Genomic DNA, 111,955 nt, shown 5'->3' on the forward strand with positions numbered 1-111,955 from the left:
TAATGCAGTTGGTATGCCATGCGGCCATGGTGGCAGGGCCGGCGGGGCGCTGCAACCGATGATCGGCTGCGAGGGATGTCAGATCAGGCGGCGAAGGCGCGCGGCCGGCTCACCAGAACTTCCACCACGGGCGCGGCGGCTGGCGCAGGGCCAGGGGGCGGGTGTCCAGGTCGGCGCTCTGGCTCGGCGGAATCGAATCGCCGAAGCGGCGGCGCATCTCGGCCTCCAGGGCATGTGCGATGCCGCGGGCCTGTTTCTCGCCGCGCAGCGCGCGCCGACGCCATTCGGCGGCGTGTGCTGCGAGGCTGGTTTCGTCCAGTTCGGAGAGCTCCATCATGCGGGGAATTTTTACATGCGTGCGTCCGGGTGACAGGGTGCAACGGCGTGTCACGGCCCGGTCGCGCGGATCTCCGGATCGGCCTTGTCTTGCAAGGCCGCGCCGGGTCGGGGAAGAAGTGAAAAAACCGGAAGCCCTTGCGGAATTTCCGGTCTTGAAGGTGGTCGCCGCCAGGAACCAAACTCTTGGCTCCAGGCCGCATAACTCCTTGCTATTCTAACGTTCGATTTTGGCGTATACCCCGAAAAATACCCCGACCCTTGAAAACTCAGCATCATGCCGCTATCCGACGTCAAAGTCCGCAATCTCACCGCGCCCGGTCGCTATACCGACGGCGAAGGTTTGTATCTTCAAGTTATGCCGAACGGTGGCCGGTACTGGCGCATGAAGTACCGCTTCGGCGGCAAGGAGAAGTTGCTCGCCTTCGGTGTGTATCCGGTTGTGGGAATCAAAGAAGCACGCGAAAAGCGCTTCACGGCCAAGCAGACTCTGAGCAGAGGCGAGGATCCCGGGGCACTCAAAAAGGCCGCCAAGGAGAAAGTCATTCAGGAAACGACCAGCACACTTCAAGCGGTCGCCGAGGACTGGCTTTCTCATCAAGCGGGACGCTGGGAGGCAAATACGCTGGCCCGCACCCGCTCCTCGCTAGAGGCCGACGTTTTTCCGACGCTCGGAAGTGTTCCCATGGCAGAGATCACGCCGCGACAAGTCATGGATGTGGTGAAAAAAATCGAGATTCGGGGTGCAGGGGAGATCGCGATGCGTGTTCTGCAGCGCGTCAAGGCGATCTACCGATACGCCACGACACACCAACACATCGATCGCAATCCCATGGTGGACCTCGTCCCCTCTGAAATTCTGAAGCCCAGGCGTGTCCAACACCGCGCCGCACTCGGGCCCGCAGATCTACCCGAGTTTCTCGCCAAGTTGGACGTGTACCAAGGCGACCCACACACGGTTCATGCTCTGCGCCTGCTGATGCTGACCGCTGCGCGGCCAGGCGAAGTTCGAAGTGCCCGCTGGAATGAATTTGAGCTGGGAGCGAAGCTGTGGCGCATTCCTGCCGAGCGCATGAAAATGCGGACCGAGCATGTGGTGCCGTTGTCGGCCCAGGCTGTGGCCGTGGTGGAGGCCATGAAACCTTTGAGTAGCCATCGAGAACTCGTGTTCCCGAGCCCCTTCTACCCATCCAAGCCCCTCAGCGAGAACACCTTCAATAGCGCGATGGCGCGCATGGGCTACAAATACTTGGCAACCGCCCATGGCTTTCGAGCGCTTTTCTCTACCGTGGCGAACGAAGCAGGGTGGAACGCGGACGCCATCGAACGTCAACTTGCCCATGCGGAACGCGATCAGGTGCGCGCCGCCTACGACAGAGGCGCGCGACTGCCTGAACGAATCAAGTTGATGGACTGGTGGGCAAATTACCTTGACAGCCGGCGCAACGGGCAGGTCATCCCCTTCCCGCAACAGGCCGCATGAAGACTTGCCGACTCTGCTTCCCCGCACTTCAAGCCAAACCCAATCCGTTTGTAGCTTCGGTACAGGCGCCTTGAACCGGCACATCAATGACGTCCTATCCAGCACCATCACGGACATGTTGGCGTGAATCGCGAATGGCTTCCTCGCCCCAGATTTGCCGTTTCAAGTGATTAGGCTCAGGCGAGCTACGTCAAAGGCGGCGCGCATGGAAAACGGATTTGCCGGCTTACGACGGCAACGAGCCCATCTCACAGCGCCCCGAACTCAAGAGCACGATGATTCGCGGCGCCTGCAGACCGAATCAAAGACACGAATCATGGCGCCCGACGTCGATCTTCTTTCGGGAGAAACAAGCATTTGGCAAAGCCGCACTATTGAAGAATCAACTGGCATCGAGTCGCTGGCATGTTAGTCTTATTGTTTCAATCTGTATCAACGAGGCCGAAGTTATCCAATGAACACCGAGAGTGACCAAAACATCCCAGAAGAATTCCGTCGAATCGTGCACCGAGCTCATCGCCTGTTGAACACATTGGAACGTGAGTACTTTGAAATCAGACCCCAGCACGGTCAGAACGGCTTCAGGGAGCGTGTGTTCAACAGAATGAACGATTCTTCGATCACTAACCCGGGCGAGCTCGTTCTGCCCATGGGGGACGTGTCAGTCGAGAAGGTGACCGAATTCATCGAGATCGAGGGAGATGCTATCGAGTCGGATCTGTGGTGGATCTATATGGCTTGTGCGCATACGGTGGCCTCCGCCAGGGCACTTCAAGTTGGCGATCGAGATCTTGCTTGGGAGCTCTTGTGCGATGCCCATAAGTCCACTGGTGTCGTGCTGGTGACCAACCGGTCCGAAGAAATATTCACCAAGACTGTTGTTGATCTATTCAACAAGAGCAAAGCCTCTAAGGCTGGCGAAGCTCGCCACCGCCAGACTGCAGCAATGAAGGCGAGGGCGTATGAAATCATGCGCAGCCGCAACGATTGGCTCAGCCAGTCGAATGCAGCACTCAGTGTTGAGGCGGACCTGAAGGCAGAGTTCGGCGAGAAGGCCTTGAGAGATTTTGAGGGAACGATCACAGCGTGGATCAAAGCGATGCCCGACCGGCTTGAACTGATCCCATCATTGAAAAAGCGGCTGAGTCAGTCGTAGATCGCGTCGCATTTGGGCTAGACCTAACATTGCGCACCCGGTGCCCTCTTTTTTCAGCCGAATTTGGGGGGTCTGCCTAGCTGACCAAGGGGAGTCTGCCAGGCTGGAGCAGTGTCTGAAGATGTCCGATATGGAGAAACTTGATCCCGTCGCAACCAACCACTACCGACGGAGAACCAAGATGTCCAACGCGAACCAAGCGCCAACCCTGGCTGGTCAAAACTACCAACTCATCCGCAAGAAGCGCTTGCTCGAGAAGGTCCCCTTCTCGAAGAGCACGCTCCACGCAAAAATGGCGAAAGGCCGGTACCAAGATACCACCTTTCCCCGTCCGATCTACTTTCCCAACAGTCGCATCCCCTACTGGCGCGAGGCCGCGGTCGACAGCTGGATCGCCTTGGCCGAGCGCCACTCCCGCCAAGGGGATGAAGCTCACGCTGAAGTGGCGCACCCGACTGCTCCGCCGTCCTCGTCGTTGACGGTGCCCCAAACGCAGCCCGTGCACCAGCCTGCGCAAGCCGTCACGCCGAACCGCGACGTAGTGCGCGGCGTGATTTCCGCCACTGGCACTGATGGCCGTCCCAAGCAGATCTCTGTTGTGATGCGCCGCAAGCGTGCAGCAATGCCCATCGCCGCCGCGCCCATGGCCCAGCCACTGCCTGCTGCGCGGAATGACGAAGTCGCAGCAAGCCAACCCCCGGAATACTGGACGTACACGTCCTGCCTGAAAAAATCTGCGCCGGAGCAGGCGAAGCCCTCGCTGCCCATGCCGTACGAGCTGAGCCCCGTGTATGGCGAATACGCTGGCAGCGCCCGCACGCAGCAGGTTGCACCGGCAACTCCGTCTGCGCAGCCCATGTTCACCACGGGCCGGATCTGAGTATTTTTCACTCGACGACGAACTAAACCGCCAGCGGACAACTATCGGACACACGGGTGACGATGGTTGTCCGACGGCGGACTATATGCCGCCAGTGGAGCCAAAGCGCCAGCATATCGGTGAGCGCCGATTTGTGGGAGCGCTGCGCATTCGAGTCACCTTGATGCCGAGCGCATCGACCTCATCGAATTCGAATTGCGTCATCACCACTAACACTATTGCAAACCCTCCTTCTCCCTGGGGGATACGAGAAATGAAGCCTCCTTCCTTCGGAAGGATTCAACGTCCTCAAAGCAATGGTGAGGTCTCTCTTTTTTATTGATCGCTGCCATCAAAGGCAGCGTGAACCGACACATCAAAAAATGAAACAACCCAATCATGACATGCGTGAACCGATCACGCCCTCCTCTGAAGAAGCGGATATCAACGACGTCATGGCCAAGCTCGCTCTTCGCCAGCGAGCAATTGAATGGACCCCGAAGAACGACGAGCACCCTGAGCAGGGGCTCCAAGTCGGGCGTGCCAATGTCCATGACCGGATCATCTCGCTCCTGCATGAGCTGGCCAAAGAAGTCATGCGCCCGTCAGATCCGCCTTTCTTCGCGGAGCACGGCAAAACCCGCAGCTTCGTGCGCTGCACGCCGCTCGGTCAGCAATTGGTCGACGCAGCGTGCGCTGACTTCTATCAAATCCAAGCGGACTACCCCCTGCACGACTTTTCCCCGGTCTACAAGGTCTTTGCGCGCCTGCGCCGCCTGATGCCTGGCTTTCCGTCCTCGTACTTCAACCGCTCGGTTTCGGTGCACGATGCCGATCAAACCGTGGTTCAAGCACTCTGGTTCGTGAGGGCATTGCGCCGAGCGCTCGGCCGGGAATCTGTCAAGACGGCGAACGAAAACTTCCGCCGAGGGGCGATGGACAACTTCAACGGCCTGAGCGACTCCGTGGGCTGGCTGGCCCAGCGTCGCAAAGACGTGATCGGCTTGCGCTTCGATTTGTACGAACGCGCAGCCGGGTCTGAGCCAGTCAAGCTGGGCGACGCGGCCAGCTTGGATGGCTTGGATGAGTTCATGGCCTGTCGCGAGCGCTTTCATCGTTCGCTCCATCGCCGCTTTGGGAAAAAGCTGTTGGGGTACTTCTGGGCACTCGAATACGGACGTGAGAGCAAATATCACGTGCACTACTTCATCATGCTCGATCCTCGCGGGAACGAGGATCATGTGGGCCTGGTCGAGATGCTGGGCGAGAAGTGGGTGTCCCTGACCGAAGGACGTGGGTACATCTACAACGGCAACGCGCACGCCGATCACCAAACGTATCCCGTGCTCGGCCGCGTGAATCTGGACGACCCGCAGACGATCACAGGTTTGCAGTTCCTCATGAGCTACTTGACGCTCGCCGGATTGTTCGTGAAGCTGGACGTGAACAAGCGGTTCCGTACCTTCTCCAAGGGACGCTTTCCGAAGGGGCCGCTGCGCAAGGCGGGGCGTCCGCAAGATCGTGTGTCTGGCTCGCGCCTGAAAATCACCGTCGCGCAGGCGCGCGCGAATTTCATGAAGTTCATTTGAAGACAAGCGCCCATGTTCCCGTTCCCTCAGAACACGCATGGGGGCTTGCCCCCTCAGAAGCCCGCGGCAGGCAGCCGTTCGCATGCATTTCGTGGTCGCCGGCCGGCTCAGGCTGTGCCGCGGGTAGCGAAGATCCAGTTGCTGCGCCAGGCACTCGCAGAGCGCATGTGCGACATCGAGATTCAGCAGCCTGCACCGATTCATGCTCCTGCGCGAGTCTGGCAGCCTGCCTATGCGCCTCAAGGTAGCGTCGCCACGCCGCCGGCAGACCGTTTGTTCCCACGCTGGGAAACAATGGGCTACGGGGACCACCTATTAACCATCAAGGCCTTCGCAAAGACCTGCTTCTGCGCGAGCACGATGACGGCATCAGCCTTCAATCTCACGTCGCGCGGATGGAAGGCTAGTCGCTTGGGGAAGAGCTTCCTCGAAGTGGTTTCTGTCGTTGAATTCTGGAGCCGCGCCCGGCGCGACGACGCGCGCTTTGATCCGCAGGTGCAACTTGCAGTCGATGTGTTTCAACAGGTCGGCCTTTTGGAGGGAACGGCGATGGGGCCGCTGGCGCAGGTTGAGCGCTGGTTCGCCCAGGGCTACGCAGCCGCATCGGTCGCCGTCCGGGTGAATGCGTTTTTCGTTGAACTGAACAAGCGTGGACAGCAAGTCAGCATGGGGCGGAAAATGCAGTTTCACGAAGACATGCATGCGGCTCGAGGGCGTGAGGTGCGCTCGTACCTCACGGGAGGGCTCAAACGTCACCCCGGCTGTTCCTTCCTGCGATTCGAGCTGTGCATGGGCCGCAATTCCATGTCGAGCAGGCAAGATGAATACGGCTTCATGCTGGACGCCAGCGCCCGCTACTTGCGCGATCTTCGCCAAGAATTCGGCGAGGCCATTGTGTGTGCCATCCGCAAGGTCGATCGCGGAAACACGAGCGACTACCTTGTCCACGTCGTGCTTGCGATCGATGGTCCCCGCCCGCACGAGCTGTTCGCGATGCGACAGACGCTCTCGGAGGGCTGGAAGGCCCAGACGCAAGGTATTGGATACCTGATCGACTGCAGCGCAGTCGAGACGTTCATGTACCGGGGCGCTGGCAATCACTTCAACCAGCACGAGTCGAGTTCAAGCCTGTTGGACAAGGCGGCCGTCTTCCTGGCAGACACGGATCGCATCATCCATGTCGGGTATGACGAGGAGCGCACTGGCCTGCTCATCGGGAGCCCCTGACGTCGTAAATGATCGACGGTGCGGCAATGGTGCTCGTGCCTTGATGCTGAAGCTGATCTCAGACAAAAAATAAAAGCGTTCAAACCGCAGAGGTTCGGACGCTTTTACATCACGAGGTTGGTCAGTACGCGGAGTCGATCTCGGGTGTTACCCCGCCGGCTTCGCGCCCTTGTACCTGTATATGCGCTTGCCTGGATAAGCGCCAGGCACGGATTCGATCGGAAAGCGTTCGTCGAACAGGTCAGGCGCCTTCATCCCCAGCCCGTACTTGGTCATGAAAACGAGGTATTCAGCCATGCGCTTCGGATCCATCAGGTACACCGGGATCGTGCCCTTGGACTCAACGTCATCCACCGTGAAAGTGGAACTGAGCAACTCGGCATTTTCACCCTCTCGGTATCGAAACAACGTCTTCACCTTCACGTCGTGGTTCTTGTTGTAGAACGCATCCACATCCTTGACCACGGCCGCATGTGTTTGCACGGCCTCGCGCTCGAACTTTTCACTCCATTGGGCCGCTTCGTCGATTTCATGCTGCGCGGCCTGGGCCGCCTCAGCGCTCTTTTGCCTTTCCGCCTCAAAGGTTGCGAGCAGCGCCTCCTTTTGCTTCGACAGCACGGCAACGTCAGCTTGCAGCTTGGCCTCCCAGACGCCTGGGGCCGGTGGCGCGCTCGGGCGCGTTAGCGGGGCCCCGGTCAAGGAGATCCACGGGCTCCAGGTTGCATTGGCGGCGCGCTCGATGCTGCGGTCCATCTCGGCCAGCTTCTGGGCCGCTTGAGCCGCGCGCTCCTCGGAACGTCGCCCCGCGTCTACTTGTGCACTGCGCGCGCCGCTGAGGTCTGTGCTGACTGAAAGGCCGGCAAGGCTCGAACGGGTTTTCAGCGCAGCGAGTTCAGCCTGCTTCGCCTTATCACGGATGTCATCTGTCAGCTTGATCGAGCATGTGTGCGTAACGATGGTGGCATTGTTCATGATCTCACTGGTCCAATCGCTGCTCTTGCATTCCTTGATCTTGCTCAGCGTTTCGCCGACAGTGAATTCGTCACCGTGCAAGCGCGTGTCTTTGACTGCGGAAATCTTGCTGTCACCACAGGCCGTCAACGCGGCCAAGAGGCAACCGAGGCCGATCAACTTGATGGCATTGAGGGGAATCATCTGAGAGTTTCTCTGTAAAAAATGGTTGTGGGGATGATGGATATGGAGGGGGCAGAACTGCTTGGGCGCCGTCTCGCCTGTACTCGCCATTGCTGCCACTCAGGGGGCGCCTAGCAGCGATGTTTGGGGTTACGCGGCCGGCGCGGGTCGGTACCGAGCACAGCGCCCTCCTTGGTCATGCATACGCCATCGGCACAGGCATAGCCGGGCGCCTTCAGAACAGCGGGATCGGCATCACCGATCTCGCAGCGCAGTTCGTCGAAGTCGAATTCCTTGTAGGAGCTCGCGCGATCGGTCGTCGTGTAGTACACGCCGTTGCCACCTGCCTGCACCTGAATCGGGTAGACCGGGTACTTGAGGTCGCGACTCCAGCCCTGGATCTGGATCGCCATGGCCGAGCGGTCGATCTGGTGCCTTACGGCATCGGGGTTGGTCAGCGGATCGATGCCCTTGGCGAGCGCCAGGGGCGTCACGACGACAGCAAGGAGCACCGCGAAGACGGTGCCGAGCGTGGTTTTCATAGGGAGCCTTCAAGAGAGAGGACTAGAAGCGATCGACCAAGCGCAGCCGCACTGGTCGAAGGCCGTTCAGCCGAGCTTGGTGTCGACAGGCTTGGGCGCAATCAACTGCGGGATATTCCAGTCAGCCGGAAAGGTATCGACCGGCACCCAGCCGTTCTTCACATAGGAGCGTGCCGAGATCCTGTTGCCGAAATGACCGACTAGGCCACAGGCGATGAGGATCGCCCAGGTCTGTGCCACCCAGTCTTCGGCCGGGTCGAGCACCAGCAAGATGGCCAGACCCACGACGAAGAAGGTCGCGTATAGGAAGACCGCGCACAGCAGCGCCAGCGGCCATTGGCCGCGCATCAGGAATGCGATCGGTCCGAAGAAGAAGAGCTGCCACGAGTAGCCGTGCTTGACGAAGCGGGTTTGGTTGTTCTTGGCGAAGTGAATATTGGTAGTGGATTTCATGATCGGGAGGGTGAGAGAGAAATCGAAGTTTGAGTAGACGACTGGGGTTCGGACGAGCTGCAGCGCACTCAACTGCATTGATGGAAAGGCTGGGTTAGGCGGGGCGACGCGCCCTTCCCTCCTGGACATTTCGGCGACTGCTGACTGCCGCGTTGGCATTCAGATGCGCTCCCTGTCTCGCTCGGACGGCGGTGTTCGTAGTAGACGTACCTGGTCTCCTCGGATGCTTACAGAACGCATCATATATAACGCAGACCAAACAAGTCATGTTGCCGACGCTGCGGCACATGAAATCGCAGAAATCCCAAGCGGCTCCGTCAGCCGCTCAGACGCCAGGGCCCGACCGAAAATCGAGCAGCGGCAACGCTCTTTCTCGCGCGCTCGGGGAGAACTTGAAACGCATCCGCCAGGAAAGAGGCCTGACCCAGCAGAATCTGGCTTTCGCGGCCGAGATGGACCGGACGTTCGTCTCGTTGTGCGAGCGAGGAGGAACGAATCCATCTCTTTTCAGCTTGGGGACGTTATGCTGGTGCTTGAACGTCACTTTGGCCGATTTGTTTGCTGGCATTGAGCACACATTGCCGCCATCGGGAGTGCCTGGTGGCAGCAAGCGTCGATCGAACCAGGCCTCGCATGAGTCACGACCGCCCTCCGCTGCGACGCTGAAGCGAGCAGAAACCATGAAGCGGAAAAAGCTCGCGATCGAAGAAGCCACCGCCCACAAGCGTCGACCAAAGAAGTGACCCCGACACGGATAGGTCGGGCTCTTCGTAACGGTGAGGCAAGGCTGCGGCAGCAACGCGGAGCGGCCTTGCTCACAAAACGGCGTCGCCTCAATCGGTCAGAGAGCTGAGCGATCAACAGAAGATCAGATCTCTCATCGGTCGTAATGCGAAGACCGCACCGTTGCTTGCGGTTTTCTGCCGCTGAAAGGCGGCTATCAGCCGCCAAGAAGATCGCGCAGGCCGGATGCCAAGCCGACGATGAGTCCAGCCAAAAAGACCAGCGCGTAGACAACCAGATATTCCAGTGGGCCTGCGGCTGTGGTCATGCTGGCATCCTTGCTGCGCTGTCTCGCGGCAGCGAAGCGAATCGTCTGGTTTCGTTGACGGCAGTCCTAGGCTTTCGCCCCGCCGCCTTCAAATTCAGAACGACTGTGGTGCGTCGCGGGGCATTGCGAACTCCGCCTAACCGGTCAGCTCGGTTGCGGTGAAACATGTTTCGAGGGGTCATGGAAGGGCTCCTTGCTTGATATGAGGAATGGCTGTTGATGCGCCTCTACGAGGCCGCTGGTCTCTGGGTGCTGTGTCGATTGCTGCGAGATGAACCTCTTGCTCAAGAGCGCGACGGGCCTGCTCCAGACGGTATGGGTCGCGCTGCTTGGACAGCAAGACAGCCCGGTCCACACGCTCCAGAAATGCCTCGTCGAACTCAGGCTCCTCAGTCTTTACTGAGTCGCTCGTTCGAGACGTGCTCATCGCGAACTCTTGCCAAGGAACACGGCCTGCACGCGCCCTGCTCCACTGCCATGGGCTGGGAATCCCACGATCGAGGTACGGTCACGCTGCTGACAGATGCCGCAGTTCAGACAATCGGAATTCCCGGTGCTCCCCGGGCAAACGATCACCTGACGCCCGGCCGGCGTTTGGGTCGGCTTGGCGAGCCCTTGGGGAAGGACGACCACGACGGGCGCGATGCCAAGATCCGCGTACGCGTCAGCCTGGACCAAGGTCTCGGCACTGAGGTTGACCGTGAAGCCAAGCCTGTTCGCATTGAGGATCGCCGCCTGATTGACGGGTGTCGGCGGATAGTGGGTGTAGGTGAACCCACGACGCCCCCGGTTCGCCATGGCCAGCCTCGTGAGCTGTCGGGCATTGATGACGCCAGGCGCTTCGGGCGTCAGATCGCCCGCCTGGTTGTGCCGCCACAGGGCATGGCGCCGCAAGCTGGCGATGTCCTTGAGCAACTCATCGAACGTGTGCCCTCGCCGCCCGTCGGACACGTGGCGCCAATGAATGGCCAAGGGTCCATTTTCCGCGTAGCAGCCGTTGTCCTTGAAGCCGCAGCTCGGCGGGCACGAGTTCGCACTCGTGGTTGTCACCGGAATCGGACCTGTCTTGCGGTTGCGGCTGACGCGCACCAGGTGATAGGTGCACGGGTCCCGTTCAGCGAAGTTCTTGGGAGCGCGGTCCGGGCATTCTTGAGGCGCCCGGCTGGTGTTCGGGCGAGCTTGTGCCCGCGCCATGATTGGAATGGACAAGATCTATCCTCTATGTTGTGAGCGCAGCCGTTGAAGGCCGGCGCCATGAAGTGCCGCCCCCAAGGGGCGAGCCAGACCCACGCGCACGCCCGCCCCGCTCCAGGCCAGAGAGGCCGGGGCGCGGTGGGCGGGCGTGGGGGGAAAAGAAGAAATCGGACGGAGCCGTCCGGTGCGGGCGCGAGACGCCCTTTTCACTTTCTGTGCAGCTGAAGCGGGTCAGCTGCCGCAGGGATCAATGCCTTTGCGTGGGTGACACGGCAGCCGGTGGACTTGCGTCACTGCGGCCAAGCCTCCTGGCCAGCTTGTCCTGCACCTCCTCGGCGCAGCCATGCCAGGCACGGCCACTGACCATGGGGGTGTCCAGTGCTTCGGGATCCATTGCAGCCAGGTGCCCGGCGTACTGCTGCAGCGCCTGCATCACGAACGCCTGGATGAGCCCGCCGTAGGCACTGAACTCCATCAGTTCGATGACGAATTCAACGTTGGTCGATGGCATGCTCGCTCACCTCGCTCACTTCACATGTCGACTGAAGAATCTCGAAGCCCGCATCGGCCACGAGGCCCGGATCGAGCAACATGACCAGGTCATCCGAGATGCCCGAGCGCAACGACGCCCACACCTCATCGTCAAGGCCATCCTCGCGCGCACGAACCTTGGCAGCACCAGCGAGCGCTTCCTCATCGAAGATGGCAAGCTCGATGCTGAACACCACCACCGTGCGGGGCATGGACGACGTGCCGCTCATTCGCCCTCCCCCGTGTCGATGCGCGAGATCTCCGCGCCGAACGCCAGTGCCGCGTTGTCGCGGTTGGGCGCTCCGTTGTGGAGAATCCACCAATCGGGCGGGCTGTACGGAACGGTCATCACCCCCAGGTAGCCGCCTTGCGAGGCATAGCCCACCACCTTGGCGCGGCCGATGGCGTTGATGCGGATGATCACGTCGTCGCCGATCGAGGGGACCTCGAAGTCGGCCGACCACTTGAACAGGTCGTGGGCGAAGGGGTCGCGGGTATGGGGCGGCACTGTGGCGTGCCGCCGGAATCTGGTTTTCATGGATGTTTCTCTTGTGGATGTTTTTGTTGGGAAGGCAACACCGTCGCGCTGCCGAGCTGTCGGGATTTCAGGCGGCAGATCAGGCCGTCGCTCTCGCGCGCCACATCCCAGCCACGACGACCCAGGCTGCGGCGCAGCACGTAGGTCCATTCGCCGTAGGAGACGCGCAGACCCGGGCGGATGGCTGCTCGCTTGGCGGCCCGGTTCGCATGGAACTCACGCACCTTCTCGCGCCATGGCCCTGCGTAGGGCCCAGTCGGAGGACTGGCCCGATCCAGGAAGACCAGCGGACAGTCGAAGTAGTACGGCCCGCAGCTCTCGTCCATGCTCTTGACGGCCACTTCACCCTTCCTGCAATCGATGAGGGTCAGGCCGATCCAGATCCGCCCGGCGTGTTCACCCGAACGGTTTTGTGCCAGGAACCACAGGCGGTTGCCGATCGAGCGGTGAGCGAGCACCGCGGCGAAGCCCTCCACGTTCTGCAGTTCGTCATGGACGGCCTGCTCTTTGGACGCTCGGTAGACGATGCTTCCCATATCAGTGGCTCCCGTTGGACGGACGAAGCGAGGCGGCGCCGGCACAAAGTCGGCGGAAGGAAGGGGGCGGCGCAAAGCCGACGCCGGTTGTTGTGAGATACATGTGGTTGGGCATGAGGCAGACGTAAAAGAGCCCGCGCAAGGCGGGCTCGTGGGTTGAGTAGGGAAATTCCGGACATGGCCGCCGGCCGTCGGAGGTGGGTTGTCGCGCGCGTTGGCATGTGAGGGCGACGGGGCGGCACAATCGGCCCCATGAAGACCGCTGAGATGCTGACCGACGAGGAGCTGGGAGCCCTTGCGAGTGAGTGGCGCAAGAAGGCGCTGCAGGGAGACCTCCACGCGCGCGGCATTGCTCACGAGTTCGAGACAGAGATGCGCCGCCGTGTTGGTGCGCCGTCCACGAATTACGACGCCTTGGATCTGCGGCCTCTGGAACTACGGAAAGCAGCGCAGCCCCGGTGGTGGCGGTTCTGGCGAGCCGAGGGATCGCGGGCTTCGACCACGCACCGCTAGAGATTGAAGATCAAGGCATGGCCTGCTCACATTGAGCAGGCGGCGCCTGATCAAGCTCGACGCAGTGCCAGAACTCACGTTCGGCGTCGACGAGTCGGGAGATCTCGACCTCCTCGCGTTCAACGCGATGAATCTGCAGATCCTGCCCGCAAATCAACGCCACGACATCGACGGCCTGGGCGCCGGTGACGGCCAGTTGATGCAGCATTTGGATCCGAACGTAGGCGGGAAGACCTTCGACCCACAGCGCAGCCGCATCCATGCCGACGCATCGGCATTCCAGAAGCTGGACATTGGTGGCACCGACCACTTCGCGGCCCGGATGGGTAACCATCCAAGGGTGTTGCGGGTGCCGTAGAAAGGTGCTGGTGCGCCGCACCTGACGCCCAGTACGCACCGTGTAGTGCGCTGCCACGATGGGGTCGAGCAGTCGGCTCCAGTAGGCAGCATCATCGGGCATCGACGCAGCTCCCGGTGTCGGCTGTAGCAGCTCTGCGCGCTCGGTCTTCTCCATCCAGAGCCGAACCGGAGACTTGAAGGGATCCCGGCCCACGGCCGCAGCGGCATCCAGGTTTCCGATGCCAGTCTCGTACACGTTCGACCAGCGCTCGGACAGTTGAGCCTGCGCGCGGGTGGCCTGGACCAGTCGCAACGCCGGGACGCGCGAACGCGAGGGGGTTGTCGGGACGCGCTTAGAGCTGCCCGTATCAGGGTTCAGGTTCATCATGATTTCTCCTTGAAGAGTTGGAATCGATCGCCATCCAGCAAAAAGCCCCGCCCTCTGAATGCAGAGGCGGGGCTTCGATCGGGGAGGGGTGAGGTGAGAAGAGGGTCAGCGGCGCGAGGCCGAGAAGGTCTGGCCACGCGCCAGGCAGCGACGGTTGCGCAAGATTGCGTCGTCGACAGCCTCGCCGAGCGCCGCGCCGACAGCGCAGCCGGCGATGGCTCCGCTCAGGCCGCCGAGGATGGCGCCGGCGACGATGCCAAGAGGCGTGCTGGCAGTCGCCGTCGCAGCCATGGCCATGCCGATCTCGGCCCCAGTGATGACGCCCGACAGCGCACCGGAAACGCCACCGGCAGCTCCGGCTAAGGTGCCGATGGCCGCACCAGTCTTCTTGCCGGAGTCGCGGGGAACGGTGCGTCGCGACTGGCAGGCGGGGCAGGCGAAGTTCGGAGACTGGAAGTGGGGCTCATGGTCGGGAAAAGGTTCATCGTTGAACGTGGAGGATGTGAAGTCGTGATCCATGGGGTTTGGGAGTGCAGTGGCATCCCCGGGAAGGACAGAACACACGTCTGGCAGAACCAGACGGCACAAAACCCAGCACGGCGGAGGCCGGGCTGGGCTTTGCTGGAGGCGGATGGACTTTCTGCTGTCTATCCGGTGTAGTTATATGGGGCTGAAAATTTCTGGAGTCGCCGCGGCAGCTCGCGTCGGAAATTCCAGCAGAGGACAAGAAGCTCGAGGCTGGTCGCGCGGCAACTCGCCTGGCCTTCAACACAACGGCTATTCACGCATGAGCCGCTCAATACAAAGCAATCCGCTGCGTTGACTCTGAGCCATCACGTCGTTTCATTCGCGCCGAACACCATCGGTTTGATCGCTGTCCGGGACAGCCCGGGATGGTCGGTACTTCAAATCATCGTGTCCCAATTTCTTGACTATCCCTGCTCGGGCATTGCCGATCGCTATGCCCCAGGAGGCTGCTTTTTTTGCACGGCGGTCCATCTACGGACCAGGGCTGCGCTTTTCGAGCGGCTCGTCACTCTCCGGCTCCCCTACACCTTCGTTCAATAGAAATCTGGCCGGCGCTACTGTTGAATCACCAGTAAATCGCCATGCTCAATTCAGCGCCCACCCGCGAGCCCCCACCCAGCAGGAGCCATCATGCACGACCACATCGTTCCCCCATCCCACGACAGGCCCTTTCGCTTCGTGCAGCGCTTTCCAGTGCGGCCCAGTGCTACTTCGCTGCAGCAGACCGTGCAGGCGTGCCAGTACCGCGAGATGGAAAACGCATTTCGCGCAAGTGGCGGAATGATGAGTTCCGATGCTCAGAAGCTTGGTGTGAGCAGGCTGACGTTGTACAACTGGAAGAACCAGCTTCTGGGACGTGAGGCAGCCCCATCGAATACCGGGTGAGCCTTGGACTTGCGGCATAAAACCAGTCCAAGTTTTCCGCCGCACCCCCGGTGGCTCAGTTCTACTTCGGCGCGGACAAGCCAGGCTGTTGAGGCCAGCGCGGAAGTCGATGGCCTCGCGGTGCAGGTAGACCTTCAGCCCTTCGTCAAAGCGGAACACCGCAGCCTCCCGAGCGCATCAAGAAGTTGGCCTACTCGCTCCAGTTCGCAACCCCGCAGGTCGATCACCACGCCATTGGGCAATCTCGCCTGCAGGTCTATTGGCACGCTCATCGGCGCCACTGTCGCTTGCAACGTCTGAGTCTGCACCGGAACGAATGCATCCACATTGCTGGCCGACACCTGATCGTCGCGCGGCGCTGCACTGGCGGCTACCGCCCGATCATGCTTGCGCACCCACGTACTCAACTGGTTCGCGTTGATGCCGCAATCCCGCGCCAGCTTCACCATCGAGATTCCAGACGTCGCACAGGCCGCAATCAACTCCTGCTTGGCCTGCTTGTCATAGACGCATCGCCCATCTCGCTTGTGGCCCACCACAAGCCTTCTGGCCAGATCTTCTATCCACTCTGAAATGACGTTCCCATCTACATGAACATGGGAACGTAGCCTCCTGACTCAGCTGACCTTACGCAAGGGCGTGGAACATTGATCGCTTACGCTTGAGGTGCTTCCGTCGTCGACCTTCGGCAGGTCGAGACGGTAAGACTGGCCGCTTACAGCGTAGGAGTCTTCTTGCCCATTGAAGATAGCATCGTGATGACTTCGGTGGGTTTTTTTCCACGCAAGGCAACTGCTCGTCAATCAAACTCATAGCCAACTCCAGCACCGATATTGAACTTGGCACCGCTGTAGCCACCATGGATCTTGTAGACCCATTTGCCGTTGTCCGACCGCGCCGAGAAACCAACGGCCATCGCGCTATAGCCAGAGTAATTTCCCACTCCCAGTGAAAGCAACGTCTTGCCAGGTGTCATTGCTTGTGGCAATGAGCTCATGGCAGTAGCCATTGCGATCCCTGAGTAGGCAACACGCTGTGTGCCAGCCAACTGCGATTGCACTTGACTGAGCTGCTGCACGTTGACCGCGTCGCCGGGCAGAATGCCCGGTGCCACGTTGCTGATGCGCGTGCCGCCTGCCGCTTCACCGGCGCCCAGCGTGATCTGGTTGTAGTTCACCGACCCGTCGGGGTTGGTCGCGTACTGCACGCTGCTGGCCTTTGATGCCGCCGAGGCTGCCTTCAGTTGCGCCACGTTGGTCGCGTCGCTGTCGGCCGTGCCCGCCGCCACGCCGGTGATCTGGCGGAACTGGCCGTTGGCCGCGTCACCCACCGACACCGCTGCCTGCGTGCTGGTGGTCGCCCTGATGGCGGCCTCCTGCTGCGCCGACGCGCTGCCCGGCACGTAGCCGGCCACGCCCGCCGGAGTGGAAGCCACCGAGCCGGAGCCCAGCGCCACGCCGCCGCTTTGCTGCACTACCGCGCCGAAGCCGATGGCCGTGCCCTTGGAGACGTTCTGCGTCTGGCTCAGCGGCGTGCCGCCGGCATCCGCGTTGTCGCCCAGGGCCACGCCGCCGCCGCCGGCACGTGCATTGGCGCCGATGGCCTGCGAGCCCGTAGCCAATGCGCCGGTGCCGATAGCGATCGCATTGGTGCCTGTCGCCTGTGCGCCGAAGCCCACCGCAACCGCGCCGTCGGCCGTCGCCCTCGCGCCGTTGCCGGCCGCGAAGGAGTTGGCGCCGCTGGCCACCGACTGCGGGCCAATCGCCACGGCTTCCTGACCGCTGGCCACCGAGTCGCCCGCCGTCGATTTGGCGTGAAAGTACTTCGCGCCAGTGTTATTGATTGAGCTGACCGATGTGGACAAGCTGTCGATGCTGCTGTTCGTGGTGCTCAGCCCCGTGGACAGGCTGGAGATGCCGCTGGTTGCAGTGCTCAGGCCCGACGACGTAGACGTCGACAGGCTGCTCACACTGCTGTTCGTGGTGCTCAAGCCCGTGGACAGACTGGAGATGCCGCTGGTTGCAGTGCTCAGGCCCGACGACGTCGAAGTCGACAGGCTGTCCAGGTTGCTGTTCGTGGTGCTCAAGCCCGTGGACAGGCTGGAGATGCCGCTGGTTGCAGTGCTCAGGCCCGACGACGTCGAAGTCGAGAGACTGCTCACATTGCTGTTAGTCGTGCTCAGCCCCGTGGACAGACTGGAGATGCCACTCGTAGCCGTGCTCAGGCCCGACGACGTAGACGTCGACAGGCTGCTCACACTGCTGTTCGTGGTGCTCAAGCCCGTGGACAGACTGGAGATGCCGCTGGTTGCAGTGCTCAGGCCCGACGACGTCGAAGTCGAGAGACTGCTCACATTGCTGTTAGTCGTGCTCAGCCCCGTGGACAGACTGGAGATGCCACTCGTGGCCGTGCTCAGACCTGACGACGTAGACGTCGACAGGCTGTCCAGGTTGCTGTTCGTGGTGCTCAAGCCCGTGGACAGACTGGAGATGCCACTCGTGGCCGTGCTCAGGCCCGACGACGTAGACGTCGACAGGCTGCTCACACTGCTGTTCGTGGTGCTCAAGCCCGTGGACAGGCTGGAGATGCCGCTGGTTGCAGTGCTCAGGCCCGACGACGTCGAAGTCGAGAGACTGCTCACATTGCTGTTGGTCGTGCTCAGCCCCGTGGACAGACTGGAGATGCCACTCGTAGCCGTGCTCAGGCCCGACGACGTAGACGTCGACAGGCTGCTCACACTGCTGTTGGTCGTGCTCAGCCCCGTGGACAGACTGGAGATGCCACTCGTGGCCGTGCTCAGACCTGACGACGTAGACGTCGACAGGCTGTCCAGGTTGCTGTTCGTGGTGCTCAAGCCCGTGGACAGACTAGAGATGCCACTCGTGGCGGTGCTCAGGCCCGACGACGTCGAAGTCGAGAGACTGCTCACATTGCTGTTCGTCGTGCTCAGCCCCGTGGACAGACTGGAGATGCCACTCGTGGCCGTGCTCAGGCCCGACGACGTAGACGTCGACAGGCTGCTCACACTGCTGTTCGTGGTGCTCAAGCCCGTGGACAGACTGGAGATGCCGCTGGTTGCAGTGCTCAGGCCCGACGACGTCGAAGTCGACAGGCTGTCCAGGTTGCTGTTCGTGGTGCTCAAGCCCGTGGACAGGCTGGAGATGCCGCTGGTTGCAGTGCTCAGGCCCGACGACGTCGAAGTCGAGAGACTGCTCACATTGCTGTTGGTCGTGCTCAGCCCCGTGGACAGACTGGAGATGCCACTCGTAGCCGTGCTCAGGCCCGACGACGTAGACGTCGACAGGCTGCTCACACTGCTGTTGGTCGTGCTCAGCCCCGTGGACAGACTGGAGATGCCACTCGTGGCCGTGCTCAGACCTGACGACGTAGACGTCGACAGGCTGTCCAGGTTGCTGTTCGTGGTGCTCAAGCCCGTGGACAGACTAGAGATGCCACTCGTGGCGGTGCTCAGGCCCGACGACGTCGAAGTCGAGAGACTGCTCACATTGCTGTTCGTCGTGCTCAGCCCCGTGGACAGACTGGAGATGCCACTCGTGGCCGTGCTCAGGCCCGACGACGTAGACGTCGACAGGCTGCTCACACTGCTGTTCGTGGTGCTCAAGCCCGTGGACAGACTGGAGATGCCGCTGGTTGCAGTGCTCAGGCCCGACGACGTCGAAGTCGACAGGCTGTCCAGGTTGCTGTTCGTGGTGCTCAAGCCCGTGGACAGGCTGGAGATGCCGCTGGTTGCAGTGCTCAGGCCCGACGACGTCGAAGTCGAGAGACTGCTCACATTGCTGTTGGTCGTGCTCAGCCCCGTGGACAGACTGGAGATGCCACTCGTAGCCGTGCTCAGGCCCGACGACGTAGACGTCGACAGGCTGCTCACACTGCTGTTGGTCGTGCTCAGCCCCGTGGACAGACTGGAGATGCCACTCGTGGCCGTGCTCAGACCTGACGACGTAGACGTCGACAGGCTGTCCAGGTTGCTGTTCGTGGTGCTCAAGCCCGTGGACAGACTAGAGATGCCACTCGTGGCGGTGCTCAGGCCCGACGACGTCGAAGTCGAGAGACTGCTCACATTGCTGTTGGTCGTGCTCAGCCCCGTGGACAGACTGGAGATGCCACTCGTGGCCGTGCTCAGGCCCGACGACGTAGACGTCGACAGGCTGCTCACACTGCTGTTCGTGGTGCTCAAGCCCGTGGACAGACTGGAGATGCCGCTGGTTGCAGTGCTCAGGCCCGACGACGTCGAAGTCGACAGGCTGTCCAGGTTGCTGTTCGTGGTGCTCAAGCCCGTGGACAGACTGGAGATGCCACTCGTAGCCGTGCTCAGGCCCGACGACGTAGACGTCGACAGGCTGCTCACACTGCTGTTCGTGGTGCTCAAGCCCGTGGACAGGCTGGAGATGCCGCTGGTTGCAGTGCTCAGGCCCGACGACGTCGAAGTCGAGAGACTGCTCACATTGCTGTTAGTCGTGCTCAGCCCCGTGGACAGACTGGAGATGCCACTCGTAGCCGTGCTCAGGCCCGACGACGTAGACGTCGACAGGCTGCTCACACTGCTGTTCGTGGTGCTCAAGCCCGTGGACAGGCTGGAGATGCCGCTGGTTGCAGTGCTCAGGCCCGACGACGTAGACGTCGACAGGCTGCTCACACTGCTGTTCGTGGTGCTCAAGCCCGTGGACAGGCTGGAGATGCCGCTGGTTGCAGTGCTCAGGCCCGACGACGTCGAAGTCGAGAGACTGCTCACATTGCTGTTGGTCGTGCTCAGCCCCGTGGACAGACTGGAGATGCCACTCGTAGCCGTGCTCAGGCCCGACGACGTAGACGTCGACAGGCTGCTCACACTGCTGTTGGTCGTGCTCAGCCCCGTGGACAGACTGGAGATGCCACTCGTAGCCGTGCTCAGGCCCGACGACGTAGACGTCGACAGGCTGCTCACACTGCTGTTCGTGGTGCTCAAGCCCGTGGACAGACTGGAGATGCCGCTGGTTGCAGTGCTCAGGCCCGACGACGTCGAAGTCGACAGGCTGTCCAGGTTGCTGTTCGTGGTGCTCAAGCCCGTGGACAGGCTGGAGATGCCGCTGGTTGCAGTGCTCAGGCCCGACGACGTCGAAGTCGAGAGACTGCTCACATTGCTGTTAGTCGTGCTCAGCCCCGTGGACAGACTGGAGATGCCACTCGTGGCCGTGCTCAGGCCCGACGACGTAGACGTCGACAGGCTGCTCACACTGCTGTTCGTGGTGCTCAAGCCCGTGGACAGACTGGAGATGCCGCTGGTTGCAGTGCTCAGGCCCGACGACGTCGAAGTCGACAGGCTGTCCAGGTTGCTGTTCGTGGTGCTCAAGCCCGTGGACAGGCTGGAGATGCCGCTGGTTGCAGTGCTCAGGCCCGACGACGTCGAAGTCGAGAGACTGCTCACATTGCTGTTGGTCGTGCTCAGCCCCGTGGACAGACTGGAGATGCCACTCGTAGCCGTGCTCAGGCCCGACGACGTAGACGTCGACAGGCTGCTCACACTGCTGTTGGTCGTGCTCAGCCCCGTGGACAGACTGGAGATGCCACTCGTGGCCGTGCTCAGACCTGACGACGTAGACGTCGACAGGCTGTCCAGGTTGCTGTTCGTGGTGCTCAAGCCCGTGGACAGACTAGAGATGCCACTCGTGGCGGTGCTCAGGCCCGACGACGTCGAAGTCGAGAGACTGCTCACATTGCTGTTCGTCGTGCTCAGCCCCGTGGACAGACTGGAGATGCCACTCGTGGCCGTGCTCAGGCCCGACGACGTAGACGTCGACAGGCTGCTCACACTGCTGTTCGTGGTGCTCAAGCCCGTGGACAGACTGGAGATGCCGCTGGTTGCAGTGCTCAGGCCCGACGACGTCGAAGTCGACAGGCTGTCCAGGTTGCTGTTCGTGGTGCTCAAGCCCGTGGACAGACTGGAGATGCCACTCGTAGCCGTGCTCAGGCCCGACGACGTAGACGTCGACAGGCTGCTCACACTGCTGTTCGTGGTGCTCAAGCCCGTGGACAGGCTGGAGATGCCGCTGGTTGCAGTGCTCAGGCCCGACGACGTCGAAGTCGAGAGACTGCTCACATTGCTGTTGGTCGTGCTCAAGCCCGTGGACAGACTGGAGATGCCACTCGTGGCCGTGCTCAGACCTGACGACGTAGACGTCGACAGGCTGTCCAGGTTGCTGTTCGTGGTGCTCAAGCCCGTGGACAGACTAGAGATGCCACTCGTAGCCGTGCTCAGGCCCGACGACGTAGACGTCGACAGGCTGCTCACACTGCTGTTGGTCGTGCTCAGCCCCGTGGACAGACTGGAGATGCCACTCGTGGCCGTGCTCAGGCCCGACGACGTAGACGTCGACAGGCTGCTCACACTGCTGTTCGTGGTGCTCAAGCCCGTGGACAGGCTGGAGATGCCGCTGGTTGCAGTGCTCAGGCCCGACGACGTCGAAGTCGAGAGACTGCTCACATTGCTGTTAGTCGTGCTCAGCCCCGTGGACAGACTGGAGATGCCACTCGTGGCCGTGCTCAGACCTGACGACGTCGAAGTCGAGAGACTGCTCACATTGCTGTTGGTCGTGCTCAGCCCCGTGGACAGACTAGAGATGCCACTCGTAGCCGTGCTCAGGCCCGACGACGTAGACGTCGACAGGCTGCTCACACTGCTGTTGGTCGTGCTCAGCCCCGTGGACAGACTGGAGATGCCACTCGTGGCCGTGCTCAGGCCCGACGACGTAGACGTCGACAGGCTGCTCACACTGCTGTTCGTGGTGCTCAAGCCCGTGGACAGGCTGGAGATGCCGCTGGTTGCAGTGCTCAGGCCCGACGACGTCGAAGTCGAGAGACTGCTCACATTGCTGTTGGTCGTGCTCAGCCCCGTGGACAGACTGGAGATGCCACTCGTAGCCGTGCTCAGGCCCGACGACGTAGACGTCGACAGGCTGCTCACACTGCTGTTCGTGGTGCTCAAGCCCGTGGACAGACTGGAGATGCCGCTGGTTGCAGTGCTCAGGCCCGACGACGTCGAAGTCGAGAGACTGCTCACATTGCTGTTGGTCGTGCTCAGCCCCGTGGACAGACTGGAGATGCCACTCGTAGCCGTGCTCAGGCCCGACGACGTAGACGTCGACAGGCTGCTCACACTGCTGTTGGTCGTGCTCAGCCCCGTGGACAGACTGGAGATGCCACTCGTGGCCGTGCTCAGACCTGACGACGTAGACGTCGACAGGCTGTCCAGGTTGCTGTTCGTGGTGCTCAAGCCCGTGGACAGACTAGAGATGCCACTCGTGGCGGTGCTCAGGCCCGACGACGTCGAAGTCGAGAGACTGCTCACATTGCTGTTCGTCGTGCTCAGCCCCGTGGACAGACTGGAGATGCCACTCGTGGCCGTGCTCAGGCCCGACGACGTAGACGTCGACAGGCTGCTCACACTGCTGTTCGTGGTGCTCAAGCCCGTGGACAGACTGGAGATGCCGCTGGTTGCCGTGCTCAACCCCGTGGAGGTTGAAGTCGACAATGTGTAGAGCTGTGATCCATTCACAGCTTCAGCACTCGTGGCACTTATCGCCCCGGCCGCCACACCTGAAAGCAACACACCGCCGGTCGGCCCAGCCCCTGCCACGCTACTCAGGGTCAAGAGCTTTCCGCTCGTACCACCAGGCCGCAAATATATGAGCCCGTTGCCACCACTGACTTCGATCTGCGTTCCATTAGAGCTAACAAACGCAAAAGTCGAACTCCCGGCGGTGCCGAAAATAGGCGCATCAGCCTGGGAGCAAGTATTGCCAGCGCCGTAGGCAGACCCTCCGACGAGATACGAGGCCGAAGAGGAGAAATTGCTGTTGCTTGCACAGAGCCCCGAAGCTTGCTGCGCCCGCACCTCCGACAGGAAAGCGATTCCGTCAAAGAAAATTAAAGTACCCAAAGCAGCTGCAGCGGCAACTTTTCTTAGACTCGGCTTCCCTCGTGCCGAATCATTTTCCGAGGCTGCGACCCAAGCGCCAAGTGCGTCATTCCAAATAGTTTTGTAGCACTTATTCATTTAATATCGTCCAGATAATTCAGATGAAAGTCTCAGAAGATTTGTCCAAAAAATTGGACATCAAGAAAAACTCCCCAACATCTTTCCCACGCTCAGTTATTCCAGTCGATACAGTCGACAGACTTCCGATGCCGATCGACGTGGAGGTCGACAGGCTCGTGACGCGGCTGTTCGTCGTGCTCATGCCAGTCGACAGGCCGCCGATGCTGCTTGTCGCAGCGCTCAGTCCGGTCGACACATCGATCTCGGCAACACGCGAATCTGGCCTTCATACCTTCGACCGGACTACTGAAACCACCCGCTCGCTTCACAGTTATGCACGAGCATCCAAAGTCTTCGGTGCGGGCTTTACGGGGAGCGAATTTTGGCGATCACTTGTCAGGCACTAAGTACTTTTGACAGAAGTTGACAAGTGGCATGCAAGTTGATTGATGGCTTGCTTAATTTTTCACGTTGGCAGGGCAAGTATTGACCTGTTGGACGCCAAATCTTGTTCGTTTGAGATTCAGACACAAGGCGCCATCGATGACCAAGCAAGGCTGAAGTTCATGGTCATGTATCCAGACGAGAAGCAAGCGCAGGCGGCTTTGCTCCGTATGCGTCAGACCAAAATCATCTTGACGCCGATGAGCGGCGAGTCCCCCGCGAACTCATCTTGATTCCGTCGCTCGGGGTTAGGCGTTGGCGGGGAAAAATCGATTCATGCTCTCATCCGCCACGATCTACGGCCTCTGCCCCGGCCGTCCGTTACCCACACTGGTCCAGAGCGCATGTTGTCTGCCCGCAAATCCGGCGTGCTGCACACCGACGAGACGCCGGTGGCGGTGCCGGACCCTGGCGCAGGCAAGACCAAGAAGGCCGACGAGCGCAATGCGTTCGATGCGACGCCGGGCGTCGTGTACGAGTTCTGCGCGGGCCGCGATGCAGTGCCCCATCAAGCTCCTCGGGCCACCGCGCGAAGGCGAGCGCGGGTGGCAAGGCACGCTGACGCAAGACGAGTTCGGCGCCTACGATAGCGTGCTGGACGCCAAGGAGCACCCGGGGCGCATCGCCGCGAGGTGCACAGCCCACGCGAGGAGGAAGTTCGACGAGTTCGTGAAGGCCAAGGCCAGCAGCATGGCACCTGCTACGCTACGCCGACATCTACCGTATCGAGCACGAGCTCGCCGCTATGACCAGCGACGAGCGCCTGGTCCAGCGCCAGGAGCCCACCATGCCGCTATGGGCGAAGCTGCACTCGTGGCTCAAGGGCGAGCGGGAGCAGGTGCCCGACGGCAGCGCAGTGGCCAAGGCCATCGACTACAGCCCCAAGCACTGGACGGCGTCGACGCATCACCTGGGTAATGGCCGGGTGCCGCTGAACAACAACCACCTCGAAGGCTAGATCCATCCCTGAGCCATGGGACGCCGAGCATGGCTGTTCGCGAGCAGCCAACTCGCGGGCCAACGTGCCGCGATCGTGATGAGCTTGCTGCAGTCGGCCAAACTCAACGGGCACGATCCGCACGCGTACCTCGCAGACGCCCTCGAGTGACTGCCGCCTCACCCAGCGAACCGCATCGACGACCTGCTGCCGCATCGCTGGCAGCCTCGCTAAGCGGCTACAGCTCGATCGCAGCCAGCCGCTTATATCGACGGCGCAAAAGGATGCATTCATGACGAACACCTCGGGCGACAAGGGCGGGATTGCCTGCGAGCCCGTCACAGCACAGCACTCAAGGCCTTGAACGCCAGAACGAGGGGATCACGGGGAAGCACTCCTCAGTTGGAGCAGCCGGACGCTCGCCGTGCTGGGCGATATGCGTCTTCGAGGAACAGTTCTCCATGCGTTCCAAAGAAGTGCACCTCAGCACGGGAAGCGCGCCAGCTTCGAGCCGCGGGCACAAGAGTTCATTCAGAGCCAGACGATTTCGTGAGGAGGTCGAGCTGGTAGCCGCTCCCATGTAGCGCTTTGAGACGGAATCCGTGACTGGCATTCAGGCCTAATTTTTGGCGAACGCGGTAGATGTGCGTATCGATGGTTCTTCCCATTGGAGCTTCGTCATGCCAGATGGACTTGAACAGGTAGTCGCGAGAGACAGGAAGACCGAGATACTTCAGCAGCGTTCTTGCGATCAAGAACTCCTTCATCGTCAACTTGACTCGATGCGCTCCTCGCGTGAAGGTCAGATCAATCTTGTTGAGTTCAAACCCATGCAATTTCTCAACAGGGCTCGCCAGTCCGGCCAATACAGGACGAGTGATCACCCTGATTCGGGCCATCAGTTCATGAGGACGCCAAGGCTTGACCATGTAGTCGTTGGCCCCCAACTCCAGCGCCTGGACGATCTCCATCTCTTCGGATTGCGCGGCCAGGATCAGGATTGGTAGCGTCGCGGGATGTTGGATTCGGATTTCTCCAAGGACTCTCAGACCCGTTGAATCGGGGAGATCCCAATCCAGTATCAAGAAGTCGAAGTTCTCTCTGAGTACCAGTTTCAGAAGCTCAGGGCTGCTGCGCGCCACAAAGAGTTCGTTGCCTTCCTGGTGCATGAGCCGGATTAAGGCGATGGCGTCACTGTCTGAATCAGTCAGAAATGCCCCCCGCGGCTTGCCCCCGAAACCGAGAGACCGGTGGTGAATCTGAGACTTGTAGGTGATCATAGCTATGGGCGAAGGTTGTGTGCGGTTGACTGCAGTGCCGATACGCAACTCGAACTTCTCGAGTGAGTGCAGACCGGCGAATTGCGCCCCCGCAGATTCAAAAAAATTTGCTGCCTCTTGCCCCCTCAGCGAAACACCGCGCTCTGCACGTCATCGCAGGGAGACTTGTCATTTCAGGTTCCTAGCCCCGTGTACGTCTTGCCGCAGGACGGAAGATCGAGCGGCCCGAAAGAGGCTGGTGGGCTTGTGTGCAAAGACGTGGTGAACCGCCAGGTTTCCGAAAAAGTCTTGCACTTGACACGTCGTCGAGCGCGATCACTTGCCTGGGGGCTGTACCTGCCAATCGGAGGAGGCCGAATGGCCGAGCGGCCAGTTCTGAATACGGCCATTCCCGCGACCACAAACATCCGGGCGTCGTTCCGCGGTTCCGGACGGAGGGCCGCTCGGCGAGGATGCGCCCGCCGTGCATCCTTCCCACGAGGTCGGCGTCAGAGACCGGTTACGTCGACCTCGACCACCCAGGGGTCGTCGTTGTCGAGGATTGCCGGCAGTTCGTCCAGGATATCGGCCACGGTACTCAAGCGCGTGTACGGCAGTCGTGCAGTGCGCGCCAGTGCATCGAAGTCGACGGCCGGCTCGTCGATGGTCATGCCCACAAAGCGATCAGCGGCGGCATGGAAGCCGCCCAATTCCTTGGCCACCCGCATCAGGATGTCGTACTTCTTGTTGTTGAACACGATGTACTTGACCGGTGTGCGGTAGTGGGCTGCCGACCACAGGCCCTGCGGCGAGTACATGGTCGCGCCGTCGCCCATGAGGCACAGCACGCGCTGCCGTGCACGCGCGAGCGAGACGCCGACCGCTGCCGGCATGCCGAATCCCAGCGCGCCGCCGCGAACAAAGTAGTAGCGATCGTCTTCTGTGGTCATCCACAGTTCGCGGACGGCGCCGAACGTACACGGAGCCTCGTTGACGATCGGCATGCCGGCCGGCCGTGCGGCCAGGACGGCGTCTACGGCGATCCTGGGGTGCAACGGCCCAACCGGCACGCACTGCCGCTTGAGCCGCTGGACGTTGTTTCCGTCATCTTGCAGACGGTCGCGCGCCGTGCCTGCGCCGAGCGCTCGAGCGATCTCTGCCAAGGTCAGGCGAGGGTCGCCGTGCATGGCAATCTCCGCCGGAGCGTCGTGCCCGAGCTTCTCGGCGACTGCGGAGATCTGCATGAATCTGACCGAGCTCGGAATTGGAGCGCCCTCGCTGTAGGGATAAGCGAGCAGCGCGTGATCGCCTACCATCAGCGCGACGTCATAGCCTGCGAGCTTGGCTCGGATGCCAGCGAAGCTCGGCGGCAGCACGCCTTTCCACAAGGGATGGGTTGTTGGAAAGAGATTTCCTCCAGCCAGAGGTGTCCCGTACACCTCGGCGTTGAGCGCCTCCGCTGCGGCCACAGCCTCGCGCACGGCATTGGTCTGTACCACTGCATCGGACAGCAGCAGCGCGATGCGAGGCTTCGGCTGCTGTGCCTGGTACCAGGCGAGGAACCCGGAGGTGTCTGCAGGCGCCGGCAAGGGCTCGGCACTGCGCTTCGGGATGTTTTCGCTTACTGTCTCGTCGAGCAGGTCCATGGGCAGTGACAAGAAAACGGGGCCTCGGGGGTGAGCATTCGCGATCGCGAAAGCTCGGCGCAATGCGGGCGCAATCTCTCTTGCGCTGCGAACCTCATAGGACCATTTGCTGACCGGTGCTGCCAGCGCGGTGAGATCGCCGCTCAGCCAGGGATCAGTGAACACATGCCGCGCGTCTTGCTGGCCCGCAGTCACGACCATCGGGGTATTGGTGTTTTTTGCGTTCACCAGCGCACCCATCGCATTGCCCAGCCCACCGGCCGTGTGCAGGTTGACGAATGCCGCCCGGCCGGTGGCCTGGGCGTAGCCATCGGCCATGCCCACGGCCGATGCCTCCTGCAGGGCCAGCACGTACTCGATGTCGGTGCGCTCCACCAAAGCCTCCATCAGTGGCATTTCGGTCGATCCCGGATTACCGAAGATCATGGAGACCCCCTCGTCCGCCAGCACGTCCAGCATGGCGGCGACCGCGGGTCGCGCGTTCTGTTTCTGTTCGTTTTTCATTTCAATCACTCATTCGCTCGCCGTTGATGTGAGGCGTGAGCCCGCGTCGCGCCTGCCGACATGGGGCCAAATCAGCGCAGTGCAGCGCACGCGGCCGCAAGTCGGTCGGCCGCATCGTTCAAGGTCTCTTCCGACGCTGCATACGCAATGCGGATGAATCCCGGCATCCCGAAGGCCGAACCCTGCACGCTGGCAAGGCCCGAGTGGTTCAGCAGATGCAGCACGAATGCGAGGTCGTCGTCGATCAGTGCGCCCTCAAGCGTGCACCTGCCCACGAAATGCGAACAGTTGATGAACAGGTAGAACGCTCCGTCCGGCGCTCTGCAGTGCAGTCCAGGGATCTGATTAACCTTTCGGACCAGCAGATCCCTACGGTTGCGGTAGGCGGCGTTCTGTGTCACCAGCGATTCCTGAGTGCCGTCCAGCGCTTCGACCGCTGCGGCTTGCGCAATCGTTGAGGCCGTGAACGTCGATGTCGCGGTGACCTGGGACACGGCGGCGACGAGCGGCTCCGGCCCGGCGAGGTAGCCGATGCGCCAACCAGTCATCGCGTAAGCCTTAGAGATGCCGTTGAGAATCAACGTGCGATCCGCCAGGTCGGGGGCCACGTTGACGATGTTGCTGAGAGGGTCGTCCCCGTAGTAGATGGACTCGTAGATATCGTCGGAGAACACCAGCACGTTGAGATGCTGCCGCAGCAGCGCAGCAATGTCCGCCAGTTCAGTGCGATCGATCACGGCACCGGCCGGATTGGAAGGTGAGTTCAGGATCAGCCATCGGGTCTTCTCGGTGATGACCTCAGCAATGCGCTTGGCACGCGGTACGAAACCCTCCTCCTCGCGCGTCGGAAGGACAACGGGCGTTGCGCCGCAGAGAAGAATGGCAGACACGTATGGCTGAAAGAACGGCGCGGGCAGGATCACCTCGTCTCCAGGGCCTACGGTGGCCAGCATGGTGTTGAAGATCGCCTGTGTGCCGCCGGCTGTGACGGTGATCTGGTTTCTTTGGTAGGTCAACCGGTTGTCGCGCAACAGCTTGCGGCAAATCGCGTCCTTGAGCTGCACGGTTCCATCCATGGCGGCGTAGCGCGTTTCGCCGCGCTGGATGGCCTGAATACCGGCCTGCTTCACGTGCTCCGGCGTTGCGAAGTCAGGCTCACCCATGGACAGGTAGATCACGTTGCGTCCCTGCGCCTCCACCTTGCGTGCTGCTTGCAGCACCGCGAGGAAGGGAGACGGCTCCAAGGTTTTCATACGAGAAGCCAAGCGGTATCTGTCGGCGGCGAGCGTGGTCATGGTGTTCTGAGAGCGGGTTGGTTTCAGTGCGGGGCTCGTTTAAAATTTTCCGCCTCTGAGAGAGGCATTTGGTAGCGAATTTGTCCATGCCCACCAGCCAACTTGACATCGAGCGCCAAGCTTTTCTTCAAATAAAGCACTAGATACCAATGAAAACTTTGGATGCGATCGATCGACGAATCCTGCAGGCGCTGCAGCGCGATGCCAGCATTCCCAATACGGACCTGGCCAAACTCGTGGGCCTGTCGCCGTCGCCCTGCCTGCGGCGCGTTAAGCTGCTTGAAGAGGCCGGTGTCATCGAGCGCTACGTGGCGCTTTTGAACCAGGCAGCGATTGGCCTGAAGATGACGATATTTGTGCGGGTGACGCTGGACACGAAGGACTACGACGCAATCGAGAACTTCGCGTCGGAAATCAAGAGCATGCGTGAAGTGCTGGAGTGCCACCTGATGGCGGGCAGCTATGATTTCTTGCTGCGGGTGGTCGCTGCTGATCTGGATGACTATCAGCGCTTCCAGGCTCACCATCTGACCAAGATCCGCTGCGTCAAGATCGTCGAGACGGAGATTCCGCTGCGGAAGGTCTCGCGCACGACCGAGTTTCCGCTGTAGGACGTCATCATGCGCGCACGCTCCCCCGATCTCCCTGCACGTGCGCGGTGGAATAAATTGGCGCTGATGCAGAACAGGCCATTCAGGTCGAAAGGGTTGTCCAACAAGACTGCCGCGCCGGATGGATAGCGGCCCGCGGCCTCGCTGCCTCTGTCGTCCAGGCTTAGGGTCGCGTGCCACTTCTTGACAGGCTGTTTCCACGGCTCGCCCCGGTCAATCCACCATCACCGGGAACAGCACAAAGCCCGTGCCGCCCGGCTCGACCGTGCCCGTGAAGCGCCAGTCGATCGCGCCCGTGCCCCCAGCGGGCTGGGCGGTGGTGCGGGCCACCGCGCCCGCGGGCGGCGCGTTCGCCGGTGTGGTCTTGACGCAGCCCGTGAGCGACGCCGGCGTGGTGCCGGTGGTCGCACTCACGAAGGTCGTGTAGCCCGGCGTCATGTCGTTCACGCCCATGCTGCAGAACGGCGCGTCCCCGTTGTTCGTGTAGGTGATGCGGTACTCGAGCGTCTCGCCCGACTTGGCCTGGTTGTTGACGCCGAAGGTGCCGCTTTGCGTGGTGTTGCGCACTTCCTTCTTCAGCTCCAGCGCCACGCCCGACGCCGTCGTGAGGTCGTCGAGCGTGAAACTGCCGCCGAACGACAGACTGGCTAATCGACCGGCCGGGGCAACGTCTCTGATCTTGGCGAAGCTCACTCAATGCCATTTTGAGGGGCCTCTTCAATTTCATTGCCCGCCCCCAGCACTTTATAGACAGACGAAAAATCATCTACCGGCGCAAGCGGCAGAACTCTACTCAAGTGATAACCCCTTTTATAAGCCGGCTGTAAAACAAACCCATTCCTCGGCTCCAGACTGAGTTTGCGCCGAATATTGCTAACACACACATCGATTGCTCTAGTCTTGACACCCAGCACCCCACCCCACAGCGAGGAATCAATCCACTCCCGAGTCAGCGTTTTTCCGCAATTTTTAAAGAAAAGAAGTGCCAACTCAAACTCCCTTGGCTTGAGAAAAACCTCTTTCTTCGTGGGCAAAAAAACCTGATTAATACCAAAGAATCGATACTCACCAAATTTCAGACCCATTTGATCAACCAAAGGCGCAGGATTTTCAGCCCTTTGCAACAATATTCGTATACGCCAATCCAGCTCCAGCTCATTGGCAGGAAAAAATGCAAGATCAATTGGAGAATTCAGCACATCCTGCCCGCACATCTCCACAAGCTCATCGATTGGCATAGAGCTATGCGCGTCCGTGACAAGCAAAAGTGCGGGAACACGCATCGACTTCGCCAGTGCAACCAAGTGCGCCCACTCACTCCCACCGTCCAACAAGAGAACCATAAGCCCAAAATTCTTTCCGCGACCAAATTCCCTGAGGAATTGAACTCCATCGGAAAGTAAGATTGGGCTTCGCCCGATCCACCTCAATTTTTCCGAGATTATCTTCGCCTTATTTTTGTCGTAGCAAATCAAAGCAACAGGATAAGATTCATTCGGATGAATCATGTGAATCTCGCAAATCCATCAAATAATGATATGGGAATTAACCCAACCCATTCATCATTAAAAAGCAGCGTCAAATTCAGATCTCAAGGCGATAAAATTACGCACACAACACCCCCAACAACAGAATTTTCAGGATACTTAAAAATCCAAATCGGAAACCGCATCATTTCGCAAATACTTTCGCATTCAAAAAACCCTCGAAGCCTCCGCAACCTCTGAGAATTCTTTAAATATCCTATATCCTTGACAAGCAGTCACAATATTTGACAGATTTTGACAATCATTTAGTGATCAAACCGTCGAAGCGTCTACTCTTTCACGCTGGCACGGCTACCCGGTTGCCGATGGAGCAAACGGTGCGCAGGGTGACGCCGACCGGGGCTGCCGCCGGTTTCAAAGACACCTTTTGTCAAAGCGGGAGATGAAACCGATGGAAGCTCGTGGAGAGAAGAAGGACATTCAGCCGAGAATTCAGGCTTGAGGCGGTCAAGCCGGGCACCGTGCGCGGCTTGACTACGGCTTGCCCGGCCAAGAATTTGAGCGTGCTGTGCAAATGGATTCGCGAGTTGTGCAAGGCACCACAGGAGGCGCTCCCCAGCAACACCCAGCAGAAGGCCGAGGCTACCGAAAGAGCGAGGCGACGCGAGGCAATGAAATGGCGGCTTCGACCGGTCGCCGCAACACGGGATTGCTGGCTGACTGGGCCGCACAGCCGAACGACCGCAACAGCGGATCAGTTTCCCCCTGGCCGAGGGTGTTGTCCTTTCCAGTACGACGTCCACCAGAAGCGGCACATGAGCGCGCACAGGGGGCTTTCTCGATTGATGCCAACCATGAAGCCCGGAGTCAGGGCGGGCGCTTGTGCAACGCCCATTCACAAAGACGCCCCCCGCTGGTAAACGGCTGGGGCCGTCCCGCGGTCTGCCCGCCTGATCCGGCCAACAATGTCATCACGGCTAAAGGCCGAGTGACTCCGTCCTCTGCCGCAGCCCGCGGTCCGACGCTTGGCACCCCGGTCCACAATGCACTTCCCCGTCGGCAGTTGCCCCCTGCGCTCCATCGGGCAGTCCATTGAATACGGGGCCTCAGTGGGAGTTCAACAGCTAAGGGACGAAGGCACCAAGGACAAAGTCGGAGTTGTTGCCCGAGGACGGTCTGCACAGGCCACCGCAGAGGCGCTGTGCTGCAGCGCGCCACGCGCCGAGCACGCACCCCAGGTGCGCGCGCAGGGCCTGGAGCGCGAGAATGAGGGGGTAGCCTTTGGGGGTACGGATAAAAACTTGGACTGGTTTTACGCCGTAAGTCCAAGACTCTCTCGGTATTCGATGGGACTGAGAGAGCCCAGTGAGATCTTGATCCGCTGTTCGTTGTACCAGCGGATATAGGAGTCCACTGCCTGTATGAACTGCTCGATGGTTGTGGACTGCCAATTGCGAGGATAGAACAGCTCGGTTTTCAACCGACCGAAGAAGCCTTCGCACGCCGCGTTATCAGGCGAGTATCCCTTGCGCCACATCGAGCGAATCAGCTTCGCATCGGCGATGCGCGAGAGCCAGCCTGGCCAGCGATAGTGGGCGCCACGATCGGAGTGAACGACGGGCCGGTCTTCGGTATCGACCACCGTCTCGATGGCCGCGTCCAGCATCGTGTTGACGAGTTCAGCGTCCGGGCGCGTACCGAGCGACCAGCTGACGACGATGCCGTCGAAGCAGTCGAAGCAGTCGAAGCAGTCGAAGCAGTCGAAGCAGTCGAAGCAGTCGAAGCAGTCGAAGCAGTCGATCATGGGAGACAGGTACACCTTGCCGGCCGGGATCTGGAACTCCGTGATGTCAGTGAGCCACTTCTCGTTGGGCGCGCCAGCCCGGAAGTCTCGGTTCAGAAGGTTGTCTGGCGCTGGAATGATCTCCCCCAGGTATGAGCCATACCTGCGCCGCCTGGCGGCTTGTTTCAAACCGGGAGTCCATATATGTACAGCGTCGACCTGCATACGCCCAGCTTTTCGGCCACGGCCTGCGCGCCTTCTTCTCGGCTGCAAAGTTCAATGACTCCGGCGTGCTTCAATGCCTCTGAATATCTTGGAGGCGCAGACCTGCCAACCATAGCCTTCCTGGACTCAGGAAGGCCATGGTTGGCAGGCGTCATAGAAGCTCCGGACCAACCGGCGGCTTGTCTCTTCCTTGGCGAGATCGCGCGCGTGAGTGGGATTGCTCCAGGCCGATGCACACGCCGTGCTTACCTGGCTCAGCAAGACCAGGGGCCGTTTGCTGCGAAGTAATAATTTATCAGGGATCTCCAGCGGTTCGTCCGCATTGCCCATATCAAGCTGAGGCCTCGCTCTCGGCGAGGCCGTCGCATACGGACAGAGTGAAGACGGCAAGAAGACACGGCCTACAGCCGCCCGCACATCAGTACGGGCTGGCACATGGTGTGGCGCGCAGGACGCAATCGCATGCCCCTTGGGCACAGAGCTTTTTCTTGACGGCTACCGATGCGCCTGCTTTTCAAACAGGGACCGTGAAGAATTCGTCGATGCCACAAGCGCTGCACCTTCGGGTCGAACAGAGCGGCCCGTGCGAACGCCACGTTGCGGCCCAGGCGTTCGACGCTCGACGCTCGCAGTGGCGAAGATGCGCCCCGCCTGAGCTGCCGCCATCATGTTGACGGTCAGGCTGATCGTCGCGCACGTGCGTCCGGGCTGCAGCTGTGGTGCGGCCGCTTGCGCAACCCTGGCGGCGATCTGCGCGCGCGTGGGATTGTCCCGCACGCCTGCTTGCGGCCCACCCGGGTCCGCAGCACTCACATGAAGGGCTGGCGTGGAGTCGGCCACCACAGACCTTCCTGCTTTTGACCCATGGTCGTGCGCAGCACGCCGATCCCGCCGGCCTCGAGTTCGACCACATCACCGGGCTGCAATTGGCGATTGAGTTCCAGAGCCGAGCCACCGCCCATGGTGCCGGAGCCGATCACGTCGCCTGGCTCGATGCGCTCGCCCAGCGACACGTAGGCGATCAACTCTGCCGGCGTCCACAACTTGTTGCCGCTGTTGCCGCGCGCCCAGGTCTCGCCGTTCACGCGCACCTCCATGGGAATGGCGTCCAAGTCGGCGAACTCATCCAATGTCGTGACCCACGGGCCGATGGCATGCGCGAAGTCCTTGCTCTTGGTCGCGCCCATGCCGATGGCGAGTTCATTGTGTTGCAGGTCGCGGCCGCTGAAATCGTTGTAGAGCGTGATGCCGAAGATGTACGGCGTCGCCTCTTCCGGGCGAAGGTTGGAACCCTGGCGGCCAATGACATAGCCCAGTTCCAGCTCGTAGTCCATGTGCTGGATGTAGCCTGGCCAGGGCACCGTGGCGCCGTTGCCGATCACCATCACGGGCGAATTCTTCGCGAAGCCCGGAATCTGAAGAATCGCGTCGGGTACTTGCCGCTTCATGCGCTCGTGCCATCCTTTGATGTGGCCGGTGAAAGCGAGACCGTCACGCAGCACCGTCGGGTCGGATGCGGCAAGCCAGCTGACATCTGCAATGGGCAGCGAGGCGTCGTCACCGAACCGCCCCCCGATGACGACAGCGGCCGCCTCGGCCAGGTTGGCACCGGCGCCCAGCGCCTGCGTCAGACTGCCTGGAAAGCGTGCCTGCGCCAACCGTATGGCGCCCGCGTCGGTGGCATGAAAGCTGGCTTTTGCATGCAGCGCGGCGGCGCGCGCCAGATCGATGACGCGGCCCTTCTCGGGCTCAACCACGACTAGCCGGGCCACCGGACCGTCAGGGCTTTCTCTGGAAATACGACCGAACTTCATGGAACAGATCCTTTCTGTGCAATTGGCACATCGGTTGGGAAACAGGAAACACGAAACAGGACGCGACGGAGGCGCCGTCACTGAGCCTTGAAGCCGGTGCGCTGCACCACTGCGCGCCATTGGGCCGACTCCTCCCGCCGGCGCTCGGCCAGCCACACGGCGTCGCGCACATCCAGCGACAAGCCCAGCGGCGTGAGGGCGGCCTTGACGTCGTCCCGCCCGACCGCTTGCAACACCGCCCTGCCCAGGGCGGCGACAAGATCGGGAGAAGCGCCCGCAGGGGCGTACAGCGCGAACCACTCCTGGCCCACGACGCCCGGGTAGCCCACTTCGGAAAAGGTCGGAATGTGCGGATAGAAGGGATTGCGTTGAGCGCCGGAAGTGGCGAGCACACGCAAGCGGCCGCTTTTGATCAGCTCGGAGAACAGCGGCACTGACGCCATGCCGGCGCTCAGCGTGCCGCCAATGACCTCCTGTGCGATCTGCGGAGGCGCACGGTAGGGGACGTGCTCCACCTGGATACCAGCGACCGTGCCGAACAGCGTAGCCACAAAGTGCGGCGAGCTGCCACTGCCCGGATTGCCGATGCTGGCCTTGCCAGGGTTGCGCTTGCACCAAGCCACGAACTCCTGCAGCGTCTGCGCCGGATGGTCGGCGGCCACCACCAACGCGAAGTCGATCACGCAGATACTGCAAACCGGCACGAAGTCGCGCTCAGGGTCGTAAGGCAGCCGGGCATAGGTCAGCGGATACAGCGACAACGCAGCCACAGGCGTGATGGCGAGCTGTTGGGCCACGGCGGAATGCTGCTTGAGCGCGGCCAGCGCCAACTGGCCTCCTGCGCCCCCCTTGTTCTCGACGATGGTGGTGCGACCCAGCGCCTGCGTCAGCGGACGGCTGATCACACGCGCAACCAGGTCGGGCACGGAGCCCGCGGCAAAGCCCACCAGCAGGTTCAGCGGCTGCGCCTCGCTGGCGCGCGCAGCTCCCATCGAGGCCAGGCCAGCAGCAGCCAAGGCCTGCAGAGCGGTACGTCTTTCCATGTCTGTCTCCTAATGCCCGATAGGGCTGGTTTTCTTCAAATGCCGATCTATTATCGATACTCATCGTCTCGAATTAATGTTAACGAGACGTGACGACCAATGTCAACAGGACAGTTAGCCTCCAGGGAAATCACCTACCTTACTGACAGGTAGCGACATTGACTCACGCCCCACTTCATGAAACGCTTCGTATCGTTTTACAAATTACCTCCTCCAGCACATGTCCACCGCTCATCCCGACGCTCAAAACCCGTTTCGTGCCGTGCGCCGCTTCGTCACCGGCGAAGACGCCGAAGGCCGCTCCTACTTCGCCTTCGATGGTCCCACGCCGAACCAGGTGACCGAGCCTGGAGTGCCCAGCGCGCAAGTGCCCTGGGCCACCGGTGAAGCCATCGCCGCCGGCGCGGACCCGGCGCCTGCTGGCCATCCGTTCGGCTTCCATTCCCCGCGCGGCACGGTTTTCCGGATTGCCGACTTTCCGCCCGACGCACAGTACGACCACGCCCGGCTGGCGCGCTTCATCGATGACAACGGCGTGCATGCCAGCGGCCCGGCCGATCCGTCTCGCCATTTCTGGTTCCACAAGACGCAGACGCTGGACTACGCGATCTGCCTGGAGGGCGAGATCTACGCCATGCTCGACAAAGAGGAGCGACTGATGCGCCCCGGCGACGTGCTGGTGCAGCGCGCCACCAACCACAGCTGGTCCAACCGCTCCGACAAGCCCTGCCGTATGGCCTTCGTGCTGATCGACCTCGCGCTCGAAGGCAAGCACAAGCCCTGAGCGCCCGAGCCCCCACGCCAAAAAGAGAGACAAACCATGAGCAAGGTCATCATCACTTGCGCCGTCACTGGCGGCGCGCATACGCCCTCGATGTCGGAGCACCTCCCCATCACCCCTCAGGAGATCGCCGCGCAGTCCATCGCCGCCGTCGAGGCGGGTGCGGCCATCATCCACTTGCATGCGCGCGATCCCGCCACTGGCAAGCCCACCGGCAGCCCCGAGGTGTTCCGGCAGTTCGTTGGCGAGATCAAGGCCGCCACCAACGCCGTGATCAACATCTCGACCGGCGGCGGCGGGCCTTCGATGCCGATCGCCGAGCGGGCCGCCGCGGGTCGCGACCTCAAGCCCGAGATGTGCTCGCTCAACATGGGCTCGATCAACCTGGTACTGTCGGAGATGGCTGGGCGCGACCGCGACTGGAAATTCGACTGGGAGAAGCCCTTCCTCGAATCAACCCGGGGCATGATCTTTCGCAACACCTACGAAGACATCGAGTGGATTCTGGAGAACGTGGGCCGCACCGGCGGCACGCGCTTCGAATTCGAGTGCTACGACACCAGCCACCTGTACACGCTGGCCCATTTCCTGGAGCGCGGGCTGGTCAAGCCGCCTCTGTTCGTGCAGAGCGTCTTCGGCCTGCGCGGCGCACAGGGCGCACACCCGGAAGACGTGCTGCACCAGAAGCGCACCGCCGACCGCCTGTTCGGCAGCGATTACCACTGGTCCCTACTGGCGGCCGGCAAGAACCAGATGCCCCTGGCCACAATGTCGGCCATTCTGGGCGGCAACGTACGCGTGGGCCTGGAAGACAGTCTCTACATCGGTCGCGGCGAGCTCGCCGAGTCCAACGCACAGCAGGTGGCCAAGGCTCGGCGCATCCTGACCGAGCTGGGCCTGGAGATCGCCACGCCCGACGAGGCGCGCCAGCTTCTGGATCTCAAGGGCTCCGGGAATGTCGGGTTCTGAGGCGACCCCGGCGGCTGCAGACGGCGGGCTGGCCGTGGCGCCTCTTCTGCAGCCACTGAAGCTGAATCACCTGATGCTGGCCAATCGCATGGTGATGGGCCCGATGGCGGTGACGGCGCCGGACCGCGAGGGCCGCGTCACGGACCAGACCCTGGCCTTCTTCGAGGCCCGGGCGCGCGGCGGCGTGGGCATGATCATCGTCGGAGGCGCCATCGGAACCCAGCGCGGCTGGGACGAAGCGCCGTTCAGGCCCATCCTGCGCATGGACAGGGACGAGTTCCTGCCTGGGCTGCGCCGACTGGGCGACGCCATGCACGCTCTGGGCGTGCCGCTCATCGCCGAGGTTTCGACGGCCTTCGGCCGCATGGGCGTGCCCACCGCCGATCGACCGTTGATCTCGGCCAGCCCACTGAACGTAGTCATTCCTGAGTCCCGCTTTCCGCGCGGCCTGCACGTGCCGGGTGGCCGCACGACGCCCATGCCCCAGGAGGCCAGCGTGGCCGAAATCCAGGCCTATGAGCGCGAGACCATCGAGTCCTCGCTGCGCATGCAACGGGCCGGCTGGGACGGCGTCGAACTGCCGGCGCACATGAGCTATTTCCTGGCCTCGTTCCTGGCGCCTCGCACCAATTGGCGTGCTGACGCCTACGGCGGCTCGGTGCCCAATCGCGCCCGCATGCTCGCCAACATGGTGCGGGCGATCCGTGAACGCGCCGGACCGCGTTTCGTCATCGGCCTGCGCCTCGTCTCCAGCGATCAGGTCGAGGGCGGCCAGTCGTCCGAAGGCTATGCGGCCATTGCGCGCGAAGTCGAGGCCGCGGGCCTGGACTATGTCGCGCTCTCACAGGGCTGCTACGAAACCATGAACGTCGGCCTGTCGGTGCGCGACGGAACGATCATCGAGGATGGCGACGCGGCCGCCTTTCGCCAGGCCGTGTCGGTGCCACTACTGCTGCCAGGGCTGCACGACCCCGTCCAGGCCGCCCGCGCGATCGCTCAGGGGCATGGCGACCTTGTCATGCTGGCACGGCCGCTGCTCGCAGACCCCGAGTACCCGCGCAAAGTCGTCCAGGGGCGCGTGGCCGACATCGTGCGCTGCGAACGCGACAACCTCTGCATCCGGCGCCTGATGTTCAACATGCCGGTGCGTTGCTCCGTCAACCCCCGGATGGGGCTTGAAAGCAAAGCGCCTGGCAGCCTCGTCGACCCCAAGCGCCTGTTGGCCGCCCCCCTCGAATACGCGGTGCTCGCTCTCACGGGCTCCAAAACCCTCATGGGCTTGGCAGGCAAGCTGCTGCGGGCCAGGGCAACGCCCCCAGGCCCCGGTCCGCAGGAAGCCGTGCCGCCAAAAAACCGGACATGATCGCCAACAAGGGGCGGGAATCCCGGGCGATGGCCGCAGAGCGCCAACAGCGAAAGGTAACATCGACCTTCAGGCCTTGTTTCCGGGAGATCCATTGACATCGAGAGCCACAGTCCCTTCCCGCGATGGGCGAGAAGCGAGGCCCCGCAAGCTCACCGTCGCAGCTGCGAAGGCCACGCGCACAGTTGCCGCCGCGGAGCCGCCGGAAGACCGTCGGCGCTCGCCCGGACGCACCCGCAGCGACACATCCCGCACCGCCATCCTGCGCAGCACCTTGAAACTGCTAGAAGGCAACACGCTTCAGCAGGTGTCGATCGAAGCGATTGCGCGCGAGGCGGGCGTCGGCAAGGCGACGATCTATCGCTGGTGGACGTCGAAGGCTTCCGTCGTAATCGACGCCTTCATGCAGTACCATGTGGCGCACACGCCCATGCCCAAGAAAATCTCGGCACATGAGGCACTCAATCGGCACTTGCACTCCCTGATCGAAGAGTATGGCGGCCGCTCGGGCCGTCTGGTGGCGCAAATTCTGGCCGAGGGTCAGGGCGACCCGACGGTGCTGCGGGAGTTCCGAGAACGTTTCTTCTACGGCCGGCAGGCCGTGGTGCGAGAAGTCATCGAGCAGGCGTGCCGTACGGGTGAGTTCCGGGCCGACCTGGACGCGGAAACGGCCATGGACATGCTTTATTCGCCCATCTACTTCCGCCTGCTCATTGACCACCTGCCGCTGGACAAGGCCTTCGCCGATGCACATGCGGCCACCATGCTGAACTTGTTGAGCACGCCTACCGCCGAGGTCGTCGGCAAGGGCGCCGTAAAGGCAGCATCCGGTCCGCCTGGAAAAAACACCCAGCCCGAAGCAGGTGCCGCGGCTAAGCGGCATCGGCGCGGCTGACCTAAGTATTCGCCGGGTCCAGCCGGGTGTCACCCTGACCGGCACGGACCTGCTCCACCAAAGCCTGCACCATGCAACGCAGTTCCAGCGCGGAACGCGCCGCGCCGTAGACATACCGGTCCGGCCGCACCACGGCGGCCACGGCGCCGCATCCATTGAGCCAGGCCGCTAGTAGCCCATCGCGCTCCTCGACGACAGCCAGCCCCTCTTCCTCGCACGTCCCGGGTGCGGCAATGCGCAACCGGCACCCATCCAGGGCCTGCCAACGCGCATCGAGTTCGTCGCTCCAGGCCGGCCCCTCCTGCGCATCACCCCCGCCGTTCAGCAAGAGGATCGCCCACCTCGACCCCAGCACGTCGTCAAGGCGCTGCCATGCGCCGCCGCCTTGGCGCACCCAGGGCTGCACGAACAGAGCCCCGGCGCCTGGCGCCGGCGCGCCCGCGGCGTCGCGGGCGATCAGGCCGGCCTCCAGCCCGGGAATGAAGCGCTGGCGCACCGTCTCGGCACGGCCTGACGCAAGTTCCTGCACCATACGCACATCGCGTTCACGCGCCGCTTCGGGATTCAGCTCGCCGATGATCAACCCGAAGGTCTTGGCATGCTCGACCACCGTGCGCACATGGCGCTTGCGTTCGTCGGTGTAACTGTCCAGCAGGTGGTCGGCAGCTTGCCCGCGCATCACCGCGTCCAGCTTCCAGGCGAGGTTGAAGGCATCGCGCACACCCGCACACAGGCCCTGCCCCAGGAAGGGCGGCATCTGGTGCGCTGCATCGCCGGCCAGAAACACACGTCCCTGCCGCCACTGCTCGACCACCAGCGCGTGGAAGCGGTAGACCGCCGTGCGGCAGTGCTCGAGGCCGTTCGTGTCCACGAACTCACTCAGCACGCGCCAGACCGCATCGTGGTCCTGAAAGGTCCGAGGCGTCTCCTGCGGCAGCATCTTGATCTCCCAACGCCGCAGCGCGCCGGGGCCCACCATGTAGGTGCCAGGACGTGAGGGCCGGCAGTACTGCACCGCGCGCGACGGCAGGTCCAGCGGGCCGCGCAGCCAGGCATCGACGATCAGCCACCACTCGTCAAAAGCCAAGTCCTCGACTATCGGCTGCATCTGCTTGCGCACGGTGCTGCTCGCACCATCAGCGGCAACGAGATAGCGCGCCTTTAATGTGAAGGCTGCCTCATCGGCCAAGCGCTGCACGCGAGCCTCGACACCCTGAGCGTCCTGCGCGACATGCGTCACGCGGTGCGCCAGCAGCGTGCGAACCTGGCCGACACGCTCCACCGCTCGGCGCAGCGCGGCTTCCAGCTCGGGCTGCAGGAACATGAAGTTGGGCATCCAGCCCAGCGGGTCTGGCGGCGGCGCCGGATAGAAGCGCTTGATGATCTGGCCGTCCATGCCCAGGTAGTCGGTGCCTGGATGGGGAATGGCCTGCGCTGCAACTTCGTCGGCGATGCCGAGCTCCTGGAAGATGCGCAGCACCTCTTGGTCGGCAGTGATCGCGCGCGGCTTGTCGTAGATCGCCGCCGCCTGCTCGACCACCACGACGCGCCAGCCGCGCTTTGCCAGCAAGGCCGCCATCGTCGCGCCGCTGGGACCGTAGCCGGCCACCAGTACATCCGCGTCGAAGGCCTGGTTCTCGTTGCTCGTCGCCTTGCTCATCTCAATCCGCCTTGATGCCACGTGACCTGATCATCGGATCCCAACGAGCCTGTTCGGCGTGTACATGAGCCTGCAGTGTGGGGCCGTCGCTGGGCGTTACTTCCATGCCCAGTTCTTCGAGCTTGCTGCGCACCGGCGCCTGCGACAACGCGGCGCCCAGTTCGCGCGACAGGCGCTGCAACGCGCCTGCTGGCGTCTTCTTCGGCACCACCAGCCCCTGCCAGGCGTAGACACCTTCGCTCACCAGTCGCAGTTCTGCGAGCGTGGGCACCTCCGGCAACTGCGGAAGCCGGCGCTCGGACGTGACCGCCAGCGCCTGCAGCTTCTGGCTGCGCACATAGGGCAGCGACAGTGACGGCGCAAGCACCGCCACCGGCACCATGCCGCCCAACAGGTCTTGCAGCGCAGGCGCATCGCCGCGGTAGGGCACGTGCACCGCGCTCAGTCCGGCCCGGGACAACAGCAGTTCCATCGCCAGGTGGTGCGGTGTGCCGACCCCTGCGGAGGCGTAGCTGGCTTGTCCGCGCCGCGCCGCGGCCGTGAACTGCTCCAGCGCACCGATGCCGCTGTTTGGGTGCGTGGCGATCACCAGGGGAAAGCGCGCCATCAGCCCCACAGGCGCGAAGTCGCGCAGCGGTTCGTAGCGCACCTGCGGATACAACACCCGGTTGAAGACCATGATCGCGACGTCGCCTGTTAGCAGGGTGTGGCCGTCCGACGCCGAAGCCGCCACGTGCTCAGCCGCCAGCGTGCCGCCCGCGCCGGTCTTGTTCTCGACATAGACGGTCTGCCCCATCTGCGCCGACAGCTGCGCGCCGACGGTGCGCGCAAGCACATCGGTGCCGCCACCCGCGGGAAAGCCCACGACCCAGCGCAAGGGCTTTTGCGGGTAGTCCTCGGACTTGGCCCAAGTGGCGGGCGCTGCCATGGCTAGGCCCAGGCCCAGGTTGAATTGCCGACGCCGCAAGGGGGGCCGTGGTGAAACGTTCATGCTCATGTCTGCTCCGAGTGGATGCAGCCTCGCCGGTGCGCGACTGCCTCTGGGTGCTATGGGATGGGATTCAGTTCGTCCGTTCGTAGCCGCTCTGCCCGCCAAACAACCTGGCGCGCTGCGACCAGTCGCGCGTCTCGTTCCACAACGCCAGGACCTGGGCCGCTTCTTTCTCGAACACGCGGTAGCGCGACGGATCGCAAGTGCGTGCGGTCAGCTCCAGCCGGTGACCCGAAGGGTCGAAGAAATAGATCGACGTGATGAAATCATCGTGGTTGGTCGGGCCCACGACCTCCAGCCCTTTGGCCTCCAAGGCTTTCTTCGCCGCCAGCACCGTGTCGGTACCGTCCACCTCGAATGCAAAGTGCTGCACCCATGACGGCGTCGCGAGGTCGCGGCCTGAGGGCTCACCCGCGTCGCGCGGGCACTCGAAGAAGGCGATGTTGCTGCCGTCCTCCATCTCGAAGAAGATGTGGATGTGTGGGCTGTACTTACCTGTGGAGGGTACGTGATCCTCGCCCATGGCATGCGAAAACTTCAGGCCCAGCACCTCAGTGTAGAACCTGACGGTTTCAGCGGCGTCCTTGCAGCGGTAGGCCGCGTGATGGAGCTTCTTGCAGAGCATGGTGTGATCTCCTGAAGGGTGCACAAGGGGAACGGTGAGCAGGTCATTCCTGCCAGATCGGCGTGAAGAAGGGAGCCGGTGCGAGGATTCGCGATTCCTGGCTGACCAGCATCGGAAGCATCTCGCGGACGTAGGCCTTGAAGCCCTCGTCGGCCAGCAGCACGGCGCGGCGCTGTTCGCGCTCAGCGAGATCGGTGTAAGCCCACAAGTGCACCACCTGATTGAGGACGCCGATCTCACTGCGGTAGTAGCCCACCATCCGGCCGAGGATGCGGCGCTGGATGGCAAGCGCCTCGGCTTCGTAAAGGCTCAGATACGCGTTTATCTGACCCGGATGCAGCGTGTACGTGCGTTGTTCGACAAGCATGGCGACCTCGTTGCGGGATCAAGCGGGTTCGATGCATTGGTCGATCGCACCGAAGATGCTGCGGCCTTGGCCATCCAGAATTTCGATACGCACCGCATCGCCAAAGCCCAGCCAAGGTGTGTTGGCCTTGCCGGTGGCCAGCTCCTCGTCGGCGCGCGCCTCGGCGATGCAGGCGTAGCCGGTTTCTGCATCCTGGTTGGAGACGGCACCAGCGCCGATGATCGTGCCGGCCGCCAGGGAGCGTGTGCGCGCCGCGTGCGCAATCAGGCGCGGATAGCTGAAGAACATGTCGCGCCCGGCGTTGGCGCGGCCCATGGGACGGCCGTTGACGAAAGACAGGATCGGCAAGCTCAGCTTGTCGCCGTCCCAGGCACTACCCAGTTCATCGGGCGTCACCGCCACCGGGGAGAAGGCGCTCGTCGGCTTGGCCTGCAGAAAGCCGAAGCCCTTGGGCAGCTCGGTGCGCGTCAGGGTGCGCAGGGTGTAGTCGTTGAGCAGCATCACCAGTTGGATGTGCGAGGCCGCCTGCGCCTCGCTCACGCCCATGGGCACGTCGTCCACCACCACCGCCACCTCGGCTTCGTAGTCCAGGCCAAGGGCCGGATCGGGCACACGCATGGGATCGCGCGGACCGTCAAAGCGGTCCGACAGCCCCTGGTACATCAGCGGATCGGTCTTGTAGTTGGGCGGCATGTCGGCCCCGCGTGCCTTGCGCGCCTTTTCCATGTGGTGCAGGTAGACCGAGCCGTCCAGGAATTGGTAGGCGCGCGGCAGCGGGCTAGCGGCCTGCACCGGGTCGAAATCGAAGGCATCAGCACGTTGCCCAGCCTCCAGCGCCCGAGCCACTTCGGCCAGCCGCGGCGCGACCTCGCGCCAGCGCTCCAGCGCCTGCTGCAACGTGGGAGCGATCTCCGGCACGCGCACGGCATGCGCCAGCGCGCAGTCCACGACGACCAGGGCACCGTCGCGGCTGTCGTTCTTGATGCTTGCAAGTTTCATGAATTTCCTAGGTTGAGGCGGTTGCTCATGGCCGAGAATTCTGTAAGCAGCCCTTCATTCGTTCCCCTACTTTTCCGTTCAATGGAATCCTCTTTGACGCTCGAACATGCCGGCCCGCTCAAGCGCGCCATGGCGCTGCTGCGCGCGCTGGCCACCGCCGGGCCGCGCGGACTGCCGCTGTCGCGCCTGGCATCGGCGTCGGGTTTGGCACCGTCCACCGTGCACCGGTTGCTGAGCCAGTTGGTGGAGGAAGGGGCTGCGCGCCAGATCGAAGCCACTCGCTGTTATGCGCTCGGGCCGGTGGTATTCGAGCTGGGCCTTGCGGCGGCGCAGCAGTTCGACATGCGCGCGGCCTGCAGGCCGGCGGTGGAGCGGCTGGCGCTGGAGGCCGGCGACACGGTCTACGTCGTGATTCGCAGCGGCGATGAGGCGGTGTGCATCGAGCGCCACGAAGGCCCCTCGCCGATCCGCGTGCTGACGCTGCAGATCGGCAGCCGGCGCCCGCTGGGGCTGGGTGCAGGCGGTCTGGCGATCCTGGCCGCACTGCCTGACGAGGAGCGCCATGCGATCCTGGACAAGGTGGCCGGACGCATCGCCGTCGACTATGACTTTCCCGAAAAGGCGCTGCGCGAGTCCATGGCCGCAGCACGGCGGCAGGGCTACGCGCTCATCCGCAACCGCATCACGCCCGGCGTCACGGCCATCGGCATGCCCTTTCGCAACACGCTGGGGCGCGTGGTGGGCACGGTGAGCATCGCAGCCATCAACGCGCGCATGACACCCGCGCGCGTGGCCCTGCTACGCCCGCAGATCGAGCAGGCCATCCGGGGCATCGAGGTCGCGCTCGCGCGTGGCTGAGGCGGGCGGACACCGAGCCGACCCGCGCTACCGAAGCGTGCCACTGAAGCACGCGAACCAGGCACATCGCTGACGCGCGCCCGAAACGCGCGGCTGAACAGGCACGGCCAGACCCCTGCGCAGCGTTGCTTTCGCCCTTGCGCAAGCCGACATCTGCACCACTCGCACCACGGTGCAAACCCTCATATCAAAACGATACGCATCGTATAGATTAAAGGTATGGACGCGCTTGACCCGTTGCACCAGCAGTCAGACCGGCGAGCGAACCCAATTCAGAAGAACCTACAGGAGACTTCATGAGCCACATACATCGGATCGTGATCATTGGCGGCGGCATCGCAGGGATGACGCTGGCGCACGGCCTGGCCCGCGCAGGCCACGCGGTGCGCGTCATCGAGGCCGGCCAACGCACGGAGCAGCTCGGCACTGGCATCATGCTGCTGGGCAACACCCTGCGCGCGCTGGACCAGGTAGGGCTGGCGCAGGATTGCATTGCGCGCGGCTTCGCGTGGGACTCCATCACCAATCGGGACGCCACGGGTCGCACGCTGCACCAGCAAAACGCCGGGCGCGTCTACCGCTCCGACGCACCTGCCGCCATCGGCATCATGCGTCCGGTGCTGGCGAAGGTGCTGACCGAGCACGCCGAAGCCAACGGCGCGCAGCTGGACTTCGGCACCACGGTGGAGGACTTCGAGTCTGACGCCGACGGCGTGAGCTACCGACTGTCCACCGGCGAAACTGGACGCTGCGACTTGCTCGTAGGCGCCGACGGGGTCTATTCCAAGGTGCGCACGCGCGCCTTCGGTAGCCAGTACCAGCCCAAGTTTGCCGGCCAGGGCGTGTGGCGCTACACGGTCGAGCGACCAGCCGGACTGGAAGGCATGGTGTTCTGGCATGGCGAAGGGCACCAGACCGTTGGAACGCTGCCGCTGTCCGAAGAGCTGTGCTATTTCTTCTCACTGGAGAACTCGGCGCAGCACGTGCGCTTTCCGACCGAGCGACTGGGCGAGCTTCTGCGCGAGCGCCTGGCGCCCTTCACGGCACCGGAGATCGCGGAAGTGGCCGCGCGCATTGATGGCACGCGCCACGTCAGCTTCCGGCCGCTCGACATCCTGCTCATGCCCCAGCCCTGGTATCGCGGCCGCGTGGCCCTGGTGGGCGACGCCGCGCATGCCATGACGCCGCAGATGACTTCCGGTGGCGGCATGGCCATCGAGGACGCAGTCGCACTGGCGCAAGAGCTCAGCCAGCATGCCTGCGTGCCTGAAGCGCTGGCCGCCTACTGCGAGCGGCGTGCGCCCAGAGTCAAGCGCCTCTACGAGATCTCGCTGGAGATCTGCGTGAACGAGCAGGCGGGCGGCGACGGCGGACGCGGCATGGAACTGCTCATGGAAGGTCACGCCCTGCTCGCTCAACCGTTTTAAGGACATCTCCGCATCATGACCGCCCCCGTATTCATCTCGAGCAGTGCCGCCCAGCAAGTCTTTCGCTGGAAGGATGCGATCGAAGCGCTTCAGGCGGCCTATGCACGCCCCAATGACGCCGCTGCAACCCCCGCGCGCAGCATTGCCGCCTCCGACAAAGCTTGGCTGCGAACACTGCCGGCCGCGCCAGCGGGCGGCCGCTACTACGGTGCCAAGCTCATGGGCGCTGCCGCAGGCGTGGTGTCGCCGAGCGTCGAGTACGTCATCGTGCTGTTCGATCGGCACACCAGCCGCATCGCAGCCTTCATCGACGGCAACCTCGTCACCGGCTTGCGCACCGCCGCCACATCGGCCGCGGCATTGGACCGGTTGGCGCCTCCGGGTCCGGCCCGTCTGGCGGTGCTCGGCAGCGGCCTGGAGGCGTCGATGCATACGCGTGCGTTCGCCAGCATTCGCCCACTCACCGAAGTTGTGGTCTTCAGCCCCACACCGGAACGCCGTGTCGCCTTCGCGGAGGCGGTGACACGCGATCTTGGCGTAGCCGCACGCGCCGCAGCTACTCCGCAGGAAGCCGTGGAAGGCGCCGAACTCGTGCTGGCGGCAGCACGTTCGCGCGGCGAACAGCCAATTCTGCACGGCGACTGGCTCGCGCCCGGCGCCGCCGTGGTGTCGATTGGCTCAACCGTGCCTCAGCAGCGCGAGCTCGACGCATCGGTGATCGCGCGCAGCGACTTCATCGTCTGCGACATGCTGGAAGAGGTGCTGCACGACACCGGCGACATGATCGCTGCCCGCGCGGCAGGCATCGAGGCCCATGACAAAGCCATCAGCCTGTCAGCACTTCTCAGCGATGCGGCAGCGGATCGCGCTCGCGCCTCACGCGCGCCCCTCTTCAAGTCGGTAGGGAGTGGCTTCCAGGACATCGTCATCGCCGAACTGATTCTGGAGAAAGCCTTGCAGGCCGGGCTGGCGGTCCCACTGCCAATCGAATTCGAATCCAAAGCCATCTGAAGGAAACAAGGAGCACACCATGGCCAGATACCACCGAAGCGAAGCCCGAGAATGGGCACGCGAACATCTCGTTGGCGTTGCCAACGTGACGATCCCGACGATGACGTCGGACTTCACGTGCCTGAACGAGAAAGCCATACGTCACGACGTGAACCTCACCATCGAGCACGGCTTCGTCGGATCGCTGGCCGTCTCCGAAGTGCCGCTGTCGTTTGAGGAGCACGATCAGTTTCAACAGTTGATGGTGGACGAAGCCAAGGGTCGTCTGATCGTGGTCCACCACGCCGTGTTCAACACGCTGGAAGACAACATCGCTGCAGTCAAGCGCGCCGAAGCCAACGGCGCCGAACTCGTGTTGCTCGGGTACCCCCCCCACTTCTATCCGAAGTCCTACGAAGAGGTGTACCAGTACAGCAAGGCCATGTGCGACGCCACCAACCTGGCCGTCATGCTGTTCCCGGTTCCCATCTGGGGCTTCAGCCGACTTCACCCCGCCGACATCCCTGTTCCAGTGCTGCGTCGCCTGGTGGATGACTGCCCCAACGTGGCGGCAATCAAGACCGAAGGCGGCATGCCCTACATCATGTCGGCCATTGAATGCCACCGCGAGTTCCACAAGGAGGTGGTGATCTCATCGCCGCTCGAGTACGAGTACATCCCGCTGGCTCAGGTGATGGACATCCCGTTCTGCGGCACCAACTACAGCGCCTTCTTCGGCCCCTGGATTCCTCGCGCGCACAAGCTGATCCGCGAAGGCAAGTTTAACGAGGCGACCGAGATCTTCTACAAGCTCGATCCAATGCGCAAGGCCGTGGCCACCGTAGGGTTTGGTGGACATGCACTGTCGAACCGGCTGATGTGGAAGTACCAGAGCTGGCTGCAAGGCTACAACGGCGGCCCGATCCGCCACCCGACCGCGCGGGTACACGGACGCGACATGGCCATGCTGCGCAACGCCACGCAAGCAGCCGGGCTGAACCCTACGACCGACCCGGACGATGCGTTCTTCGTCGGCCGCAACCCGGTCTGAAGAAGAACCCGCCATGAATGACATCACAGTAATGCCTCTGACAGACCCCAGCCTGCTGCGCCAGGCCATGCTGATCGACGGCGAATGGGTGCAGGCCGATAGCGAACAGACGTTGGAGGTGCGAAACCCCGCCACGGGCGAACTCGTAGCACGTGTGCCCAACGGCGGCGCGGCTGAAACGCGTCGCGCCATCGCGGCGGCGGAACGCGCCATGCAGAGCTGGCGCAAGACGCTGCCCAAGGAGCGCTCCAAAGTCCTGCGGACGCTGTACGACCTGATGCTTGCGAACATCGACGACCTCGCAGTCATCATGACCGCCGAGCAGGGCAAGCCTCTGGTCGAAGCGCGCAGCGAGATCCTCTACGCCGCCGGCTTCATAGAGTGGTTCGCTGAAGAGGCCAAGCGTGTCTATGGCGACATCATTCCCCAGAATGTGGATGGCCGCCGGATCCTCGTGCAGAAGGCACCCATCGGGGTATTTGCCGCTATCACGCCCTGGAACTTTCCCTCTGCCATGATCACCCGCAAAGCCGGACCGGCTTGGGCGGTGGGTTGCGCTGGCGTGATCAAGCCCGCCAGCCAAACACCGTTGTCGGCGCTGGCGCTGGCTGTGCTTGCCGAGCGTGCCGGCCTGCCTAAGGGCGTATGCAACGTCGTCACCGGCTCCGCCCGCGCGATCGGCGGTGAACTCACTGCCAGCCCGATAGTGCGCAAGCTGTCGTTCACGGGCTCCACCGAGGTGGGCGCGCAACTGCTCGCGCAATGCGCGCCGACGATCAAGAAGACCAGCATGGAGCTGGGCGGCAACGCACCGTTCATCGTCTTCGACGATGCCGACGTCGATGCCGCCGTGAGGGGCGCGATGGCGGCCAAGTACCGAAACACGGGCCAGGCTTGCGTCGCCGCCAACCGGCTGCTGGTGCAGTCGGGCATCTACGACACCTTCGCCAAGAAGCTAGCCAAAGCCACTGCGAAAATGAAGATCGGCAACGGCATGCACGAGGGCGTGGTGCTGGGACCGCTCATCAACGAGGACGCCGTGCAGAAGGTGGAAGAGCACATCGCCGATGCGGTGTCCAAGGGCGCACGCGTCATCACAGGTGGACAGCGGCACGCGCTGGGCGGCTCCTTCTTCGAGGCGACTGTACTGGCAGACGTGCCACGCGATGCACTGATTTTCAGTGACGAGACCTTCGGCCCGGTGGCGCCGCTGTTCCGCTTCGAGACAGAGGAAGAGGCCATCGCAATGGCTAACGACACACCGTTCGGCCTTGCGTCGTATGTGTACGCGCGCGACATCGGTCGAATCTTCCGAGTCATCGAAGGGCTGGAGTTCGGCATGGTCGGCGTCAATGAGGGAATGATCTCCACGGAGGTGGCGCCCTTCGGCGGCGTCAAGACCTCGGGCCTGGGGCGCGAGGGCTCCAAGTACGGCATGGACGACTACCTCGAGATCAAGTACGTGGCGCTGGGCGGCCTCTGAGCCTGAGCCATCTGCCGCCCACACATCTAAGGAGACATCCCATGAAGATCGTAGGCCTAGACACGCTTGTCTTTGGCGTGGACAACGTCACCGCCTGCCGCCAGTACTTGCTCGACTACGGGCTGCACGAGGCCGGCGACGGACGCTTCGAAGCGCTGGACGGGACTGCGGTGGTGATTGCCGCCGCCGACGACCCCGCGCTGCCGCCTGCCAGGGTTCCAAACTGCGCGTTGCGCAAGACCGTCATGGGCGTGCGTGACCCAGCCGAGCTGGAGGCGATTGCCGCCGAACTCGCAAAGGACCGGGAGGTGCGCCGCCTGCCCGACGGCTCCATCGAATCGGTGGACGACGACGGCTTCCTGCTGGGCTTCCAGTTGACGGTGCGCCGGCCCGTCACACTCGCAGCCGAAGTGATCAACGCGACAGGCTCGCCGTTCCAGCGGCCCGCCAATCAGCTTGGCGTGGATGCGGCAATGCCATTGCCGGTGCGGCCACGCACGCTGTCGCACGTGGTGTATTTCGTGCCCGATCCCGCCCGCTCCGAAGCCTTCTATGCACGGCTGGGGTTCAGGGTCGTCGACCGCTTCGTAGGCATGGGGCCTTTTTTGCAGCCGGCAGGCACGCTGGACCACCACACGCACTTCTTCATCACCGCACCGGAGCATGTGAAGGGAGTGGAGCATTTCACCTTCCACTTCGGCGGGCCGACCGAGGTGCTGCTCAACGGCAAGCACTTCGTCGAGAAGGGCTACCAGTCCTTCTGGGGTCCGGGCCGCCATCAGATGGGTAGCAACTGGTTCTGGTACTTCAAGAGCCCCTTCGGTTGCAACATGGAGATGGACGCCGACATGGACCTGCACGACGCGAGCTGGCAGGCGCGCGAATGGCCGATAGCTGCCGACCGCTCACAGGTCTTCCTGTTCGCCTACCGCGAGGCTTGGGCGCCCGGCCCCGACGCGCCACCGACGGATGGCAGCCATGCCTGAAGCATCTCTCCCAGTGCGGCTTTGCGCGTTGGCCGAGCTGCGCGACGGACATGCGCGCGGCTTCGACCCGGCTGGCAGTGGTCAAGACAGCGTATTCGCCGTTCAATCTGGCGGACAGGTGCGCGTGTGGGCCGACCGCTGCCCGCATCTGGGCACGCCGCTGCCCTGGCGCCGGCATGCCTACCTGAACGCCGCGGGCGAGCACATCGTCTGCGCCGCCCATGGCGCCCTGTTCGACCTCGACAGTGGCTTGTGTGTACACGGGCCCTGCCGGGGTGTGCACCTGGAGGCCGTGCCTTTCCGCATCGGCCGCCACGGCGACCTGATGCTGATCGATCCTGCCCAGTTACCGCAGCCGACCTGAGCCCAGCCGCTCGCACCTGCCTCCCCCATCGTCCCAACGCCCCATCGGGAGCCTTCAGCCATGCGATCCCTCCTCTCCCGCGCCCTGGCCACAGCCATGCTGTTGTCATGCAGCGCCGCCTTTGCCTTTGCGCAGCGGCCCATCACGCTGGTCGTTCCCTTTCCCGCCGGCGGCGCCACCGACGTGATCGGGCGCCTGATGGCTCAGGGCCTGGCCACCCGCCTGAAGCAAAGCGTCGTGGTGGACAACCGCGCCGGCGCGGGCGGCACCATCGGTGCGGCCTTCGTGGCCCGCGCCGCACCGGATGGCTACACCCTGCTGATCAGCTCCAACACCACCTTCACCGTCAACCCAGCCCTACGCACGAGCCTTCCATACGACCCCGTGCGCAGCTTCGAGGGTATCGGCTTGATTGGCAGCTCGCCGATGGTGATCCTGGCCCATGCAGGCCTGCCGGCGCGCAACGTCCCGGAGTTGGTGACGCTGGCACGCGAAAAGCCCGGTCAGCTCAGCTACGGCTCCTTCGGCTCCGGAACGGTCTCGCACCTGGCGGGCGAGATGTTCAAGCTGCGCGCCGGCATCGAGCTGCAGCACGTGCCCTACAAGGGCAGCGCGCCAGCCATGACCGAGCTGATTGGCGGCCACATCCCGCTGATGGTGGACACGCCCATCGCGACGCTGCCCCAACTTGCGGGCGGCAAGGTTCGACCGCTGGCCGTCACCGGTGCGCGCCGGGCGGAATCGCTGCCCCAGGTGCCCACCCTGGCCGAGTCCGGCTATCCCGGTTTCGAGTTCGTGACCTGGATGGCCATCGTGGCGCCCCGCGGGTTGCCCGACACGGCGCGCCGCGCGCTGGGCCAGGCCCTGGCCGGCACGCTGGCCGACCCCGCCGTGCGAGCCGAACTGCGGCGCAGCGGCATCGACGTGCAGTCCGAACCCGGCAGCGCCTACGAGACGCGGGTGGCGCGCGAGTTGCCGCTGCTGCGCGCTTCTGTTCACAAGGCAGGCCTTCAGGTGGACTGAGCCCGGTCTCACCCCGCCCCGCCCCTCGAAAGATCTGGAGACCACGAACATGACCCCCAAGACCCGCACTGCTAGCGCCTTGACGCGCCGCTCCTTCGTCTGCCTGACGGCGGCTACGGCTGCATCTGCGTTCGCACCGGCGTACGCCCAGGGCACGGAGGCTTACCCCACGCGCCCGATCCGGCTGGTGGTGCCGGTGCCGGCGGGTGGGCCGGTCGATCGGCCCGCGCGCGTGCTCGCTGAAAGGCTGCAGGCCCGCCTGGGCCAGAGCGTGGTAGTGGACAACCGACCCGGCGCCTCCGGCATGCTGGCCACTTCGCAAGTGCTGCATGCGCCGCCCGACGGCTACACGCTTCTGCTTTCCACGCTGGCCGGCCAGATCACCGCCCCGCTGCTGATGGACAAGCCGTCCTACGACGGTGCGCGCGACTTCGTGCCCATCGGCGGCTTCGGGCGCTTCAATGCCGTGCTGCTCGTCAACGACAAGGTGCCGGTGCGCAACCTGCAGGAACTCATTGCCTATGGGAAGCAGCACCCGGGCAAGCTGAACTACGGCACGCCCGGCATCGGCACCATTCCGCACCTGCAAACCGAACTGCTGAAGATGCGCACCGGCCTGGACGCGGTGCACGTGCCCTACAAGGGCGGCGCCGCCATGGTGCAGGCCCTGGTGGCCGATGAGGTGCAGGTTCTATTTGGCGAAGTGTTCACGGCGCTGCCTTTCGTGCGCTCGGGCCGCCTGCGTCCCCTGGGCGTGGTCACGGCCCGGCGTGTGGCCGTGATGCCGGACGTACCCACCCTAAGCGAGCAGAACGTGCGCGACCTCTCGCTGAGCGGTTCGTGGATGGGCCTCTCCGGCCCGCGCGGGCTGCCGGGTGCCGTCACGCAGCGTCTGGTCCAGGCGCTGGCCGAAGCCGCGCAGGACCCGGAGATCAAGCACTACTTCGCCAACAGCGGCGGCGAAGCCATCTATTCCAGTCCCGACGCTTTCAAGGCCTTGTGGGCTACGGACCAGAAGACCTGGGGCGAGGTGATCAAGGCCAACAACATCCGGCTGGATTGACCGCCCGCCGAGCGTAGGACGGGCCTCGCGACGTTCGAGGTCCCCACTGCGCGCTCAGAGTCCCCCGCTCACGAAAGGCCCCTCATGTTCGAACCCTTTCCCGGCAACTACGTCTGGAACCTGTCCATCAATCTGGCGCTTCTCGCGGGCGGCAACCACGGCGAGCTGGACGCGGTCTGCCGCCCAGTGCGTGAGGCCGCTCTGCGTGGCGAGGAGGCCGACACCGCCTTGCTGTTCGACGCCTGGCTGGGCGTCGCCCGCCAGGTCATCGCCATGGCCCAGCGCGACCTTGCACGCAACCGACGCCTGTCGGCGGGCATCAAGTTCCAGCGCGCGGCGTTGTACCTGCTGGGCGCCGAGCGCATGCAAAGCGCCGGCCACGCGCCGCGCTGGCGCGCCTACCAGGACGGCCTGAAGTACTTTCGCGTAGCGCTCGCGCTGCAGGGCCACGACACGGAGTTCGTGGACATCCCCTACGAAGGACGGCATTTCACAGCCTTGTTCGTGGGCGCCGCGCCGGGCGCGGACGGCCGAGCCGCACCCTGCGTGGTCTGCTGCAACGGCCTGGACTCGATGAAGGAACAGGCCTACGGCATCGGCTTCGCACAGTCCTTCCGGCAACGGGGCGTGTCGACCTTGATCGTCGACCAACCCGGCTCCGGCGAGGCCTTGCGCAGTTTCGGCCTTCCGGGCCGGCACGACGCAGAGGCCTGGGCCACGCCGGCCTGCGACTACCTGCTCACGCGCGCCGACGTCGATCACGCACGCATCGGCATGTTCGGCGGATCGCTGGGCGGCTACTTCGCGCCGCGCGCGGCCGCCATGGAGCCGCGCTTCAAGCTGTGCGCCGTGCTGGGCGCCAACACCAACTGGGGTGAAGTGCAGCGTCGGCGCCTGGCGCGCGAAGGCGACCGCCCGGTGCCGCATTACTGGGAGCACGTGATGTGGGTCTTCGGCAAGCGCTCGCTGGAAGAGTTCATGGCCTGGGCGCCCTGCATGGACCTGAGCGGCGTGCTCGCCGACCTCCGCGTGCCCTTCCTGGTCACGCACCCCGGCGGCGACCGGCAGATCCCCCTGGCCTATGCACAACAAGCCTATGACCTCGCTGTCAACAGCCCCAAGCGGGAGCTGTTCATCACCACCCGCGAGCACATGGAAGTCGAGCACTTCGGCGCCGACAACGGCACCGTCGCGCGCGACTACATCGCGGACTGGCTGAGCGAGACCTTCCAAGACATGTGAGCGCATTCAGGCGCCGATGACCCCCCCAAGAAAAAGGAGACAGAACCCATGCAAGACACCCAACCCCCGGGCCTCGAAGGCCAGCAGCGCGACGGCATCCCGGGCCGCATCGCACTAGTGGCCGGCCACTGCGCCGGACTGATGGACATCGTGTCCCTGCCCGTCTGGGTGGGCATGGTGCTGATCGGCCAGTTGGGCCTGCAGCCCCAGCTCGCCGGCGCCTTGGCCACCCTGTTCCTGGCCGCCGTGGTGCTCAGCAGCCTGTGCTTCGCACCCCGACTCAACCGCCTGCGGCGCGAGCGCATCACGCCGACGGCCTACGCGCTGGCCGGCCTGTGCTTCGCGGGCATGATGTTCAGCCGCGACTACGCCGCCCTCGCGGGGCTGCACGCGGTGGCCGGCCTGACTGTGGGCTGCGGGCTGTCCATGACGCACGGCACCATGGGCGCCAGCACCAACCCGCATCGCCTGGCCGCCATCGCCTTCACCGCGCTAGCGGTGCTGGCCATCGCCTTCTTCGGTGTGCTACCGCCGCTGGTGCAGCGCCTGGGCGCGAACGCCTTCTTCGCCACCATGGCCGGCGTCATGGGCGTGGCCGCGCTGTGCACGCTGATCGCCTTTCCGGCGCACTGGAAGCTGGCACCGCCGTCGCAGGCCGGTGTGCGCCTGCCTTCGCAGGTGTGGTTCGGCATGGCCGGCGTGAGCCTGATGACGCTGAACCACGCGATGGTCTTCGGCTTCATCGAGCGCATCGGCGGCTGGCATGGCTACACGGCGGCGCAGATCGGCCTGGTGCTGGTCGTGAGCGGCATCGCGAATCTCTTTCCCTCCGCCCTCGCCGGTCTGCTGGACCGGCGCTGGTCTGCAACAGCGGTGGTCTGCATCGGCCCGCTGGTACAGGCCGCCGCCGGCCTACTGGTCACGCAGGGCAACAGCTTTTCCATGTACGTGATCTCGGCCTCCCTGCTGATCAGCGTGCTGGCCTTCACCCACATCTTCGCCTTTGGCCTGCTGGCACGGCAGGACCCGACCGGCCGCGTGGTTGCCTCCAGCCCGGTGATGATCATGACCGGCTCCGCCGGCGGGCCGCTGCTGGGCGGGGTGCTGGCGCAGCATCTGGGCTACGGCAGCCTGGGTTGGGCGGCGCTGGCCATCGGGCTGCTGGCGGCGGTCAGTTTCCGCCTGGGTGCGCGCGACAAGTCCTCCGCGACCCCGGTACACGCGACAGCAACCACCCAAGGCCGAGCGCATGGCTGATGGCATGCAAGTGATGTGGTTCGTGCAACCGGCCGTGGCGGCGGTGGCGCCGGCGCTGGGCCTGGTGGCGGCGGATGCGGTGCAGGGCACGCGCAACCCTTCGTCCGACGCTCAGTTCGAAGCGCTGTGCGCGGGCCGCACCGACATGGTGGTCACGGCCATGGACAACGTGATGGACTGGAACCTTCGGCCCGGCCCGCAGGACTTCTGCATCGTGGCCCAGGTCGAGCGGACCACGCCGCTGCAACTGATCGCCCGCGCCGGCTTGCACACGCTCGAGGAACTCAGGGGCGCGACCGTGCTGGTAGACGCGCCCGCGAACGGCTTCGTGGTCGCCCTGCGCACACTGCTGGCCGACGCGACGCTGCATGCCGTCGATTACACACTGCGTCCCGCCGGCGGCGTGCAGGAGCGCTGGGACGCGCTGCTCGCCGGCCGCGGCGACTGCACGCTGCTGGGCCCGCCCTTCGACGCCGTGGCGCTGCGTGCGGGCTTCGCTGCGCTCGCCTGCGTGCAGCAGAGCTACCCGGCCTTTCCCGGGCAGGGCCTAGTGCTGCGCAAAGCCGCCCTCGATGCCCTGCGCCCTCGCCTGGCGCCCTGGCTGCGTGGGCTGCAGGCGGCCAGTGACCGCATGAGTTCCGGGAACCCGGCCGTGTTTCAGGCCCTGGTGGATGCCGGCTATCCCCCCGGCGCAGTGGCGGCCCAGATCGCCCTGCGACCGCCCAGCCTCGTGCCGGATCGCGAGGGCGTCGAGCTTCTGATCGATCAGCGGCGCCGTCTCGGGCTTGAGGGTGCGGTAGCCGGCTACGCGAACCTTGTCGACCTTTCAATGCTGGACGCGCTCGCGGCCCAGGCGCTGCCCGGCGTGCCCTGATGGGCGCTGGAGGACCTGCGCGTGCATCGGGTACACGCTCACACGACTAGGGGCGCTGACACGCTACCGCGATGACAGGTCCATCGAGATCGACAACAACGCCGCCGAGCGCGCCCTGCGCGGCGCAAGTCTTGTCCGCAAGAACTTCAGCTGATCAATCCACCTTCACCTGGAACAGCACGAAGCCCGTGCCGCCCGGCTCGACCGTGCCCGTGAAGCGCCAGTCGATCGCGCCCGTGCCGCCTGCGGGCTGGGCCGTGGTGCAGGCCACCGCGCCCGCCGGCGGCGCGTTCGCCGGCGTGGTCTTGACGCAGCCCGTGAGCGACGCCGGCGTGGTGCCGGTGGTTGCGCTCACGAAGGTGGTGTAGCCCGGCGTCATGTCGTTCACGACCATGTTGCGGATCGGCGCGTCGCCGTTGTTCGTGTAGGTGATGCGGTACTCCAGCGTCTCCGTACAAACCCACCGACTTCGACGCCATCAGCCAGCTCACCAGCTTGCGCAGCGCGCTCGTCGCCCATCCGGGCCTGCCCGCATCGACTGCATCCTCGTCGACGCACCCGACAACCGCTTCGTCGTGGCCTTGCGCGCCATGCTCACGGACGAAGGCATCGGACCGGACGCCTACGCGCTGGAGCGGGTGGGCGGCGTGCAGGAACGGCACCATGCCATCGTCTCGGGACGTGGCGATGCCACCTTGCTGGGCCCCCCTTCGACGCCATGGCTCTGGAGGCGGGATTGAGCCGCATCGCGACCGTCCAGGAGCGCTACCCCGCATTTCCGGGTCAGCGCCTGGCGGCGAGGGCAGGCGCCCTGGCACGGCTACGCCCCCGCCCTTTCCACTTGGTTGCACGACCTCGAAAAGGCACGCCAGCGCATGATCGGCACGCCGGAGGCCGCTCGCCAAGCATTGGCACCCGCCGGCTTCTCGGCGCTGGCGATGGAAGCGATGCTGCGTGCCACACCGGACTTGCTGTTGCCGGGTCACGCGGGGATCGAGCCACTTGCCGCGCAGCGCCGCAGTTGTGGCCTGCTCGGTGCCGACTTTACGTACGAGCAACTGGTCGACACTTCCGCCTTGCCCGGCGGCTGAAACTCTCCCGCGGGCAGGCGGCTCAGGCGAGCTTGCGCCGTTTGGGCGACGCCGCAGAAGTTTGACCCTCGATGGGTGCCAGCATCTGCATCATCGTGGCGCAGTGTTCGTCCGCGAACTTCTTGTCCAGCGGCAGGTGCCGCATGAGGAGACGGAAGTAGATCGGCGCGTACAGGATGTCCATCTGCAGTTCCGTTTCCACGTCGTTGCGGAACTCGCCCTTGCGGCGCGCGTCTTCGACCACCTCGCGCACGACCGCACGCCGCCCGTACCAGAAACGTTCGCGGAACTCGCGCAGCACGTCCGGGTCGCTCTGCCCCTCGGCCATGATCTGCGAAACGATGCGCCCCGACCAGCCGCTGTACTCCTCGACCAGCAGGTGGATATGCCGCATGAGCGCGTCGCGCGGGCTGACATCCTTCGGCATCGGCGTGTGGGACAGGTGGGTGTGCAGGAATGCCTCGATGACCACCGCGGCCTTCGAGTTCCACCAACGGTAGATGGTGGCCTTGCCCACGCCCGCCTCACGTGCGATCGACTCGATGGAGATCTGGGACACTGGCGTTGTTTCAAGCAGCTTCAGCGTGGCATCGAGAATGGCCATGCGCGATGCATCGCTGCGTGCGCGACCAGGCGAGCGCGTGCGCGAAGCAGCCGGCCCCGGAGCCGCGGCGAGCTTCGCCGCCGAGGAGGCAGCGGAACGGCCGCGCGCTTTGGCTGTGGTCGTTGGAGAAGGAGTTTTGGTCGGCAAGGAATTCTCGATGGCTATTGCGACGAGCCCATTATCCTGGACACGCCATCACACCTTGGCACCCGGCTCCAGGTCCAGCAGCACGAAGGCCATGCGGCATGTCTTGCCGGAGCGATTCGCCCAACTGTGGTTGGTGGCCCTCTGGATCAGGATGTCGCCAGCGCGCATGAGCGTCTCGCCCTCATCCATCAGCGCATGGATCTCGCCGTCCAGCACGATCGCATAGTCAAGAGACTGCGTCTTGTGGAACCAGAAGTGACGGGCATCGCCGGTGTCCCGCACGCCGTGCTCGTCAAGAAAACGCGCCAGCTTCGCGGTCTCGTAGGTTTCGTCCGGCGGAAAATCCACAACCCGCAGAAGCGAACCGCCTTTGGAATGAAAACCGAAGGCTTGACCGGCAGGCGCCGGATCGGTCCCGGGCGCCGCGGCTTCGCCCGTCGCCCACACCACCCGCGCGAGCGGCGTGCCCGGATCGGTTGTGTAGTTCGGCGCAGGTCCGTCGGACACGAAGACGGATTTGCCCTGCGCGTTCTCGCCGGTGACGATGCGCCGCACCGGCCGCGCGTTCGCCGGCGCCTTCGCTTGTTGTTTCTCGATCGTTGCTTCGGTATTCACGCCGAGGGGCCTTTCTTCTAAAGATGGATGAGGGGTTTGCATTCGCTATGCGCGATCAGGCGGACTTCGGCGCTGGCGGCCGTACGCACACATTGCGCTGACTGCCCAGCCCTTCGATTTCCGAGTCGAGCACGTCGCCGTCCTGGAGAAATCGGTTGTAGTGGGTGCCGTTCCCGGCAGGCGATCCGGTGGCGATAAGGTCGCCCGGCCAGAGCTCGATGTGTGCGGAGAGGTATTCGATCTGCCGTGCCACGTCGAACAGCATGTCCGCAGTTGACTCGTCCTGCATGGTCTGTCCATTCAGCTTCAAGGTCATCCGCAGGTTCTGCGGGTCCGCCACGAAGCATGCGGGCACCAGCACGGGACCGAACGGCATGAAGCTCGGGGCGGACTTCGACCTGAGCCAATCGGTGCCCAGCATCTTGTAGTCGGTGCGGGCGATGAGGTCGCGCGCCGAAACGTCGTTCACGATCGCGTAGCCGGCGACGTGATCAAGCGCATCCTTGCGGCGCACGTTCCTGCCACGCCGACCGATGATGACGGCGAGCTCCAACTCCCAATCGGGCTTGCCGGTCGTTGCCGGAAGCAGGATCGGATCGAAAGCACCCGTGACGGCCGAAGGCAACTTCGGGAACGCGTACGGCTCGCCGTGCGCTGCCCGTTCGTCCATCATATCTTCCGCCCACTTGCGCAGCGCAGGGCCATCGAGACCTTCCGGCCCGACGCCCATGTCGAGCGTGAGATCGACCACATGCTTACGGTAGTTGGCCCCTGTGCAAAGCAGCTGCCGCGGCAGGTCCACGGGAGGATGCACCCTCAGGCGGGCCACCGGTATCTGGGCCTCGTGTTCGTCGGCGATGGTTTCCCGCAGCGCCCGCAGCGCCACCAGGTTGCGATCCCAGTCCTGCAGCAGGTCGAGCACCGACGCCTTCTCGGGCCACGCTGCTCCGCAGCGCAGCGCCTGCCCATGCAACGCATGCAAGGGCAGCACCCGATCGCCGATGCACATGGCGGCAAACCGCTCGCCCCTGTCGTGCGAGAAAGTTCCTAGGGAAAACTTCACGGCCGCCTTCTCACATGAAAGGCTTGCGCGGCGTCGGCCACCATGTGCCCTTCTCGGGCTGGCCCATGCGGTTGCGCAGGACGCCGACACCGGACACCTCCAGCTCCACCACATCGCCCGGGCTGAGGCTTCGGCCGAGCTCCAGCGCCGAGCCGTTGCCCATCGTTCCCGAACCGATGACATCGCCCGGCTGCACATGGTCGCCCAACGACACGTAGGCGACCAGCTCCTCGACGCTCCACAGCATCTCCGACGTGTCGCCCTCGCCCCAGGTCTCGCCGTTCACCCTCACGGCCATGCGGATGCGGTCCAGGTGCGGAAACTCGTCGATCGTGGTGATCCAGGGCCCGATGCCGTAGGCAAAGTCCTTGCTCTTGGTCGGTCCCATGCCGATCGCGAATTCGTTGGCCTGCAGGTCGCGGGCCGAGAAGTCGTTGAAGATCGTCACGCCGAACAGATGCGAGCGGGCCGTGTCGGGCGTGATGTTGTGGGCGGTGCGCCCCACGACCCAGCCGATTTCCAATTCATAGTCCATCTTTTCGGCGCGTGCCGGCCAGGGCACCTCGGCCTCATGCCCGATCACCGTCCATGGGGAACCCTTGAAATAGCCGGGCACCTGCAGCAGCGCGGGTGCGGGCGTGAGCTTCATGCGCTCATGGAACTGCCGGATGTGCTTGACGAAAGTGAGGCCGTCGCGCACCACCGACGGGTCGCAGGCAGCGGCCCAATGCAAACCTTCAAAGGGCCTGGACGCGTCGTCTCCGTAGCATGCCGCCGCCTCGTGTGCCGTCTCGAGGAACTGCTCACCAAGAGCGATGGCCGCCGACATGCTTTTGGGAAACACCGCAGATGCGTATCGCAGCGCGGCATCGCGACTGGCACCGCGCGCCTGCTGGCGCAATGCCTCCGCCGCGCGCAGATCGATAACACGGGACTGCTCTGGCAACACCATGCAGATGCGCTGAATCGGGCCATCGAGCCCCTGCACGACAAACCTTCCAAGCTTCACGGCAACTCCTGTCTGAACTTTTTCGATACTATACGTCTCGTTTATATGTCAAATTTGAGTGTTTTCCCTTGGAGACATAGGCACTACCTAGCGGACGTTTTCCTTGACCAACCTATTTTTGGCGTCTACATTCAACTCGATACGACTCGTCTCTTAATATCCCGGCAAGATTCAATCCATGAATGCCGGCTTTGTCACTTCCATTGCCAGCCTTGGCCTCACACATGAGCAAGCGCCCTCCCGTCATCATTTCCTGCGCCTTGACCGGCGCGGGGGACACCCGAGCAAAGAACCCCGCCGTGCCCGCCTCGCCCCGGGAGATCGCGGACCAGGCCATCGATGCTGCGCGCGCCGGCGCATCCATCGTCCACATCCATGTGCGCGAGCCCGAGACAGGCAAGTCCTCCACGAAGTTCGCCTACTACGAGGAGGTCGTGCAGTGCATCCGCGCATCCCGCTGCGATGTACTGATCAATCTCACGACCGGTCCGGGCACGATGCTGACGGTGCCGACCGACGCGCCGTTTCGTGTCGTCCCCATTCCCGACGCCGAACTCATGACGCCGCATGAGCGGGTTGCGCACGTGGTCAGCCTCAAGCCCGACATCTGCAGCCTCGACGTCGCAACCATGAGCTTCGGCGACGCCGTCTTCATCAACCCCGCGAACCACCTGCGCGAGATGGCCGCACAGATCCACGCAAGCGGTGTGACGATGGAGTTGGAGGTCTTCGACTTGGGCCACACCCGCCTGGCGAGTCACCTGATCGCGACAGGTGCAATTCCGAAGAGCGCATATTTCCAGCTGTGCATGTCAGTGCCCTGGGGCGCACCGGCCACGCCGACAGTGTTGGCCGAGATGCAGCGCCTGCTGCCGACCGGCTCGCACTGGAGCGCGTTCGGCATCGGCTCGGACCAATTCCCGATGGTCGCGACTGCCGCGATCCTAGGCGGGCATGTGCGAGTCGGACTCGAGGACAACCTATATGTCTCGCCGGGCAAGCTCGCACGCGACAACGCCGAACTCGTCGCCAAGGCGGCCAGGATCATCGAGGACCTCGGGTATGACGTCGCCACGCCCGATCACGCGCGCACTACTCTGCTAGGCTGAACCGTGAAACCCGGCGAGATTTCCGACATTCCGCTGCAGGGGGACAACCCCACCCGCGCATTCATCGCGGACGCGGTGGCGTCCAGACGCCGACACCTCCCACTGGAGGTGAATCCCGCGCTGGCCAGTCTGTCGGCCCTGCTGGTGGAGAGCGGTAAAGACGAACTGGTGATCCGGTTCACCGCGCCACGCGATGCGACGCAGGGCAACGGCGTAGTGGGCGGAGGCACGCTGGCGAACATGCTGGACCTGGCCATGGCGATGGGGGTCTTGTCGCAACTGAAGCCTGGCCATACATGCGCCACCGTCAGCCTGACAGTCAACATGCAGAGCGCTGGCCACGAAGGTCATTTCATTGCAGTGGCGGGGGTGGACCGGGTCGGGCGGCAGATCGCCTTTGCGCACGCGAAGCTTTACGACGCAGAGCGCTCCCGCCTGATCGCGAATGCCACCTCGTCGCTGGCCGTGATGGCAGTCCGGCCGTGACGTTCGCAAGCTCTTCGGCCCTCTCGGGCTATGACATCGAAGAAGACCTGAATCTCCTAATTCGCAGAATCCTTGCACTCGCCAGCACTGCTGTGAACGCGCGGCTGCGCGGCATCGGCGGACCGACGGAGTCGCAATGGCGGCCACTGCATTTCCTGTACATCCGCGGTCCGTTGCGGATCATCGAACTGGCCCTGCTCTGCGAAATTGATCCGGCCGGCATGACCCGATTGATCGATCGCCTGGAACGCAAGGGGCTTTGCCGCAGATCGCGGTCTCTGTCGGACCGCCGAGTGGTCGAAGTTCTTCTCACCGAGCGCGGCGCGGAATCTGCGCAGCGGGTCGCTCCTGTGCTCGAGCGCGTGCGACACGAACTACTGGCTGACTTCAACACGGCACAGCGGAAGAACCTGCTTCAACTGCTTGTGCGCCTGACGAACAATGCGCGAGGCGGTAAATCTTCTGCGTAGCGTTCGTTCGACCGGCCCGCGCGGTCAGCGCGATCAAGGGCCGCTTCGCACAGTCGAGCCATGCGCTTTCTCTAGCATGGCCATTAGCTTTCATTGCATGGCCCCGCTCGCAGGCCGCCGCTATGGTTGGCCGAGGGGATCAACGCGCTGGTCAAGCCGAAGATCCGTATCAGTTGAAGCACAGCAGCAGTCTGCCTTGTGAAGGCAGAGGCACCAATCCCAAAGAAACATGATGAACGCCCTAGAAAGTAAACCCAAGCCATACGGCCCACCGAGATGGTGGGAGACAATGGCAGGCGCACCGTTGGCGTATTTCCTAGTCCTCGGTGGGTTCTTCGGGGTACTTTTTCTTCTTAAGAAGCTGCTCGTGGCCTTGGGATAGTGCAGGCCTGGCGCAAGGCCTGTTACAGGCCCGTGGGGCGGTTGCAATGCGCGCGGACACCTGGAGCGCAATGAGTACTGCAGTTCAAGCGCTGCTGGATCAGCGATACGACCTGATCGACGTCCTCGGAGGTGTTGAAGAGGCCGCAGGAGATGCGGATGCCGCCGCGCTCGGGCGATACAGTTCCTGAATCACTGTCCTCCCCTTGGGAATAGTGATGGTCCGCCCTGAGCTCGCGAGTTGTACCTCAAAGCTCTCATCACCTTCGGCAGGCCCAACGTGTGCGGCGAAGAATTCGTAGTGCAACTGCTCTTCCGGCTAGCTCTTTGCACGGGCTTCGACCAGAACAGCGTCCATGAACCCCTTTGGGCCACAGACGTAGAGATGAGTACCAGGCTCAGGCTTCGCGAGGCGGGAACATGCTCGCTCCGTCTTCGCTGACTAGGCCTTCAGGTTGCCGGCCTCATCCAGGACTGCAATGCCCATGGGTTTGAAGCCCTTGGCCTTCGAGCGGACCAGTGCCGCTTGGATGATTTCGTTCGCTTGCGCCAGGGTGATGCTCATAGTGTTTTCAATCCTTCAAAAGTGTCTAGAGGCCCGCCCGGCGCATGAGGGTGGTCAGTCCTCGGGGGTGAAGCCAGTTGCTTTGACCACTTGTTGCCAGTAGTCGTAATCGCGCTCGGTCAGCGACGCCAAGGCCGTCGGCGCCCCGTCCAGGGGCTGAAGCGCATTCTTGTCGAACATTTCACCCATGGCCGAGCTTGCGAACTGAGCGTTGACTGCCGCATTCAGTGCATTGACCTTTGCAGCAGGTGTGGCCGTCGGAGCAAACCAACCGAGCCACTCGAACGAACGAGATGTCCTTATAGCCGAGCTCAACCATGCTGGGCACATCGGGAAGGGCCTTCCGCCGCTCCGGACTCGTGACCGCAAGGAGCAAGGCAAGCGGATGAACTGGTGGTTCTTCCCCGGGCTGCGGGCGCTTCGACAATTTATCCCAGGCGAAACCTACTGGATACATAGTGCACTGTTTTGCATTCACAAATCCGATGCAAGTTTTTCTATTTCGCACCATTTGTATGCACACATGACCCTCTAATGGGCAAAAAGCAGCGATTTTGTATGGCACACATCGTGCTGCGTGAATGGGAAAACTCGGACCACCTCATGCGCCCTTTTGAACAACGCAACCGCTACTTCGACCAGCTCTGCAACACGCCCGGCCTGATGTGGCTGGGACAGAACACCAACCACTTCGACCCCCACCCCAGCGTGCTCCACGCCATCGCCGACGCGCTGAAGGACGGCAGCTACCACGCCTATGCACCGCCCTGTGGCTTCGAGGAGCTGCGCCAGCTGATCCTCGAAGACCTAGGCCTGCCCGAGGCTTGCGCCTTCGTCACCGACGGTGGCGTGGAAGCCCTCTTTAACGTCTGCAGCAACATCTGCAAGCCGGGCCAGGACTTCGTCACGACCGACCCGAGCTGGGCTTGGCCGATGCACTTCGCCCGCAAGTTCGGCTCGAACGTCGTCGAGCTGCCAATCTTCAATGAAGAACAAGACTACAAGCTCACCGCCCACCAGCTGAGTGCCGCCGTCGGCCCGAACACCGGCGTGATTTACCTGGTGGACCCGAACAACCCGCTGGGCACTTGCCACACCGCTGACGAGATACGCGAGCTCACCGATATCGCCCGTTCGGTCGGGGCGTATTTCGTCCACGACGCCACCTACTCGCAGTTCGCCGAAGGCTTCACGCCCGCGGCCAAGTTCTACGACAAGAGCATAGTCGTCTACAGCTTCTCGAAGTGGCTGGGCCTGGCCGGCATGCGCCTGGGCGCCGTTGTCTCCGGCGCGGAAATCATCGAGCTGCTGGCCACCGCGCCGCCGAACCACCTGGGGAGCAACGTGCTCTCGCAGCGCGCCGCCATCGCCGGCCTGAAGACCAAGAACGAGTGGTTTCCGCTGGTCAAGCAGCGACTACGCCGCAATCAGGCCGCCGTGGCCGAGACCGTGAAGGCAGTGCCGGGCCTGCGCGTACTGGTGTACCCCTCGCACGCCAACCTGCTGGTGATCGACACTGCCGAAGCCGGCGTGAACCCAGAATCGCTGGTGGCTGCTTACGGCGAGAAAGGGATCATGATCCGCCAGGGCACATACCACACGAAGCGTTTTGGCGACAACTTCATCAAGGTGAGCCTGTCGGTGCCGGAAGAATGGGCCGACCGCTTCTGCGCACTGCTGCCCGCCATGGTCGAGCGCGCACGCACGATACCCGCCCCTGCGCTGTTCTGAACCCGCAGCCGCCCCCCAGCCACCTTTAGGACACGACCATGCCCTTCATCACCGCCCGCGACGGCACCCGCCTGTACTACGAAGAAGCCGGCACCGGCACCCCGATCGTGTTCGTGCACGAGTTCGGTGGCGACCACCGCAGCTGGGAAGCGCAGATGCGCTACTTCACGCGCCGCTACCGCTGCATCACCTTTGCCGCGCGTGGGTACACGCCGTCCGACGTGCCCACCGACGTGGAGCGCTACTCGCAGCAGATCGCCGTCGACGACATCGCCGACGTGATGAGCGGCCTGGACATTGACAAGGCCCACATCGTGGGCCTGTCGATGGGCGGCTTCTCCACGCTGCACTTCGGCTTGCGCCATGCTTCTCGTGCGCTGTCGTTGGTGGTGGCGGGCGCCGGCTACGGCGCAGAAAAGGAGTTCGAGGACTACTTCCGAAACGTGTCGCTCGAAGTGGCGCGCAAGTTCGAGGAGGTGGGCGCGCCCGGGTTCTCGAAGACCTACTCGCAGGCCGGCTCGCGCATCGTATTCCAGGTAAAGGATCCGCGCGGCTGGCAGGAATTCGCCAACCAGCTCGCCGAGCATTCGTCTGTGGGGTCGGCCCGCACGATGCAAGGCGTGCAGGCGCGCCGCCCGTCCATCTACGACCTGGAGGCTAAGCTGCGCCAGATGGCCGTACCCACGCTGGTCGTCGTCGGCGATGAGGACGACCACTGCCTGCAGCCCGGCATCTTCCTGAAGAAGACGGTGCCGGCGTGCGGCCTGCTCGTGCTGCCCAAGACCGGCCACACCCTCAACATCGAGGAGCCGGCGTTGTTCAACCAGTTTGTTAGCGACTTCCTCGCCACCGTTGAACAGGACCTATGGCTACCTCGCGACCCGCGCAGCCAGCCGGCCCAGATCATGAAGACCGAATGACCCAGGCGGCCCTGTTCGTCGACGAACGCCGCCTGAGCGAGCGCCTGGCCGCGCTCGCGCGCATCGGTGCCACGCCCACCGGTGGCGTGAACCGGCCGGCGCTGTCGGCCGAAGACGCCGAGGCCCAGGCGCTGATGGCCTCGTGGGGCCGCGCGCTGGACCTGACGCCCAGCCGCGACGACGCCGGCAACTTCTTCCTGCGCCTGAACGGGCAGGACCCGGACGCCGCGCCGGTGCTGAGCGGCTCCCACCTCGACAGCCAGCCCACCGGTGGCCGATACGACGGCGTGTTCGGCGTCGTGGCCGCGCTCGAAGCCGCGCAGGCCCTGCGCGAAGCCGGCATCACGCCGCGCCGTTCGCTCGACGTGGTGGCCTGGATGAACGAGGAAGGCTCGCGTTTCGCGCCCGGCATGATGGGCGCGGCCGTGTTCGCCGGCGATCGCACGCTAGCCGACATCGGCAGCGTGCGTGATGCCGACGGCATCTGCGTGGCCGACGCGTTGCAGGACACCGCGATGCGCCTGGCGCAGTTGCCGCACCGCCCACTCGCCGGAGCGGTGCACGCCTACGTCGAGGCCCACATCGAACAAGGCCCGGTGCTCGACCGCCTTGGCATCCCGGTCGGTGTGGTCACCGGCATCCAAGGTAAGCACACCTTTCGCGTGGTCGTGGACGGCGAGGCCGCTCACGCCGGCACCTCCAACCGCACCGAGCGCCGCGATGCGCTGCTGGCGGCGCTGGCGATGGTGCAGGCGCTCACCGCCGAGCTGCACGACGCCGAGGATCAGGTGAAGTTCACCGTCGGCCGCTTCGAGGTGACACCCAACGCACCCTCGGTCGTTCCCAGTCGCGTGCTGTTCTCGATCGACCTACGCCACCCCGACACCGATACGCTGCGCCGGCTGAGCGCAGCCGTCGAACCGCTCTGCCAGGCTCACGCAGGCCCGTGCAAGGTGACGGTGACGCGGCTGTCCGCCGCCGACTCGCTGGTGTTCCCCGACGCGATGCGCGCCCGCGTGAAATCGGCCGCCGACACGCTGGGCATCGCGTCGATGGAGCTGCGTTCGGCCGCCGGCCACGATGCTCGTTACCTCCACTCAGTCACGCCTTCGGCAATGGTGTTCGTGCCCAGCCGCGATGGCATCACGCACAACGAGACCGAGTTCACCGAACCGGCCGACCTCGCCGACGGCACTCGTGTGTTGACCGAGGTACTGCAAGGCTTGGTGGGTTGACCTAATGGTGGTGCCGCGACCGATACGGCGAATGACACCGCGCCTGGGGCTCACGCCGGCATGTAGGCGGACACCGCCGAGATCAGGTCGACCATGTCGTCCTGCAGCAGCGTCACATGGTTGGCCGCTGCGGAGAACGCAGCCTCCGGCTCGTTGCGCTGGATCGCATCAATGATGGCTTGGTGCTCGCCGATGGTCGCCAGCATGCGGCCCGGCTGGTAGGTCACGTAGCGGCGGTAGAAGCTCACGCGCTTGCGCAGCAAGCGCGTCTGCGCAGACAGATGGTGCGTGTTCGATGCGTCGTACAGCGCGTCGTGGAAGTTCTGGTTCACCTGGTAGAAGAGGTCGCGGTTGTCGCTGTTCACCAGCGCCTTCAACTCGTCCTGGATCTCCAGCAGGCGCTTACGCTGCTGCGGCGTGGCGCGGCGCGCGGCGTAGCGCGCACACAGGCCTTCGAGCACCGACATTATCTGGAACATCTCGATGATCACCGGCATCGACAGGCTGGCCACGCACACGCCGTTCGGGCCTTTCATCTCGACCAGCCCGGTGCCGGCCAGTGCGCGCAGCGCCTCGCGCACCGGGGTGCGCGAGACCTTGTAGCGCTCGACCAGCTCGGCCTCGTCGAGCCGGGCGCCCGGCTTCAATGCACCGCTGACGATCTGCGCCTCGAGCGACTCACGCAGGTCCTCGGTCAGCGTGACGGATTTGTCCCGCACACGCTCGCGCATCGGCGCGGCGTCATTGGGCGGAAGGGTTGGCTTCATGGGGTCTCCGGATGCTGAGTGTCTGTTCACTGGGACTCGCGGGCCCGCAGGATACGGGATCCCGTCTAGCAGTATTCGCGCCACGAATCCCGAGCCATCCATTCGCGGATCACGCGCCGGCTCGGTGCATTCGCACGCCATTTTGAATCCAATTTTCTAAGTTTTGCATTCACATGCATCAATTTGATGCTAATTTTTGCGCAACTTCGAATACTGAAAGCTAATTTCTGGTGTTTTCCACGTGGCACGGTTAGTGCAATGCCTATCGAAGCCGTGTACGCAACCCCTCGGGGCCTGCGTCACCGCCGAGCCCGGCCCGTGCGCCCCGCCTTCCGACCCTTTGAACACGACTGCACTGACATGACCTCTCTGAACCTGACCCACAAGACCGCCCTCATCACTGGCGCCTCCAAGGGCATCGGCCTAGCCACCGCCTGGGCGTTCGCGAAGGCCGGCGCCCACCTGCACCTCGCCGCCCGCGACAACGCCGCCCTCGAAGCCGCCCGCAAGGAGATCCAGTCCCACCACGACGTGAACGTGCAGGTCCACGCGCTCGACCTGTCGGTGCCCGGCGTAATGAAGCAGCTCGACGCCGCCGTCGGCGACGTCGACATCCTGATAAACAACGCCGGCGATATGCCCTCTGGCCCGATCGAATCGCTCGACTGGGAGGTGGTGCGTCGAGGCTTCTCGCTGAAGGTGCTGGGCTACATGGAGCTCACGCAGCACGTCTACGCGCGCATGAAGCGCCAGGGCCACGGCGTGATCGTCAATGACATCGGCAACTCGGGCGAAAACTGGGATGCGAACTACATCGCCGGCTCCACCTGCAACGCTGCCGTGATGGCCTTCACCCGCGCCCTGGGCGGCGTGAGCCTAGACGACGGCATTCGCGTCGTGGGCGTGAACCCCGGCCCGGTCGCCACCGACCGCATGATCAAACTGATGAAGCGCCGCGCGCTCGACAACTACGGCGACGAAGGCCGCTGGGAAGAGCTGTTCTTGCAATACCCGGGTGGCCGCCCCGCCGAAGCCTACGAAGTGGCCGACCTGATGCTGTTCCTGGCCTCGGACCTGGCCCAGTACATCACCGGGACCATCGTCACCATCGACGGCGGCATCGCCGCCCGCGGCTCGATCATCAAGACGGGCAAGTTGGCGCAGAACCAGCAGGCAAAGCCGCCTGAGCCGGACCGAGCTTCCTATTGATTTGCATGAGTGTCATCGACTCCTGGATTCACCAAAGTGCGACGCCATGCCTTCCTGCAAGGCACGGCGCACACAAATCACTGGCACTGCTCTTGCGGAGTCCCGTGAGCCTGCATTCCCACCACCAGCCCGGCTGGCACTGACCGCGCCCCCGGACAACGACCGCCCCACGCCATGTCGACACCCCTTCCCCTCCCTGCCATCCACGAGTCCCCGGCTTCGACGGGCAGCGCCGCATCGCCATCGCGCCCGCGGCTGCCGCCCGAGGTGCTGATGAGCATCTTGTCGGTGCTGAGCATTGTTGGCCTTTGGTACTTCGCCACGTTGTTCCTGCCGCCGTCGGTACTGCCGCCGCCGCACACCGTGCTGACGGCCATGCACGAGCTGGCCAACACCAGCGAGCTGTGGAGCGACATCGGCATTTCGCTCTGGCGCATCGCACTGGCCTTCGTGGTCGGCATGGGCATCTCGCTCGTGCTGGGCTTCGCGATGGCGGTCTCGCCGCGCGCCGGGATGTTCTTCCGCGTGTGGGTGGTGTGCGGTATCACGGTGCCGGCCATCGTCACCATCCTCACCGTCTACATGATCATCGGCATGAACGACCGGGCCGCCGTCATCGGCGCCGCCATCACTGTCGTACCCTTCCTGACGATCAACATCCGCGAGAGCATTAAGGGCATCGACACGCGGCTGATCCAGATGGGCCGCATCTTCCGCGCCGGCCGCATGCAGATGATCCGCTCGGTGATATTGCCCCAGGTGGCGCCGATGCTGCTGGCCTCCTCGCGCTTCGGCCTGGGCCTGGTCTGGAAGATGGTGTTGTTCGTCGAACTGCTCGGCCGCAGCAGCGGCGTGGGTTACCGCATCGAGTACTACTTCCAAATGTTCGACATGACCCAGGTGCTGGCCTACGCGCTGAGCTTCCTCGTCGTGATGATGTTCATCGAGGTCTTCGTCTTCGGCCTCGTCGAGAAGCACATCTTCCGCTGGCGCCGTTGAGCACGCCCCCGCCCCCGCCCCCCGCAACGCTTCCACAGGACATCCCCATGGCGCAAATCGACCTCGTCAATGTCGGCAAGACCTATCGCAGCGCGCAGCGCGAGCCGCTGCACGTGCTCAACGGCATCAACCTCAGCATCGAGGCCGGTGAAGTCGTCGGCCTGCTCGGCCCCTCGGGCTGCGGCAAGTCGACCATCCTCAACATCGTCGCCGGGCTGGACACGCAGTACAGCGGCAGCGTGACGATCCAGGACCGCCCGATGGCGGAGCAGCTCGCCTCGGGCTTCCGCGTCTCCTACGTGTTCCAAGAATCGCGCCTGCTGCCCTGGTACACGCTGACGCAAAACATCGAGTTCGCGCTGCGCGCGGCCGACTTCCCCCACCAGGAATGGGCCGACCGCACGAACGCGGTGCTCGACCTCGTCGGCCTGTCCAGCTTCAAGGGTTTCTACCCCGGTCAGCTCTCGGGCGGCATGCAGCAGCGCGCCTCCATCGCCCGCGCCTTCGTGGTCGACCCCGACATCCTGCTGATGGACGAGCCGTTCAGCGCGCTCGACGAGCTGACCGCGCGCAAGCTGCGCCAGAGCCTGCTCGACATCTGGTCGAAGTTCCGCTCGACCATCCTCTTCGTCAGCCACAACGCCTACGAATCGACCTACCTGGCTGACCGCATAGTCGTGATGACCTCCGATCCCGGCGGAAAGATTGCAGAGCAGATCAACCTGCGCGGAATCGCCCGCCCGCGTTCGTACGACGACGCCTCGCTGTTCGAGAAGAGCAAAGACGTGATCCACATTCTCGACCGCCGGCCCGCCGCCATGGCCTGAGCTTTCCGTTTGCCCTTCCTCCCGAACCATACCGCACTGGAGTTCCCGCCATGAAATACCCGAAGTCGTTCAAGTTAGTCGTCGGCAGCCTCGCCGCGACGCTGGCCCTGGGCGTTGCTCCGATGTGCCAGGCCCAGACCGTCAACACCGCCAAGGGCGATGGTGGCACGGTTCGCATGCTGATCAACCCGGCTGGCACGATGTCGATTCCGCCGCTGGTCATCAAGCAGTTCAACCTCGACAAGAAGTACAACATCAACGTCGAGACGGTGCCCTACAGCAACAACAACTCGGCCGCCGTAGCGCTGCAAAGCAAGAGCACCGACGTCGTGATCCTCGACTGGCTGGCCACCGCGCGCCTGAAGGCCGGCGGCGTGGGCGTAGTCGGTGTCGCGCCGTTCATGACCTACGTGAACAGCATCATCGTGCCAACAAACTCGCTAGCCAAGACCCTGGCCGACCTGAAGGGCCTGAAGGTCGGCGTACAGAACAAGACCGGTTTCGACTGGATCATCACCGTTGCCGCCGCGAAGAAGAAGTTCGGCATGGACCTGAACAAGGAAGTCACGCTGCACGAAGGCGCGGTGCCACTGCTGCGCGGCTTGATGGAACGGGGCGAATTGCAGGCCACCGGCATGTGGAACTCGCTGGCCCCTGAAATGCTGGCCAGCGGCAAGTTCCGCACGCTGACGACGATCCGCGAGATCTCCGACAGCACGGGCCTGCCCACCGTGCCCTTCCTGTTCTTCGGCTTCCGCGAGGAATACGCCAAGGCCAACCCGGCCAACGTGCGCGCCTTCGTTGCCGCCTACCAGGACGCGGTGAAGATCATGAAGTCCGACGACCAGCTGTGGGAAGAACAGGGCAAGCGCATGAAGCTGTCGCCCCAGGCCACCCAGTTCTTCAAGAAGCAGGTGCGCAACGACTTGTTGACGGTGTTCACGCCCGACATGGCCAAGGGCCTGTCCGACTCGCTCGACGCGATGGTCGACGTGGCCGGCCCTGAAGTCATCGGCATGAGCAAGCTGCCCGCCGGCCTGATCACGCTGGACTACCAGTAAATCGTTCGAAACGCCGCGCCCCATTTGCTTCCAGGGGCGCAGCGCCTTCCCTTCCCAGGAGACATCCCGTGAGTTCCCTTCAAGCCAAGACCGTATCGACCGTGAGCCTGCCGGTGATCGACATCAGCGGACTGTCCTCATCGAACCTCGCCGACCGCCAGGCCGTCGGCCGCCAGATCCGCGCCGCCTGCATCGAGTACGGCTTTTTCTATGTCGATGGCCACGGCGTGCCGCAAGGCTTGCTCGACGCCGCCCTGCAGCAGGGCGAGGCGTTCTTCAGCCAGCCCGACGACGACAAGGCGAAGGTGGCGCGCACCCACTCGTTCTGCAACCGCGGCTGGGACCCGCTGAAGGCCGAATCGCTGGGCCTGGACGTGCCCGACAACAAGGAAACTCTGTTCCTCGGCCTAGACCTGCCGCTGGACCACCCCGCCGTCGTGGCCGGCCGCTTCAACCATGGCCCGAACCAGTGGCCAAGCGACCTGCCCGGCTTCAAGCCGACCATGCGTGCCTACCACGCGGCCCTGCGCGACGTCAGCGAACGCATGATGGTCGGCCTGGCCCTCGCGCTGAACCTGCCGGAAGACCACTTCAAGGACTTCAACGACACCCCGCTGTCCACCGTCCGCATGCTGCACTACCCGCCGCAGGCGGTGGGAGCCTCGCAAGACACCATCGGCGCCGGCTCCCACACCGACTTCGGCGCCTTGACCTTTCTGTTGCAGGACAACAACAGCGGTCTACAGGTGCAAGGCCTCAATGGCGATTGGATCAGCGCACCGCCGATCCCTGGCACCTTCGTGTTCAACATCGGCGACGCCATCGCCCACTGGACCAACGACCTGTTCCGCTCGACGCTGCACCGCGTGGTCAACGTTTCGGGCAACGAGCGCTATTCGGTGCCGTTCTTCTACTCCGGCAACCCCGACCATCAGCTCGAATGCCTGCCTGGCTGCCTAAAGGAGGGCGAATCGCCGAAGTACCCACCGACCACCGTGGAAGCGCACATGACCGAGTGCTACCACCGCGCTCGCGCGGCCGCGCCGTCCTACCTCGGATGACCGCATCCATGACTGCCTCGTTCAAGAGATATGACTTCCTGACGGCGCTCGCGTCGGTGGCCCGTGACGACCTCGTCGTCACCAACTTGGCCAACACCGCGACCGAGTGGCATGCGGCGCGTCCGTCGCATGCCAACCTCTACGCGGTGGGCATGGGCCTGGTGACGCCCTATGCGCTGGGCGTGGCCCTGGCCCGTCCCGACCAGCCGGTGATCGCGCTCGACGGCGACGGCGGCATCTTCTTCGACACTTCGGTGCTGGGCACCATCGCCGCAGCGGCTCCGGTCAACCTGACGATTGTCGTGTTCGACAACAGCGGCTACATATCCACCGGCAAGCTGCCCGACGTGGCCTCGTTGGCCGCCCAGGTCGACATCGCCACGCTGGCGCGCGCCTACGGGCTGGCCAACGTGCACACAGTGGACCACCCCGAGGCGCTGGTCGCCTGCGTGCGCGAAACCTCGGCCCATGCCGGCGCGAAGCTGATCGTGGCCAAGGTGAACGTGGAACAGGCCTTCGTCGGCGCACTGCCGATGGACCTGAAGGAAAACAAGTACCACTTCGTTCGTCATATCGAGCAGGCCGTCGGCATCCGCATCTTGAAGCCTTCGGCCAAAGAACACGGCGCCCGCCCCGCGGCCGACCCGAGCGGCAACGCCGGCGCCAACGGCAGCTTTGCACAGACGCTGTACGCCGCGCTGAAGGACAACGGCATCGACTTCGTCATTGGCCTGCCCTGCAGCGGCTTCAGCGGCGCGCAGTCACTGCTGATGCAGGACCGCGAGCTGCGCTACCTGCCGGTCGCCCATGAAGGCACCGGCTTGGGCATCTGTGCCGGCGCCTGGCTGGGCGGCAAGCGCCCGGCCGCACTGATCGAGAACTTCGGCCTGTTCGCCTCGGTGTACCAGTTGCTGCGCGGCCACTTCAGCCACGGCATTCCCACGCTGCTGATGACCGAATGGCGCGGCGACACCGGCGACCAGGAGTTCTTCGCCGAGACCGGCGAAGTGACGCGCGCGCTGCTGTCGGCCATCCGCGTGAACCACCGCGTAGTGGACGACGCCGCGCAGCTGATGCCCGCGGTGCGCGACGCGCTGCGCTGGATGGACGCCTGCCTGCGCCCCTTCGCGCTGCTGCCCACCTTCGAACTGACGCGCCAGAAGCGCTAGCTCGCCCCCTTCACCCGATCGCCCACCCATGCGCACCCTGCTCTCCAACATCGGCCAGCTCTACACCTGCGACAGCAGCGACCGCGTGCTGGCCAACTCCTATGTCGTCGTCGACGACGACCGCATCGCGGAGGTTGGCCAGGGCATGCCCGAGGGCCACTTCGACCAGCGTCTGGATCTGCGCGGCCAGATCGTGATGCCTGGCTTCATCAACCTGCACCACCACTTCTTCCAAACACTGACGCGCGCCATCCCGCGCGCGCTGTCGGGCCACCTGCTCGACTGGCTGAAGGCGATGTACCCGCTGTGGGCCGGCATGACGCCCGACGACCTAGACGCCGCCACGCAGGCCTCCATGGCCGAACTGATGCTGACTGGCGCCACCACCACCGCCGACCACGCCTACCTTATGCCGGGCGGGCGGGCTGAGTACACCGATGCGCTGGTGCACGGCGCGCGCACCGCCGGCCTGCGGCTGCACCTGGTGCGCGGCTGCATGACGGCGATGGAAGACACGCTGGAGGCCGACCTGAGCGCCGTGCTGGGCCCGCGCGCCGGGGGCCTGGTCGACGACGAGGAAGCCGTGCTGGCCGACATGGCCCACGGCATCCGCCAGCACCACCAGACCGGCTGGGGCGCACGCATCACGATGGCGCTGGGCCCCACCACTGCCACCTACCAGCGCATGGACTTCATGAGCCGCATCTCCGAGCTGGCCCACGCCAACGGCTGCGGCCTGCACATGCATTTCCACCCGCGGCCTGACGAGCGTGTGTGGTGCCGCGAGCAATACGGCAAGCGTCCCATCGAACTGCTGCAAGACGCCGGCTGGCTGGCCCCCGGCACCTGGTTCGCGCACAGCACGCGTGTCGATGCCGAGGACATGGCCCAGATGGCCGAGGCCGGCGTGGCCGTGGCCCACTGCCCGCGCATGCTCGTGCGCCTTGGCGCGCGGGTGACGCCGATGCACGAAATGCTGGCCGCCGGCGTGAAGGTCGGCTTCGGAGTCGACGGCGGCGCCAGCAACGACAGCGGCTCCATGCTCGGCGAAATCCGCCTGGGCATGCTGCTGCACCGCGCGGCCGGCGGCGAAGGCACCGTGCCGTGGCAGCAGTGGCTGTCGCCCTATCGCGCGCTGACGATGGCCACGCGCGAGGCCGCGGCCATCCTCGGCCGCAGCGACATCGGCCGCATCGAGGTGGGCTGCTGCGCCGATATAGTGGCCTTCGACATGTCGCCGATCGGCTTTGCCGGTGCCCGCACCGACTGGATCTCGGGCCTACTGGTGGCCGGCGACGACACCCGCGCGTCGCTGACCATGGTGGGCGGCGCGATCCGGGTTCTGCACGGCCGCCTGGCGTGGGACGACGAACGCGCGCTGCGCGGCCGTGTCGACACCATCACGCACCGTCTGATCGAACGCGCCCACGACCTCACCGGCCTGGACTACTCTCAGATGGCATGAACGGGCATTGTCACGTTGGCGGTCAGTCGACGCGCGATGCGCGACCGATGCCTTCTTGAGCGTTTCGATCTCGGCGCGCACTTCTTTGCGAGCAACGCGGGAGATTTCGGCTCTAAAGATCGAGGCGATGTTTGGCATGGACGCATTGTGCCGCGCCGTTGCAGCGCTGCAGTTCTGCCGTCGGACCTTCAAGGCCGGGCATGAAAAGCGACAGCGGTCGGCATCGAGGCGGTTCCCTGAGCGGCTTTTTTCTCCCTGGCCTCTACCAGCGCCGAACCACTGTCGAGAGGCAGTGTGCGTGACCCAAGTGAAATCGGAGTGAAGTCCGTGCAGGAGTTCTGTGAAACGATACTTGCCGTCTTGTTTCGTGCAACTGCTGCCCCTGATGCAGCCAGTCAGAGCTTGAGCGACACTGCCTGCCGCCGCCGAGATCTCACCGGGGCTGGATCGCCCGCCTGATCCGATCCGCGTATGTCGTCAGTGTCGGCACCATCGCCACGACGTCCTCCAGCGTGCGCCTGCTCTTCGGCGCAGAGATCGTGAGCGCCGCCACAACCTGACCCTCTGTGTTCTGTATGGGTACTGCGGCACCAACGACGCCTGCGATGTACTCGGACTCGTTGGCCGCATAACCCTGATTCTTCACTTTCCGAAGGCGCTCGAGAAGAACTTTCGGCGCGGTCACGGTCTTGGGTGTCAGTGGCTCCCAGGGGCCGGAGGCCATGAACTTGGCGAGTTCGTCCGGCGGCAGCGCCGCAAGGAAGATCTGCCCACTGGATGTGCAGTGGAGCGGCGCCTTCTGCCCCGCCTGAAACTGAAGCGTGAGGGGAGACTGCCCCATGACGCTCGCGATGTACTCGACCTCGCCGGAGGACATCAACGCCAGGCCGCAGGTTTCTCCGGTCTTTTGTGCAACGGCCGTCAGCAGCGCTTGAATTGGCGCGTAGACGATGGTGGAGCTCAGGATCGACGTCGCCAGTCCAACCAGCTTGGGGGCGACGGCGTACTTGCCCTTGACGGGCATCTTCTGGAGAAACTGCAGTTCCTCCAGCGTGGCGATCATCCGGTGTGCTGTCGGCCTGGGCAGATCGAGGAGATAGACGATGTCGGCCGCGGAGATCATGCCCATCTTCGCCGCCAGGTTGAGGACCGCAAACAGCCGCTCGACAGGCGTTCCCACGATCGCTGTCGAAGCTTTCTTCGCTTTCTTGGTCGTCGTGCTCATGGCTGCATTATTCAGGTCTCTATCGACGTCCCGGAACTGCATCGCGATTCTTCAGAATGGCCACGAGCTGAGACGTCAGCGAGGAAAGCACCATGTAGATCACGGCAACCGCCAGGTACATCTCGACGAGGCGTCCGTCACGTTGGGCAATCTTCGAGGCGGCTCCCAGCAGATCGGTGACCGACAGCACGTAGACCAGCGACGTATCCTGAAACAGGATGATCGTCTGCGTGAGCAGTATCGGGCTGACGACACGCAGTACCTGCGGCAGGATGATCAGCCGATAGGTCTGCCAGGTCGACATCCCCAGCGCCTTGCACGCACCGTACTGCCCCTTTGCCATCGACTTGAACCCTGCGTGAATGATCTCGGCGTAGTAGGCGGCCTCGAACAGCGTGAACGTCACGAAGGCCGTCCACACCGGCCCGATCTGCACCGGCCTCGAGGCTCCGGTCATCCACATCAGCACGAGCGGCATCAGGAAGAAGAACCAGAAGAGCACCATGATCAGGGGCACCGAGCGGATCAGCGTGATGTACGCACTTGCGAGCTGGGACGCGACCGGAACTTCAAGGTGCCTCACAAGAGCGAGGCCAATGCCGAGCAACAGGCCGCCGAGAAAGCCGACCGCGGTGAGCTTCAGCGAGAACACCAGTCCGTCGAACAGGAACGGCCAGGCCTGCGCGATCACGGAAAAGTCGAAGTGGTTCATGGCTTCGCCGCCTCCTTTCGCATCGGAAAGAAGCGGCGTCTCGTGATCGTGGGCTCCGTGCCGGGCGTGCGGAGGCGCTTTTCCAGACCGTGCATGACGGCATAGACGGAGAGTGCGAGCAGCAGATAGAGGATGGTTGCCGCGCCGAAGGCCTGGAACGTCTTGAAGGTGAACTCGTTGATCTGTCGAGCCTGGGCGGTGAGCTCAAGAAGCCCGATGGTCAGTGCCACCGACGTGTTCTTGAAGATGCCCATCACCTCGCTGGTCAGCGTCGACATGATGATGCGCAGCGCCTGTGGAAGCAGGATGGTGCGATACAGCTCCAGTTCTGTCATGCCCAGTGCCCTGGCGGCCGATCGCTGGCCGTAGGGCAATGCTTCGATCCCCGCCTTGACCTGCTCTGCCACGCGAGCGCCGGTGTAGAGCGAAAGCGCAATCAATGCGGGGAAGAAGGCTCCCCAGGGCGGCACCATCTTCTTCATCGCATTGCCGAGGTCGGGCGGCAGCAGTTCAGGCAGCACGAAGTACCAGAGGAACATCTGGACGATGATGGGGATATTGCGGAAAACCTCGACATAGAGCCGCGCGGTCAGCGCGATCGCCCGGTTGGAGGAGGTCCGGCCACAGCCGACCAGCACCCCCAGGACGAAGGCTACGCACCAGCCCGCCAGCGCCAGGGCGACCGTCCAGGCCAAGCCATTGAGCAGCCAGGCGAGATACAGCTCCTCGCCGTCCTGGACTGTCTCGAAAAGAACTTCGAACACATCGAGCTCCAGTCAGCTTCGGATGGTGGTGCTTCAGTCGATCCGGTCGCTGGGGACCTTGATCCGCTCCTTCAGCTTTTCCGTCATCGGAAAGGCCAGGCTCACGTTGCGCGGCGGGATCGGCGCCTCGAACCACTTCTTGTAGAGCTTGTCGTACTCGCCGCTCTTCATGAGGTTGCCGATCACGCCGTCGACGAGGGCCTTGAACGCCGGATCGTCCTTGCGCAGCATCAGGCCGTAGTAGATATTGTCGAAGCCGCCAGGCATGAGGGCAAACGACGCCGAGTTGCGTGAGTTCGCCTTCTCGCCCGCCAGCAGGATGTCGTCCTCGAGCCAGGCGACGGCACGGTTGCTGTCGAGCGTGAGCATTGACTCGCCATGGTCCTTGGCCGCGATCGTCATCAGCGCCATCTTCTGCTCTTCGTTGAACTTGCGCGCGAAGCCGACGGCGTTGGAGCCTTGTGTGACCACGATGGTCTTGCCCTTGAGGTCCGCCGGACTCTTCACGCCGGAGTCCACGCGCACCAGCCAGAGCGGCTGGCTGACGAAGGTGGCGACCGAAAAGGCAACCTGCTTCTGCCGCGCGGCGTTGTTCGCGGTGCCGCCGCACTCGATGTCGACGGTGCCGTTGACGACCAGCGGGATGCGGTTCGACGAGTTGACGGCCACCTGCTTGAATTCCAGCTTGGGCATGTTCAGCTGCTGCTGCACCTTGTCCACAACGGCCGCGCACAGGTCCATCGAAATGCCGACGGGCTTCTGCTGGCTGTCCAGGAACGAGAACGGCACGGACGACTCGCGGTAGCCGAGCGTGATCGCCCCGGTTTCCTTGATCTTCTGCAGCGTATCTCCGCCGGTCTGGGCGAAGCTGGGCATGTTCGCGGCCAGCAGGCATGCGGCTGCGATGGTGAGAAACGACGACTTCGGGTTCATGAAGATTCTCCTGCGGTCAATAAAAAGATGGCAATCAGTCGACCTGGATTGCCGCCGTCGGGTGGGCGCTGCGGCTCAGGCGCTGCTGGATCAGCGATACGACCTGGTCGACGTCTTCGGAGGTGTTAAAGAGGCCGAAGGAGATGCGAATGCCGCCGCGCTCGGGCGATACGCGAACCTGGTTCTGCGTGAAGTAGTCCAGCCATTCGGCGACCGGCAGATCCAGCACATAGATGTGTGCACGGCTGGCACGGGTACGTGGACCGACGAGACGTACGCCGAGCCGTTCAAGCTGTGCGATCAAGCGGTCGCCCAGTTCGAGCACGTGCGCTTCGATTCGCTCGACGCCGGTCTTTCGGATGAGGTTGATCGAGCTCGACAAGGCGTGCAGATCGGGAAGGTTGTAGTTGCCAAACTCGAAGCGCCCCGCATCCTTGCGCGGCGCCAGATCGTCGGGCCGCGCGATGTAGTCCTCGGGGGGATTCGCCAGGCTGCTCATCGCGAGGTAGGCCGGCTGCAGTTCATCCAGACCGGCCTTTACGTAGAGGATTCCCAGGCCCTGCGGCACGAGCAAACCCTTGTGGCAGCCGGCGGCCAGCACGGACACGCCCAGTGTCCTGACGTCGACCGGCAGCACGCCGACAGACTGCATCACGTCGACGACCAGGTAGATGCCCTTCTGCGCGCACAGACGGCCGATGCTGGCGATGTCGTGCCGCTGGCCCGCATGGAAGGTCACGTGCGACAACGAGATAACCTTGGTCCTGGCGTCGATGAAGGGCTCGAAGGTTTCCGCGGTCGCGATTTCATCGTCTGCCACCTTCACGAAGCGCACCTGCACGCCCTTGCGCTTCAGGTTGAGCCAGGCATAGGCATTGTTCGGATGGTCGCCCTCGAGCATCAGGACGGTGTCCTCGTTCGCAAGCGGAACGGCATTCGCTGCGATATTGAGGCCCTCGGAGGTGTTCTTGGTGAAGGCGATCTCGCTGGGCGATGCATTCAGCAGCGCCGCGACGTCCTCCCGGGCACGCTCGACGCGGCGCATCCACACCGGCTTCGGGCCGGCCATTTCGTTGCCTTCCGCGAGAAATTCGGAAAGTGCCAGGCGCACGCAGGTCGCCATGGGTGTCTGGTGCGCGGAGTCCAGGTAGAGCATCCGCTTGGTGACCGGAAATTCCTGGCGGATGGAGTCAATTTCGAGAATGGCGGACATGGTTTCCTCAGTTCATCAATCATTGCCCCGATGTGGGGCGGCGGGTGCATGGAACGCATGACCACCGTGTGACGTGAATCGATGCGACGGTGTCATCCTAGGAGTGCCTGTGAGTCGCCACGTCTCGATATTCGGCCATATCGAAGGTCGAATTTCCAAGGGAAAGTACAGGTAGATCACTCCAAAAATCGCGTCCGGATTTCGAGACAAAATTTCATCGCAGGCAGCCTGATTCAGGCTCTTTCATGCGCTGTTCGCAGGGTTTGGAGCGTAGAACGAGGGTGATCGACCCCAAGACGGCGCCCTCGTGGGAGTCAACGCCTCGCACCATGCAGGGGCGAGCACGATGAAAGAGGCACCTTGCGAGAGCTTGCTCACCAGGCTGCTGCGTATCGAAATCTGAACACACCCAGTCGACACAGAGACATACCATCCGCCGCGCTCTGCAACTGCAGGGCTCCGTGGACAGGCTGACTGCAGCGCATGCGCTTCAAGGCTTGCTGCTCACCATCCGCCACGAGGAAAACGTACGTCGCCGCGCAGTTCCGGCGATTGAACCTTGAGGACCCTTGACCCATGAAAACCAAAGCCGCCGTCCCCTGGAAATCCGGAGCCCCGCTCACCATCGAAACCGTGGACCTCGAAGGCCCGAAGTTCGGCGAAGTGCTGGTCGAGATCAAGGCCACCGGCATCTGCCACACCGACTACTACACGCTCTCGGGCGCCGACCCCGAAGGCATCTTCCCCGCGATCCTGGGCCATGAAGGCGCGTGCATCGTGGTCGATGTGGGCCCCGGCGTCACCACGCTGAAGAGGAGCGACCACGTCATTCCGCTCTACACGCCCGAATGCCGCCACTGCAAGTTCTGCCTCTCGCGCAAAACCAACCTGTGCCAGCTGATCCGCGGCACCCAGGGCAAGGGCCAGATGCCCGATGGCACCAGCCGCTTCAGTCTCGACGGCAAGCCCATCGCGCACTACATGGGCACCTCGACCTTCAGCAACTACATGGTCGCGCCCGAGATCTCGCTGGCCAAGATCCGCGAAGACGCCCCCTTCGACAAGGTCTGCTACATCGGCTGCGGCGTCACCACCGGCATCGACGCGGTGATCTTCACGGCCAAGGTAGAAGCCGGCGCGAACGTGGTGGTGTTCGGCTTTCCACTGGCGGCGGCGAGGTGATGAACGCCGCGGGTGCTCGCCTCGTGAAGGTGCTCAACTATCCGCTCGACATCGACAAGCTACACACCGGCGCCAACCGGGTGTTCAAGATCATGGACGACCATCTGGCAGACCGCGAGTTCTTGGAGCTGGGCCGTGCAACGATCGCCGATATCGCCTGCTTTCCGTACACAGCACTGGCCGGTGAAGGTGGCATCGACTTGTCACCGTACAAAAACGTGCTTGCATGGATTGAACGGATGAAGAGGCTCCCAGGCTTCATTCCGATGCCGGGTATTGCCGCCGCAAACTAGGCCGTGCCTCCGCGGGCTTCGTGAGTCGAGGCTTACGGATCCCGCACCGCGCCTCGTCGACGACTCCTAGTGCAGTTTCACCTTGGAGCCGGTCGAAGGTGTTAGCGACCTCGCCAGCGTCTCCCGAGCCACGCGCCACCATCCATGCAGGGCGAGCTCGTGCATTTTGTACATGGACTTGTACATGAGCTTGGCGAAGACGCCTTCGATAAACATGTTCCTTCCGACAACGCTGCCCATCAAGTTGCCGACCGTGCTGAAGTCTCCCAAGGAAATCAGCGAGCCGAAATCTCGGTAGCGATAGGGAGGAAGACTTCCCCCTGCAATGAACTGCGAGAGATGACGCGCCAGGAACGAAGCCTGCTGGTGTGCAGCCTGGGCTCGAGGTGGAACGTAGCCGTTTCCATTGGGGCGCATGCATGCAGCGCAGTCACCGATGGCAAAGATGCTGGAGTCCAACGTCGTCTGTAGCGTCGGGTGCACCGTCAGCTGATTGAGTCGATTGGTTTCGAGGCCGTCCAGCGTCTTCAACAGTGCTGGGGCCTTCACGCCCGCAGCCCAGACACTGATTTCCGCAGGGATCGTGCAACCGTCTTTCAGCGTGACCTCGCCTTCATCAACGCTGCTAACGCTCGCTCCAACGTGGACGTGAATACCTGAGCGGCTCAACAGGTCGTGCGCAGCGGCCGAGAGTCGGGCGGGAAGTGCCGGAAGAATTCTGTCCGAGGCCTCGATAAGGTGAATCTCAAGCTTGGCGCGACCGTTGAGTGCAGCGTCTGCTGAGTTCAAGACCTCTTTCCCCGTTCGATGCAGTTCAGCGGCGAGCTCGACGCCAGTTGCCCCTGCTCCGATGATGCAAATCCGAAGTTGAGCAGCAGTCAAGGGACCATCTTGAGCCTGGGCTCGGAAGCAGGCATTCATCAGCTTCCGATTGAAACGGACTGCGTCGCCAAGCGACTCGAGCTTGAGCGCATTCTTCAGCACGCCTTCGGTTCCGAAGTCGTTGCACTGGCTTCCGACTGCGATGACGAGAGTGTCGTATGGAACGTTCCGTCGAGGCGTTACCCGCTCTCCCTCCGAGTCCACATAGGGGTCAACGCTCACCAACCGAGCCACTCGGTCGAGGCCGGACATCTGTCCGATTCGGAACACGAAGCCGTGCTTGCGTGCATGTGCAAGATAGCCGACTTCGTGCCGGCTGGTGTCCATGCTCCCGGCCGCGATTTCATGAAGCTTCGGCTTCCAGACATGTGTTCGAGACTTGTCTATGAGCGTGACTGCGAGACGTCTGTTCCTGCCAAGACTGGTCGCGAGTTCAAGGCCTGCCGCCCCACCGCCAACGATGACAACCCTATGGCGCTCAGGAATGCCGCCATCCTTTTGTCCTTCTGTGGACGGTACTGACCATCGACTGAGCATGACAGAACCTAGTTGTAGCCAAGGACGGCCACGCCATCCAAGATGACCTCGAGGTCCCTTCTTTTGGCTTCAGCTGCCATTACGGACATCGGCAGGTCTCGCAGGCGAGGAACGGCCAGGAGACCTTGCACACCAACCAATGGCGACGGAGCAGGACAAACCGTGGTCGTGGCAGGCCTGCCTCGTTCTTGGGTAGGGATATCGCTGTTCATGATGGTTAGTTTCGGAGCCGACGTTCCAGGTAGTCGGAGAGCAGGGTTAGCGGATAGCAGATGACGAAAAAGACAACGAGGACACCACAATAGATTTCGACCGCATGAGCGTCATTGCTCACGTATGCCAGCCGTTCGATCATTTGTCTCGCCGAACCCAGCAAGTCGGTGACGCCGACGACGGATGTGAGCGCGCTGGCCTGAATCAGCACGGTGAGTTGTCCGATGTACGGAGGGAGGAATCGCCGGAGCGCCTGCGGCATCACTGCAAACACGAGTGCATCGAGCTTGCCCATACCAAGAGCGCGGGCGGCTTCCGTCTGATGGGACGAAATCGACTTGAGCGCACCTCGTGCGGTCTCGGCGATGTTCGCGCCGCCCCAGAGCGCGAGCCCAAGTACCGACGCCGTGATGGGCCCGGTGCTGATGCCGACGTGTGGCAATGCGAAGAAGACAAACAAGAGTGTTATCAGCGAAGGAACACCCCGGAAGACATCGATGTAGATCCGCACGACGAACTTTACCCAAAGCGTCGTGCTCGCGGAGAGCGCTCCGACGGCTACTCCGATGGCTGTCGCGACGAGCGTTGTCAGCAAGGAGACCCAGAGCGTGACGTATAGCCCGCTGAGCATGTGCGATGCGACGGGCCCCATCCATTCCTGGTTCATTTCACGGCTCCCAAGCCGGGCACTGCGACCGCCTTCTCAAGCCTGCGGGAGGCCATCGCAATAACGTTTGAGACGATGAGATAGGCAAGCGCTGCAATGCCGAACACCTGGAACACCTTGAACGTGTCTGCCACCATGCGATTGGCTACGTACGTAAGCTCCTGATAGCCAACTGCGATCATGAAAGACGACGATCGAAACTGGGTGATCGCCATAGTCGTCGCAGCAGGAATTGCTGCACGCGCACCAAGGGGAACGGTAATGTCCAGAAAGGCCCGAGGAGCAGACATTCCGAGCGCTCGAGCAGCGAGCACCTCGTTCGGGTTCACAGCACCAAAGCCTGCTCGGAAGATTTCCGTGTGGTATGCAGCCCCCCAAAGTCCCAGCGCCAGCCACGACGTCTCGAACGGCGAGAGCTTTACTCCAAGGTCCGGCAACGCGAAGTAGAGCATCACGACCTGGACCAAGAGCGGCGTGCACCGGAAGAGATTGGCGTAGCAAGCGATGAGCTGGCTCAGCACCGGAATGCGCGCGTGGCGCGCTGCCCCCATCAGCATGCCCAGCGCCATACCGAGGGTGATGCCGATGCCACTAACAAGCAGCGTCCGGCCTAGCCCGTCGAGCAGAACGAGCAGTTCGTTCGTGAAATTCGGTGTCATATCGATTCCTCCCGGCGATCCACCCTACGTGGTCGGATGGGCGCTCTTTTTTGGATTCCTTACTTCAAGCAGTCGAGCGCGCCGGACTTTGAGTAGTCCATCTTCATGCTCGGTCCGGGAACAATCTGTCGATACTTTGCAGCGAACGCAGGATCCTTCACCTCCGCCGAAAAAGCCTTGTAGAAGGCATCTTCGCCACGCATCTGCTCGAGCACCGCATTAACCCAATCGAGCATCGGCTTGTTGCCCTTCTTGACCCCCACGCCTTGAACTGCGGTCGCGGCCAATGTGCCGACAACCTTGTAGTTCTTCTGCATCTGAGTGAAGTTGAAGCCATACACATCGATGTAGGCGAAGGCATCCGTACGCCCTTGCGTGAGCATGGTGGCGCCTTCTGCTGCGGTCTGGGCTGTCACCAAGTTTGCTTGCGGGTAGCACTTCTGCAGCCAAGTCTGGTACGTGCTGCCAGTCGGCGTCACGACTGTCTTGCCGGCGAGGTCGGCGTAGTCATTGATCTTCGAGTCCTTGGGGACAATGAGCTGAAGATTGCTGGCCCAAATTGGATTGGAGTAATCGAGTTGTTCTGCACGCGCTGGTGTATATGCGAGCGAGGCCAGAATCATGTCGATCTTGCCGGACTGAAGGAATGAAACGCGGTTTCCATCGTTGACGCACTGAGTCTTCAGGCCATCACCGGTGCCGAAGGCGGCTTCACCGATACGCTTCACCAGCGTGTACTCGTACCCGGCAGGCTTGCCGTCGATGCCAACGAAACCAGCGGGCGGGTACGTGCAGTTGATACCGACGGTCAGGAAGCCGGTTGCCTTGACCTCTGGCGGCAGCGGAACGTCCACCTTGGGTGCGGCGGCCATTGCTGCAAGAGGGGCGAAGCTCATGGCGGAGACCAGGGAAGTAATCAGCGATTTCTTCATGACAAGCTTTCAGGACAGACAGGGGGACGTTGAGAAAAGAACAGCGGCATCGAGCTAATGCCTGGTCATGCGAGACAGGAACTGCTTCGTGCGCTCGTGTTGGGGACGGTCGAGCACTTGAGCAGGAGGGCCCTGTTCGACGATGTTTCCGCCGGCGACCAGGACGAGCCGGTCGCCGACCTCCCGAGCGAAGCCCATCTCATGGGTGACAACGAGCATGGTCATGCCGGACTTGGCCAGATCTTTCATCACCGCCAGCACCTCGCCCACGAGCTCCGGGTCGAGCGCGGACGTTGCTTCGTCGAAGAGCATCACGTGCGGCTGCATCATCAGTGCCCGGGCAATGGCAACGCGTTGCTGCTGGCCACCGGAGAGCTGGTCCGGATAGCTGTTCGCCTTGTCGGCAAGACCGACCTTCCGCAGGAATTCGTGCGCGCGCGCTTCCGATCTACCCGTCGACTCCTTGAGCACTCTTCGCGGAGCGAGTGTCAGATTTCGAAGGACGCTGAGATGAGGAAACAAGTGGTAGTGCTGGAACACCATGCCCACGCGCTGACGAATCTGGTTCTCGTTGAGTAAACCTCCTGTAAGGTCCTCTCCCTCGAGAAGGATCTGACCAGAGTTGATTCGCTGCAGCAGGTTCGCGCAGCGAAGTAGCGAACTCTTTCCGCCGCCGCTAGGCCCCACGATCACGACGACTTCCCCTCGGCGAACCGAGAGGTCCACACCCTTCAGTACGGCGTTATTGCCATAGGAGAGATGAATTTTCTTCATCTCCAGAATGGGTTTCTCACCAGCGAGAGCGACGGATGAAGCAAGTGCGTTCATTCTTTTGGAGGTGGGAGATTGACCTGAAGAGGGACTAGGCAGCCATCGCCGCGCTCTGGAAACGCTTCACGAACGCTTGAAAACGTTCGGTTTTGGGGTTCGCGAACACGTCGTTCGGAGGCCCGTCTTCGATGATGGATCCTTGGTAGAAGAAGAGAAGTCGGTCCGCGACATCGCGTGCAAACTGCATCTCGTGCGTGACGATGATCATCGTCATCCCCTCTGTGCTGAGATCGCGAAGCGTCTTGAGGACCTCATCGACCAGCTCTGGGTCCAGGGCTGATGTCACCTCGTCGAACAGCATCACCTTCGGCCGCATGGCGAGGGCACGGGCGATGGCCACGCGCTGCTGTTGACCGCCGGAGAGCTGAGATGGATAGTGGTTCGCCTTGTCTGCCAGTCCGACCTTGGCCAGCAACGCCTGGGCATGTTCGCGAGCTTCGGCCTTGGACTCCCCATTCACCAGTACCGGCCCCATCATGATGTTCTGGATGGCCGTCTTGTGGGGGAACAGGTTGTAGTTCTGAAAGACCATCCCCGCCTTGGTCCTGAGACGGGCAATCTCAGTCTCGGATTGCTTGATCCTCTTAGAGCCGCCGGCCGAGGAGTTGTAGCCGACAGCCGCACCATCGACAAGGATTTCGCCTGCCTGGAAATCCTCGAGGTAGTTAATACACCGCAAGAGCGTCGACTTGCCGGACCCGCTGGGTCCGATGAGAACGACAACCTCGCCCTCCTTCACTTCGAAGGAGATGCTCTTCAAGACTTGGTTCTCGCCGAAGCTCTTTGAGACGCCTCGAACTTCGATCATGGGCCGGCTAGTCGGCAGGGGCTGTGCATTGTTCATGGTTTCCAGGCAGTTCGTTTTGCGACTACGCCGCCGCATAGCGCCGCTGCAGATAGGTCGCGCAGAGTGAGATCGGGTAGCAGATACAAAAATAGATAACCATCACGGTGAAGAAAATCTCGAAAGCGGCCAAAGTACGCTCGACGACCTCACGCGATGCATACGTCAGTTCCCAGACGCCCACGATCGAGGCGTACGAAGTGCTCTTCACTGCAATGGACGCAGTGGTTACCAATGGCGGGAGCGCGAGACGCATCCCAAGGGGAAGTTGAATCTGCATGAGGACTTGTCTCCAACGCAGGCCGATAGCCAATCCGGCCTCCACGGTGCTCTTGGGCACGGCAAGAATTGAACCTCTCACGATGTCGGCCACGAAGGCCGCAAAGTAGATGACCAGGGCGATGGTGGCAGCCACGTAGTTCGGCGCGTCAACGCCCAAACGCGGCAGGCCAAAGTAGGCGATGAAGATGAGGACCAGGACGGGAACCCCTCGCACCACATACACATAAACTGTAAGAACCGATCGGACCAGTCGGCCGCTCAGCGCTGCCGCGACGCCCAGGGCGGTACCAACAATGAAGCTGAGGACGACCGTAGCGACCGCCATCTCCAGAGTGACAAGAGCTGCCTTCAGCAGATAGTTGATATTCAGAAATGCGACGTCCATCTGGTTTCCTCAGTTGCGCTTGCGCGAGAAAATCTCGAGCCAATGAAAAACCGCGCTGGCGAGCGTTGTGAGTACGAGATAGAAGGCAGCGATGACGATGAAAACTTCGTATGAGGCGGCTGTCCGCTCCATGACGAGCTTTCCGCTCAGCGTGAGATCCACCACCCCAATGCCTGCGACAAGAGACGTGTCCTTGATCAGCACGACCACTTGGTTCCCGATGGCCGGTACAACCTTGAGCACGGCCTGGGGAAGGACAACTCGGAAGAAAACGCCCGCAGGTCGAAGGCCGATGGCTCGCCCTGCATCCCACTGGGTCCGGGGAACGGCGCTGACTCCGCCTCGAAAGACCTCTGCCAGGTAGGCGGTGTGCTGAACCGCGATGGCAATTGCACCGCAATAAATTCCGTCGAGCCTGGAGCCAAGCAGCGGCGCGCCGTAATAGACGACAAGTATGAGCAGGAACGTTGGCACGTTTCGCAGAAACTCGATCACTGCGTACGTCGGTGCCCAGATGAGAGCATGGTTCGAGAGCCGCATGAGGACCACGCCCATCCCGAAGGCAACGGCAACAGGAAGGCACATGCCCACCAGCGTGAGCGTGACCAGGAATCCGTTGAAGAACTCCGGCAACCATCCCCAAACCATGTTCAACCAGCTCATACTTGCTTTCAGCTCCAGGGGTGTCGTCGATTACTTGACGTAGTATTTCGCGTTCATCGGCGCCTTGCCAAACCACTTCTTGTACGCGGCCGAGTAGTCGTTGAACATCGAACCGGCGCGCATCTCGTTGACGTAGGTGTCCAGAGCCAGCCACCACTTGAAGTCGCCTTGCTTCATATAGATGGCGTTGTTGGTGACTGCCGTCATGCGCTCCTCCAGTACACGCACATCTTTGTTCTGCGTGGCGTACCAGAGGGCGACAGGCTCGTCCAGTTGAGCAGCGTCCACACGCCCGCCCTTGACCGCAGTGAACTGAGCCCCGATCGAGTCGAGCGTGGTCGTCTTTGCTTTCGGGAAGAACTGCGCGGCGCGTGCGGCCTGGACGGGTGTCGAAAGGATCGCTGTCGTCACCTTGTCGGTGTTGAGGTCCGCGAACTTCTTGAACTTCGAGTCGGCCTTGACGATGACAACGATCGACGAGTCGATGTATCCGCGGGTGAATGCAACGCGCGCAATGCGGTCGGGAAGAACGGTTGCGACGTGGATCCCGAAGTCCACTTTGCCGCTGTTCACGTTCTCCCAGCGAGCAGCCGAACTCTGCTTGACGAACTCGATGTGCTTGGGGTCGTCGCTGCCGAAGATCCCTTTTGCGATGAGCTTCGCCATGTCGATGTCGAAGCCCGTGAGCTCACCTTTCTCGTCGACAAATCCGAAGGGCGGCGATTCGCTGCTGACACCGACGATGATCTTGCCGCGAGCAAGAACCTCGTCAAGCTTCGACTTCTCTTGAGCCATCGCGGTTGACGCGATGACCATGCCTGCCAGTAGCAGACCGAACGATTTAAGGAGTTGGCGCATTTGGAGTTCCTCGTTGCGTTGTAAAAATGGGGGAGTTCGGTTCAGGGTCAGCTCAGTGCAGGCCGCACGACGGCACGCACCATCTCGGCAAATGCGATATGGGTTTCGAGAGCCAAGCCATCAACATTGGCATCGACGATGTTCTGCACAGAGTTGATGAGTCCGATGTCGACGCCGCGGGTCAGCAATTGGCGCTCCATCTCCGGCGTATGAAGGAGTCGCGCATCCTTGCGCCTGGCGGCCATGGCGCCTGCAATCGCGTTGCAGCCCCAGTTCGAACATGCGGCGGTCACCAGCACGTCGGCGGAAGTGACGGCAGCGATGGTTTCGCCGAACTTCACGTGTGCGTTGACCGCCTCGGTGACAGCCCCCATGCCGATTTCGTTTCCGCCGTCACCCACTGCAACGGTGGGGATACCTTGTCTGATGGCTTCATCGAACAAGATGTCTATGCGCGACCGCCCCATGCCGTAGTCGATTGCCCGCATGCTGTAGTAGACGCCGTCCTTGGCTCGACCAACACGCTCCGTCGAGAAGAACAGGCTCGGCTTGTAATTGGCGAGCAACTCCTTGGCTGCTGCAGGCGCCTCGTCATCTGACGTCGTGAACGGGAGAAGCGAGGCGATCGCCAAAGTCCCATCCTTGGACGCAATCTGCGCCTGGTCGTACGGCAGCACGGTCAACCCCGCGCTGGTCAGTATGGCCTTCATTCCAGGCAATAGCGTGGCCTCTGCAAGCAGGACGCAATGGACACGCTTGGAGATGGCCAGGGCGCGGATGACGGCAGCGGCTCCTGCGGGGCCGTCGTTCTCACCGATTTCGGTGGAGATCCAGGCGCGTGACACCGACCCCGTGGTGACGAAGACCGTCGCGCCGTCCGGCACCGACAAGAGCGCATCGGCCGCGGCGCCGACGAGCGTCGTGCCTTGCCGGGCGCGCGCGGCCTTGTACAGATGTTCGACACCACGGCCGCCGATGTCCATGCTGACCAGCTTGTCGAGCCGCTCGTCGATGGCGGCAAGCGCGCCGCTCACCGCGGTCATTGCGAGGCTCCCACAATGAGTTCGGCAAGCTCTTTGGGCTTGTCGACGTAGCGGGCCACTTCATCGAAGGAGGCCACCATTGCATCGACAACCTTGGACATGCCACCCACACGCTCGATCGCACCGTGGGTCGGCTTGAGACGGACCGATACACGGGCACCGGGCTGGCCATGGGTATTCACCGTCAGGATGCCGTGGTCACGCAGCAGCACCATGCCGAGCGCCGAGGTGATTTCACAGGGAACCAGATCAGTCCCCGATGGGGCCTTGCCGGCGCGGCGAAAGACTTCCTGGAGGGCGAGGTCTTCTTCAATCATCGGACCAAGATCGCTCACGGCGACCAGATCGGTTCCCATGCGGTCTCGCAGTGCCGCCGCGAGCTGCTTGCCGCTTTCCGCTTCGTCCAGAAGATCCTTTGGAGAGAATCGCTGCAATGAGCGAAGAGCGCTCGCTGCGATGGGGGCGCGCGCCTCCATCCCGAACTCGGACGCTTTTGCAGAAATGCGCGTGATCAACAGCGGTCGGCCTACCAACAGCCCTGAGCGTGGCCCCGACAGACCGGCCTTGTCGCAATTGGTGATGGCGACGTCGCCACCGAGGTGAAGACTCTTCGCACCGCCACGCAGGACCGGCCGCATCCGGGCGCCGTATGCCTCGTCGAAGAGAACCGCCGCGCCGCTTGCCTTCGCCACCGCCGCGACATCCATGGAGACGTTGTCGTCCAGATATTCAAGGCTGCTGGTGACGGTGGTCACGACCACCAATGCGGGGGCCTTTTCTTCTATGACCGACGCCCAGTCCTTGTCTCCCTGGACCTCATGCAGGATGACCTGCGCGATGCCGCATCCGCGGATGACCGACGCGTGCGACCGGCCGCCAGGCGGGACCACGGACACCACCGGCTTCCCGTCGGCGAGCGCTGCAATAGTGGCAATGATTCCAGCGCTCGTCCTGTTCACTGGTGCCACCATGTCGCCGGGCTGTCCGCCCATGTGCTCGATGGCGACCTGTCGGAGTTCTTCGGCGTAGAGCCCAGGCCCCACCCATTCTTCACAGTTCGTTGTGAGGTCTTCGACGTTCAGCGGGAACTCGCGTTGGTTGCCTGTGAACACGCCGATCGACATCGCCCCGAGACGGCGGATGCGCTCTGCCGCGACCGACTGACCTTGGCGCAGTCGTCGCGCCTCGTCGACGCTCGATTGAATGATTTTCCCGCGTGCAAAGCCGACGATAGGGTCGAGCGGATTGCCGAGGGAGTCGGTGGGCTTCTTGACTTGCATTTTTTGTCTTGGTTACGCAGTGGCAGCGGTGCGAATGGACATGCGCGCCACGGCACTCAGAAGATTGACAAAGGCGAGGTGGCCGTCGAACGCAATGCCGTCAACGATCATGGCCTGCTTCGAAGTGGCCCCGTCGCGCGCGCCTGCGGCCACAGTCACTGCTATCAGTTCATGTTCTGTATCGGCGTCGTGCAGCAATTCCTCGTCACCGACGAGCACCGCGAGTGCGGTTCCGACGGCGCACGCGCCCCAGTTCGACACTGCGGCACTCACCGTCACATCGGTTGCCACCACGGTGACCACACCGGACTCGTGCCCTGCCAAAGAGCGGCCACGCAGCGGGAGGACGCCCCGGATGGACTCCCGGACCGCGCCGAAGCCCACCTCGTTGCCGCCATCACCGATGCCAATCGTGACAATTCCAGCTTCCGCTGCGTGGTACGCGAGCAGATAGACGTAGCCAACGGCCAGCGGGTCCCGACAGTCACCGCGAACCCCGTGAAATTGCCCTTCGACGTTGGGACCGTCGCGTTCCACAAAGACCACCGCGCTGGGGCGATGGGTTTCGATCAGGGCCCGGGAGCGCGTCTGCCCGCGATTCATCCCGATGGGGAACGACTCGATGGTGATGGGCTGGACATCGCGACCCGGCTTCTCTTCGGCCCAGACAGCGAGCTTGGCGTTCATCAGATCGACTGCGGCCTTGATGGGCGCCATGTGCGCCTCCTCGGTGACGAAGACGACTTTCGCGCGCAGCCCTTTGACCAGGGCGGCTGCGAGTGCTGCAGCCCCGACCGGACCGTCGGTCTCGCCCCATGGGAGCTTCGGGGACACACCTGCGCCTGTAGCGATGAAGACTGTGCTGCCAGGTACAACCTTCTCCTTGAGGGCAGCTGCAGCGGCCATCGAAAGTGGGCCCTCGTGGTGCGCGCGGCAGACCTCGTACATGGGCACGACGATCCCCGGGGGAAGTCCCCCACTGAGGGGGCGAATTTCGAGCGTCATCAGACGGTCGATTCGGTTTCCCGTCTCGACCTGCTGCGACGACAAGCCCTGGGTCCAGTAGTTCGCCGATGTGGAGGTGCTGTTCACGAGGGTCCCCGGGTCAGATACCAAACGTGACGCTCTTGCGGCTGGTGTAGCTCTCCAGCGCACCTTCGATGGAGTACTCGGCACCGATGCCGCTCTGCTTCGCACCACCGTAGGACATGCCAGGAATCTGGCCACCGGCGCGATTCACCTGGATCCAGCCCGCATCAAGCTGTTCGGTGGCACGCATTGCCGCGCCGATGTCGTTCGTGAAGACGTAGGCGGCAAGACCGTAGTGCGTGTCGTTGGCCATGGCGAGAACTTCGCTCTCGTTCTCCCACGCGATGGCCACGAGGACCGGGCCGAACACTTCTTCGCGGGCAATGCGCCAGGTGTTGTCGACACCCGTGAAGATGACGGGTGTCGGAAAGTAGCCCTTGGCATCGCCGGCAGCCGGCGGCAATGCGCCGGTCTCCACTTTCGCGCCGGCATCCATGGCTTCCTTGATGAAGCCGCAGACCGCGTTGTAGCGTTCGGCATTGATGACGGCGCCGATGTCGGAGGTTTCGTCGAGGGCGTCGCCGACCTTCAGTGCATTGACCTTTTCCACCAAGCGTGGCATCACCTTGTCCCAGATGGACTTGTGCAGGAACAGACGCGAGCCAGCGGTACACGATTGGCCCTGACGGGCGAAGCGCATCGCCGCGATGATGTTGTTCACCGTGGTGTCCAGCATTGCGTCGGTACCGGCGTCCGGGTAGACGATGCAGGGGCTCTTGCCGCCGAGTTCCAGGGTCAGATGCCCGATGCGGTCCGCAACGGCGTGCGCGACCTTCTGACCCACTTCGTGAGATCCCGTGAACGACACCTTGGCGACGTCGGCATGAGTGCTCAGCGGGGCACCGGCCTCCAGTCCTTCGCCGGTCACGACGTTGAAGACGCCAGGCGGGAAGATGTCCGCAGCGAGCTCGGCGATGCGGATGACGGCGAGCGGTGCGTCTTCTGCCGGTTTGAGAACCAGCGTGTTGCCCGTTCCGAGCGACATGCCGATCTTGACCGCGGCCAGGACGAGCGGCGAATTCCAGGGGATGATGGCCCCGACCACCCCGAAAGGCTCGCGGGTGGTGTAGCTAAAGAGGCCAGGCCCAAGCGGGAGGGTCTCGCCCTTTTGCTCTGCAATAACGCCGCCGTAATAGCGAAGGACTTCGGCGGTGCTGGCAACCTCCGGCCGGCTCTGGGTGCGCAGCGCATTACCCGTTTCCGCGGCCAGGATCTTGGCGATTTCTTCGGCGTTTGCGGTGATGCGGTTGCCGAACTCGATCAGCATGGCGCCGCGTTCGCGTGCTGCCTTGCGGCGCCATTTCGGGAATGCCGCTTTGGCAGCCGCGACAGCGACATCGATGTCGCGCGAGTCGGCCGCGCCGACGGTGGCGATGGTGTCGAGGCGGCATGGGTTAATGACATCGAGCGTCTTGCCGCCGATGGGCTTGCACCATTCGCCGTTGATGAAGTTGCCGGCGAGACCGGACGTGGGGAGGCTGACAGTGCCGTAGGTGGACTTGGAGATGGTATTCACTTGGATGCTCTTGGCTGGATGGGGGAGGCGCGCTTACGCGGCGGTTTGCAGGCGAACGCCCAGAAGTTCCTCGTAGATTTCGCTGACGCTGGTGGAGTCCTTGCCGCCCATGCCCTTGGCACGAGCGGCGTTGTAGGTCTGCTTGACCAGCTGACCCAGGGGCATCGGGTAGTTGGAGAACTCATCGAGGCACAGGCCCAGGTCCTTGTTCATCAGGTCGATGGCGAAGAATGCCGGGCGCTCTGCGGTGAACAACGTCTTCTGGAACCAGTCGAGCATCTTGCTGCCGGCCATGCCTGCACTCATCACGTCGCACAGCACTTCCAGGCTGCCGCCAGCTTTGACGCTGGCTGCAAGAACTTCGCCAAGCGCGACAGTGTTGATTGCCACCACAAGGTTGTGGCTCAGCTTCGTGAGCTGGCCGGCACCGATAGCGCCGCAGTGGACGATGCGTCCGGCCAGGTTGTTCAGCATCGGCGTGACGCGTTCGAGGACAGCGGCATCGCCACCGACCATCACGACCAACTTTCCATTCGTGGCACCCGCAACGCCACCGCTGACGGGCGCATCGAGAAAGTCGGCACCCTTCTTGGCTGCCTCGGCAGCCAGAGCCTTGGTCGTTTCAGGGTCGACGGTGCTGAAATCGATCAGGATCGCCCCCTTGGTCAGCGACGCGAGCACACCGTCGGCGCCTGTGATTGCCGACTTGAGGATGGCGGGCGTAGGCAAGCTGAACAGAACTGCATCAGCCCCCTCAGCGGCTGACTTGGGATTTGCGGCCGCGGCCGCCCCCTTGGATACCAATTCGTCGACAGCGCTGCGGTTCGGGTCAAACACAGTGACCTGGAAACCCGCCGAAACCAGTCGCGCAGCCATTTGCGCGCCCATCTTGCCGATACCGATAAATGCAACGTTCTTCATTTCCTAAGCGCTCCTGTTTGGATGCGATGGACTGTAGGGAGAGCGTGGCGTGTGGATAAGACCACCAATGCTTACGGGAATCGTTAGAATTTCTTTCCTATTGTGGTCCTCCAAGTTGGTGCGTGTATAGAGGCATCAAAATTGCGTGCGTAGGCCCCCTTGCGTCATTTCATTGGGGAATACCCTGATGCCAAGAGCTCGAGGGATATTGCTGCGAAAGTGGAGGCGTTAGCTTTTCTGTCGTTCAGATGCTCAACCTGTCTCGCCTTCACCTTCTCAGCGAACTTGCCGTTCTAGGGACCATCGCCAAGGTGGCGGAGGCTGTGAACCTCACACGTCCCGCTGTCTCGCAGCAACTGGCCATCCTGGAACAGGAGACGGGCACGGTGCTGTTTGAGCGCTCAGGCCGAGGTGTTCAACTGACGCTGGCGGGTGAAAGCCTGGTTGCAAGGGCCGGAAAAGTGCTGGATCTGGTGAGCGAGATCGAATCGGACCTCGCGTCGGCCAAGGGCTCCGTGGCGGGCGAAGTCCGGATATCGGCGTTCGGCTCGGTTGCGACGACCTTTATCCCGGCGGTGTTCGAATCGTTGATACGCGAATACCCCCAGCTTGACCTTCGTTTCGAGGAACTCGAGCCCGGCGAGAGCCTGAAGGCTGCCGCTGCGAAACAAGTCGACCTAGCACTGGTCGATGACTCCATCAGTGCCGAGGCCCTCTCGAGCATGCTGTACTTCCGCCCCGTCTACGAGGATCATTTCGCCGCAGTGATGGCCGCGAGTCATCGACTCGCGGGAGCTTCTTCGGTCGGCGTGACTGACCTCAAGGCCGAGAACTGGGCCATCAACAGAAATGCGCAGACATATAAGACGCAAATCGTGAATGCCTGTCATGAAGCCGGGTTCGCCCCGCGCGTAGTTGCAAGTTGCCGAAACATGGCTGCGACGCTGGCGATGGTGCGCACTGGCTATGTCATCACCGTCTTGCCGGCGCTGGCGCTGAGGGCGGTGGTCGCAGACAGCGCATTCCGCGTCATTCCCCTACAGCCACTGATGGCACGACGAATCTTCGTTGCAATGGCCCAAGGGACCTTTCGCCGGCCAGCCATCGCCGCCGTACTGAGAGCTCTGGACGGAGTGATTCCAAGCTTCGCGGACGGCTTTGGCACTCTCAGTGTGATGAGCTAAAAGTTCATTGACCTATTCTTGAGCATCGCGGCCTCTCCTGTACCGTACGTACTCAACGAGGCTGCAATGAGCGGAAGACCTAAAGCGATGCTGGTTTTGACGTACACCGAACGCGAAGAACTCTAGTCTTACTGTGTCACAAGAGTAGTTTTGCACTTGCCCTTCCGCTGCAGGGGCACTGGCCGAGACGAGCGATCAGCTGATAGCTCAGTCGATGGCGCAGTGTCGTGATCGACGTCCGCACATGGCGCTGCGCGCGCAGGACTTCCGCGGGGGATGTAATCCACAGGAAGGACAGGCACCTGGCGTTTGATGTTTTTTTTACCGCCGACAGACTTGTCAGCGACGAGGCGTTCGCCCGCAGTGGCTTGCTAACCTGTCTAGCCTAACCATGATCGGGGGCTACTCCCGCAGGAGTATGTAACGACGCCGTTCAGCATAGTAAAAAGCGTCAATTGCGCGGCCTTTTGGAGTTGTTTCTTGCCTAAATCAATAATAAAAAATCTACGCATCAATCTGTACGATGCATTCGCACACGAGCTGCACGGAGGCAACGTGGCCGGGGTCGTCTACGGTGAGGCCCCTCTTGCTGCCGAGCTGATGCAGCGCCTGGCCGCAGAACTGGCCGCGCCGACCACCGGCTTCGTCTCGCGCGAGCCGAATGATTGACCGATGTGACCGAGTTCAAGGTGAACCACCAGAAGCTGTACCTATCGCCGGTGATGGACCTGTACAACCGCGAGATCGTGTCGTACGAGATTGCGGAGCGTCCGCTGCCGATCATGATCAAGAACATGCTCACCAAGGCATTCAAGCGGCTCGACTCAGGCCAGCAACCGATCCTGCATTCGGACCAAAGATGGCAGTACCGCATGCCCGCGTACCGCCAACGCCTGCATCAAAGCAGGGTCGTTCAGAGCATGTCGCGGAAGGGCAATTGCTATGACAACGCAGCCATGGAGAGCTTCTTCGGAACGCTGAAGTGCGAGATGTTCCATCTCAACAAGTTCGACACGACCGAGGCGTTGAAAGACGCCCTTCACGACTACATTCGCTACTACAACGTGGATCGCATCAAGCTCGGGCTCGGAGGCCTGAGCCCAGTGGCGCACAGGATGCAGGCCGCCGCGGCGCCCGCATGAGACCACAACTGTCCAAGGTTCGGGGGTCGGTCCAATACTTGGTGGACACCATCGTCATAGACACAAGGCGGCAACTCAAGACGGGATCACCGCGCACTTACGTTAATTGACCGCATACGGCGCCTCGCCAACCTGCCGGGACCATCGAGATCGATGTCGGCGGTGTGCGGGTGGGGCCGCGCACCGAGCTGGAGATCCAGCAGACGTTGCGGCGCGAGGTGCAACAAGAGCGGTGGACGAACCTAGATCGAACCTTGAAGCGTGAGGCTGGTGACGATGGCCGGGTGCAGATCGAGCGCTTCAACGAATTACGGCTGCAACGCCAGCGCCTGCTGTTGATCGGCCGCCTGCAGCGTTTGCAGCGCCTAGGTCTGGCCGATGAGGTGCACCTGGGCCGTTCACGCCGATGCCGAGAAGACCTTGCGCACCCTGGGCGAGCGTGGCGACATCATCCGCACCATGCAGCGGGCCATGAGTGGTGACCTGCGCGTGCATCGCCGCCAGGACGTCGGGATGCCCATGCCCAAGACATGACACCGCGGCACCGCCGGATGCATCGATGTAGCGCCGGCCTTAATTGCCGAAGATCTCAATGCCGCGGGCAGCGAGCGCCGTCGGCGGGAGGCTGCGCAAAGAACGGTGAATGATTTTTCTCAAGTTGGTCCTACCTGATATCAAAGTACGAGTTCAAAATGGTTCCTGCCGCACCGCCAGCCCGTAGAGCGTCGCGACCTGTCGTCTGCCGTCAGCCGCTTATGCGACCCGACATGTCCCATCCCATGAGGGGTCTGCTGCGCCGTCGAGGCGTCCATCCGCGCGTTCTCCGACAACCTGGACGATTCCAAGGTGGCTCTCGTGCCCAAGGGCATGGACTTCCACGCGCGACCAATGAGAGCGCAGTGCCTCGATGACCTCGTGGCCTGCATCTGCGTGTACCCTTGGACAGCCATCCTTGAAATTGACGCGCGGCGCTCGCAAGGCTTCGGGCAACCCCAGCCCTCGGTCCACAACGTTGACGATGGTTTGGGCGACGGCACCGGGAATCCGTTCGCTTCCGGCTCCACCAAGGGACAGAAGCACGCGACCTCCACGAGAAACGATGGTCGGCGTCATTTCCGTCACATCGCGGGCACCTGGCACCGGGTCGGAGCCCATGCGGTAGCTCTTTGCAGGAAACAGACCGAAGGAGGTGTCAGTGCTGCGAAGGCCGAAGTGAGGTCCGATCGACATGGTCAAAGCGACAGCCATGCCGCTCGCATCCAGTGCCGACAAGTGCGTGGTGTCCTGGTCCTCGCGTAGCGCTTGAGTCGGGAGTTCGGACGCAACGCGGGCATGCGGGACACTCCCATTGATCAGGCTTTGCGAAATTGCATCCCCCCTCTTGGCAACGAAGTGCGGGTCGATGAGCGCTTCAAAGGGCAGTCCGTCGGGCTTAGGTTCGAGCGATCCCAGTCGTTGTGGGCGGTCTTCGAAACAGGTTTCGATGATTGCAGCCAAAGTGCATGCTTCACGGCCGGTAAGCGCAGGGCCGAATTTTGGGAGGCGATCGAGGATCGCCAGCATCTCCAGCAGCGTGTGCCCCCAGCCTTGGCGGCCAATGGTCGTGACTTGGCAGTCGCGGAATTGGCAATGCAGGATTTCACCTTCCCGTGCATCGGCAGCTTCCAAGTCCTCAATCCGCCAATGCCCACCGCGGGCACGAATGCCATCGACGAGCCGGTTCGCGGTCGCACCTGACATGATGGCGGGGGCGCCACCTTCACCGTAGGCCCGCAACAGGCCCGCAAGCTTCTCGTGCCGGAACAGCGCTGGCGGGCTTCCCCCATCCAAATACGGACCCGCTCCCGCTTCCATCAGTTCCGACGCACGAAGCGCCCAAACGGCGGCAAGGTGGGGAGGTGCAGAGGATCCTTCGTCCGCGAGCCGAGCCGCCGGCGCGACGACCTCCGCCAAAGACAATCGGCCATGATCGTGATGGAGCTTGCAGAGGGCGTGCGGCAAGCCAGGAATGCCCGCCCACCGCAGAGGCCCTGAGCCTAGATCGCGCGGCAACGAGGCAGGAATCGAACTTGCCCCGTCAATCGCAAAGAAGCCACCTTGTTCGGTTCGAACAACAATGTGGCAGCGACCGAGCAGGCTTGCGTTTGCAGGATCTGCAACGCAGAGCGTCAGGGCAGCCGCCACCGCTGCATCGGTGGCATTGCCTCCCGCCCTGAAGATCGCTTCACCGGCCGCTGTTGCCGCCGGTGAACCCGTAGCAACGACGCCGCCTCTCGAATCTGTTTGACCACGCGCAGACATGTTTCTGCCTCCTAATTTTGTCGAGCTGTCCGGGGGTCGAAGACGTCGCGTAAGCCATCCCCCAGGAAATTGAAACCGAGGACGGTTACGAAGATCGCCAATCCGGAGTAGATCGCTATAGAGGGCGCAATTTCCATCACCGTCGTAGCTTCCTGCAGCATCCGTCCCCAGGAGGGGGCAGGTGGCGGCAAGCCGAGACCCAGGAAGCTGAGCGCAGCCTCACCCAGCACGGCTCCAGGGAAGACGAGCGTCGTCTGAATCAGGATCGGCCCAGAGCAGTTTGGAAGGATGTCCTGGACCAGAATCTTCACGGGCCGTTTCCCCAGAGCTCGGGCGGCGAGCACGTAGTCCTCTTCCTTGCGCTGCAGCACTGTCGCGCGAACGACCCGGGCAAATCGAGGGATACCAACGATCGTCAGCGCAAGAACGATGGCCCAGAGGCTGTCGCCAAGCGCGGCCACCAGAGCAAGGGCGAGCAGAAGACCGGGAAACGCGAGCAATGCGTCCATGGCACGCATTAGGGACGCGTCGGTGGCGCCGCCGGCGTAGCCTGCAGTGCCGCCCAGAGCGACACCGAGAACCAGCGAACAGAGCGTGACGAGCAATCCCACCTGCAAGGAAATCCCGGCGCCGTAGACCAGGCGAGTCAGCAGATCTCTGCCGAACTGGTCTGTCCCCAACCAGTGGCCATTGCCTGGCGCACCAAGCGCATTGTCAATGTCCATGCCGTTCGGGTCCCAAGGCAGAACCAAGGGAAGGACGAGCGCGGCCGCAACCACGAGCAGGACCAATGCGACACCTATGAAGGCCAGCCGGTTACGCAGGATGCGCAGCCCAAGCGCCTTTGTTTCCGAGGAGAGCATATTCAAAAGTCCCTTTAGCGGTTCAACCAGGTTTTTGCAAGACCACCGTCGGCAATTGACAGGTCACCGTCTGCGTTGGTGTTGAAGTCCTTCAATTCCTCGCGCCACGCGAGTGTTCGCGGTTCGAAAAACAGCATGAGGCTGGGCACGTCGCGCCCGATGATGTCGAAGACTTGCTGATACGACTCCTTGCGCTTCAGGGGATCAGACTCGACTCGGGCGGCATTGAGCAATTCGGTAACCTTGGGGTTTTCGTATCCGCCTGCCAAGTAGTTCGCAGGTCCCGCCTTGAGGTAGAACCGGCTGAAGCGGAAATCGGGGTCGTTGTAGCCGCTGGCCGCGGAAATCGCGAACTGGAAGTTGTAGGCTTTCATGCGCTGGTTCAGCGCCACCCAATCGGAAACTCGGATCGTCGCCTGGAAGCCGACTGCATTCAACTGGCTCTGGATCACCTGAGCATCGCGTCGGTACTCCGGTTTGCACTCGATCGTGATGGGAGGCCCGTTCTTGAATCCTGCTTCCGCCAGAAGTGCCTTGGCTTTCGCGGGGTTGCTCTTCACTGGATCACCCTCCAGTCGCCAGAACGATCCCTTTTCCCAGTTCTGGTTGTCGACTCGCCCAAATCCGGATGTCAGAGCCTGAACGAGCATGTTGCGGTCGATTGCCAGATTGGCGGCCTGCCGAACCCGTGGGTCATTGAAAGGCGGCTTCGTCGTGTTCATGATCGCCGTGTGCCAGACCGCGCTGGGGGCAACGAGAAGTTCGAATCCACGGGATTTGTTGGGCGCAAGGGCCGGCAGCAACTGATTGGGCACAGACGTGATCAGGTCGACCGCACCGGTGCGCAGCGCGGTCATCCGCGCGGCGTCATCGGGCACCGGCAGAAAAGTCAATGAGTCGATATACGGCTCGCCCTTGCGCCAGTAGCCTTCGAATTTCTTCATCGTGACGCGCTCTTTACTGCCTTCCGTCAGCGCAAAGGGGCCCGTGCCGATCAGATGCGTGATCGTCCCATCGGGATTGAGGGTTTCCTTTGGAATGATCGCGGCCCACACGCCTGAAAGCGTCGTCAGGAACGGAGCGAATGATTCCTTGAGATGCACCGTGACCGTGTTCGCGTCCACCACCTCGATCTTGTCGATCACGGACAGTTCACCACGACGGCGTGAGCCGGTCTTCGGGTCAAGCATTCGGTCGAGGCTGAATTTCACGTCACCGGCGGTCATAACACGACCGTTGTGAAACTTCACGCCCTGGCGGAGTTTGAAGGTATAGACGCGCTTGTCTTTCGACACCGTCCAGGATTGCGCCAGCCAAGGGACAAAATCGCCCTTGAGATCGCGGTTCAGCAAGCCTTCGGCGATCTGGCCGAGAATCCAGCCCGTACTGTCACCCTGGATAACCGCTGGATCGAATCCGTTGGTCAGTGAACTTGTCTCTAGACCTACCTTCAGGGTGCCCCCATTCTTAGGTGCCCCTGGCGATTGCGCTGATGCTGCGGCGGCAACCAGGGCCAGCGAGGCAGCGAGGTGCTTGAGTTTCATGGTTATGTTTCCTGGGCGTTCAATGGAGTTTCACGCGTGGATCGAGGAGTCGGTACGACAGGTCGACCAGCAAGTTGACGAGCATGCAGACCGTGGCCATAACGAGCACGATCCCTTGGATCATGGGGTAGTCGCGTTCCGCAACGGCGCTCACCGCAAGCTTGCCGAGACCCGGCCATGCGAAGATCGTTTCAGCGATGACGGCGCCTTCAAGCAGACCGCTGAACTGAATGCCGATCAACGTGACGGTTGGAATCATCGCGTTCTTCAACACATGCAATCCGATCACCATGTTTTCTGGTGCGCCTTTTGCGCGGGCCGTCCGGACATAGTCGCGCCCCAGCTGCTCAATGACCTCGGCGCGTACCAGACGGGTTATGTTCGCCGCCATGGCGGTTCCTAGTACGAGCGTCGGCAAGATGAGGTGACGCAACGCATCCAATGGTTGAGAAAATGGCGCATACCCCATCGATGGCAGGAGACCCAGGTACTGGGCAAAGACTAGGATCAACAGGATCGCGAACCAGAAACTGGGTACCGAGATGCCGATCAAGGCGCTTCCCATAGCGAGAAAGTCAACGGCGGTGTTTCGGAACAGTGCCGCCGTTATGCCAAGCGGTATCGCGATCAGAACTGCGAGCAATGCAGAAGAAAAGGCGAGTGTCAACGTCGCGGGAAAGCGCTCGGCGATCATTTCCAGCACGGGGCGCTTTGTCGATATCGATGTCCCGAAGTCACCTGAAACGACGTTGCCGATCCAGGTGATGTACTGTGCAGGTAGCGAGCGGTCAAGGCCATACTTAGCTCTCATCTGGGCCTCGACCACGGGATCGCTGTTCCCTTCGCCCATCAGCACCTCGATGGGGTCGCCCGGCACGAGGTGCACCAGCAGAAATACGAGCATGGAAAGCAACACCAAGACCGGAACCAGTTGCAGTACCCGGCGCAAAATGAACTTCAACATAGACTGGACTCCTTGCTTTGCGTCCAGACTGGGCCGCGGTCAACGTCATTGAGCCGGATACATGCAACTTCTCGGCCATCGCCCTGCGTGCTCAGTCGTGGCACGACCTGGGAACAGGCGTCGGCGGCATAGAGGCAGCGGGTGCGAAATGCACAACCCGCCGGAGGGTACAGGGGGCTTGGCAACTCACCACGCAAAGGCACGTGCTGATGACGTCGAGTTGGATCCGGAACAGGGACAGCCGACATCAGGGCACGCGTGTAAGGGTGCGCTGGATCCGTGAACAACTTTTCGGTCGGCCCGATTTCGACGATGCGTCCCAGATACATCACTGCCACGCGGTCGCAAAACGCACGCACCACCGAGAGGTTGTGGCTGATGAAAAGAAAGCTCAACCCAAAGTCGGCTCGCAATTGCGAAAGAAGGTTGAGGATTTGCGCCTGAACCGATACATCGAGCGCAGAAACGGCTTCGTCCGCGACCAACAACCGCGGCTGCGGCGCCAATGCCCTAGCAATACAGATGCGTTGGCGTTGTCCACCTGAAAATTCGTGAGGATAGCGAGCGTAGTCTTCCGCTCGCAAACCCACGCGCTCAAGAAGTTCTCCTACGCGCGCGCGTATGTTGCCGCCGTCCAGGCCATCTGCGATGCTCGAGCCAACGCTCCTTCGCGGGTTCAGGGCCCCGAATGGATCCTGAAGAACAATCTGCATCTGCTTTCGCAGCTCGCGCATGTCTCTGGCGCTTGCGCTGCCCAGATCGCTTCCGTCAAAGCGCACGTGGCCAGAGGTCGGCGTATAGAGCTGAAGGATGCTTCGGGCAAGCGTGGACTTTCCACACCCCGACTCGCCGACGATACCGAGCGTTTCCCCGCTCGCAAGTGTGAAGGAAACGTTTTCGACCGCGTGGAGCCATCGCGTCGGGCGTCCGAGAGCATTTGTTTCGATGGGAAAGCGCTGCGTGAGACTCTCGACTTGAAGGATTTCGCTTTGTGTTGATACGTCAAGCATGGAGCCAGCACCTCACGGAGTCGGTGCCGATCCGCACCAAGGGTGGAGTTTCGCTGCAGCGGTCGTGGACCTGGTCGCAACGATCACGGAACGGGCAGCCCGCTGGGACATGCCGCATCGAAGGCGCACTGCCCGACATCGAAGGCAGGGGCTCGTCAGTGCGCGGAACGTCGACCCGTGGAACCGATCTGAGGAGCCCTTGTGTGTACGGGTGCCTTGGATGGGCAAAGAGTTGAGCCGTCGGTGCCTCCTCGACAATTCTTCCGGCGTACATCACCGCGATTCGGTCTGCCGTTTCGGCCACGACACCGATGTCATGCGTGATCAAGACGACCGCCGTCCCCAGATCACGCTGCAAGTCCGCGATCAAGTCGAGTATTTGAGCCTGCACCGTAACGTCCAGGGCCGTTGTGGGTTCATCGGCGACTAGCACCGCCGGATTGCAGGACAGCGCCATGGCGATCATGACGCGCTGTCGCATACCGCCCGACAGTTCGTGGGGGTATTGCCTCAGCCTGCGCTCAGCATCCGAAATGCCGACCTTGGATAGCATGAGAACTGCATGCTGCGTTGCTTCGCGCCGACCTAAGCTCGTGTGCAGCCGTATCGCTTCCGTCAGCTGGTACCCCACCGTCAGCACAGGGTTCAGCGAGGTCATCGGCTCCTGGAAAATCATCGCGATGCGATGCCCGCGGATCTTCGACAACGCCGCACGCCCCAGGGCGGCGATGCTTTGTCCGTCGAGTCGTATGTCACCTGCCGTGACTGGTGCCATCCCCAACAGCGAAAGAGCGAGCGTGGATTTTCCGGAGCCGGACTCACCCACGATGGCAAATGTCTCGCCAGGCTCGAGATCGAAAGAAACCTCGACGACCGCCTGGATCTGTCCATCCTCGAGGTCATAGCGCACCGACAGATCGCGCACGCTGAGGACGGGGACCGATGGGTCGATGCGTGACGCGTCCTCGCCTGTGGGCATCACAGGTTTCCCTGCTGCTGAGCTGCCTAAGTCGACGCCTGACGCAAGTGCGGTTGAGCGATTCATTTCACACGTGAACATTGGATTTACGGGCCATGTTGTCTCTTCGTTACGGCGAGCATCAAGACTCGCTCACCATTTAACTTAATCCTAGCGCAAAAGAAGCGAATGATTCATTGGTGGAAACCATGAAACAAATGAACCGAGATTCGAGCTGCCGTGGCCCGGTCGGGCGGCAGTGTTGCGGCTGAGCGTGGTGGACTGTTGCGGGTGGTGAGCCAACACTGACAGTCGAGCAGCTGCACTGGCTGCTCGATGGCATCGACCTGGCGGTGGCGCACAAGCATTCGCAGCGCCTGCACATCGCCAGGGCCGGTGGGCTCGCGCACCTGGGGCGTTGGGTTCACGCGCGCCGACCGTTCCTCAAGGCCGAAGACGCCATCCTGAATGCCGCACGTTCACAGGACCGGGTCGCCAGGCAATGCGTGCAGCTCATTGGCAAGCTGTATGTACCGCGCCGAGGCGCTGGCCAAGGACTGGGCCCGGAACGCCGGTTGCGGCTGCGCTCGCGCTATAGCCGCGCGGTCGTGCGCGAGATCGAACGGCTGCTGCTCACGCACCTGCACCGTGTCGCGCCGTCCAGCCTGCTGGGTGAGGCGCTGCACTACCTGCACGAGCAGTGGCCCAAGCTCGTGCGCTTCCTGGACACTGACACCTGACCGCTGAACTCCAACCCGGTGGAGAACACCAGTCGGCCGTTCGTCGGCAGACGCAGCTGGCTATTCGCCGACACCGTGGGCGGCGCAAACGCAAGCGCCAACCTGTACTCGTTGATCGAGATCGCCAAGGCCAACAACATCGAGCCCTACCGCTACCTCGTCGCGCTCTTCAAGAAGCTGCGCTGGCCCAGACGGTGGACGACTACGAGGCTCTGTTGCCCTGGAACATCGTGCTCGGCGAGCTGTAGAACGCGGCTTGCGGATCGGCACCAGCGCCGCGCGCGAGGGTATGGTTGATAGACCGCTTACGCTATGACCACAAGGACGCCAACTTCATGGCCTTCCTCTGCCTGGCAGCTCCTCTGACTTGGGTGCCAGGCCGAATGTCGATTCACCCTAGTGACCTGCCGGAATGCTTCTCAGCCGCCCATTCGGTCGAGGTAAGCGCCAGAAGGCATCTGCAGGGCGCGCTTCACGCGCGCGCGCGCTTGGTCGCCGACGCCTGCACATACGCTCCTGACTCGAAGAGTTGGCGCTCGACGCGTTCGATTTGTTCAACGACTTGAGGGCCAGAGTCTGCGACGAGCTGCTCCAGCAATGCTTCCGTCAGTGCGACGCCCGCCGCAACGGATGGAAAGAACGACGAGCTGTGCACGGCAAAGAGCAAGGTGATGTCAGCCTGAAGCGCCAGAGGTGACGCACTGCTATCAGTCATCGCTATCAGCGTCGCTCCAGCCCTTTTCGCATGGTTGGCGATCTCCAGCGACTCCCGCGAGTACGGCGCAAAACTGGTCACGACGACGGCGTCGCCCTTCTCGATGGGCCTCAGCTGCAGTTCAAGGCCGGAACTCGAGCCGTCAATCAAATGAACGGAATTTCGGAATAGTCGATAGCCATAGAAAAGGGTGTAGGCCACGGGAAAACTGGCCCGAAGACCAGCGATGTGCACGCTCTTGGCCTTCCTCAGTGCCTTCACCGCGTTCCTCAGCTGCGGGCTGGCTCCTTTTTCAGTGGCGTCAATGTTGCCGTGGTGGACAGCAAACAATTCGCTGACAAGATCGTGCGTGCGGCCGCGCCGGGCGACGGTCTTGGCGCGCTGCCCATAAGAGTCATCGTGTAACCCAAGGTCTTCTGCAAACGCTGACTTGAGTTCGGACCAGCCTTCATATCCCAGTTGCTGCGCAAGTCGCACCAAGGTTGTCGGCTGTGCCCCCGCCTTCTCAGCGATGTTTCGCATCGAATTGATGACGACTTCATTGGGGTAGTCGACAATAAATCGCGCTGCGGCCTGCAGGCGCGGCGTTAGGGCTTCAAACTGCTCCAGTAGCTTTTCTCGGGCGCTCATATTCAGGGCGTTCTCCTCGTGTGAATGGAACGAATGCTACACCCACCGACGCGAAGAGTGCATCGGTTCCAGAACGGACCTCACAGCGCGACCAAAGCGCTGAGGCGACCGCTGCAGCTACCGCCCGACGAATTGGGGGCGCCGCTTCTCGAGCATTGCGCCAACCGCTTCCAAGTGATCCTGGGTGTTGTGGCACATCCCCTGAAAGGCGGCGCACATGTCCAGGAACTCCGGAAACTCCATGCCCTGCGCACTCTTCATCAAGCGCTTCGTGAGACGCAGGCCTGTGGCGGCTTCGCCGCGATCGAATGGGCCAACTCGATAGCACGAGTCATCAGTTTTTCCGGACTCATCACGTCGAGAACGAGCCCAAGCGCCAAAGCCTCTGATGCGCTCACGGATCGCCCCGTGAAACAGAGTTCGGCGGCGCGCTGCTGTCCCACCAATCGTTGCAGGAACCAGGCGCCGCCATCGCCAGGCACGATCCCGATGTTGACGAAGCTCTCGGCCATGACGGCGACGTCGGAGGCCAGCCGGATGTCACACATGCGGGCCAGATCGAAGCCGGCGCCAATGGCTGGTCCATTGATTGCGGCTATTGTCGGCACATCGATGCGACTGAGTGCCAGGGGAATGCGTTGGATGCCGGACCGATAACGCGTCTGAACCTCGTGGACGTCACCAGCAAAGCTGCTTTGCCGGGCGAGCATGTGCTTGATGTTGCCGCCGGCTGAAAAGGCCTTCCCATTACCCGTGATCACGAGCACTGAAACGCTCTCATCGCGATTGGTCCAGCGAACGTTCTCTTCGATGTCATCAATGAGTCGGGTTCCCGTCAGTTCGTTTCGCACGTCATCCCGATTCAGGGTGAGCGTTGCGACGCGATTGTCAATTGTGAGAAGTGCGTCGTGAAGCGTCGGTAGCTGGTTTACTTAGTTCTCCCGTGAGGTCAACGGCGGTTTCGGATCGAGCAGGATTCGTACATCAAGAACCCTGATCCCCTCTGGGTAAGCCATGACAGGGTTCAGATCCAATTCAGCGATCTCAGGAAACGCTGTGCACAGGCGGGATACGCCAAGCATCAACTGAACCAGTGCGTCCTTGTCAACGGGGCGTGAGCCTCGCACGCCATCGAGAATCTGCGAGGCACGAATTTCCCCAAGCATAGACCGCGCGTCTGTTTCGGTGATCGGAAGCGATCGAAAGACCACATCGCGCAACACTTCCACCAACACGCCTCCCAGACCGAACATCAGGACGGGGCCGTATAACGGGTCTCGCACGACGCCGATGATGACTTCAACGCCACCAGAGGGGGCCATCGGGGTAACGAGCACACCTGCCACGTTAGGGTTCTCCTGGCCGTGCGCGCGTGCGTACGTCGTCGAATTCGCGAGGATCGTGGCATACGCACCCCGAACCGAGGACGTGTTGCTGATGTTCAGCTTGACGCCACCTGCTTCCGTCTTGTGAACGATGTCACAGGAAACGATCTTCATGGCCACGGGGACTCGACCCATCGATTCGAATGCAACGACCGCATCGTCTGCAGATGAGGCGAGCCGCGCGGCCGTAAACATCTTGACGCCGGCATCTTCCAGCGCTTGGCGCGCCTCGTGCTCCAGGACGACGTGGCGACCCTCGCGCCGGCAGTTCTCGATGACGCCTTGAAAGCTCCCGGACCGGGGCGAGACATCGTTCGCTCCAAGATTCGGGCGACGGCGAGCTTCCCCCCAAGCGGCGAGCGCCTCGAGGCACCGCACCGACAGTTCCAATGAGTCGTGCACAGGGACACCGAGTTCACGGATTATCGACAACGGTCGGGGCCGCTGGTCCGCACCGAGGCTACCGTACAAGCTGTGCACGATCACTGGCTTGCCAGACTCCGTGCAAATGCTCGCCACACGCCTGGACGTCTCGAGCTCCACCTCCGTCAGCGTGTGAGAAAAACGCACGCCATAGCCCCCAAACAATCCTGTAATCAGGAGTGCATCGACGGCTGGATCGGCCATCAGGATGGCCGCGCACTCCGCGAAGAGTGCTGGGTTTGAATCAGTTCCGCCAGCGACATCTACTGGGTTTGCGATAGTCGCAGAGGACGGCAGGATCGCACTCAGGCGCGCCTTTGTGGCATCACTCAGCGTCGCAATCTGCAGGTTCTGTTCCGAGAGGGCGTCAGCTGCGATCGTGGCATGACCGCCACCATCCGCGAGCACGGCAACCCGCCGCCCCGCCATCGGGGGCAAAAGCGACAACGTCTCGGCGAGCGAGAGGATTTCGTCCGACTTGCGCGCCAGCACGGCGCCTGCCTGCTTCAGCACTCCTTCGCTAACGGCGTAGTTACCCGCGAGTGCGCCCGTGTG

Annotated in this window: 109 protein-coding genes and 10 pseudogenes (2 of these 119 running past the window's edge); 52 read left to right on the forward strand and 67 right to left on the reverse strand. The window is 62.8% G+C overall.

Annotated elements, in window-relative coordinates:
* Window positions 1–20, reverse strand: the beginning of a protein-coding gene (locus ACAM42_RS29815; RefSeq protein ID WP_369630308.1) for a glutathione S-transferase. 709 nt of this gene lie to the left of the window's left edge; only the first 20 of its 729 coding nucleotides appear in the window; the start codon lies at window positions 18–20; its stop codon lies off the left edge, out of view.
* An 89-nt stretch (window positions 21–109) separates the two neighbouring features.
* On the reverse strand, window positions 110–337 hold the full coding sequence (locus ACAM42_RS29820) for a hypothetical protein (protein ID WP_062481748.1): 228 nt from the start codon (window positions 335–337) through the stop codon (window positions 110–112).
* 276 nt (window positions 338–613) lie between these two features.
* Here ACAM42_RS29820 and ACAM42_RS29825 point away from each other — a divergent pair, with 276 nt between their 5' ends.
* The 5 genes from ACAM42_RS29825 (at window position 614) to ACAM42_RS29845 (ending at window position 6,650) form a co-directional block, all read left to right on the forward strand.
* A complete protein-coding gene (locus ACAM42_RS29825) occupies window positions 614–1,819 on the forward strand; it encodes a tyrosine-type recombinase/integrase (protein ID WP_369630309.1) in 1,206 nt (401 codons plus the stop codon).
* Window positions 1,820–2,273: 454 nt separating this feature from the next.
* Window positions 2,274–2,975, forward strand: coding sequence for a hypothetical protein (locus ACAM42_RS29830; RefSeq protein ID WP_369630310.1), 702 nt, complete (start codon window positions 2,274–2,276; stop codon window positions 2,973–2,975).
* A 181-nt stretch (window positions 2,976–3,156) separates the two neighbouring features.
* Entirely contained in the window at window positions 3,157–3,855 is a 699-nt protein-coding gene (locus ACAM42_RS29835; protein WP_369630311.1) for a helix-turn-helix transcriptional regulator, read from the forward strand.
* Window positions 3,856–4,217: 362 nt separating this feature from the next.
* Entirely contained in the window at window positions 4,218–5,423 is a 1,206-nt protein-coding gene (locus ACAM42_RS29840) for a hypothetical protein (RefSeq protein WP_369630312.1), read from the forward strand.
* A 12-nt stretch (window positions 5,424–5,435) separates the two neighbouring features.
* Window positions 5,436–6,650 carry a hypothetical protein gene (locus tag ACAM42_RS29845; protein ID WP_369630313.1) on the forward strand — a complete coding sequence of 405 codons (1,215 nt, stop codon included), beginning with the start codon at window positions 5,436–5,438 and terminating at the stop codon, window positions 6,648–6,650.
* 147 nt (window positions 6,651–6,797) lie between these two features.
* On the opposite strand, the gene ACAM42_RS29850 is transcribed toward ACAM42_RS29845, so the two are convergent.
* The 3 genes from ACAM42_RS29850 to ACAM42_RS29860 form a co-directional block, all read right to left on the reverse strand.
* The gene (locus ACAM42_RS29850; protein ID WP_369630314.1) at window positions 6,798–7,805 is read right to left on the reverse strand and encodes a hypothetical protein; all 1,008 of its coding nucleotides are present in this window, start codon (window positions 7,803–7,805) and stop codon (window positions 6,798–6,800) included.
* A gap of 110 nt (window positions 7,806–7,915) precedes the next feature.
* Complete coding sequence (locus ACAM42_RS29855) at window positions 7,916–8,326, reverse strand: hypothetical protein (protein ID WP_369630315.1); 411 nt, start codon at window positions 8,324–8,326, stop codon at window positions 7,916–7,918.
* Between the two features lie 66 nt (window positions 8,327–8,392).
* On the reverse strand, window positions 8,393–8,779 hold the full coding sequence (locus tag ACAM42_RS29860; RefSeq protein WP_369630316.1) for a hypothetical protein: 387 nt from the start codon (window positions 8,777–8,779) through the stop codon (window positions 8,393–8,395).
* Window positions 8,780–9,045: 266 nt separating this feature from the next.
* On the opposite strand from ACAM42_RS29860, the gene ACAM42_RS29865 reads away from it, so the two are divergent.
* Entirely contained in the window at window positions 9,046–9,522 is a 477-nt protein-coding gene (locus ACAM42_RS29865; RefSeq protein WP_369630317.1) for a helix-turn-helix domain-containing protein, read from the forward strand.
* A 731-nt stretch (window positions 9,523–10,253) separates the two neighbouring features.
* Here the strand turns inward: ACAM42_RS29865 and ACAM42_RS29870 are convergent.
* From ACAM42_RS29870 to ACAM42_RS29890, 5 genes are all read right to left on the reverse strand, one after another.
* A complete protein-coding gene (locus ACAM42_RS29870; RefSeq protein WP_369630318.1) occupies window positions 10,254–11,039 on the reverse strand; it encodes a hypothetical protein in 786 nt (261 codons plus the stop codon).
* A 232-nt stretch (window positions 11,040–11,271) separates the two neighbouring features.
* A complete protein-coding gene (locus ACAM42_RS29875; RefSeq protein ID WP_369630319.1) occupies window positions 11,272–11,535 on the reverse strand; it encodes a hypothetical protein in 264 nt (87 codons plus the stop codon).
* On the reverse strand, window positions 11,516–11,785 hold the full coding sequence (locus ACAM42_RS29880) for a hypothetical protein (RefSeq protein ID WP_369630320.1): 270 nt from the start codon (window positions 11,783–11,785) through the stop codon (window positions 11,516–11,518). The genes ACAM42_RS29875 and ACAM42_RS29880 overlap by 20 nt, the downstream gene beginning before the upstream one ends.
* The gene (locus tag ACAM42_RS29885) at window positions 11,782–12,093 is read right to left on the reverse strand and encodes a hypothetical protein (RefSeq protein WP_369630321.1); all 312 of its coding nucleotides are present in this window, start codon (window positions 12,091–12,093) and stop codon (window positions 11,782–11,784) included. The genes ACAM42_RS29880 and ACAM42_RS29885 overlap by 4 nt, the downstream gene beginning before the upstream one ends.
* Window positions 12,090–12,629 carry a hypothetical protein gene (locus ACAM42_RS29890; RefSeq protein ID WP_369630322.1) on the reverse strand — a complete coding sequence of 180 codons (540 nt, stop codon included), beginning with the start codon at window positions 12,627–12,629 and terminating at the stop codon, window positions 12,090–12,092. Before ACAM42_RS29890 ends, ACAM42_RS29885 begins: the two co-directional genes overlap by 4 nt.
* A 252-nt stretch (window positions 12,630–12,881) precedes the next feature.
* On the opposite strand from ACAM42_RS29890, the gene ACAM42_RS29895 reads away from it, so the two are divergent.
* Window positions 12,882–13,142, forward strand: a complete 261-nt coding sequence (locus ACAM42_RS29895) for a hypothetical protein (protein WP_369630323.1) — start codon at window positions 12,882–12,884, stop codon at window positions 13,140–13,142.
* A 10-nt stretch (window positions 13,143–13,152) separates the two neighbouring features.
* Here the strand turns inward: ACAM42_RS29895 and ACAM42_RS29900 are convergent, their stop codons facing one another.
* Together ACAM42_RS29900 and ACAM42_RS29905 are read right to left on the reverse strand one after the other, a co-directional pair.
* Window positions 13,153–13,869 carry a YqaJ viral recombinase family protein gene (locus tag ACAM42_RS29900; RefSeq protein ID WP_369630324.1) on the reverse strand — a complete coding sequence of 239 codons (717 nt, stop codon included), beginning with the start codon at window positions 13,867–13,869 and terminating at the stop codon, window positions 13,153–13,155.
* A gap of 105 nt (window positions 13,870–13,974) precedes the next feature.
* Window positions 13,975–14,388, reverse strand: a complete 414-nt coding sequence (locus ACAM42_RS29905) for a hypothetical protein (protein ID WP_369630325.1) — start codon at window positions 14,386–14,388, stop codon at window positions 13,975–13,977.
* 639 nt (window positions 14,389–15,027) lie between these two features.
* Between ACAM42_RS29905 and ACAM42_RS29910 the strand changes: the two genes are divergently transcribed.
* Window positions 15,028–15,282: a hypothetical protein gene (locus ACAM42_RS29910; RefSeq protein WP_369630326.1), complete on the forward strand. Its 255-nt coding sequence runs from the start codon at window positions 15,028–15,030 to the stop codon at window positions 15,280–15,282.
* 134 nt (window positions 15,283–15,416) lie between these two features.
* Here the strand turns inward: ACAM42_RS29910 and ACAM42_RS29915 are convergent, their stop codons facing one another.
* Both ACAM42_RS29915 and ACAM42_RS29920 read right to left on the reverse strand, forming a co-directional pair.
* Window positions 15,417–15,818, reverse strand: coding sequence for a transposase (locus ACAM42_RS29915; RefSeq protein WP_369630327.1), 402 nt, complete (start codon window positions 15,816–15,818; stop codon window positions 15,417–15,419).
* 263 nt (window positions 15,819–16,081) lie between these two features.
* Entirely contained in the window at window positions 16,082–17,146 is a 1,065-nt protein-coding gene (locus tag ACAM42_RS29920; protein ID WP_369632817.1) for a YadA family autotransporter adhesin, read from the reverse strand.
* On the opposite strand from ACAM42_RS29920, the gene ACAM42_RS29925 reads away from it, so the two are divergent.
* Window positions 17,115–22,817 carry a hypothetical protein gene (locus ACAM42_RS29925; RefSeq protein ID WP_369630328.1) on the forward strand — a complete coding sequence of 1,901 codons (5,703 nt, stop codon included), beginning with the start codon at window positions 17,115–17,117 and terminating at the stop codon, window positions 22,815–22,817. The genes ACAM42_RS29920 and ACAM42_RS29925 overlap by 32 nt on opposite strands.
* Here the strand turns inward: ACAM42_RS29925 and ACAM42_RS29930 are convergent.
* Window positions 22,808–23,335, reverse strand: a pseudogene (locus ACAM42_RS29930) (ESPR domain-containing protein); the annotation flags it as partial. The gene ACAM42_RS29925 and the pseudogene ACAM42_RS29930 sit on opposite strands and share 10 nt — an antisense overlap.
* Window positions 23,336–23,358: 23 nt before the next feature.
* Between ACAM42_RS29930 and ACAM42_RS29935 the strand changes: the two are divergent.
* The 3 genes and pseudogenes from ACAM42_RS29935 (at window position 23,359) to ACAM42_RS29945 (ending at window position 24,869) form a co-directional block, all read left to right on the forward strand.
* Window positions 23,359–23,724: a hypothetical protein gene (locus ACAM42_RS29935; protein WP_369630329.1), complete on the forward strand. Its 366-nt coding sequence runs from the start codon at window positions 23,359–23,361 to the stop codon at window positions 23,722–23,724.
* Between the two features lie 532 nt (window positions 23,725–24,256).
* Window positions 24,257–24,719: pseudogene (locus ACAM42_RS29940) on the forward strand (transposase).
* Between the two features lie 15 nt (window positions 24,720–24,734).
* Complete coding sequence (locus ACAM42_RS29945) at window positions 24,735–24,869, forward strand: transposase domain-containing protein (RefSeq protein ID WP_369630330.1); 135 nt, start codon at window positions 24,735–24,737, stop codon at window positions 24,867–24,869.
* Between the two features lie 356 nt (window positions 24,870–25,225).
* Here the strand turns inward: ACAM42_RS29945 and ACAM42_RS29950 are convergent, their stop codons facing one another.
* The 3 genes from ACAM42_RS29950 to ACAM42_RS29960 all read right to left on the reverse strand — a co-directional run bounded on the left by ACAM42_RS29950 (window position 25,226) and on the right by ACAM42_RS29960 (window position 29,402).
* On the reverse strand, window positions 25,226–25,978 hold the full coding sequence (locus ACAM42_RS29950) for a response regulator transcription factor (RefSeq protein WP_369630331.1): 753 nt from the start codon (window positions 25,976–25,978) through the stop codon (window positions 25,226–25,228).
* 488 nt (window positions 25,979–26,466) lie between these two features.
* On the reverse strand, window positions 26,467–28,107 hold the full coding sequence (locus ACAM42_RS29955; RefSeq protein ID WP_369630332.1) for a thiamine pyrophosphate-binding protein: 1,641 nt from the start codon (window positions 28,105–28,107) through the stop codon (window positions 26,467–26,469).
* 71 nt (window positions 28,108–28,178) lie between these two features.
* Complete coding sequence (locus ACAM42_RS29960; protein ID WP_369630333.1) at window positions 28,179–29,402, reverse strand: pyridoxal phosphate-dependent aminotransferase; 1,224 nt, start codon at window positions 29,400–29,402, stop codon at window positions 28,179–28,181.
* Window positions 29,403–29,551: 149 nt separating this feature from the next.
* On the opposite strand from ACAM42_RS29960, the gene ACAM42_RS29965 reads away from it, so the two are divergent.
* A complete protein-coding gene (locus tag ACAM42_RS29965) occupies window positions 29,552–30,013 on the forward strand; it encodes an Lrp/AsnC family transcriptional regulator (RefSeq protein ID WP_369630334.1) in 462 nt (153 codons plus the stop codon).
* On the opposite strand, the gene ACAM42_RS29970 is transcribed toward ACAM42_RS29965, so the two are convergent.
* From ACAM42_RS29970 to ACAM42_RS29995, 6 genes and pseudogenes are all read right to left on the reverse strand, one after another.
* Window positions 29,923–30,231: a ShlB/FhaC/HecB family hemolysin secretion/activation protein gene (locus ACAM42_RS29970; protein WP_369632818.1), complete on the reverse strand. Its 309-nt coding sequence runs from the start codon at window positions 30,229–30,231 to the stop codon at window positions 29,923–29,925. The two genes, ACAM42_RS29965 and ACAM42_RS29970, sit on opposite strands and share 91 nt — an antisense overlap.
* Window positions 30,227–30,706, reverse strand: a complete 480-nt coding sequence (locus ACAM42_RS29975) for a hypothetical protein (protein WP_369630335.1) — start codon at window positions 30,704–30,706, stop codon at window positions 30,227–30,229. Before ACAM42_RS29975 ends, ACAM42_RS29970 begins: the two co-directional genes overlap by 5 nt.
* Window positions 30,703–31,521, reverse strand: a complete 819-nt coding sequence (locus tag ACAM42_RS29980; RefSeq protein WP_369630336.1) for a DNA-binding response regulator — start codon at window positions 31,519–31,521, stop codon at window positions 30,703–30,705. Before ACAM42_RS29980 ends, ACAM42_RS29975 begins: the two co-directional genes overlap by 4 nt.
* A 1,291-nt stretch (window positions 31,522–32,812) precedes the next feature.
* Window positions 32,813–33,457, reverse strand: a pseudogene (locus ACAM42_RS29985) (IS3 family transposase); the annotation flags it as partial.
* 860 nt (window positions 33,458–34,317) lie between these two features.
* Window positions 34,318–35,322 carry a fumarylacetoacetate hydrolase family protein gene (locus ACAM42_RS29990; RefSeq protein WP_139701288.1) on the reverse strand — a complete coding sequence of 335 codons (1,005 nt, stop codon included), beginning with the start codon at window positions 35,320–35,322 and terminating at the stop codon, window positions 34,318–34,320.
* A 77-nt stretch (window positions 35,323–35,399) separates the two neighbouring features.
* The gene (locus tag ACAM42_RS29995; RefSeq protein ID WP_369630337.1) at window positions 35,400–36,365 is read right to left on the reverse strand and encodes a Bug family tripartite tricarboxylate transporter substrate binding protein; all 966 of its coding nucleotides are present in this window, start codon (window positions 36,363–36,365) and stop codon (window positions 35,400–35,402) included.
* 220 nt (window positions 36,366–36,585) lie between these two features.
* Between ACAM42_RS29995 and ACAM42_RS30000 the strand changes: the two genes are divergently transcribed.
* The 4 genes from ACAM42_RS30000 to ACAM42_RS30015 all read left to right on the forward strand — a co-directional run bounded on the left by ACAM42_RS30000 (window position 36,586) and on the right by ACAM42_RS30015 (window position 40,373).
* Window positions 36,586–37,149: a cupin domain-containing protein gene (locus tag ACAM42_RS30000; RefSeq protein WP_139701286.1), complete on the forward strand. Its 564-nt coding sequence runs from the start codon at window positions 36,586–36,588 to the stop codon at window positions 37,147–37,149.
* Between the two features lie 36 nt (window positions 37,150–37,185).
* The gene (locus ACAM42_RS30005) at window positions 37,186–38,115 is read left to right on the forward strand and encodes a 3-keto-5-aminohexanoate cleavage protein (protein WP_369630338.1); all 930 of its coding nucleotides are present in this window, start codon (window positions 37,186–37,188) and stop codon (window positions 38,113–38,115) included.
* Between the two features lie 73 nt (window positions 38,116–38,188).
* Window positions 38,189–39,478: an NADH:flavin oxidoreductase gene (locus ACAM42_RS30010; protein WP_369630339.1), complete on the forward strand. Its 1,290-nt coding sequence runs from the start codon at window positions 38,189–38,191 to the stop codon at window positions 39,476–39,478.
* A gap of 274 nt (window positions 39,479–39,752) precedes the next feature.
* Entirely contained in the window at window positions 39,753–40,373 is a 621-nt protein-coding gene (locus ACAM42_RS30015; RefSeq protein WP_369630340.1) for a TetR/AcrR family transcriptional regulator, read from the forward strand.
* Between the two features lies 1 nt (window position 40,374).
* Here the strand turns inward: ACAM42_RS30015 and ACAM42_RS30020 are convergent, their stop codons facing one another.
* The 5 genes from ACAM42_RS30020 to ACAM42_RS30040 all read right to left on the reverse strand — a co-directional run bounded on the left by ACAM42_RS30020 (window position 40,375) and on the right by ACAM42_RS30040 (window position 45,015).
* Window positions 40,375–42,033 carry a bifunctional 3-(3-hydroxy-phenyl)propionate/3-hydroxycinnamic acid hydroxylase gene (locus tag ACAM42_RS30020; protein WP_369630341.1) on the reverse strand — a complete coding sequence of 553 codons (1,659 nt, stop codon included), beginning with the start codon at window positions 42,031–42,033 and terminating at the stop codon, window positions 40,375–40,377.
* Window position 42,034: 1 nt separating this feature from the next.
* Window positions 42,035–43,030: a Bug family tripartite tricarboxylate transporter substrate binding protein gene (locus ACAM42_RS30025; protein WP_369630342.1), complete on the reverse strand. Its 996-nt coding sequence runs from the start codon at window positions 43,028–43,030 to the stop codon at window positions 42,035–42,037.
* Between the two features lie 64 nt (window positions 43,031–43,094).
* Window positions 43,095–43,649, reverse strand: coding sequence for a VOC family protein (locus ACAM42_RS30030; RefSeq protein WP_369630343.1), 555 nt, complete (start codon window positions 43,647–43,649; stop codon window positions 43,095–43,097).
* A 43-nt stretch (window positions 43,650–43,692) separates the two neighbouring features.
* Window positions 43,693–44,016 carry an NIPSNAP family protein gene (locus tag ACAM42_RS30035; RefSeq protein ID WP_369630344.1) on the reverse strand — a complete coding sequence of 108 codons (324 nt, stop codon included), beginning with the start codon at window positions 44,014–44,016 and terminating at the stop codon, window positions 43,693–43,695.
* A gap of 18 nt (window positions 44,017–44,034) precedes the next feature.
* Window positions 44,035–45,015: a fumarylacetoacetate hydrolase family protein gene (locus tag ACAM42_RS30040; RefSeq protein ID WP_369630345.1), complete on the reverse strand. Its 981-nt coding sequence runs from the start codon at window positions 45,013–45,015 to the stop codon at window positions 44,035–44,037.
* An 81-nt stretch (window positions 45,016–45,096) separates the two neighbouring features.
* On the opposite strand from ACAM42_RS30040, the gene ACAM42_RS30045 reads away from it, so the two are divergent.
* The 13 genes and pseudogenes from ACAM42_RS30045 to ACAM42_RS30105 form a co-directional block, all read left to right on the forward strand.
* Window positions 45,097–45,873 (forward strand): IclR family transcriptional regulator, encoded by a 777-nt coding sequence (locus ACAM42_RS30045; protein ID WP_185993679.1) that lies wholly within the window; start codon window positions 45,097–45,099, stop codon window positions 45,871–45,873.
* Between the two features lie 296 nt (window positions 45,874–46,169).
* Window positions 46,170–47,300, forward strand: coding sequence for an FAD-dependent monooxygenase (locus tag ACAM42_RS30050; protein WP_139701276.1), 1,131 nt, complete (start codon window positions 46,170–46,172; stop codon window positions 47,298–47,300).
* Between the two features lie 15 nt (window positions 47,301–47,315).
* Window positions 47,316–48,311, forward strand: coding sequence for an ornithine cyclodeaminase family protein (locus ACAM42_RS30055; RefSeq protein ID WP_139701275.1), 996 nt, complete (start codon window positions 47,316–47,318; stop codon window positions 48,309–48,311).
* Window positions 48,312–48,330: 19 nt separating this feature from the next.
* Entirely contained in the window at window positions 48,331–49,341 is a 1,011-nt protein-coding gene (locus ACAM42_RS30060; RefSeq protein WP_369630346.1) for a dihydrodipicolinate synthase family protein, read from the forward strand.
* A 13-nt stretch (window positions 49,342–49,354) separates the two neighbouring features.
* Window positions 49,355–50,824, forward strand: coding sequence for an NAD-dependent succinate-semialdehyde dehydrogenase (locus tag ACAM42_RS30065; RefSeq protein WP_369630347.1), 1,470 nt, complete (start codon window positions 49,355–49,357; stop codon window positions 50,822–50,824).
* 41 nt (window positions 50,825–50,865) lie between these two features.
* Window positions 50,866–51,810, forward strand: coding sequence for a VOC family protein (locus tag ACAM42_RS30070; protein WP_139701272.1), 945 nt, complete (start codon window positions 50,866–50,868; stop codon window positions 51,808–51,810).
* Window positions 51,803–52,174, forward strand: coding sequence for a Rieske 2Fe-2S domain-containing protein (locus ACAM42_RS30075; protein WP_185993680.1), 372 nt, complete (start codon window positions 51,803–51,805; stop codon window positions 52,172–52,174). The genes ACAM42_RS30070 and ACAM42_RS30075 overlap by 8 nt, the downstream gene beginning before the upstream one ends.
* Before the next feature lie 60 nt (window positions 52,175–52,234).
* Entirely contained in the window at window positions 52,235–53,197 is a 963-nt protein-coding gene (locus ACAM42_RS30080; protein WP_260685107.1) for a tripartite tricarboxylate transporter substrate binding protein, read from the forward strand.
* Window positions 53,198–53,246: 49 nt separating this feature from the next.
* Entirely contained in the window at window positions 53,247–54,260 is a 1,014-nt protein-coding gene (locus ACAM42_RS30085; protein WP_139701271.1) for a tripartite tricarboxylate transporter substrate binding protein, read from the forward strand.
* An 84-nt stretch (window positions 54,261–54,344) separates the two neighbouring features.
* Window positions 54,345–55,502, forward strand: coding sequence for an alpha/beta hydrolase (locus ACAM42_RS30090; protein WP_139701270.1), 1,158 nt, complete (start codon window positions 54,345–54,347; stop codon window positions 55,500–55,502).
* Window positions 55,503–55,550: 48 nt separating this feature from the next.
* Window positions 55,551–56,759: an MFS transporter gene (locus tag ACAM42_RS30095; RefSeq protein WP_369630348.1), complete on the forward strand. Its 1,209-nt coding sequence runs from the start codon at window positions 55,551–55,553 to the stop codon at window positions 56,757–56,759.
* A complete protein-coding gene (locus tag ACAM42_RS30100) occupies window positions 56,752–57,633 on the forward strand; it encodes an ABC transporter substrate-binding protein (RefSeq protein ID WP_369630349.1) in 882 nt (293 codons plus the stop codon). The genes ACAM42_RS30095 and ACAM42_RS30100 overlap by 8 nt, the downstream gene beginning before the upstream one ends.
* A gap of 52 nt (window positions 57,634–57,685) precedes the next feature.
* Window positions 57,686–57,781 (forward strand): annotated as a pseudogene (locus ACAM42_RS30105) (transposase); the annotation flags it as partial.
* A gap of 6 nt (window positions 57,782–57,787) precedes the next feature.
* Here ACAM42_RS30105 and ACAM42_RS30110 read toward each other — a convergent pair.
* Window positions 57,788–58,078 (reverse strand): hypothetical protein, encoded by a 291-nt coding sequence (locus ACAM42_RS30110; protein WP_369632819.1) that lies wholly within the window; start codon window positions 58,076–58,078, stop codon window positions 57,788–57,790.
* Between ACAM42_RS30110 and ACAM42_RS30115 the strand changes: the two genes are divergently transcribed.
* Window positions 58,065–58,373 carry a hypothetical protein gene (locus ACAM42_RS30115; RefSeq protein ID WP_369630350.1) on the forward strand — a complete coding sequence of 103 codons (309 nt, stop codon included), beginning with the start codon at window positions 58,065–58,067 and terminating at the stop codon, window positions 58,371–58,373. The genes ACAM42_RS30110 and ACAM42_RS30115 overlap by 14 nt on opposite strands.
* A gap of 135 nt (window positions 58,374–58,508) precedes the next feature.
* Window positions 58,509–58,724: a hypothetical protein gene (locus ACAM42_RS30120; RefSeq protein WP_369630351.1), complete on the forward strand. Its 216-nt coding sequence runs from the start codon at window positions 58,509–58,511 to the stop codon at window positions 58,722–58,724.
* A 22-nt stretch (window positions 58,725–58,746) separates the two neighbouring features.
* On the opposite strand, the gene ACAM42_RS30125 is transcribed toward ACAM42_RS30120, so the two are convergent.
* The 4 genes from ACAM42_RS30125 to ACAM42_RS30140 all read right to left on the reverse strand — a co-directional run bounded on the left by ACAM42_RS30125 (window position 58,747) and on the right by ACAM42_RS30140 (window position 62,162).
* Window positions 58,747–59,328 (reverse strand): TetR/AcrR family transcriptional regulator, encoded by a 582-nt coding sequence (locus tag ACAM42_RS30125; protein WP_139701242.1) that lies wholly within the window; start codon window positions 59,326–59,328, stop codon window positions 58,747–58,749.
* Between the two features lie 195 nt (window positions 59,329–59,523).
* A complete protein-coding gene (locus tag ACAM42_RS30130) occupies window positions 59,524–60,090 on the reverse strand; it encodes a cupin domain-containing protein (protein ID WP_260685111.1) in 567 nt (188 codons plus the stop codon).
* 55 nt (window positions 60,091–60,145) lie between these two features.
* The gene (locus ACAM42_RS30135; RefSeq protein WP_260685112.1) at window positions 60,146–61,153 is read right to left on the reverse strand and encodes a fumarylacetoacetate hydrolase family protein; all 1,008 of its coding nucleotides are present in this window, start codon (window positions 61,151–61,153) and stop codon (window positions 60,146–60,148) included.
* Window positions 61,154–61,163: 10 nt separating this feature from the next.
* Window positions 61,164–62,162 (reverse strand): fumarylacetoacetate hydrolase family protein, encoded by a 999-nt coding sequence (locus ACAM42_RS30140; RefSeq protein WP_260685113.1) that lies wholly within the window; start codon window positions 62,160–62,162, stop codon window positions 61,164–61,166.
* Between the two features lie 224 nt (window positions 62,163–62,386).
* Between ACAM42_RS30140 and ACAM42_RS30145 the strand changes: the two genes are divergently transcribed.
* The 3 genes from ACAM42_RS30145 to ACAM42_RS30155 are packed head-to-tail and all read left to right on the forward strand — an operon-like array spanning window position 62,387 to window position 64,227.
* Entirely contained in the window at window positions 62,387–63,271 is an 885-nt protein-coding gene (locus tag ACAM42_RS30145; protein WP_139701240.1) for a 3-keto-5-aminohexanoate cleavage protein, read from the forward strand.
* A gap of 3 nt (window positions 63,272–63,274) precedes the next feature.
* Window positions 63,275–63,757 (forward strand): PaaI family thioesterase, encoded by a 483-nt coding sequence (locus tag ACAM42_RS30150; RefSeq protein ID WP_139701239.1) that lies wholly within the window; start codon window positions 63,275–63,277, stop codon window positions 63,755–63,757.
* Window positions 63,754–64,227, forward strand: coding sequence for a MarR family winged helix-turn-helix transcriptional regulator (locus ACAM42_RS30155; protein ID WP_369630352.1), 474 nt, complete (start codon window positions 63,754–63,756; stop codon window positions 64,225–64,227). The genes ACAM42_RS30150 and ACAM42_RS30155 overlap by 4 nt, the downstream gene beginning before the upstream one ends.
* A gap of 823 nt (window positions 64,228–65,050) precedes the next feature.
* Here the strand turns inward: ACAM42_RS30155 and ACAM42_RS30160 are convergent.
* Together ACAM42_RS30160 and ACAM42_RS30165 are read right to left on the reverse strand one after the other, a co-directional pair.
* A complete protein-coding gene (locus ACAM42_RS30160) occupies window positions 65,051–65,173 on the reverse strand; it encodes a hypothetical protein (RefSeq protein ID WP_369630353.1) in 123 nt (40 codons plus the stop codon).
* Between the two features lie 54 nt (window positions 65,174–65,227).
* On the reverse strand, window positions 65,228–65,503 hold the full coding sequence (locus ACAM42_RS30165) for a tripartite tricarboxylate transporter substrate-binding protein (protein WP_369630354.1): 276 nt from the start codon (window positions 65,501–65,503) through the stop codon (window positions 65,228–65,230).
* A 228-nt stretch (window positions 65,504–65,731) separates the two neighbouring features.
* On the opposite strand from ACAM42_RS30165, the gene ACAM42_RS30170 reads away from it, so the two are divergent.
* The 3 genes from ACAM42_RS30170 to ACAM42_RS30180 are packed head-to-tail and all read left to right on the forward strand — an operon-like array spanning window position 65,732 to window position 69,059.
* Window positions 65,732–66,904: a pyridoxal phosphate-dependent aminotransferase gene (locus ACAM42_RS30170; protein WP_369630355.1), complete on the forward strand. Its 1,173-nt coding sequence runs from the start codon at window positions 65,732–65,734 to the stop codon at window positions 66,902–66,904.
* Window positions 66,905–66,942: 38 nt separating this feature from the next.
* Window positions 66,943–67,824, forward strand: a complete 882-nt coding sequence (locus ACAM42_RS30175; protein WP_139701236.1) for an alpha/beta fold hydrolase — start codon at window positions 66,943–66,945, stop codon at window positions 67,822–67,824.
* Entirely contained in the window at window positions 67,821–69,059 is a 1,239-nt protein-coding gene (locus ACAM42_RS30180) for a M20 family metallo-hydrolase (protein WP_369630356.1), read from the forward strand. Before ACAM42_RS30175 ends, ACAM42_RS30180 begins: the two co-directional genes overlap by 4 nt.
* Window positions 69,060–69,109: 50 nt before the next feature.
* Here ACAM42_RS30180 and ACAM42_RS30185 read toward each other — a convergent pair whose 3' ends face one another.
* On the reverse strand, window positions 69,110–69,826 hold the full coding sequence (locus ACAM42_RS30185) for a GntR family transcriptional regulator (RefSeq protein ID WP_139701234.1): 717 nt from the start codon (window positions 69,824–69,826) through the stop codon (window positions 69,110–69,112).
* Window positions 69,827–70,186: 360 nt separating this feature from the next.
* Between ACAM42_RS30185 and ACAM42_RS30190 the strand changes: the two genes are divergently transcribed.
* The 7 genes from ACAM42_RS30190 (at window position 70,187) to ACAM42_RS30220 (ending at window position 77,617) form a co-directional block, all read left to right on the forward strand.
* A complete protein-coding gene (locus ACAM42_RS30190; RefSeq protein ID WP_139701233.1) occupies window positions 70,187–71,035 on the forward strand; it encodes an SDR family oxidoreductase in 849 nt (282 codons plus the stop codon).
* Between the two features lie 174 nt (window positions 71,036–71,209).
* Window positions 71,210–72,034 (forward strand): ABC transporter permease, encoded by an 825-nt coding sequence (locus ACAM42_RS30195; RefSeq protein WP_369630357.1) that lies wholly within the window; start codon window positions 71,210–71,212, stop codon window positions 72,032–72,034.
* A gap of 47 nt (window positions 72,035–72,081) precedes the next feature.
* Window positions 72,082–72,861, forward strand: a complete 780-nt coding sequence (locus ACAM42_RS30200) for an ABC transporter ATP-binding protein (protein WP_139701231.1) — start codon at window positions 72,082–72,084, stop codon at window positions 72,859–72,861.
* 50 nt (window positions 72,862–72,911) lie between these two features.
* Window positions 72,912–73,922, forward strand: a complete 1,011-nt coding sequence (locus ACAM42_RS30205) for an ABC transporter substrate-binding protein (RefSeq protein WP_369630358.1) — start codon at window positions 72,912–72,914, stop codon at window positions 73,920–73,922.
* A gap of 68 nt (window positions 73,923–73,990) precedes the next feature.
* Window positions 73,991–74,983 carry an isopenicillin N synthase family oxygenase gene (locus tag ACAM42_RS30210; protein WP_139701229.1) on the forward strand — a complete coding sequence of 331 codons (993 nt, stop codon included), beginning with the start codon at window positions 73,991–73,993 and terminating at the stop codon, window positions 74,981–74,983.
* Window positions 74,984–74,991: 8 nt separating this feature from the next.
* Entirely contained in the window at window positions 74,992–76,152 is a 1,161-nt protein-coding gene (locus ACAM42_RS30215; protein WP_185993684.1) for a thiamine pyrophosphate-dependent enzyme, read from the forward strand.
* Between the two features lie 28 nt (window positions 76,153–76,180).
* A complete protein-coding gene (locus ACAM42_RS30220; protein ID WP_369630359.1) occupies window positions 76,181–77,617 on the forward strand; it encodes an amidohydrolase family protein in 1,437 nt (478 codons plus the stop codon).
* A 433-nt stretch (window positions 77,618–78,050) separates the two neighbouring features.
* On the opposite strand, the gene ACAM42_RS30225 is transcribed toward ACAM42_RS30220, so the two are convergent.
* Genes ACAM42_RS30225 through ACAM42_RS30245 form a run of 5 tightly spaced genes read right to left on the reverse strand, consistent with a single transcriptional unit; the run spans window position 78,051 to window position 82,464 of the window.
* Window positions 78,051–78,842 carry an IclR family transcriptional regulator gene (locus ACAM42_RS30225; RefSeq protein ID WP_369630360.1) on the reverse strand — a complete coding sequence of 264 codons (792 nt, stop codon included), beginning with the start codon at window positions 78,840–78,842 and terminating at the stop codon, window positions 78,051–78,053.
* A gap of 19 nt (window positions 78,843–78,861) precedes the next feature.
* A complete protein-coding gene (locus ACAM42_RS30230) occupies window positions 78,862–79,554 on the reverse strand; it encodes an amino acid ABC transporter permease (protein WP_369630361.1) in 693 nt (230 codons plus the stop codon).
* The gene (locus tag ACAM42_RS30235) at window positions 79,551–80,318 is read right to left on the reverse strand and encodes an amino acid ABC transporter permease (protein WP_369630362.1); all 768 of its coding nucleotides are present in this window, start codon (window positions 80,316–80,318) and stop codon (window positions 79,551–79,553) included. The genes ACAM42_RS30230 and ACAM42_RS30235 overlap by 4 nt, the downstream gene beginning before the upstream one ends.
* A gap of 33 nt (window positions 80,319–80,351) precedes the next feature.
* Window positions 80,352–81,251 carry a transporter substrate-binding domain-containing protein gene (locus tag ACAM42_RS30240; protein WP_369630363.1) on the reverse strand — a complete coding sequence of 300 codons (900 nt, stop codon included), beginning with the start codon at window positions 81,249–81,251 and terminating at the stop codon, window positions 80,352–80,354.
* Between the two features lie 34 nt (window positions 81,252–81,285).
* Complete coding sequence (locus ACAM42_RS30245) at window positions 81,286–82,464, reverse strand: aminotransferase class V-fold PLP-dependent enzyme (RefSeq protein WP_139701222.1); 1,179 nt, start codon at window positions 82,462–82,464, stop codon at window positions 81,286–81,288.
* A 576-nt stretch (window positions 82,465–83,040) separates the two neighbouring features.
* Here ACAM42_RS30245 and ACAM42_RS30250 point away from each other — a divergent pair.
* Together ACAM42_RS30250 and ACAM42_RS30255 are read left to right on the forward strand one after the other, a co-directional pair.
* Window positions 83,041–83,702 (forward strand): annotated as a pseudogene (locus ACAM42_RS30250) (alcohol dehydrogenase catalytic domain-containing protein); the annotation flags it as partial.
* A gap of 36 nt (window positions 83,703–83,738) precedes the next feature.
* Window positions 83,739–83,939 carry a hypothetical protein gene (locus ACAM42_RS30255; RefSeq protein WP_369632820.1) on the forward strand — a complete coding sequence of 67 codons (201 nt, stop codon included), beginning with the start codon at window positions 83,739–83,741 and terminating at the stop codon, window positions 83,937–83,939.
* A 66-nt stretch (window positions 83,940–84,005) separates the two neighbouring features.
* On the opposite strand, the gene ACAM42_RS30260 is transcribed toward ACAM42_RS30255, so the two are convergent.
* The 14 genes from ACAM42_RS30260 to ACAM42_RS30325 all read right to left on the reverse strand — a co-directional run bounded on the left by ACAM42_RS30260 (window position 84,006) and on the right by ACAM42_RS30325 (window position 97,541).
* Window positions 84,006–85,358, reverse strand: a complete 1,353-nt coding sequence (locus ACAM42_RS30260) for an NAD(P)/FAD-dependent oxidoreductase (protein WP_369630364.1) — start codon at window positions 85,356–85,358, stop codon at window positions 84,006–84,008.
* A gap of 217 nt (window positions 85,359–85,575) precedes the next feature.
* The gene (locus ACAM42_RS30265; protein ID WP_139701220.1) at window positions 85,576–86,238 is read right to left on the reverse strand and encodes an amino acid ABC transporter permease; all 663 of its coding nucleotides are present in this window, start codon (window positions 86,236–86,238) and stop codon (window positions 85,576–85,578) included.
* Complete coding sequence (locus ACAM42_RS30270; RefSeq protein WP_369630365.1) at window positions 86,235–86,897, reverse strand: amino acid ABC transporter permease; 663 nt, start codon at window positions 86,895–86,897, stop codon at window positions 86,235–86,237. Before ACAM42_RS30270 ends, ACAM42_RS30265 begins: the two co-directional genes overlap by 4 nt.
* 59 nt (window positions 86,898–86,956) lie before the next feature.
* On the reverse strand, window positions 86,957–87,829 hold the full coding sequence (locus ACAM42_RS30275; RefSeq protein ID WP_369630366.1) for a transporter substrate-binding domain-containing protein: 873 nt from the start codon (window positions 87,827–87,829) through the stop codon (window positions 86,957–86,959).
* A gap of 54 nt (window positions 87,830–87,883) precedes the next feature.
* Window positions 87,884–88,657: an amino acid ABC transporter ATP-binding protein gene (locus ACAM42_RS30280; protein ID WP_369630367.1), complete on the reverse strand. Its 774-nt coding sequence runs from the start codon at window positions 88,655–88,657 to the stop codon at window positions 87,884–87,886.
* A 34-nt stretch (window positions 88,658–88,691) separates the two neighbouring features.
* Complete coding sequence (locus tag ACAM42_RS30285; protein ID WP_369632821.1) at window positions 88,692–89,468, reverse strand: amino acid ABC transporter ATP-binding protein; 777 nt, start codon at window positions 89,466–89,468, stop codon at window positions 88,692–88,694.
* 61 nt (window positions 89,469–89,529) lie between these two features.
* Window positions 89,530–90,171 (reverse strand): amino acid ABC transporter permease, encoded by a 642-nt coding sequence (locus ACAM42_RS30290; protein WP_139701216.1) that lies wholly within the window; start codon window positions 90,169–90,171, stop codon window positions 89,530–89,532.
* Window positions 90,172–90,180: 9 nt separating this feature from the next.
* Window positions 90,181–90,834 (reverse strand): amino acid ABC transporter permease, encoded by a 654-nt coding sequence (locus tag ACAM42_RS30295; RefSeq protein ID WP_369630368.1) that lies wholly within the window; start codon window positions 90,832–90,834, stop codon window positions 90,181–90,183.
* Between the two features lie 30 nt (window positions 90,835–90,864).
* On the reverse strand, window positions 90,865–91,692 hold the full coding sequence (locus ACAM42_RS30300; protein ID WP_139701214.1) for a transporter substrate-binding domain-containing protein: 828 nt from the start codon (window positions 91,690–91,692) through the stop codon (window positions 90,865–90,867).
* A gap of 47 nt (window positions 91,693–91,739) precedes the next feature.
* Complete coding sequence (locus ACAM42_RS30305) at window positions 91,740–92,735, reverse strand: glutamate cyclase domain-containing protein (protein WP_139701213.1); 996 nt, start codon at window positions 92,733–92,735, stop codon at window positions 91,740–91,742.
* The gene (locus tag ACAM42_RS30310) at window positions 92,732–94,015 is read right to left on the reverse strand and encodes a selenocysteine synthase (protein ID WP_139701212.1); all 1,284 of its coding nucleotides are present in this window, start codon (window positions 94,013–94,015) and stop codon (window positions 92,732–92,734) included. The genes ACAM42_RS30305 and ACAM42_RS30310 overlap by 4 nt, the downstream gene beginning before the upstream one ends.
* 12 nt (window positions 94,016–94,027) lie before the next feature.
* Window positions 94,028–95,107: a glutamate cyclase domain-containing protein gene (locus ACAM42_RS30315; protein ID WP_369630369.1), complete on the reverse strand. Its 1,080-nt coding sequence runs from the start codon at window positions 95,105–95,107 to the stop codon at window positions 94,028–94,030.
* A 13-nt stretch (window positions 95,108–95,120) separates the two neighbouring features.
* On the reverse strand, window positions 95,121–96,620 hold the full coding sequence (locus tag ACAM42_RS30320; RefSeq protein WP_221937710.1) for an aldehyde dehydrogenase family protein: 1,500 nt from the start codon (window positions 96,618–96,620) through the stop codon (window positions 95,121–95,123).
* Window positions 96,621–96,653: 33 nt separating this feature from the next.
* Window positions 96,654–97,541, reverse strand: coding sequence for an NAD(P)-dependent oxidoreductase (locus ACAM42_RS30325; protein WP_369630370.1), 888 nt, complete (start codon window positions 97,539–97,541; stop codon window positions 96,654–96,656).
* 248 nt (window positions 97,542–97,789) lie between these two features.
* Here ACAM42_RS30325 and ACAM42_RS30330 point away from each other — a divergent pair, with 248 nt between their 5' ends.
* The gene (locus ACAM42_RS30330) at window positions 97,790–98,725 is read left to right on the forward strand and encodes a LysR family transcriptional regulator (protein ID WP_139701208.1); all 936 of its coding nucleotides are present in this window, start codon (window positions 97,790–97,792) and stop codon (window positions 98,723–98,725) included.
* Between the two features lie 128 nt (window positions 98,726–98,853).
* Here the strand turns inward: ACAM42_RS30330 and ACAM42_RS30335 are convergent.
* A pseudogene (locus tag ACAM42_RS30335) lies at window positions 98,854–99,054 on the reverse strand (IS701 family transposase); the annotation flags it as partial.
* Between the two features lie 226 nt (window positions 99,055–99,280).
* On the opposite strand from ACAM42_RS30335, the pseudogene ACAM42_RS30340 reads away from it, so the two are divergent.
* The 3 pseudogenes from ACAM42_RS30340 to ACAM42_RS30350 form a co-directional block, all read left to right on the forward strand.
* Window positions 99,281–99,325, forward strand: a pseudogene (locus ACAM42_RS30340) (hypothetical protein); the annotation flags it as partial.
* 59 nt (window positions 99,326–99,384) lie between these two features.
* Window positions 99,385–99,867 (forward strand): annotated as a pseudogene (locus ACAM42_RS30345) (IS3 family transposase); the annotation flags it as partial.
* Between the two features lie 170 nt (window positions 99,868–100,037).
* Window positions 100,038–100,347: pseudogene (locus ACAM42_RS30350) on the forward strand (DUF3363 domain-containing protein); the annotation flags it as partial.
* On the opposite strand, the pseudogene ACAM42_RS30355 reads toward ACAM42_RS30350, so the two are convergent.
* From ACAM42_RS30355 to ACAM42_RS30385, 7 genes and pseudogenes are all read right to left on the reverse strand, one after another.
* Window positions 100,348–100,524: pseudogene (locus tag ACAM42_RS30355) on the reverse strand (aspartate aminotransferase family protein); the annotation flags it as partial. It abuts the pseudogene before it with no gap.
* Between the two features lie 96 nt (window positions 100,525–100,620).
* Window positions 100,621–102,168, reverse strand: a complete 1,548-nt coding sequence (locus ACAM42_RS30360) for a gamma-glutamyltransferase (RefSeq protein WP_369630371.1) — start codon at window positions 102,166–102,168, stop codon at window positions 100,621–100,623.
* An 11-nt stretch (window positions 102,169–102,179) separates the two neighbouring features.
* Entirely contained in the window at window positions 102,180–103,031 is an 852-nt protein-coding gene (locus ACAM42_RS30365; RefSeq protein ID WP_139701204.1) for an ABC transporter permease, read from the reverse strand.
* 14 nt (window positions 103,032–103,045) lie between these two features.
* The gene (locus tag ACAM42_RS30370) at window positions 103,046–104,575 is read right to left on the reverse strand and encodes an ABC transporter substrate-binding protein (protein WP_139701203.1); all 1,530 of its coding nucleotides are present in this window, start codon (window positions 104,573–104,575) and stop codon (window positions 103,046–103,048) included.
* 19 nt (window positions 104,576–104,594) lie between these two features.
* Window positions 104,595–105,539, reverse strand: a complete 945-nt coding sequence (locus ACAM42_RS30375; RefSeq protein WP_139701202.1) for an ABC transporter permease — start codon at window positions 105,537–105,539, stop codon at window positions 104,595–104,597.
* Entirely contained in the window at window positions 105,533–106,549 is a 1,017-nt protein-coding gene (locus ACAM42_RS30380; protein WP_139701201.1) for an ABC transporter ATP-binding protein, read from the reverse strand. The genes ACAM42_RS30375 and ACAM42_RS30380 overlap by 7 nt, the downstream gene beginning before the upstream one ends.
* A complete protein-coding gene (locus tag ACAM42_RS30385) occupies window positions 106,542–107,528 on the reverse strand; it encodes an ABC transporter ATP-binding protein (protein WP_139701200.1) in 987 nt (328 codons plus the stop codon). Before ACAM42_RS30385 ends, ACAM42_RS30380 begins: the two co-directional genes overlap by 8 nt.
* Before the next feature lie 332 nt (window positions 107,529–107,860).
* Here ACAM42_RS30385 and ACAM42_RS30390 point away from each other — a divergent pair, with 332 nt between their 5' ends.
* Complete coding sequence (locus ACAM42_RS30390) at window positions 107,861–108,247, forward strand: transposase (protein WP_369630372.1); 387 nt, start codon at window positions 107,861–107,863, stop codon at window positions 108,245–108,247.
* 472 nt (window positions 108,248–108,719) lie between these two features.
* Here ACAM42_RS30390 and ACAM42_RS30395 read toward each other — a convergent pair whose 3' ends face one another.
* The 3 genes from ACAM42_RS30395 to ACAM42_RS30405 all read right to left on the reverse strand — a co-directional run.
* Window positions 108,720–109,592 carry a MurR/RpiR family transcriptional regulator gene (locus ACAM42_RS30395; protein ID WP_139701198.1) on the reverse strand — a complete coding sequence of 291 codons (873 nt, stop codon included), beginning with the start codon at window positions 109,590–109,592 and terminating at the stop codon, window positions 108,720–108,722.
* 260 nt (window positions 109,593–109,852) lie between these two features.
* Window positions 109,853–110,443 (reverse strand): enoyl-CoA hydratase-related protein, encoded by a 591-nt coding sequence (locus ACAM42_RS30400; protein ID WP_369630373.1) that lies wholly within the window; start codon window positions 110,441–110,443, stop codon window positions 109,853–109,855.
* An 81-nt stretch (window positions 110,444–110,524) separates the two neighbouring features.
* On the reverse strand, window positions 110,525–111,955 hold the 3' portion of the coding sequence (locus ACAM42_RS30405) for an acetate--CoA ligase family protein (protein WP_369630374.1). It continues 759 nt past the right edge of the window; only the last 1,431 of its 2,190 coding nucleotides appear in the window; its start codon lies beyond the right edge, outside the window — the gene reads right to left on this strand; it ends in the stop codon at window positions 110,525–110,527.

Source organism: Variovorax sp. V35 (assembly GCF_041154465.1).
Taxonomy (GTDB): Bacteria; Pseudomonadota; Gammaproteobacteria; order Burkholderiales; family Burkholderiaceae_C; genus Variovorax; species Variovorax boronicumulans.

Bases quoted from the DNA above. Each gene is read 5' to 3' on its own strand.
- ACAM42_RS29820 (WP_062481748.1), bottom strand. From the start codon at position 337: ATGATGGAGCTCTCCGAACTGGACGAAACCAGCCTCGCAGCACACGCC.
- ACAM42_RS29825 (WP_369630309.1), top strand. From the start codon at position 614: ATGCCGCTATCCGACGTCAAAGTCCGCAATCTCACCGCGCCCGGTCGC.
- ACAM42_RS29830 (WP_369630310.1), top strand. From the start codon at position 2,274: ATGAACACCGAGAGTGACCAAAACATCCCAGAAGAATTCCGTCGAATC.
- ACAM42_RS29835 (WP_369630311.1), top strand. From the start codon at position 3,157: ATGTCCAACGCGAACCAAGCGCCAACCCTGGCTGGTCAAAACTACCAA.
- ACAM42_RS29840 (WP_369630312.1), top strand. From the start codon at position 4,218: ATGAAACAACCCAATCATGACATGCGTGAACCGATCACGCCCTCCTCT.
- ACAM42_RS29845 (WP_369630313.1), top strand. From the start codon at position 5,436: ATGTTCCCGTTCCCTCAGAACACGCATGGGGGCTTGCCCCCTCAGAAG.
- ACAM42_RS29850 (WP_369630314.1), bottom strand. From the start codon at position 7,805: ATGATTCCCCTCAATGCCATCAAGTTGATCGGCCTCGGTTGCCTCTTG.
- ACAM42_RS29855 (WP_369630315.1), bottom strand. From the start codon at position 8,326: ATGAAAACCACGCTCGGCACCGTCTTCGCGGTGCTCCTTGCTGTCGTC.
- ACAM42_RS29860 (WP_369630316.1), bottom strand. From the start codon at position 8,779: ATGAAATCCACTACCAATATTCACTTCGCCAAGAACAACCAAACCCGC.
- ACAM42_RS29865 (WP_369630317.1), top strand. From the start codon at position 9,046: ATGTTGCCGACGCTGCGGCACATGAAATCGCAGAAATCCCAAGCGGCT.
- ACAM42_RS29875 (WP_369630319.1), bottom strand. From the start codon at position 11,535: ATGCCATCGACCAACGTTGAATTCGTCATCGAACTGATGGAGTTCAGT.
- ACAM42_RS29880 (WP_369630320.1), bottom strand. From the start codon at position 11,785: ATGAGCGGCACGTCGTCCATGCCCCGCACGGTGGTGGTGTTCAGCATC.
- ACAM42_RS29885 (WP_369630321.1), bottom strand. From the start codon at position 12,093: ATGAAAACCAGATTCCGGCGGCACGCCACAGTGCCGCCCCATACCCGC.
- ACAM42_RS29890 (WP_369630322.1), bottom strand. From the start codon at position 12,629: ATGGGAAGCATCGTCTACCGAGCGTCCAAAGAGCAGGCCGTCCATGAC.
- ACAM42_RS29895 (WP_369630323.1), top strand. From the start codon at position 12,882: ATGAAGACCGCTGAGATGCTGACCGACGAGGAGCTGGGAGCCCTTGCG.
- ACAM42_RS29900 (WP_369630324.1), bottom strand. From the start codon at position 13,869: ATGATGAACCTGAACCCTGATACGGGCAGCTCTAAGCGCGTCCCGACA.
- ACAM42_RS29905 (WP_369630325.1), bottom strand. From the start codon at position 14,388: ATGGATCACGACTTCACATCCTCCACGTTCAACGATGAACCTTTTCCC.
- ACAM42_RS29910 (WP_369630326.1), top strand. From the start codon at position 15,028: ATGCACGACCACATCGTTCCCCCATCCCACGACAGGCCCTTTCGCTTC.
- ACAM42_RS29935 (WP_369630329.1), top strand. From the start codon at position 23,359: ATGAAAGTCTCAGAAGATTTGTCCAAAAAATTGGACATCAAGAAAAAC.
- ACAM42_RS29945 (WP_369630330.1), top strand. From the start codon at position 24,735: ATGGGACGCCGAGCATGGCTGTTCGCGAGCAGCCAACTCGCGGGCCAA.
- ACAM42_RS29950 (WP_369630331.1), bottom strand. From the start codon at position 25,978: ATGATCACCTACAAGTCTCAGATTCACCACCGGTCTCTCGGTTTCGGG.
- ACAM42_RS29955 (WP_369630332.1), bottom strand. From the start codon at position 28,107: ATGAAAAACGAACAGAAACAGAACGCGCGACCCGCGGTCGCCGCCATG.
- ACAM42_RS29960 (WP_369630333.1), bottom strand. From the start codon at position 29,402: ATGACCACGCTCGCCGCCGACAGATACCGCTTGGCTTCTCGTATGAAA.
- ACAM42_RS29965 (WP_369630334.1), top strand. From the start codon at position 29,552: ATGAAAACTTTGGATGCGATCGATCGACGAATCCTGCAGGCGCTGCAG.
- ACAM42_RS29980 (WP_369630336.1), bottom strand. From the start codon at position 31,521: ATGATTCATCCGAATGAATCTTATCCTGTTGCTTTGATTTGCTACGAC.
- ACAM42_RS29990 (WP_139701288.1), bottom strand. From the start codon at position 35,322: ATGAAGTTCGGTCGTATTTCCAGAGAAAGCCCTGACGGTCCGGTGGCC.
- ACAM42_RS29995 (WP_369630337.1), bottom strand. From the start codon at position 36,365: ATGGAAAGACGTACCGCTCTGCAGGCCTTGGCTGCTGCTGGCCTGGCC.
- ACAM42_RS30000 (WP_139701286.1), top strand. From the start codon at position 36,586: ATGTCCACCGCTCATCCCGACGCTCAAAACCCGTTTCGTGCCGTGCGC.
- ACAM42_RS30005 (WP_369630338.1), top strand. From the start codon at position 37,186: ATGAGCAAGGTCATCATCACTTGCGCCGTCACTGGCGGCGCGCATACG.
- ACAM42_RS30010 (WP_369630339.1), top strand. From the start codon at position 38,189: ATGCTGGCCAATCGCATGGTGATGGGCCCGATGGCGGTGACGGCGCCG.
- ACAM42_RS30020 (WP_369630341.1), bottom strand. From the start codon at position 42,033: ATGAGCAAGGCGACGAGCAACGAGAACCAGGCCTTCGACGCGGATGTA.
- ACAM42_RS30025 (WP_369630342.1), bottom strand. From the start codon at position 43,030: ATGAGCATGAACGTTTCACCACGGCCCCCCTTGCGGCGTCGGCAATTC.
- ACAM42_RS30030 (WP_369630343.1), bottom strand. From the start codon at position 43,649: ATGCTCTGCAAGAAGCTCCATCACGCGGCCTACCGCTGCAAGGACGCC.
- ACAM42_RS30035 (WP_369630344.1), bottom strand. From the start codon at position 44,016: ATGCTTGTCGAACAACGCACGTACACGCTGCATCCGGGTCAGATAAAC.
- ACAM42_RS30040 (WP_369630345.1), bottom strand. From the start codon at position 45,015: ATGAAACTTGCAAGCATCAAGAACGACAGCCGCGACGGTGCCCTGGTC.
- ACAM42_RS30045 (WP_185993679.1), top strand. From the start codon at position 45,097: ATGGAATCCTCTTTGACGCTCGAACATGCCGGCCCGCTCAAGCGCGCC.
- ACAM42_RS30050 (WP_139701276.1), top strand. From the start codon at position 46,170: ATGAGCCACATACATCGGATCGTGATCATTGGCGGCGGCATCGCAGGG.
- ACAM42_RS30055 (WP_139701275.1), top strand. From the start codon at position 47,316: ATGACCGCCCCCGTATTCATCTCGAGCAGTGCCGCCCAGCAAGTCTTT.
- ACAM42_RS30060 (WP_369630346.1), top strand. From the start codon at position 48,331: ATGGCCAGATACCACCGAAGCGAAGCCCGAGAATGGGCACGCGAACAT.
- ACAM42_RS30065 (WP_369630347.1), top strand. From the start codon at position 49,355: ATGAATGACATCACAGTAATGCCTCTGACAGACCCCAGCCTGCTGCGC.
- ACAM42_RS30070 (WP_139701272.1), top strand. From the start codon at position 50,866: ATGAAGATCGTAGGCCTAGACACGCTTGTCTTTGGCGTGGACAACGTC.
- ACAM42_RS30075 (WP_185993680.1), top strand. From the start codon at position 51,803: ATGCCTGAAGCATCTCTCCCAGTGCGGCTTTGCGCGTTGGCCGAGCTG.
- ACAM42_RS30080 (WP_260685107.1), top strand. From the start codon at position 52,235: ATGCGATCCCTCCTCTCCCGCGCCCTGGCCACAGCCATGCTGTTGTCA.
- ACAM42_RS30085 (WP_139701271.1), top strand. From the start codon at position 53,247: ATGACCCCCAAGACCCGCACTGCTAGCGCCTTGACGCGCCGCTCCTTC.
- ACAM42_RS30090 (WP_139701270.1), top strand. From the start codon at position 54,345: ATGTTCGAACCCTTTCCCGGCAACTACGTCTGGAACCTGTCCATCAAT.
- ACAM42_RS30095 (WP_369630348.1), top strand. From the start codon at position 55,551: ATGCAAGACACCCAACCCCCGGGCCTCGAAGGCCAGCAGCGCGACGGC.
- ACAM42_RS30100 (WP_369630349.1), top strand. From the start codon at position 56,752: ATGGCTGATGGCATGCAAGTGATGTGGTTCGTGCAACCGGCCGTGGCG.
- ACAM42_RS30115 (WP_369630350.1), top strand. From the start codon at position 58,065: ATGCGGTACTCCAGCGTCTCCGTACAAACCCACCGACTTCGACGCCAT.
- ACAM42_RS30120 (WP_369630351.1), top strand. From the start codon at position 58,509: ATGATCGGCACGCCGGAGGCCGCTCGCCAAGCATTGGCACCCGCCGGC.
- ACAM42_RS30125 (WP_139701242.1), bottom strand. From the start codon at position 59,328: ATGGCCATTCTCGATGCCACGCTGAAGCTGCTTGAAACAACGCCAGTG.
- ACAM42_RS30145 (WP_139701240.1), top strand. From the start codon at position 62,387: ATGAGCAAGCGCCCTCCCGTCATCATTTCCTGCGCCTTGACCGGCGCG.
- ACAM42_RS30160 (WP_369630353.1), bottom strand. From the start codon at position 65,173: ATGAGCATCACCCTGGCGCAAGCGAACGAAATCATCCAAGCGGCACTG.
- ACAM42_RS30165 (WP_369630354.1), bottom strand. From the start codon at position 65,503: ATGTGCCCAGCATGGTTGAGCTCGGCTATAAGGACATCTCGTTCGTTC.
- ACAM42_RS30170 (WP_369630355.1), top strand. From the start codon at position 65,732: ATGGCACACATCGTGCTGCGTGAATGGGAAAACTCGGACCACCTCATG.
- ACAM42_RS30175 (WP_139701236.1), top strand. From the start codon at position 66,943: ATGCCCTTCATCACCGCCCGCGACGGCACCCGCCTGTACTACGAAGAA.
- ACAM42_RS30180 (WP_369630356.1), top strand. From the start codon at position 67,821: ATGACCCAGGCGGCCCTGTTCGTCGACGAACGCCGCCTGAGCGAGCGC.
- ACAM42_RS30185 (WP_139701234.1), bottom strand. From the start codon at position 69,826: ATGAAGCCAACCCTTCCGCCCAATGACGCCGCGCCGATGCGCGAGCGT.
- ACAM42_RS30190 (WP_139701233.1), top strand. From the start codon at position 70,187: ATGACCTCTCTGAACCTGACCCACAAGACCGCCCTCATCACTGGCGCC.
- ACAM42_RS30195 (WP_369630357.1), top strand. From the start codon at position 71,210: ATGTCGACACCCCTTCCCCTCCCTGCCATCCACGAGTCCCCGGCTTCG.
- ACAM42_RS30200 (WP_139701231.1), top strand. From the start codon at position 72,082: ATGGCGCAAATCGACCTCGTCAATGTCGGCAAGACCTATCGCAGCGCG.
- ACAM42_RS30205 (WP_369630358.1), top strand. From the start codon at position 72,912: ATGAAATACCCGAAGTCGTTCAAGTTAGTCGTCGGCAGCCTCGCCGCG.
- ACAM42_RS30215 (WP_185993684.1), top strand. From the start codon at position 74,992: ATGACTGCCTCGTTCAAGAGATATGACTTCCTGACGGCGCTCGCGTCG.
- ACAM42_RS30220 (WP_369630359.1), top strand. From the start codon at position 76,181: ATGCGCACCCTGCTCTCCAACATCGGCCAGCTCTACACCTGCGACAGC.
- ACAM42_RS30225 (WP_369630360.1), bottom strand. From the start codon at position 78,842: ATGAGCACGACGACCAAGAAAGCGAAGAAAGCTTCGACAGCGATCGTG.
- ACAM42_RS30230 (WP_369630361.1), bottom strand. From the start codon at position 79,554: ATGAACCACTTCGACTTTTCCGTGATCGCGCAGGCCTGGCCGTTCCTG.
- ACAM42_RS30240 (WP_369630363.1), bottom strand. From the start codon at position 81,251: ATGAACCCGAAGTCGTCGTTTCTCACCATCGCAGCCGCATGCCTGCTG.
- ACAM42_RS30245 (WP_139701222.1), bottom strand. From the start codon at position 82,464: ATGTCCGCCATTCTCGAAATTGACTCCATCCGCCAGGAATTTCCGGTC.
- ACAM42_RS30255 (WP_369632820.1), top strand. From the start codon at position 83,739: ATGGACGACCATCTGGCAGACCGCGAGTTCTTGGAGCTGGGCCGTGCA.
- ACAM42_RS30260 (WP_369630364.1), bottom strand. From the start codon at position 85,358: ATGCTCAGTCGATGGTCAGTACCGTCCACAGAAGGACAAAAGGATGGC.
- ACAM42_RS30265 (WP_139701220.1), bottom strand. From the start codon at position 86,238: ATGAACCAGGAATGGATGGGGCCCGTCGCATCGCACATGCTCAGCGGG.
- ACAM42_RS30270 (WP_369630365.1), bottom strand. From the start codon at position 86,897: ATGACACCGAATTTCACGAACGAACTGCTCGTTCTGCTCGACGGGCTA.
- ACAM42_RS30275 (WP_369630366.1), bottom strand. From the start codon at position 87,829: ATGAAGAAATCGCTGATTACTTCCCTGGTCTCCGCCATGAGCTTCGCC.
- ACAM42_RS30280 (WP_369630367.1), bottom strand. From the start codon at position 88,657: ATGAACGCACTTGCTTCATCCGTCGCTCTCGCTGGTGAGAAACCCATT.
- ACAM42_RS30285 (WP_369632821.1), bottom strand. From the start codon at position 89,468: ATGATCGAAGTTCGAGGCGTCTCAAAGAGCTTCGGCGAGAACCAAGTC.
- ACAM42_RS30290 (WP_139701216.1), bottom strand. From the start codon at position 90,171: ATGGACGTCGCATTTCTGAATATCAACTATCTGCTGAAGGCAGCTCTT.
- ACAM42_RS30295 (WP_369630368.1), bottom strand. From the start codon at position 90,834: ATGAGCTGGTTGAACATGGTTTGGGGATGGTTGCCGGAGTTCTTCAAC.
- ACAM42_RS30300 (WP_139701214.1), bottom strand. From the start codon at position 91,692: ATGCGCCAACTCCTTAAATCGTTCGGTCTGCTACTGGCAGGCATGGTC.
- ACAM42_RS30305 (WP_139701213.1), bottom strand. From the start codon at position 92,735: ATGACCGCGGTGAGCGGCGCGCTTGCCGCCATCGACGAGCGGCTCGAC.
- ACAM42_RS30310 (WP_139701212.1), bottom strand. From the start codon at position 94,015: ATGCAAGTCAAGAAGCCCACCGACTCCCTCGGCAATCCGCTCGACCCT.
- ACAM42_RS30325 (WP_369630370.1), bottom strand. From the start codon at position 97,541: ATGAAGAACGTTGCATTTATCGGTATCGGCAAGATGGGCGCGCAAATG.
- ACAM42_RS30330 (WP_139701208.1), top strand. From the start codon at position 97,790: ATGCTCAACCTGTCTCGCCTTCACCTTCTCAGCGAACTTGCCGTTCTA.
- ACAM42_RS30360 (WP_369630371.1), bottom strand. From the start codon at position 102,168: ATGTCTGCGCGTGGTCAAACAGATTCGAGAGGCGGCGTCGTTGCTACG.
- ACAM42_RS30365 (WP_139701204.1), bottom strand. From the start codon at position 103,031: ATGCTCTCCTCGGAAACAAAGGCGCTTGGGCTGCGCATCCTGCGTAAC.
- ACAM42_RS30370 (WP_139701203.1), bottom strand. From the start codon at position 104,575: ATGAAACTCAAGCACCTCGCTGCCTCGCTGGCCCTGGTTGCCGCCGCA.
- ACAM42_RS30375 (WP_139701202.1), bottom strand. From the start codon at position 105,539: ATGTTGAAGTTCATTTTGCGCCGGGTACTGCAACTGGTTCCGGTCTTG.
- ACAM42_RS30380 (WP_139701201.1), bottom strand. From the start codon at position 106,549: ATGCTTGACGTATCAACACAAAGCGAAATCCTTCAAGTCGAGAGTCTC.
- ACAM42_RS30385 (WP_139701200.1), bottom strand. From the start codon at position 107,528: ATGCCCACAGGCGAGGACGCGTCACGCATCGACCCATCGGTCCCCGTC.
- ACAM42_RS30395 (WP_139701198.1), bottom strand. From the start codon at position 109,592: ATGAGCGCCCGAGAAAAGCTACTGGAGCAGTTTGAAGCCCTAACGCCG.